Here is a 112,465-nt window from a genome sequence, read left to right on the forward strand (position 1 = left end):
GTCCCGCCAACCGGCGGGTGATCCTGGCCAAGCCGATGTCGTACATGAACCTGTCGGGCGGGCCGGTGAACGCGCTGCGCGAGTTCTACAAGGTGCCGTTGGCGAACGTCGTGGCCGTCCACGACGAACTGGACATCGACCACGGCGTGCTGCGGCTCAAGCTCGGCGGCGGGGACAACGGGCACAACGGGCTGAAGTCGATGACGAAGGCGATGGGCCCGGACTACCACCGGGTGCGGTTCGGCATCGGCCGGCCGCCGGGGCGGATGCAGGTCGCGGACTTCGTGCTGAAGGACTTCTCGTCGGCGGAGCGCAAGGAGCTCGGCTACTTCGTGGACCGGGCGGCCGACGCGGCCGAGGCCCTGGTGATCGAGGGCCTGGAGCGGGCGCAAAGCACCTACAACTCCTGACTTGTCGGGCCGCCGGCCCCGGCCGAGTTGACTGCCCGTCCGGGCATGGCCAATGATCCCCGCCATGCCTGCCACACCCTCCCCCTCCCGCCAGGCCTCCGTCACCGCCCTGCGGTTCGGGCGACTCGCGGCGATGGGTACGGTCGCGGCGCTGATCCTGATCGCCGGTGTGTGGGGTTCCTGGGGGACGGCCCAGCACGTGATGCTCACCAAGGGCCGGGAGCGCGGCACGATCGAGGTGACGCGGTGCGGCGAGGAGACCTGCACGGGTCCCTACACACCGGCGTCGATGGGGTCGACCCCCCGGGCGAGCGTGGTCATCGAGCACACGGTCGCCGTGCGCAAGGGCCGGACGTACACCGTCGTCGTGAAGCCCGGCAGCGACGACGTGGTCCGCTCGGGGCCCGCCGGCGTCCTCTACGCCTGGGTCCCGATGGGCGGCGCGCTGCTGCTGGCCTCGGTCGTGGTCGCGGGCGGACTGCGCCGGACCCGCCTCGCGTGGGTGCTGGCCGGGTCGGGGGTCGCACTGCTCACGGCCACGTTCCTGGCGATCTGATACCTCGCGCGTACGGCGGTGCCCCCGAGCCGCCATGAAGGCTCGGGGGCACCGCCGTGGGTACGGGGTGTCGTCAGCCGGTGTTGCGCAGGCCGGCGGCGACGCCGTTCACGGTCAGCAGCAGGGCACGGGAGAGCAGCGGGTCGGGCCGGTCGCCCGCCGCCGCCGCGTCGCGCTGCCGCTTGAGGAGGGTGACCTGGAGGTAGGAGATCGGGTCCAGGTAGGCGTCACGGATGCTGAAGGTCTGCCTCAGCACCGGGGTGGCGTCCAGGAGTTCCCTCTCGCCGGTCACCTTCAGGACCTCGCGCACGGTCAGTTCGTGCTCGGCCCGGATCGTCTCGAAGACATGCTTCAGGTCGTCGGGGACGAGGGTGTCGACGTAGTGGGCGGCGATCCGCAGATCCGTCTTGGCGAGGGTCATCTCGACGTTGGAGACGAAGTTGCGGAAGAAGTGCCACTGCTCGTGCATCTCGTCCAGGACGGTGTCCAGGCCCGCTTCCCTGAGTGCCTTGAGGCCGGAGCCGACGCCGAACCAGCCGGGCACGATCTGCCGGGACTGGGTCCAGCCGAACACCCATGGGATGGCCCGCAGTCCGTCGAGGCCGGCGCCGGAGTCGGGCCGCCGGGACGGCCGTGAGCCCAGGTGCAGGTCGGCGAGCTGGTCGACCGGGGTGGCCGCGAAGAAGTACGCGGGCAGGTCCGGGTCCTCGACGAGGCCGCGGTAGGCGGTGTGGGCGGCGTCGGACACCAGGTCCATCGCCGCGTCCCAGCGCGCCAGGGCCTCGTCCGACTGGCGGGGCGCGGTGTGCAGGGCGGACGCCTGGAGGGTGGCCGCGACGGTCAGTTCCAGGTTCTCCCGGGCCAGGGACGGCACGAGGTACTTGTCGGAGATGACCTCGCCCTGCTCGGTCACCTTGATCTCGCCCTCCAGCGTCCCCCACGGCTGGGCGAGGATCGCGTCGTGCGAGGGGCCGCCGCCACGGCCGACCGTGCCGCCCCGGCCGTGGAACAGCCGCAGCCGCACGCCGTACCGGTGGGCCACGTCACGCAGCCGCCGCTGGGCGCGGTGGATCTCCCACTGCGATGTGGTGATGCCGCCGAACTTCGAGGAGTCGGAGTAGCCGAGCATGACCTCCTGGACATCTCCGCGCAGCGCCACCAGACGCCGGTAGGAGGGGTCGGAGAGCATGTCCTCCAGGATCGTGTCCGCGGCCTTGAGCTCGTCGGTCGTCTCCAGGAGCGGCACGATACCGACCTTCGCCCAGCCGGCGTGCAGGTCGAGCAGGCCCGCCTCGCGGGCGAGGACGGCGGCGGCGAACACGTCGTCGGCGCCCTGGCACATCGAGATGATGTACGACTCGATGACCTCGGGCCCGAAGACCTCCAGGGCCCGCTTCACGGTCTGGAAGACGCCGAGGGTCTTCTCGCCGGCCGCGTCCACCGGAGCCGGCGTCGGGCCGAGCGGCCTGCGTGAGCGCAGTTCCTTCGCGAGGAGCTTGCCGCGGTACTCGCGGGGCATGTCGGCGTACCGCCAGGACTCCTCGCCGAGCCGGTCGAAGAGCTGGCCGAGGGCGTGGTGGTGGGCGTCCGCGTGTTCCCGTACGTCCATGGTGGCCAGCTGGAGGCCGAACGCGCCGAGCGTGCGGATCGTACGGTCCATGCGGCCGTCGGCGAAGAGGCCGCCGCGGTGGGCGCGCAGCGAGGTCTGGATCAGGGTGAGGTCGTGCAGCAGCTCGGCGGTGCCGAGGTAGTCGCGGCCCTCCTCGTGCGGGATGCCCCTGGCCAGGCGCGTCTTGGTGTTCTCCAGCTTCTGCCGGATACAGGTGGCCTTGAGACGGTAGGGCTCCTCGGCGTTCAGCCGCTTGTAGCGGGGGCTGATCTCCGGGAGGCGCTCCAGGTCGGTGCCGAGGGAGTCCAGGAGCTCGTCGGTGGCGCCGGTGTAGCGGATGGAGTTCGACAGGAAGCCGCGCAGCTCGTCGATCATCTCCAGGGCGTCGTTGATGCCGTGCTCGTGCTGGAGGATCAGGACGTCCCAGGTGACCTGCGGGGTCACGTTCGGGTTGCCGTCGCGGTCGCCGCCGATCCAGGTGCCGAAGGTGAGGGGGCGGGTGTCGTCGGGGAGCTTGACGCCGACCCGGTCCAGCTCGGCGGTGAGGTCCTCCAGGACGTCTCCCACCGCACCCGCGTGCAGCTCGTCCAGGTAGTAGATGGCGTTGCGGGCCTCGTCCGCGGGCTCCGGGCGGACCACGCGCAGCTCGTCGGTCTGCCACACCAGGTCGATGTTCTCGGCCAGACGGGTGTCGCAGCGGCGGCGGTCGGCCTCGATGACCGGGGTCTCCAGGAGCGCGGCGATGCGCCGGAGCTTGTTGAGGACCGACCGGCGGGCGGCTTCCGTGGGGTGGGCCGTGAACACCGGGCGCACGTTCAGGTTGGCGACCGTCTGGCGCAGGTGCTCCGGGTCGGCGTCCTTGAGACGGTCCGCCGTACGGGCGAGGAGGCTGCCCTCGGCGGCCCGCCTGGCACGCAGCTCGCGGCCGCGGTGCACCTGCTCGGTGACGTTGGCCAGGTGGAAGTAGGTGGAGAAGGCGCGGACCAGCTTGGCGGCGGTCTGCAGTTCGGTGCCGCGCAGCAGTTCGGCGGCGGCCTCGCCGTCCTCGCGGGTCAGGCGGCGGACCTTCTCGACCAGTTCGAGCAGCTCCGGGCCCTCCTGGCGCACGAGGGTCTCGCCGAGGAGATCACCCAGTCGCCTGATGTCGGCGCGCAGCTCACTACTGGTCGACGTGGTGCTCGTAGTCAGGTCGTCGGCACTGCTCACAGGTGCGGCTCCTTGCAGTGTTGAAGCTCGTCCGGGAGGGGAACCCGGCGGGCGGCCTCGGGCGGCGCTGCCGCATGCGAGGCCGGACAGCCGGGAAGAGATCAGAACGGACCGCGCTGTCCGACGACACAAGGATAGGTGTCCACGCCAAGGCGCAGGCTGTCGGGCTCTTGCCGTCGGGCATCGCGCTGCCATACTTACGACGCCGTAGGTTACGGAACCGTAGGAAGCATGGATCACCCGACGCGTTCCGGTACCCGGCGCCCCGCCCCGAATCCCACACCCCCCAGGGGATACGCATGACCTCAAGCTCCGACGTGATCGAAGACCCTTCCCAGGCGGCCGACGACACCCCCACGCCCTCCGCCACCCTGGGTGGCGAGCAGAAGCGTTCGATCGAGCAGATCACGCTGCTGCTCTTCATCACCGTCCCGTTCCTCGCGGTGCTGGCGGCGGTGCCACTGGCGTGGGGCTGGGGCGTGAGCTGGCTGGACCTCGGCCTGCTGGTCTTCTTCTACTACCTGGGCTGCCACGGCATCACGATCGGCTTCCACCGCTACTTCACCCACGGCTCCTTCAAGGCGAAGCGGCCCCTGCGGATCGCGCTGGCGATCATGGGGTCGATGGCGGTCGAGGGGCCGCTGGTGCGCTGGGTGGCCGACCACCGCAAGCACCACAAGTTCTCCGACGCGGAGGGCGACCCGCACTCGCCGTGGCGTTTCGGCGAGACCGTGCCGGCCCTGATGAAGGGCCTGTGGTGGGCGCACATCGGGTGGATGTTCGACGAGGAGCAGACACCGCAGGAGAAGTACGCGCCGGACCTGATCAGGGACGGGGCGATCCGGGCGGTCTCCCGCCAGTTCATCCTCTGGGCGATGCTGTCGCTGGCGCTGCCGCCGCTGATCGGCGGGCTGGTGACGATGTCCTGGTGGGGCGCGTTCACGGCGTTCTTCTGGGGTTCCCTGGTGCGGGTGGCCCTCCTCCACCACGTGACCTGGTCGATCAACTCGATCTGCCACGCGGTCGGCAAGCGCCCCTTCAAGTCACGCGACCGTTCCGGCAACGTGTGGTGGCTGGCGGTCCTGTCGTGCGGCGAGTCCTGGCACAACCTGCACCACGCCGAGCCGACGTCCGCGCGGCACGGGGTGGAGCGGGGCCAGCTGGACTCCTCGGCCCGGTTCATCCGCTGGTTCGAGCTGCTCGGCTGGGCCTATGACGTGCGCTGGCCGTCACGCTCGCGTATCGATTCCCGTCGCGACACCGGTGCGGGCGGTTCCGGGCGCAAGAGGGCGACGGCCGAGGCGGCATGATTGACGCCGTGGCGACCGACTCCAGCAGCACCCCGAGCAATGAGAAGCCGCGGCGTACGCGTCGCACCCGGATGACCGGTGCGGAGCGTCGCCAGCAACTGCTGGAGATCGGTCGCACCCTCTTCGCGGCGAAGGGGTTCGAGGGCACGTCGGTGGAGGAGATCGCGGCCAAGGCCGGGGTGTCCAAGCCGGTGGTCTACGAGCACTTCGGCGGCAAGGAGGGCCTGTACGCGGTGGTCGTGGACCGTGAGATGCGCCGTCTCCTCGACATGGTGACCAGCTCCCTCACGGCGGGCCACCCTCGTGAACTGTGCGAACAGGCCGCGTTCGCGCTCCTCGACTACATCGAGGAGTACACGGACGGCTTCCGCATCCTGGTCCGCGACTCCCCCATCCCCCAGTCCACGGGCTCCTTCGCCTCGCTGATCTCGGACATCGCCACCCAGGTGGAGGACATCCTGGGCCGCGAGTTCAAGAGCCGCGGCTTCGACCCCAAGCTGGCCCCGCTCTACGCCCAGGCCCTGGTCGGCATGGTCGCCCTCACCGGCCAGTGGTGGCTGGACGTCCGCCGCCCGAAGAAGTCCGAGGTCGCTTCCCATCTGGTGAACCTGGCGTGGCACGGGCTCGACGGGATGGAGGCCAAGCCGCACCTGATAGGACGCCGGAAGAGCTGACCCCGACAGAGCCGACCCGGGACCGGCCACCGCGCACGGGGCCCCGGCACACCCACCGGGACGCCGCCCGCCCCCCTCGACGAAGTGCGGCCGGCCGGACACGGTCCGCGGTGGTGGTCACCGAGTCCGCTTCCGGGCCGTCGTGAAGATGCGGCGGAAGGGGAACGGCGTTCCGTGAGGGCCGGGCGGGTAGGCCTCGCGCAGGGCGGCCCGGTATTCCGCGACGAAGGCCCGGGAGGCTTCCGGGTCGTCGGCGAGGGTGGTGAGGACCGGGCGCAGACCCGTCCCCTTCACCCAGTCGAGCACCGGGTCCTCGCCGGTCAGCAGATGGACGTACGTCGTCTCCCAGGCGTCCACCGAGCAGCCGAGGCCGGCCAGTTCCTCCAGGTAGGCGGTGGGCGCGAGGACCGCGTCGGCGTGGCGCAGGGTGTCGCCCAGGCGGGCCTTCCAGCGGGCGGAGTGGGCGAGTTCGCGCATCAGCCGGTGGCTGGGGGCGTCGAAGTTGCCGGGGACCTGGAAGGCGAGGGTGCCGCCCGGGGCGAGGCCCGCCACCCAGTCCGCGAACCGCTCCACATGCCCCGGCACCCACTGGAGGGTGGCGTTGCTGACGATGAGGTCGTACGGCCGCGCGGGCGCCCAGGTGCGTACGTCGGCGTGGGCGAAGTCGAGGCGTTCACCGCCGTGGGCCGCCCGTGCCGTGGCGAGCATCTCGGCGGAACTGTCGTAGCCGGTGATGTGGGCGGTGGGCCAGCGGTCCGCGAGGAGAACCGTGACGTTCCCGGGGCCGCAGCCCAGGTCGGCGATGCGCGGTGCGGCCCCGGGGAGTTCGGGGATCCGGGCGAGGAGGTCGACGAACGGGCGGGCCCGGTGGTCGGCGTGGCGCAGGTACTGGGCGGGGTCCCAGGTGGGAGTCGTCATGGAGGCCACCTTCCCCAAGGGTTTCTCTTGATGTCAAGAGACTTGATGTCAAGAGACTCCACATCGACACAACCACTACACTGATCGTCATGGAGGACGAGGTCGATCGGCTGGTATCAGCATGGCGCCGGGAGCGCCCGGACCTCGACGTGGAACCGCTTGAGGTACTCAGCCGGGTGAGCAGACTGGCGCGGCACCTGGACCGGGCCCGTCGGCTGGCCTTCTCCGAGCACAGCCTGGAGCCCTGGGAGTTCGACGTGCTGACCGCGCTGAGGCGCGCGGGAACGCCGTACCAGCTCTCACCGGGACAGTTGCTGACCCAGACCCTGGTCACCTCGGGCACGATGACGAACCGCATCGACCGCCTGACCAAGAAGGGCCTGGTCGAGCGGCTGCCCGACCCCAGCGACCGGCGCGGCGTGCTGGTGCGGCTCACCGACGAGGGCCAGGACCGCGCGGACCAGGCCCTGGCCGGACTGCTGGAGCAGGAGCGCGCGATCCTCGCGGAACTCTCCCGCGCCCAGCGCGGCGAACTCGCCGGCCTGCTACGCCAGCTGACCGCCCCGTTCGACAACATCCCCGGCTGAGGGCCTACCGGGCGGATCGTGCCGAGACGCGGGGTGTGGCACGCACATCTACCGCGTTGTCGTCGGTCGCCGACTCCCTCCTCCGCCTTGCAGCTGCACGCACCACACCCCGCTCACCGGCATCGGTCAGGCGCTGCTACTTTCCTCCGGCACGATCCGCCCGGTGGGCCCCAGGTCGACCGGACCCACCCCCGCCCGCCGGGCCAGCGCGACCGCGGCCAGGGTGGAGTGCACCCCGAGCTTGCCGAGGACGTTCTGCATATGGGTGCGGACGGTGTGCGGGGAGAGGAACAGCCGCTCGGCGACGGCCTTGCGGCCCAGGCCCGCGACCATGCAGCGCAGCACCTCCCGCTCCCTCGGCGTGAGGGACTCGACCAGCTGCTCGCTCTCGGTGCGGTGCTTGCGCGCGGCCGTCAACTCCCGCAGTACGCCGGTGAGCAGGGCGGGCGGCAGATGCGTCTCGTCGCGCAGGACCCCCCGTATGACGGTGAGCAGCCGGGACAGCGAGCAGTCCTTGGCGACCCACCCGGAGGCACCCGCCTGCAGGGCGAGCGCGGCCCGCCGCGAGTCGTCCTTCTCGGCGAGCACGACGATACGGACGGTCGGCTGCCCGGCACGGACGCCGACGACCAGCGAGATGCCGTCGACGAGGCCGTCCTCGCCCACCTCCTGAACCGGCGCCGCGGACCGGACCCCCGGCACGTTGCAGCCCAGGTCGGCATCGACGAGCAGCACGTCGAAACGGCGCCCCTCGGCAGCCGCGCGCTCCAGACTGCGCAGCGCGGCGGGACCGCTGCCGGCCGCGGAGACGTCCACGTCGGGCTCGGCCGCCAGTGCCGCGGCGAGTGACTCGGCGAAAATGCGATGGTCGTCGACCACCAGGACTCGGATGCGAACCACGAAACCCCCTTCCCCAAGCTCCTTGAAAGAGCAGGGGATACCTCAAGGTCCGGAGAACGAAGACGTGTGCGCGGGTACGACACCCTGAGGCATCCGTCACCGCACAGCCGCCGCCGTGCGGAACCGCTACCCCCTGTTCGGGCGTCGTACCCGACTGTCTCGCCCCCTGATCAGCACCGGCCCCCACCGGTGCTGTTCATCAGGGTACGGCCGGGTGGCAGGAGCGGAAGGTAATTTGCAGAACTGGCTGTCCGACGCGTTTATGGTGAGCCGCATGTTTCGTATGGAGACAGAAGTCGACAAGGAACGGCGCGATCTTCTCCGGACCCGGCTGCGGGAGACGAACACGGCGGCCTCCCCCGTACTGCGCGCCCTGCGCGGCACCCCCGGCGCACGCGAGTTCCCGCTGCACGTCTGGATCCTGGACGAGGCGGACCGGCTGGCCGGCGGCCTGGTCGGACACACCTGGGCGGGCTGGCTCCACGTGAACCAGCTCTGGGTCGACAGCCGGCACCGCGGCGCGGGTCTGGGCTCCCGGATCCTCGCGCAGGCGGAGCGCACGGCCCGCCGCGAGCGGGGCTGTGCGGCCGCCCGCCTGGAGACCTGGGACTTCCAGGCGCCGAGGTTCTACCAGAAGCAGGGATACGAGGTGGTGTGCGTGATCCCCGACTACCCGCCGGGGATCACGGAGTACACACTCGTCAAACGCTGGGGCTGAGCACCACGGGCGGTGTCCGCGGCCGACGTCCCGGTCCCCGCGGGGACCGAGGGGGTCTCAGACCCGGAAGAGGTCGACCAGGGTGCTCCAGAAGCCCCTCTTCTGCGCCGGCTGCCCCGGCCGTACCGGCTCGGCACCGGCCACCGGCGCGCCCGGCTGCTCGGCCACCGGCGGCGGCGCCGCGCTCTGCAGGGCCGACACCGTGCGGGTGGCCGGGGTCGGGCTGAACCGGACGGGCAGCGCGGCCAGCGCGTGCTGGAACGGTCCCGGCCGCCACTGCAGTTCCTCGTCCGGCACCGTCGGCGTGAGGTCGGGCAGCGCGTTGAGGAGCCGCTCGATCGCGGCGATGGTGATGACCAGGGCCGGGTCCTTGGCCGGGCAGGCGTGCGGGCCCGCCCCCCACGCCAGGTGCGCGCCCTTGTTGCGGGACTCGCGGGCCTCCTTGAGGGCGGGGTCGCTGTTGGCGCCGGCGAAGCTGATCACGACCGGCGAGTTCGCCTCGACGATCAGCCCGCCGAGGTCGACGTCCCGCGCCGGGAAGTGCGTGGCGTAGTTGGCGATGGGCGGGTTGTTCCACAGGACGTGGTCGATGGCCTCCTCGATCAGCATGCCGGAGCCGCCCGCGCCCTCCTCCGACAGGAGCAGGTGCAGGACGTGGCCGATGAGGTTGCGCTGGGGCTCGAAACCGGCGCCCATCATGATGATGAGCTGGTCCTTGAGCTCCTCGTCGGTGAGGCCGGCGGGGTGCTGGACGAGCCAGGAGGTGACGTCGTCGGCGGGGTTGCGGCGCTTGATGGAGATCAACTCCATCAGGCTCACGGTGAGTTCCTCGTTGGCACGCTGCACGTCGATGCCGTCGAAGAAGGCGCCCAGCGAGCCGGTGAGGGAGTCGCCGATGTCCGCGGGGCAGCCGAACAGCTTGTTGAACAGCAGCAGCGGCAGCATCTTGGCGTAGTCGTTGATCAGGTCGGCGCGGCCACGCTCGCTGAACTGGTCGATGAGGAAGTCGGCGATCGACTCGACGTCACGGCGCAGCCGCGTCATGTTGAGCCGGTCGAAGCTCGCGGTGACCGCCTGGCGCAGCCTCAGGTGCACGGCACCGTCGGTGAACAGGCAGTTGGGCCGGTAGGCCATCATCGCCAGGACGGGGCTGTCGAGGGGGACCTGACCCTCGTTCAGTGCCTTCCAGCGGCGGGAGTCGCGGGCGAACAGCGAGGGGTTCTGCAGCACCCTGAGGGCCGTCTCGTGTTCGACGACCAGGGTGGCGTCCACGCCGGGGGCGAGTTCCACGGGGCCGGCCGGGCCGTGGGCCCGGACGGACTCGTAGATCTGCTGCGGGTCGGCGGTGAAGGTGCCGTCGAACATGGGGCATCTGGCGCCCGCGGGGGCGGCGGGCGAGTGGTGAGTGTCCACGGGGGTGTCCTTTGCGAGCCTGGCCCAGCGGGCCGGCCGGGGAGGGAGTGGATCAGGCCGCGCGATCGAGCAGGTGGCGGACCAGGGCGATCAGCGCGTTGGCGGACGACCGCTGGTCGCGGGCGTCGCAGTAGATGACAGGCGTGTCCGGCAGCAGGTCGAGAGCCTCGCGGATCTCCTCCTCGTCGAACTGCTGCCGCGCGTCGAAGCTGTTGACGGCGATGGCGTACTCGAGCCCGTACTCGTCGATCAGGTCGATGACGGGGAACGTCTCCTCCAGCCGGGCGGGATCGACCAGCAGCAGTGCGCCGAGCGCACCGCGGGCCATGTCCTCCCACAGCTGCATGAAGCGCTGCTGCCCGGGCGTGCCGAACAGGTAGAGCACGAGTTCCTCGGACAGCGTCAGACGTCCGAAGTCCAGGGCCACGGTGGTGGTCGCCTTGTCCGGTACGCCACGCAGGTCGTCCACGTGCAGGGACGCCTGTGTCATCTTCTCCTCGGTGCGCAGCGGAGTGATCTCCGACAGCGAGCCGATCAGGGTCGTCTTGCCCACCGCGAAGTGACCCACGACCAGGATCTTCGCAGCGGTGGTCACCGCGTCGGAGACATAGATCGTGCCGTTCGCGGGCGTCTTGGACCTCGCGGTCGTCTCAGACGATGAGGGATTCGAGTCCATGCAGAACCTTCTCGAGGGTCTCTCGGTCAGCGAGGTTGGCGCGGGCCGGGGCGGAACGGCGCAGGAAGTGCCCCTGTTCGAATAAATCGGTCAGCAGCAGCCGGGCCACTCCCACCGGCAGTTCCAGATGGCCGGCCACCTCCGCCACGGACAGGTAGCCGCCCCCGCACAGCTCCCAGATGGCCCGGACCTCGGGACCCGCCCCCAACGGCATCTCACGGTCCGGGGCCAGGGTGACCAGGGTGTGCAGCGCCAGGTCGTCCGCCGACGGCAGTCGCCGCCCGCCGGTGATGACGTAGGAACGGACGAAGTCGCTGGTGACCGACGCTTCCTCGCCGGGGCCGTTCATGCGTCGGCACCCGCGTTCAGTCGAGGCGCCGCGCTCATCGCCTCGCGGAGCGCGCTCACCGTCTTCTGCATCCGGAAGGACATGGCCTCCATGTCGACGTCCAGCGCTGCCGACACGGCCAGATAGGCTCCGCTGCCCGCGGCGACGAGGAAGATCCAGCCGCCGTCGTACTCGACGAGCGTCTGCTTCCAGGCCCCCTGTCCCCCGTCCACGAAGCCGGACACGGCCCGGCACAGGGACTGGATGGAACTCATCGCGGCCGCGTTCTTCTCCGCTTCGTCACGGCCGATGTCGTCGGAGCGCTGCATGAGCAGGCCGTCCGCGGAGACGAGGATCGCGTGGCGGGCCCCCCGCACCTCCAGCACACCGTTCAGCACCCACGACAGGTCGGGATTCACTGGTTCTGGGATCCTTCCGTGTTGTTCGAGACCCGGCCGAGGTGCGTTCCGCGGGCGAACGCACCGATACGTGAAGCCGTCACTTCGCTGGGGTTGTCCCCTTCGGAGGCCGACCGGGCGGGTGCCGCCTGGTCGGGCTGGGGGACGACCGAGACAGGCCTGTTGCGCCGCCGGCGCCGAGGCAGACCGCCCTGGGTGGTGCCGACGACGAGCGTCGGTCCGGCGGCGGGCACCGCGACACGGGGCCGCGCGGGCTGCTCGCCCTCGAACGCGCGGTCGTCCTGCGAGGCGGTCGGCTGGGGGGCGTCAGCGGTCAAGAGGGCCTCCGGCACACGGATCACGGCGCGCACTCCGCCGTAGGGGGAGACCGAGTCGACGGACACCGAGAAGCCGTAGCGGGCGGCGAGCATCCCGCAGACGGCGAAGCCGAACCTGGGCGGGTCGCCGAGGCCGGTGATGTCGACGACGCTGTCGGGCGACAGCAGGGCCGCCGCCCGGACCTTGGTCTCCTGGCTCATGCCCACACCGGCGTCGTCGACGACCAGACACACCCCGGTGGGGACGGACTGGATGTTGATCTCCACCGGCGACTGGGGCGCGCTGTACTTGGTCGCGTTGTCCAGGAGCTCGGCGAGCACGACGGCGACCGGTTCCACGGCCTTGCCGGTGATGGAGATGTTGACCTGGGCGTTGACCCGGACCCGGTTGAAGTCCTTGATCCGGCCCTGGGCGCTGCGGGCGACGTCGAACACGGAGGCGCTCTCCTCGCGCCGCCCGAGCCATCCGCCGCACAGTACGGAGATGCCCTTGGTGCGACGGCTGAACTGGCTGCTCGTGTGATCGATGAGCATCAGGTCGGCCAGCACACCGGTGTCGTCGCCGTACTCCTTCTGGAGGTTGTCGAGCAGCACCTGCTGTTCCTCGGCGAGGGACTGCAGGGTGCCCATCGCCGACTTGAGGACGGCCTTGGTGTCCGACTCCGCGTCCGCCCGGACCTCGGCGAGGTCCTCCGCGTGCCGGTTGGTGAGGGTGTCGTAGCCCGTCTGCACCTGGCGCAGTTGGCCCTGCGCGGCCACCAGGTTGCTCTGCAGGCTGTCGTTGTTGCGACGGAGAGCCATGTTGGTTCTCCGTGCGCGCATCACCGCGAAAGCCGCGGCGATGACCACGATGAGCAGGATCCACAACAACGGATCCTGGATGAATGACGTCATGAGACTCTCTTCAAGTCGCCTCGCGTCGAGGGCCGGAGCAACAGCCACTCCTTCGCGATGGGGCCCTAGAGACTGTCCCCCGAACACGTACATGACGCGCCGTCAGCCTACTGAAAAGTGCGTTGATCGTATCAGTGGTAACAGAGGCAACAGGCGTACCAGAGCGGTCGTTTGAGGACCTTTACAAACACCACGCGTCCACTGTGATCTTCCGGGCGCTACTTGAACAAAGGTCAGCCCCGTGCTCGGTCGTGAGCACGGGGCCGATGCCTCCGGAACAGGGGCCGAAGACGGGTCGGGCGGGGGGTCAGGCCAGGCGTCGCGCGCCCGCCGCCGGGACCGCCTCGAACACCCGCGGCGCGGTGAAGTCCGCGGCGGCGAAAGCCTCTTGGACGGCCTTGGTGACGGTGTCGACGTCGGCGGCCTCCGCCAGCACGATCGCCGAGCCGCCGAAGCCGCCGCCGGTCATCCGGGCACCGAGCGCGCCCGCCGCGAGCGCGGTGTCGACGACCAGGTCCAACTCGGGGCAGGAGATGCGGAAGTCGTCGCGCAGCGAGGCGTGACCCTCGATGAGCACCGGACCGATCGCGCGGGTGTCGCCCGACTCCAGGAGGGCCACGACCCGCTCGACCCGCTCGTCCTCGGTGACGACATGGCGGACCAGTCGGCGCACCTCCTCCTCGTCGCCGAGCCGGTCGAGGGCCGCGTCGAGTCCGTCGTACGGCACGTCCCGCAGGGCGTCGACGCCTAGCAGGGCCGCGCCCTTCTCGCAGCCGGCCCGGCGCTTGCCGTACTCGCCGTCGCTGTGGGCGTGCTTGACCTGGGTGTCCACGACCAGCAGGCGCATGCCCTCGGCGGCCAGGTCGAAGGGGATCTGCTTCTGGGAGAGGTCGCGGGTGTCGAGGAACAGGGCGTGGCCGGCCTCGCAGCAGGCGGACGCGGTCTGGTCCATGATCCCGGTGGGGGCGCCGACGTAGACGTTCTCCGCGCGCTGGCACAGGCGGGCCAACTGCCAGCCCTTGAGACCCAGTTCGTACAGGTCGTTCAGGGCCAGCGCGACCACGACCTCCAGGGCGGCCGACGAGGACAGGCCCGCGCCGGACGGCACCGTCGAGGTCAGGTGGACGTCCGCGCCGGCGACCGGGTGGCCGGCCTCGCGCAGCGCCCAGACCACACCCGCCGGATACGCCGTCCAGTTCCGGTCCGACTCCGGGACCAGGTCGTCGAGCCGCAGTTCGACGACACCGGCCTCGATGTCCTCCGAGTGCAGGCGCAGTACGCCGTCCTCGCGCCGGGACACCGCGGCGACGGCGATGTGCGGCAGGGCGAACGGCATCACGAAGCCGTCGTTGTAGTCGGTGTGCTCACCGATGAGGTTGACCCGGCCCGGAGCCGCCCACACCCCCTCCGGAACCGCCCCGTACAGCTCCTCGAACCGCTCGGCGACAGCCCCTGCGACAGCCTCGCTCATGCCCTGCCCTCTGATCTTTCCGTAAGTACTGGTTGCGGCCGGTTGGCGACAGGGGCCTGGGCCCTGCCGTGACGACAGGGCCTAGTGCCCGCGCCGCTGCGCGAAGTCCCACGCGTCCGCGACGATCCCCGCGAGGTCCGCGCGGGACGGGTTCCAGCCCAGCTTCTCGCGGGCGGTGGCGGCCGACGCCACCAGAACCGCGGGGTCGCCGCCGCGGCGCGGGGCCACGATCTCGGGGATCGGGTGGCCGGTGACCCGGCGGACGGTCTCGATGACCTCGCGGACCGAGAAGCCGTTGCCGTTGCCCAGGTTGCAGATCAGGTGCTCGCCGGGGGTGGCCGCCTCGACCGCGAGGAGGTGGGCCTCGGCCAGGTCCGCCACGTGGATGTAGTCGCGCACACAGGTGCCGTCCGGCGTCGGGTAGTCGTCGCCGTAGACGGAGATCGCGTCCCGCCTGCCCTGCGCGACCTGGAGCACCAGCGGGATCAGGTGCGACTCGGGGTCGTGGCGCTCACCGGATTCGCCGTACGCGCCCGCCACGTTGAAGTAGCGCAGCGACACCGCGCCCAGTCCGTGGGCCGCGGCCTCGCCGGTGATCATGTGGTCGACGGCGAGCTTCGTGGCACCGTACGGATTCGTCGGCCGGGTCTGCGCCGACTCGACGATCGGGACCTCGGTGGGCTCGCCGTAGGTGGCGGCCGTGGAGGAGAACACCAGCTTGCGCACACCGGCCCCGCGCATGGCGCCGAGCAGGGCCATGGTGCCGCCGACGTTGTTGTCCCAGTACTTCTCGGGCTTCACCACCGACTCGCCGACCTGCGAGGAGGCGGCGAAGTGCAGCACCGCGTCGAAGGAGGAGTCCAGCCACTTCGCGGCGTCCCGGATGTCGCCCTCGACGAAGGCCGCGCCCGCCGGCACGCCCTCGCGGAAGCCGGTGGAGAGGTTGTCGAGGACGACGACCTCGTGCCCCGCCTCCAGCAGGTGCCGGGCGACGACACTGCCGACGTACCCCGCGCCGCCCGTGACCAGGTACTTACCGCTCATGAACTCGCTACCTCTCGCAGTCGCTGTGCCGCGGCCTCCGGCCGGATGTCGTTGATGAACACGTTCATGCCGGACTCGGATCCCGCGAGGAACTTCAGCTTGCCGGACGTACGACGGATGGTGAAAAGCTCCAGGTGCAGCGCGAAGTCGTCACGGCTGACGCCGTCGAACTCCTCCAGCGCGCCGAACGGCGCCTGGTGCCAGGCGGCGATGTACGGCGTCGAGGGCTCGTCGTCACCGAAGATCCGGTCGAAGCGCTTCAAGAGTTCCAGATAGACCTTGGGGAACTCTGTGCGCGTCTCCTCGTCGAGCCCGAGCAGGTCCGGCACCCGGCGCCTGGGGTAGAGGTGCACCTCGTACGGCCAGTGCGCGGCGTACGGCACGAAGGCGACCCAGTACTCGCTCTCCAGGACGATCCGCTCGCCGGCGAGTTCGCGCTCCAGGACGGCGTCGAAGAGGTTCTCCCCGCCGGTCGCCTCCTTGTGGGCCGCGGCCGACCGCAGCATCAGGGAGGTGCGCGGGGTGGTGAAGGGGTAGGCGTAGATCTGGCCGTGCGGGTGGCCCAGGGTCACGCCGATCTCGGCGCCGCGGTTCTCGAAGCAGAACACCTGCTCCACGGAGGGCAGATGCGACAGCTCCGAGGTCCGGTCCGTCCACGCGTCCAGGACGAGCCGCGCCTGCTCCTCGGTGAGGTCCGCGAAGGACGCGTTGTGGTCGGAGGTGAAGCAGACGACCTCGCAGCGGCCGGAGTCGCCGGCCAGCGAGGGGAAACGGTTCTCGAAGACCGCGACGTCGTACGACGAGTCCGGGATCTCGCTCAGCCGGTCGCCCTGCGACGGGCACAGCGGGCACTCGTCGGCCGGCGGGTGGTAGGTGCGGCCCTGGCGGTGCGAGGCGATGGCGACCGCGTCACCGAGCAGGGGGTCCCGGCGGACCTCGGAGGTGGTGACGGTCGGGTCCAGCGGTCGCCGGTCGACCGCGTCGCGCACGGTGTCGTCCCGCAGGTCGTAGTAGATCAACTCGCGACCGTCGGCCAGTCGGGTCGAGGTCTTCTTCACTGCGGACTCCCTATTCGAGCCACTCACTCATCAAACAGAACCAAACACATCGAAACACAACTCACCATTGGTCGTCAATGTGGATCCCGCTACGGCGACGGCCACCAGAAGGGCGTCCTCGGTGCCGCGGTCCTCCGCGGGGGCACCGGAAACGGACCGCCCGACGGCCGCGCCCGCAGGGCCGCCGGCGCGGCGGACGGTCATGGCGACCGCGGCCCGTTCCACGGGGGCGGGCCGTTCCGGTCAGGGGGTACCGGCCGATCGTGCGGGACGCGACCGTGAACGCTCCGCCCGCCTCGCCAAAGGGGCGGGGCGTGGTGTCCACCACGCCCCGCCCGTACTCGACTCGCTAGAACCCCGCCCCCGCCTCCGGCGGTGCGTGCGGTACCGGGCCCGCGCGGTCCAGCAGGCCCGTTCGGGCGGCCAGGGCCGCCGCTTCGAGGCGGGAGCCGACTCCCAGTTTCATCAGGACCCGCTGGACGTGGGTGCGTGCGGTGGACGGGGCGATGCCCATGCCGGCCGCGATGAGGCGGGTGTCCTCGCCGTCGGCGACGCGGACCAGGACCTCGACCTCTCGGGGGGTCAGCATCTGGAGGAGACGCTGACCTTCGTCGTCGGGTTGGGCCACCGGGTTGAGCAGTTCACTGAACGCGCCCTGGAGCAGTTGCGGCGCCACCGCCGCCTCACCCGCCCGGGCCTTCATGATCGCGCGCTCGACCCCCTCGATCCGCTCGTCATGCCGTACGTAGCCGGAGGCGCCGGCCGCGAAGGCCGCCGCGATCCCGCGTGGGCTGGGCACCGGTCCGAGGACCAGCACGGCCACCTGCGGGCGCTCCCGCTTGATCCTGATCACCGGGTCGAACATGCCTGGCTCCGCCGGTGTCGCGGTGCCGAGCAGGCACACTTCCGGCGCCCGGCTGATGACCAGTTCCGCCGCGCCCGCGGCCGGTGCCGCCGCGGCGAGCACTCGGTGCCCCCTCAGTTTCAGTGCCGAGGCCAGCGCCTCGGCCAGCAGTCGGTGGTCGTCGACCACCATCAGCCGCACTCCCATCGAGCAACCCCCCAGTCCCCCAATGGATCCGCGTGTGGATGCCCCACTATGGATGCCCACTGGTCCGCACGGACAGGAGCCCCCTCCCGGCTCCCCCCGCCCTTCATGCCCCCGGAAGCTACACGCTTGTTCGACGTTGCGCTTCCCCTACCGGGAGAGAAGTGCCCCGGATCGACGGAATTTCTGGTTTTCCTCGCATTCGAGGGTGATGAGCGGTACGCGCACGGCCCCGCCCCTGAGCAGGGGCGGGGCCGTGTCGACGGGCCGTTCGGACCGGTCAGTTCGCGCCGAACGCGATCACCAGGTACTCCTTGTCCCCGCTCGACAGGGAACTGGCGAAGATCGCGGACATGTACAGGTGGCCCTGTGAGTACAGGTATTCGGAGTAGTCCGGCGTCATGCCGGTCTCCACGTCCCGTACCGACTCGGTGGCCGGGTTCTCCAGCAGCTTGGTCTCCTTGAAGGAGCTGCCGTCGATGCTGACGATCTGCCCGCCCTTGTCGTACGGCGGGCGCTTGTACGCGATCAGGTTGGTGCCGTCCATGCGCACCGGGGAGATCGTGTAGTCCTCGCCGGCGTCGGCGCGCTGGCCGGTCTGCTTGCCGGTGGCGAGGTCGAGCGCGACGATCTCGTTGGTCTGCGAGAAGTCGCCGGACCCGTCGTGCTCCTCGGTCGGCAGGTAGAGCCGGTCGTTGCCGACCGCGATCTGGTGGCACTCCTCGATCTTGGTGATGCCGTCGCAGCTGGCCGCGTACTGGTCGCTGGGCGCGGAGATACGGGTGCGCAGCTTGCCGGTCTTGCTGTCGATGGAGAAGAAGTCCGAGATGCCGCTGCCGTCCTTCGCGGCCTCGCCGATGTCGGCGGCCACGACCAGCGGGTCGGTCGACACGACGCTGGCGTAGCTGATGCCCGTCGCCATCTTGTAGTCGGAGGCGACCTTCCCGGACTTCGGGTCGAGGGTCTGGATGTGCAGCTGGGGCGCGTCGTAGGAACCGCAGCGCCGCACCGCGACCAGCTTCGCGCCGCCGCCGTACCCGGCGTCGTAGCAGGTGTCGGTGGGCTTCGGGGCCCACAGCTGCTTGCCGGTGCCGAGGTCGAAGGCGGCGCCGCCGCTGGTGCTGCCGACGGCGACGGTGCCCGAGCTGACGGTGACGTTGTTGAAGCTGATCGCCTGGTCACCGGAGTTGGCGGTCTTCGTCCACAGCTTCTTGCCGGCGGCGAGGTCGAGGGCCGCGATCTGGCTGCAGCCGTGCGAGGGCTCGGCCTTGGTCGGCATCTTGGGCTGGTAGATGACCGCGGTGCGGCCGTCGGCGGTGACGTGGTTGCTGCCCTGGCACACCGGGCCGGGGAGCTTGATCGTCCACAGCTCGGTGCCCTTGTCGGGGTCGTAGCCGACGATCTCGGCGACGCCGCTCTTGGCGTACACCTTGTCGGTGAGCCAGGAGCCGGCCGTGGAGACGGTGCTGTCCTTGCCGACCTCGGGCGCGGGGACCTGGAAGAGGACCTTGGAGGCGGGGTTGCCGGGCACCTTCTCGACCGGGGTGGTGGAGGTGCCCGTGCCGCCGCCGGTGTCCGTGTCGGTGCCGCCGGTGCCGCCGTCCTTGTCGTCGGTGCCGCCGGTGGTGCCGCTGGAGCTCGCGGTGTCGTTCTTCTTGTCGTCCTTGTCGCCGGAGGAGGACGCGTACCAGACGCCGCCGCCGATGATCAGGGCGATCGCGACGACGGCCGCGACGATGATGGCCAGCTGCGCGTTGACCTTCTTCCCGCCGCCGGGGGCCTGGCCGGGCTGCGGGTGCAGCGGCATGGTCCCCTGCGGGTAGCCGTAGCCGGGCGGCTGCTGCCCGCCGTACGGGTTCGGCTGCTGACCGTAGGGCGGGGGTTGCTGGCCGTACGCGTTGGGCTGCTGGCCCGGGTAGCCGTAGCCGGCCGGGGGCTGGGGCTGCGGGGGCTGGGGCGCCTGGGGTGCCCCCGCCTGCGGGTAGCCGTAGCCCGGAGGGGTCTGCGGCGGCTGGGGCGGCTGCGGGTAGCCGTAGCCCGGCTGCGGCTGGCCCTGCGGAGGTGCCGGGGGCTGCTGCGGGGCCTCGGGGGTCTTCGGCGCGCGGGGGTCGGACGCCGCCTGCGGCGGCTGGTCCTGCGGCTCAGGCGGACCGAAACCGGGCTGCTGCGGGGGCTGGTGGGGAGGCGGAGGGGGCGGCTGGGTCATGACGTGAGTACCTCGAAGGCGAAGTCGGCGGGTGCGGCGGGGACGACGGAGACGGCGGGGACGGCGAGAAGCAGCGGGCGCACGGGGCGAAGCGTCACTTGCCGTAGGCGAGCATCAACTTCTCCTTCTTGTCGGTGTCGCCGGCCAGACGCGTGGTCGAGATGTAGAACCGCCCGTCGACCCAGTCGATGTCCTTCGAGTAGAAGCCCCGCTCGATCTCCGCGGTGCCCTCGGGCATCTGCAGCAGCGTCGTCGGTGTGTGCCCGGAGCCGGTCGTCGGGATCGACACGACCCGGCCGCCCGCGTCGTACGACGGCTGCACATAGGCGACGAGTTTGCCGTCCTCGACCTTCAGCGGCACCATCGACTCGGCCACCGGGGACTTGACGCGCCACTTCTCCTTGCCGGTGGCGAGGTTGATCGCGACGATCTCGTTGGCCCCCGTGCTCGCCTCGGTGGGCAGGTAGAGCGTGTCGGCGTCGGCGGCCACGCCCTGGCAGGCCTGGAGGTCACCGCCGAGGAAGCCCCAGCCGCACTCGGGGGCGAAGTCCTCGTCGAAGGCGACCTGCGAGCGGAACTTGCCGGTGGCGGTGATCGCGGAGATGTTCCACGACTTCTTGTCGTCGTTGGTGCTGTAGACGACCAGCGGGTCCAGGGAGTAGACGTGCTCGACGGTCCAGCCCTTGTCGAACTTCTGGGTCCACTTGGCCTTGCCGGTCGCGGGATCCAGCTCCTGCACCTCGTCGTGCTCGGTCGTCCGGCTCGCGTCGCAGGACGCGACGGCGATCAGCCGGGCGCCGCCCGCGAACGCGGTCGGGAAGCAGGCGTTCCCGTACTTCTTCTTGTCGAAGAGCTTCTTGCCGGTGCGCACGTCGTACGCGGTGCCGGACTGGGAGCGGCCCACCATCAGGGTGGTGCCGGTGACGGAGAGTTCGATGGAGGCGGTGCTGTCGAACAGCGCGCCGTCCGCGACCTCCGCGGTCCAGCCCTTCGCGCCGGTGTCGAGGTCGATCTCCTGGAGCTGGTTGCACTCGGCGCGGTCGCTGGTGCCGTTCATGTACGCGACGACGATCTTGTCGTCGGACGTCTTCTGCGGGGTGACCGCGCAGATCTTCTGGTCGAAGGCGACCGTGTCCCAGGTGGGGGCGCCGTCGCCGACGTTGTAGGCGACGAGCTGCTTGTACGCCGCCTTCACCGCGGTCTTGTCGGTGATCCACATACCGGGGGCGTCGGCCCCGTCGCCGGGGGCGTCGGGTGCCTCCTTGTACCAGAGGATCTTGGCCTCGCCGGCCTTGCGGCCCTCGTTGAGGTTCTCCGGGTCGGCGCCGCCGGCACCGCTGCCGTCACCGGGGTTGACCGGGGAGTCGGAGGCGGTGGGCTTGGAGTCGTCGCTCTTCTCCGCGGCGGGCTTCTTGTCGTCGTCGCCACCGTTGGTGACCGCGAACACGGTCCCGCCGATGACGAGCAGCGCGGCCACCGCGGCGCCGATGATGACGGCCGTCCTGCCCTTGAAGGGGCTGCCGGAGCCGGGCGGCGGGGTGCCGGGCGCGCCCGGGAACTGGGGCTGCGGCGGATAGCCGTACCCCTGCTGCTGGGTGTACGGCCCCGGCTGCTGGGGATAGCCGTACGGTCCCTGCTGCTGGCCGTAGGGACCGGGCTGCTGGCCGTAGGGCCCGGGTCCGGGCTGCGGAGGCTGCTGTTGCGGATAGCCGTAACCGGGCTGTGGCGCACCGGTCGGCGGAGCCTGGGGTGGCGGGGGCGTCTGCGGTGGCCCCTGCGGTGGCGGTGGGGCTCCGAAGCCGCCGCCCTGTGATGGTGATGGCTGGTCCTGCGGCGCGCCGAAGCCACCCTGCGGCGGCTGGTTGGGCGGCTGAGTCATCAGCGCGTTCCCCCGTTCAGTCACTGATTTTTAGCCACGGCTCAAGGCTCGTGGCGGCCCCGTTGCCGTACTCAGAAAGCTAAGAATGTTCTCAGACGGCTCTTTCTATCACCCGGGACCGACAACGCACCGGGCCGGTTCTTCCCCTGTTCCCAAGGGAGGACCGGCCCGTGATGCCCCCGTTATGCGCCTTCACGCACCCTTCACGCGTCCTCGGCGAGTTCCAGCCATCGCAGTTCGAGGTCGTCGCGCTCGCCGGCCAAGTCGCGCAGCTCGGCATCGAGTTCCGCCACCTTCGCGAAGTCGGTGGCGTTCTCCGCGATCCGGGCGTGCAGCTTGGCCTCCTTCTCGGAGACCTTGTCGAGCTGGCGCTCGATCTTCTGGAGTTCCTTCTTGGCGGCGCGCTGGTCGGCGGCGCTGACCGCCGGGGCGGCCTTCTGGGAAGCGGCCGGTGCGGGGGCGGCGGAGGTGTTGGCGGACTGCTCCATGCGGCGGCGCCGCTCCAGGTACTCGTCGATGCCGCGCGGCAGCATCCGCAGGGTGGCGTCGCCGAGGAGGGCGAAGACCCGGTCGGTGGTGCGCTCGACGAAGAACCGGTCGTGGGAGATGACGACCATCGAGCCGGGCCAGCTGTCGAGGACGTCCTCCAGCTGGGTCAGTGTCTCGATGTCGAGGTCGTTGGTGGGCTCGTCGAGGAAGAGGACGTTGGGCTCGTCCATGAGGAGGCGCAGGAGCTGGAGCCTGCGGCGCTCACCACCCGACAGGTCTCCCACCGGCGTCCACTGCTTCTCCTTGTTGAAGCCGAACGTCTCGCACAGCTGCCCGGCGGTCATCTCGCGTCCCTTGCCGAGGTCGACGCGCTCCCGGACCTGCTGCACGGCCTCCAGCACCCTGAGGGTCGGCTTGAGTTCGGCGACCTCCTGGGAGAGGTAGGCGAGCTTGACGGTCCGGCCCACGGCGACCCGGCCGCCGACCGGCTGGGTCTCGCCGCCGGTGCGCGCGGCCTCGGCCATGGCCTTCAGCAGGGAGGTCTTGCCGGCGCCGTTCACCCCGACCAGACCGACGCGGTCGCCCGGGCCGAGCTGCCAGGTCACATGCTTGAGCAGCACCTTGGGACCGGCCTGGACGGTGACGTCCTCCAGGTCGAAGACGGTCTTGCCGAGCCGGGTCGAGGCGAACTTCATCAGCTCGCTGGTGTCGCGCGGCGGCGGCACGTCCGCGATCAGCTCGTTGGCGGCCTCGACGCGGAAGCGCGGCTTGGAGGTGCGGGCGGGGGCGCCGCGGCGCAGCCAGGCCAGCTCCTTGCGGACCAGGTTCTGCCGCTTGGTCTCCTCGGTGGCGGCGATGCGCTCGCGCTCGGCACGGGCGAAGACGTAGTCGGAGTAGCCGCCCTCGTACTCGTAGACATCGCCCTTCTGCACGTCCCACATCCGGGTGCAGACCTGGTCCAGGAACCACCGGTCGTGGGTCACGCAGACGAGGCCGGAGCGCCGCTCGCGCAGGTGCTGGGCGAGCCAGGAGATGCCCTCCACGTCGAGGTGGTTGGTGGGCTCGTCCAGGACGACCAGGTCCTGTTCCTCGATGAGCAGCTTGGCGAGCGCGATGCGGCGGCGCTCACCGCCGGAGAGGGGGGCGATGACGGTGTCGAGTCCCTGCGGGAAGCCGGGCAGGTCGAGGCCGCCGAACAGGCCGGTGAGGACGTCCCTGACCTTGGCGTTGCCGGCCCACTCGTGGTCGGCCATGTCCCGGATGACCTCGTGCCGGACGGTGGCCGTGGGGTCGAGGGAGTCGTGCTGGGTGAGTACGCCGAGCCGCAGCCCGCCGGAGTGTGTGACGCGGCCGGTGTCGGCCTCCTCCAGCTTGGCCAGCAACCGGATCAGGGTCGTCTTTCCGTCACCGTTGCGGCCGACGACACCGATGCGGTCCCCTTCGGAGACGCCGAGGGACACGCCGTCGAGGAGGGCACGAGTGCCGTACACCTTGCTGACGTTCTCGACATTGACCAGGTTGACGGCCATTTCTCTCCTGACAAGGGGGACGATCGACCTTCCAGAGTAGCCGGGCGGGCCGTCACCCTTTCGCGCCGCGTCTCCCCCGCCCCCTACCCGGTCAGCGTCCCGCCCGCGCCGGCGGCGCCCAGCAGCGCCTGTTCCCGGGCCACCGCCTCGCGCGCCCGGGCCAGTCCGAGCACCACACGGGCCTCGGAGGCGGCGTCGGTGCTCTGGTCGCCGGTGAGCGCACCGGCGACCGAGAAGCCGTGCTCGATGAACGCCGAGCAGGCGGTGTGCGACGACGTGGGCGCCGGCCGCTTCGAGACCGTCCCCGGTCGCGCAGGGCCGTGAGGGCCGTCCTGTCGGCCTCCAGCCGGTCGACGCGTCGGGGCAGGCCGGTTCCGAGGAGTGCGGCGTCCGAGCCGGAGGCGTTGATGCCGGCCGTCGGGGTGGTGGCAGCCGTCAGGGCGGTGGCGGCCCTGTCGGCGGCCTCACGGGCCCGAAGAAATCGCGACTTCCCTGTGCGCGTCGGACACATGAGGCCGACATGCCGACGCGCAGGCTAGATCACGGTGGCGCCCGGTGCCGGCCCCGCGGCCACCCGCACCGCACGGCAGGTGCCCGAGGTCCGCAGCGCCCGCGCCACCTTCACCGCCGACTCGGCGTCAGACGCCAGGAACGCCGTGGTCGGACCGGAGCCCGAGACGAGCGCCGCGAGAGCACCCGCGGCGCGGCCTGCGGCCAGGGTGCCGGCGAGTTCCGGGAAGAGCGAAAGGGCGGCGGGCTGAAGGTCGTTGGAGACGGCCGCGGCGAGCGCGTGCGGGTCGCCCTTGGCGAGCGCGGCGAGCAACGGCCCGGAGGCGACCGGCTCGGGCACGTCCAGCCCCTGAGTCAGCCGGTCGAACTCACGGAAGACGGCCGGGGTCGACAGCCCGCGCTCCGCCATCGCGAACACCCAGGAGAAGGTCCCGCCGACCTCCAGCGGCTCAAGCCGCTCCCCCCGCCCGGTACCGAGCGCCGCCCCACCCACCAGGCTGAACGGCACGTCACTGCCCAACTCGGCGCAGATGTCGAGGAGTTCCTCGCGGGAGGCGTTCGTGCCCCACAGTGCGTCGCACGCGAGCAGGGCGCCCGCGCCGTCCGCGCTGCCGCCGGCCATGCCGCCCGCCACGGGGATGTCCTTGGTGATGTGGAGATGCACGGCGGCATCGAGGCCGCGGCGCCGCGCGAGGGCGAGGGCCGCCCGCGCGGCCAGGTTCGTGCGGTCCAGCGGCACCTGGCCGGCGTCCGGCCCCGCGCAGGTCACGCGCAGTGCGTCGGCCGGGGTCACGGTGACCTCGTCGTAGAGGCCGACCGCCAGGAAGACGTTGGCCAGGTCGTGGAAGCCGTCGGGGCGGGCGGCGCCGACCGCGAGCTGCACATTGACCTTGGCGGGAACCCGCACGGTGACGCTCACTGCTCGGCCTGCTCCGTGTCGTTGTGGGCCTGGTCGGCGCGGTCGGCGTGGTCGGCCTTCTCGGTGACACGGTTCTCGGCGATCCGCGCGAACTCCTCCACCGTCAGCGACTCCCCGCGCGCCTGCGGCGAGACACCGGCCGCGACGAGGGCCGCTTCGGCCGCCGCCGCCGACCCGGCCCAGCCGGCGAGCGCGGCCCGCAGGGTCTTGCGGCGCTGCGCGAACGCGGCGTCCACGACGGCGAAGACCTCACGCCGGGTGGCGGTGGTCTTCGGCGGCTCGGCCCGCCGCGTCAGCGCGACCAGCCCGCTGTCGACGTTCGGTGCGGGCCAGAAGACGGTACGGCCGATGGAACCGGCCCGCTTGACCTCGGCGTACCAGTTGGCCTTGACCGAGGGCACGCCGTACACCTTCGAACCGGGCGGGGCGGCGAGCCGGTCGGCGACCTCCGCCTGCACCATCACGAGGGTGCGCTCGATGCTCGGGAAGGTTTCGAGCATGTGCAGCAGGACCGGTACGGCCACGTTGTACGGCAGGTTCGCGACCAGCGCGGTCGGCGCCGGACCGGGCAGCTCCCGGACCTGCATCGCGTCGGAGTGGACCAGCGCGAACCGGTCGGCCCGCCCCGGCAGCCGGGCCGCGACGGTCGCGGGCAGCGCCCCCGCGAGGACGTCGTCGATCTCGACGGCCGTGACCCGGTCGGCGACCTCCAGCAGGGCGAGCGTGAGCGAGCCGAGTCCGGGTCCCACCTCGACCACCGTGTCGTCGGGGCGGACTCCGGCGGTGCGGACGATCCGGCGGACCGTGTTCGCGTCGATCACGAAGTTCTGGCCGCGCTGCTTGGTGGGACGCACACCGAGGGCGGCCGCGAGTTCACGGACGTCGGCGGGGCCGAGGAGGGCGTCTGGGGTGGGGCTCGGGGCGGGGCTGGTCACGGCACAAGAGTACGGGGCCCGGCCGGGCCGGCCTCACCCGTGCAGCCGCGCCCCGCAGTGCGGCCAGGGGCTGGCCCCCCGGCTCACGTACAGCTTCTTCGCCCGGAACGTCTGCTCCGCCGCGGGCGCGTCCTGCGGGCGGCCCGAGCCGCCGAGGCTCTGCCAGGTCCGGGTGTCGAACTGGTAGAGCCCACCGTACGTCCCGGAAGGGTCGGTCGCGCTCGGCCGGCCACCGGACTCGCAGGTCGCGAGGGACTGCCAGTCGAGGTGGTCGGCGCCCTGCACGGACGACGGCATCGGTTTCGTGCCCACCTTGACCACCTGCGCGCGCGGCTCCCGCACCACCTCGGTCCGGGTCCGCCGCGGTCTCTGCTTCACCCCGTTGACGGTCCGCAGGGTGTACGTGATCCGCCGCAGCCCCGGCTGCCCGGCCCGCTCGACGACCTCCGTGCCCCGGAACAGGGAGGGGTCCTCGGTCCGCTCCACCTCGAAGGGGATCGGCTCCTCGCGGACCTCCTTGGTGCCGGTGATCCTCAGCACGGTCACGGTCTGTCCGTCGCGCGGGAAGCTGTCCGCCGCGACGGACGTGGTGTCCTGCCCGTGCAGGGTGATCCCGGCCGCGTCGACGGCCTCGCGCACGGTCGCCGCGTTGGTGCGGATCGTGCGGGCCCGGCCGTCCGCCATGACGGTCACCGTGCGCTCGGTCCGCACGTCCAGCGCGAGTCCCTCGCGGCCGATGGGCCGGGAGCGCGATACGGACATGTACGCGCCCTCCGCACGCACCCCGAGCTGCTGGAGCGCCTCGTCCACCGTCCGTGCCGTCGTCCACACCTCACGCTGCAGGCCGTCGAGGGTGAGCCGGACGGGGCGCCCGTACCGCACCGCGACCTCGTCGCCGCTGGCGAGTTCCTCGCCGGGGCCGGGCGCGACCACGTCGTGCGCCCCGACCCGAACGCCCTCCTCGGCGAGGAGTTCGGTGACGTCGTCCGCGAAGGTGTGCAGGGTGCGCGGGTGGCCGTCGACGCTCAGCTCGATCGCCTTGTCCTCGGCGACGAACGCGGTGGTGCCGCCGGCGAGGAACGCGACGACCAGCGCCTGGGGCAACAGGCGGCGCATGGTGCCGTCGGAGCGTTCCGTGTACCGGGCACGGCGGCGGCGGGCGGCCCGCCCGGTCGGCCCGTCGTACGCCACGGGCTCGGAACCGGGCCGGGGTTGGGGCTGCGGCTGGGGTGGCGCGGTCTGCCGCGGCAGTCCGGGTTCGGGCGCCTCGTAGGCGGGCCGGTACGTGTCGTCGTACGTCTCCGGCGCCGCGTACACGCCGTAGGCCAGCGTCGGAGCGCTGTGCACATCGGGGTACGGCTCGCCGTACGGCGGGTTCGGGCCGTACGTCTCGTACGTCTGATACTGCGCGTTGCTCACGCCGACACACTCCAGGGGGCCGGAGGGGTCCATCGGGGTCCGGATCGGGCTCCCAGAACCTAGCGGAGCGACCGTCACTCTCCAAAGCGACTCGGCTACCCAGAGTTGTGTTCGGGTGGATCGATAACGAAACGGCGGAGGGTCAACAGCCGAACGCGCGTGCCGTGTTGGCCGCGAGTGCCGACGCCAGCGCGTCCTCGTCCATGTCGCGCACGGCGGCCATCGCCCGCACCGTGACCGGAATGAGATACGGGGCGTTGGGCCGTCCGCGGTACGGAGCCGGCGTCAGGAAGGGCGCGTCCGTCTCCACCAGGAGCAGCTCCGGCGGGGCGACGGCCACGGCGTCGCGCAGGTTCTGGGCGTTCTTGAAGGTGACGTTGCCGGCGAAGGACATGAAGTACCCGGCGCGGGCGCAGATCTCCGCCATCTCGGCGTCGCCGGAGTAGCAGTGGAAGACGGTGCGCTCGGGGGCGCCCTCCTCCTTCAGCACGCGCAGGACGTCGGCGTGGGCGTCGCGGTCGTGGATGACCAGGGCCTTGCCGTGCCGCTTGGCGATCTCGATGTGGGCGCGGAAGGACCTCTCCTGCGCCTCCTTGCCCTCGGGGCCGGTGCGGAAGTAGTCGAGTCCCGTCTCGCCGACGCCCTTGACCTGGGGAAGTCCGGCCAACTGGTCGATCTCGGCGAGCGCCTCGTCGAGCCCGGCGTCCCCGCCCGGGGTGCGCGCCCCCTGCCGGGACCAGCCGTCGGGGTCGCCGTGGACGATCCGCGGGGCCTCGTTGGGGTGCAGGGCGACAGTCGCGTGGACGGCCTCGTACCGCGCGGCCGTCTCGGCCGCCCACCGCGAGCCCTTGAGGTCGCAGCCGACCTGGACGACCGTGGTCACCCCCACCGAGGCGGCTTTCGCGAGCGCCTCCGCCACGGTCCCCGACTGCATGTCGAGGTGGGTGTGGGAATCGGCGACGGGCACCCGGAGGGGCTCCGGGAGCGGCGGAGCGGCGTTCTTCCCGGCGTTGCGGTCGGCGTTCTTGTCGGCGTTCGAAGGCATGCCCCGATCCTACGAAAGGGGCACGCCTCCTCGGCCGGCGCTCGGCTCAGCTCGCCTTGCGCTGGAACGGGTGCAGGAGGTCGGACAGGTGCCAGTGGTGGTGCTCCCCCTCCGGGTGCCCGCCCTCGGCGGCCGCCGCCTGCGCCGGTACGGCGGTCGGCGTGCGGCGCTGCCCGTGCACCGCGTTACGGGCCGACTCGACCCGTCCCGGCCGCATGATCCGGACGACGTGGTTGTCGCAGTTCTGGCAGGTGGGCCTGGAGAGCGGCGAGGGCACGACCCGGCCGGCGACCACGTACTGCACGAACTCGCGGCCATCGGCGTCCACGTGGTGCTCTATCTCGTACGACTGCTCCCACCCGTGCCCGCAGCGCATGCAGGCGAAGGAATACGACTCGTGGACGACGGCGATCTCACTCATGCCAGCTCCTGATGTCCGCTGGATCGAGGGGACGGAATGAGTCCCTCGACCCAGTGGACGCCTCCACCGGCGTGAGCGCATCAAGCCTGTCGAGTGTTGGCGGCGATTTGGGCGTTCCTTGCCAAACCGCCCTGTTGACCCGCTCCCGGCTTTGCTTTTCAGGCCCGCCCTTTGCGCGCGCATGGGGCGCTCGCTCAGAGGAGATACGCCCTGCTCAGGAGGCATGTGCGCCCGCTCACAGGATGCATACGCCGGGCGCATGCAACAGGCCGTGCGCCCTGGTTTACGCCCCCGGGTGGTGCCGCTCACGCCCCCGGTGTGAGCGGCAGCCCGGCCCCCGCCCCCGCGTTCTTGGCCGCCACCACCGCGTCGAACACCTGCCGCTTGGGCAGTCCCGCCTCGGCCGCCACCGCGGCGATCGCCTCCTTGCGACGCTCCCCCGCCTCCTCGCGCACCCGCACCCGCCGCACGAGTTCCCCGGCGTCGAGCTCCTCGGGACCGCGCTCCGGCGCCCCCTCCACCACGACGGTGATCTCCCCGCGCACGCCCTCCGCCGCCCACGCGGCCAGCTCGCCGAGCCCGCCCCGCTTGACCTCCTCGTACGTCTTGGTCAGCTCCCGGCAGACGGCGGCCCGCCGGTCGGCGCCGAAGACCTCGGCCATCGCGGCGAGGGTGTCGTCGAGCCGGTGCGGGGCCTCGAAGTACACCAGGGTCCGCCGCTCCTGGCCGACCTCCCGCAGCCGGGACAGCCGTTCGCCCGCCTTGCGCGGCAGGAAACCCTCGAAGCAGAACCGGTCGACGGGCAGCCCGGACAGCGCGAGTGCGGTGAGCACGGCGGACGGCCCGGGTACGGCGGTGACCTTGACGTCCTTCTCGACGGCGGCGGCCACCAGCCGGTACCCGGGGTCGGACACGGACGGCATCCCGGCGTCCGTGACGAGCAGCACACGCGAGCCGCCGAGCAGCGCCTCGACCAGCTCGGGGGTCCGGGCGGCCTCGTTGCCCTCGAAGTAGGAGACGACCCTCCCCTTCGGCGTCACCCCCAGTGCCTGGGTGAGCCGGCGCAGCCGCCGGGTGTCCTCGGCGGCGACGACGTCGGCTCCGGCCAGCTCCTCGGCGAGCCGGGGCGGGGCGTCGGAGATGTCGCCGATGGGCGTTCCGGCGAGGACCAGGGTTCCGGGCGTGGCAGTCACGTCCCCCATCCTCCCAGGGGCCACCGAATCCGAACGCATCCGGACCTCTGACCCCCAAGCACGGGACTCACACAGCGCGGTTCCCTACGATGGCGCGGTGACCAGTACCGCGTCCTCCATGGACACCCGGCAGGAGCAGGCCCTTCAGGACCAGCGGCCGTCGTGGCAGCAGCGGCTACGCCGTTTCGGCTATGCGGCGGGCCCCGGAAGCGATGTCCGTGACCGCCTCGTGCCGCCGTTTGTCGAGCCCAGCCCTCGGTTGTGGCAGGTCCTCGGGGTGTCGAAGGAGTTCGCCGGGCGGATCACCCGCTGGTCCGCCTGGGGCGGTCCGCTGCTGGTGACGCTGTTCGCGGGCATCCTGCGGTTCTGGAACCTGGGCAACCCGAAGGCGGTGATATTCGACGAGACGTACTACGCGAAGGACGCGTGGGCGCTCGTCCACCGCGGCTTCGAGGTCAACTGGGACAAGAACGTCAACGACCTGATCCTGTCGAACAACGGGAACGTCCCGATCCCGACGGACGCGGCGTACGTCGTGCATCCGCCGGTCGGCAAGTACATGATCGGGCTCGGCGAACTGCTCTTCGGGTTCAACCCGTTCGGCTGGCGGTTCATGACCGCCCTGCTCGGCACCCTCTCCATCCTCATGCTGTGCCGGATCGGCCGCCGCGTCTTCCGCTCCACGTTCCTCGGCTGCCTGGCCGGCGCCCTGATGGCGGTGGACGGCCTGGCCTTCGTGATGGCCCGCACCTCGCTGCTCGACGGCGTCCTGATGTTCTTCGTGCTGGCCGCGTTCGGCTGCCTGGTGATCGACCGCGACCGGGCCCGCGAGAAACTCGCGGCGGCACTCCCGGCGGACGCCGACGGCCGGGTCCGCCCCGACGCGCACATCGCGGAGACCACCCGCTTCGGCCTGCGCCCCTGGCGCTGGCTGGCGGGCCTCATGCTCGGCCTGGCCATCGGCACCAAGTGGAACGGCCTGTACGTCCTCGCCGCGTTCTGTGTACTGGCGGTGCTCTGGGACGTCGGGTCCCGCAAGGTCGCGGGCGCGGGCCGCCCGTACACGGCGGTGCTCAAGCGGGACCTCGGCCTCGCCTTCCTCGCCACCGTGCCGGTCGCGATCGCCACCTACATCCTGTCCTGGACGGGCTGGATCCTCTCCGCGACGAACGGCACCGGCGGCTACTACCGCGACTGGGCGACCGCCGACGGCCGGACCAGCAGCTGGTCCTGGCTCTTCCCGGACTGGTGGCTCAGCCTGTGGCACTACGAGCACGAGGTCTACAAGTTCAACATCAACCTCTCCTCGCCCCACCCGTACCAGTCCAACCCGTGGAGCTGGATCGTCACCGGCCGCCCGGTCTCGTACTTCTACGAATCGCCGACCCCCGGCAAGGACGGCTGCCCCGTCGACGCCGGCGGGAAGTGCGCCCGCGAGGTACTGGCGCTCGGCACGCCCCTCCTGTGGTGGGTGGGCTGCTTCGCCGTCCTCTACGTCCTGTGGCGCTGGTTCTTCCGCCGCGACTGGCGGGCCGGCGCCATCGCCTGCGGCATCGTCGCCGGCTATCTCCCCTGGTTCCTCTACCAGGACCGCACGATCTTCTTCTTCTACACGATCGTCTTCGTCCCCTTCCTCTGCCTGGCGGTAGCCATGCTCCTGGGCGCGATCATCGGCCCCCCGGGCTCCACCGACACCCGCCGCGTCGCCGGCGCCACGGGCGCGGGCGTCCTGGTCCTTTTGATCGCCTGGAACTTCGTGTACTTCTGGCCGATCTACACGGGGACGAGCCTGCCGATAGACGACTGGCGGGCTCGGATGTGGCTGGATACGTGGGTGTAGGGGGGCGGTAGGGGGTGATGGGGCGGATGGCCTGACGCCGGGCGCTTGGTGCGGGTCAGTCACTCTCCGGCTGGGGAAGGCTGCGGAGGAACGCCGCTGTGTGCAGCGAGTCAGGGTGGTTGCTACCCAGTACCCGCTGCCGCCGTTGCAGCGTGTCCTCGGCCAACTCCCGCGCCTCCTCCACTCGCCCCAGAGCCACCAACTGGACCGCAAGGTTGGACGCAGTGCGCAGGACGTTCGGGTGGTCCTCACCCAACACACGCCGCCGACGATTCAACGTGTCCTCGGCCAACTCCCGCGCCTCCTCCACCCGCCCCAACTCCGCCAACCGGACCGAAAGATTGGACGCAGATACCAGGGTTTCCGGGTGGTCTTCACCCTGCACCTGCCGCTGCCGATTCAGCGTGTCCTCACCCAACTCCCGCGCCTCCTCCACCCTCCCCAGAACCCCCCACTGGACCGCAAGGTTGGACGCAGTGCGCAGGACGTCCGGGTGGTCCTCACCCAACACACGCCGCCGACGATTCAACGTGTCCTGAGCCAACTCCCGCGCCTCCTCCACCCTCCCCAGAGCCACCAACTGGACCGCAAGGTTGGACGCAGTGCGCAGGGTGAAGTTGGCATCCTCCCCCAGTACTTGCCGCTGCAGGTCGAACAGGTCACGGTGCAGCGCGTAGGCACGGTCGGGGTCACCGACCGCAGCGGCAGCCAGGGCCAGGTAGTTGACGGCCCACCAGGCATGCCTGTGCTCAGAACCCAGCAGGTCGACCCAGACTTGGTGGAGGTCTTCCAGACGGGCAAGGACCGCTGGGGCACTTCCACGGTCCACGAGGTAGAGGCACGCTTCGCATGCCGCGTATCGGGCGGCGCCGGTGACCAGGTCGGTCGCGTCGATCGCCAGCACATGGGGCAGCAGGTCGGGCCAGCGAGGCCAGGAAGCAAGCTCCCGCGCGTCGCCAGGGTATGCCGCAGCCAGAAGGAGGCTGGCGTTGCGTGCCGCCGTGGCACGCTCCTCCGGCGAAAGCTGGTCCTTGAGGACGGCCTGCGTGAGGCGGTGCAGTTGCAGGCTGCCGCCCGCCACCCGGGCCAGTCCATGCTGGTGCAGCGCCGACAGGACACGGCTCCTCGTGCGTCGGTCGGTCACCACCCGGCCCGCCGATGACGTCTCATCAACTGCCCGCCCAGTACAGGCATGCAGAGCGAACGGTTCCGGCGCCAGCAGCGCACACGCGTTCATCAGATCGGCCGCCTCCGGGTCCTGCGCCCGCAGCCGCTCCATGCTCAGCCGGATCTGCGCGGCCAGCGACCACCGGTAGTCCCGGGGCCTGCCCTCATCGGTGACCTCGCCCGCGCTGTCGGCCAACAGGTCCAGGTACTCGTCCACGGACGTAGTCGTCAGCACCGCGGCCGCCTGCACCAGGGCCAGCGGCAGATCGTCCAACGCCTCCGCCAGTCGTCCCGCGTCCGCCTCCGACAGCCACGGTGTCCGAGCGCGCAGCAGACCCACCGACTCCCGCCGCGCCAGCACATCGACGTCCAGCGGCGAGGCCACGCCATGCCAGTCCGGATTGCGGGACGTGATCAGCACGTGCCCCGACCCCGACGGCACGAAGTCCGCCAGTGCCGCCGGGTCCTCCGCGTTGTCGAAGACGACCAGCCAGCGCGCCCGCGACCGCAACTCCCCCCACAGCGCCTGTACCGCCTCCTCAGGCGGAGTCGCCGGCTGCGCGGCCCCGGTCTCCACGGCCAGCAGCGCCAACTGCCCGGGAATCAGCGCGGGGTCCTCCGCCCGCACCCACCACACCAGTTCGTACTCCCCGCAGAAGCGGTGGGCGTACTCGGCGGCCAGTTGGGTCTTGCCCACCCCGCCACGGCCGTCCAGCGCCACCACCGCCACCGTGTGTCCACCCGCCAGCCGGGAGCGGACCTCCACCAACAGTGCGGCGCGGCCCACGAATCCGGCATTGCGGGCCGGTACGTTCCACACCCGCGGCAACGTCCCCGGCAGCCGGGGCCCGGTCGCCCCCACGCTCCGCAGTCGGCCCGCGCCACCCACTCCCGGAGAACCCGGGGACCCCGGAAAACCCGGGCTCACCGGCGGAGGCCCCGCAGGTCCCCGGACCGCGGCGAGCAGCACTTCCCGCGCCTTCGCCTCCCCCAGCCCGAACAGCGCCGGCGCGATCAACGCCCGTAGCATCGGCCGCACGGCACAGTCCTCGATCCGGACCGGGATCAGCTTCTCCCGGCCGGCCAGCTTCGCCGTCCACTCCTGCGTGGTCCACCGCTCGGGGTCGAAGTACGCGGCCGAGAACAGCGCCACCATCGGCCCCGCGGCGAGCGCCCGGTCCATGTTCTGGACGAAGTCCTCCCCGGCACCCCAGTGCCAGGCGTCCAACTCGACCTCGTACCCGGCGTCCTGCAACTGCCAGGCCACCCATTCCGCCCACGCGAGATCCGCCCCCGCGTGCGAGACGAACACCCGCGTCCCGCCCGCGGCTTCATCCCCGTCACGTGCCACCTGGGACTCCCCCGTGCCTGCGCCGCGCCGTCTCGCCGCCTCTTCCGACGAGGCTAGGACCGACGCGGGCCGCCACGCCCCTACTTGCGCACATCCACCCGGGGTCCGTCCACCTACTCGGAGACCTCGATGATCTTCCCGTTCTTGTCCACGCTGTGGGTCTGCCAGTACACGTCCCACTTGTCGCCGACCTTCTCCGGCTCCTTGCCCTCCGGGTAACGGACGTAGCCCTTGGGCGGGTTCTCGCCGTCGGGGACGCAGGCGCTGCCGGTGCCCCCGACGGTCATGGCGCCGTATTCGCCGCCGCCGCAGCTCGCCTCGTCCAGCGACATCGAGCAGCCGGTCAGCAGCACGGCGGCGCTCGTGGCGGCGAGTGCGAGGCTCAGGATGTTCTTGCGCACGGTGGACTCCCCCTTGGTCGGCCCGGGTGGGCCTCGGTCGGCCGTCTTCGGCTTGTGGGACCAGCTTGGGGCGTGGGGGGAAGGCCGGCATGAGTACCCGTACTCATCGGCGCACGGCCGCGATACCCGAGCACGGATCCGCACAGGTTCGCCCAACAAAAGGGAAACATCCGTTACACCCGCCACGGCTTGCGCATAGAGTGCGATCCGTGGTCAGCCTTTCTGAACGCGTTCAGAAGATGCGTGGAAGGTGCAACGGGGAGGGAGTGCCCGATGGGCAGGGGGGTCAAGGCCGCCGTCGTCGGCGGTGTGTTCGCCGTGATGGTGGGCGGGGCGGGATACGGGGCGTACAACCTGGTGTCCGCGATGAACGGGGACGGCGGGACGGGGTCGGCCGGGCCGGCGCCGGTGAAGAGCGGGCCGCCGAGCGCGGACGAGGTCGAGAAGACCAGTGCCGGGTTCTTCGAGGCCTGGGAGAAGGGCGACGCCACGAAGGCGGCGGGCTACACCAACAACGACACCGCCGCCGCGCCGCTGTTCACGGCCTACGGTGACGCCGCGCACATCGCGGACGTGCGGATCACCCCCGGCAGGGCGTCCGGCGCCACCGTGCCGTACACGGTGAAGGCGAAGGTGGCGTACGACGGGAAGTCGAAGCCGCTGACGTACAAGAGCGAGCTGACCGTGGTGCGCGGGGTCACCACCGGGCGGGCGTTGGTCGACTGGCAGCCGTCCGTGGTCCACCCCGAGCTGAAGCGGGACGACACCCTGGTCACCGGGGAGTCGGCGAACCCGCCGATCGAGGCCGTGGACCGGAACGGGGTCGTGCTGACGGAGAAGAAGTACCCGTCGCTGGGGCCGGTCCTGGACGCGCTGCGCGGGAAGTACGGCGACAAGGCCGGCGGCACCCCGGGGGTCGAGCTGGTGATCAGGCACGCCGACGAGAACGCCGCCGACACCCCGCTGCTGACCCTCACCGAGGGCGAGCCCGGCAGGCTGCGGACCACGATCAGCGCGAGCGCCCAGGCGGCGGCCGAGAAGGCGGTCACGGAGTACGACCAGTCGTCGGTCGTCGCCGTGAAGACCGGCACCGGCGAGGTGCTGGCGGTGGCGAACCACCGCGAGGACGCCTTCAACGCGGCCTTCGAGGGGCGGGTGGCACCCGGCTCCACCATGAAGATCATCACCGCCGCGATGCTCATCGACAACGGTGTGACCTCGATGAACGGCCCGGCGCCCTGCACGGACACCGCCGTATGGCAGAGCCAGACCTTCAAGAACCTCACCGGGATGAAGGCCAACGAGGGCGCCACGCTCGCCAACAGCTTCCTGCGGTCCTGCAACACCGCCTTCATCAAGCTGATCGACGAGAAGCCGCTCACCGACGAGTCGCTGACCACGGAGGCCCAGACCCGGTTCGGGCTCGGCCGGGACGACTGGAAGACCGGCATCGTCTCCTTCGACGGCAGCGTCCCCGCCTCCGGCGGCCCGGACCGTGCCGCCAACGCGATCGGCCAGGGCCAGGTCCAGATGAGCCCGCTGAACATGGCCTCGGTGACGGCGACGGCGATCACCGGTGACTTCCGCCAGCCCTACCTGGTGTCGCCGGAACTCGACGGCCGCCGACTGGCCACCGCGAAGGGGCTGCCGGCCGCCACCGCGTCCCAGCTCAAGCAGATGATGCGGCTGACCGCGACCCAGGGCACCGCGGTGAACGCGATGTCCGGGCTCGGCGGGGACATCGGCGCGAAGACCGGCTCGGCGGAGGTCGACGGACAGGCCGTGTCCAACAGCTGGTTCACCGGATTCCGCAACGACGTGGCGGCGGCGGCGATGACCGAGGAGGGCGGACACGGCGGCGACGCGGCCGGGCCGATTGTCGCAGCTGTGCTACGAGCTGCCGGCTGAAGTCACCCGCGCAGGACGGGACTCTAGGCTGTTGCCATCGTTGGGATGGTCGAGGGCAACGGGGACCCTGGGGATCGTGCGGAGGATCGGGAGCTGTGGGTAACAGAAGGCGCGTCACCGAGCGGCGGAAGACCAAGCCCGCCGTGATCGGCGGGATGATCGCCGTCGTCGTCGGCGGAGTCGGCTTCGGCGCCTACGCGCTGTACGGCGGCGGTACGTCGGGCGACGACCGGACCGGGACGTCGGCCTCCGACCAGAAGGCCAAGAACATCCCGTCCGGCCCGCTCTCGGCGACCGAGGTCACCACCGCCGCCAGGACGTTTCTCACGGCCTGGCAGCAGGGCAAGGTGGCCGCGGCCGCCGCCGCCACGGACGACGCGAAGTCGGCCACCACCCTGCTGACCGGCTACACCAAGGACGCCCACATCAAGGGCGTCACGCTCACCGCGGGTGCCCGCACCGGCGACAAGGTGCCCTTCTCCGTGAAGGGCAGGGTGTCCTACAAGGGCACCGAGAAGCCGCTCGCCTACGACAGCGCGCTCACCGTGGTCCGCGCCGCCGACACCGGGAAGCCGCAGGTCGACTGGGACTCCGCGGTCGTGCACCCCGATCTCCAGGACGGCGACACCCTGGTCACCGGCGCGTCCGGGACCCCGCCGATCGAGGCGGTCGACCGGGACGGCGGCGAGATCACGGAGGCGAAGTACCCCTCGCTGGGGACGGTCCTGGACGGGCTGCGCGAGAAGTACGGCAAGACGGCCGGCGGCAAGGCGGGCATCGAGCTGCGGGTGATCCGCGGCAAGTCGTCGGCGTCGGCGAAAAACGCGGAGTCGTCCGACAAGACCCTGCTGGAGCTGAGCAAGGGCACGCCCGGCACGGTGAAGACGACACTGAGCCCGACACTCCAGGCGGCGGCGGAGGCGCAGGTCGCGAAGAAGGCGCGGTCCTCGGTCGTGGTGCTGCGTCCGTCGACCGGCGAGATCCTCGCCGCGGCCAACGCCGGCCACGGCTTCAACACCGCGTTCCAGGGCTCCCTGGCCCCCGGCTCCACGATGAAGGTCATCACCTCCTCGCTGCTGATCGAGAAGGACCTGGCGTCCGCGGACAAGGCGCACCCCTGCCCGAAGTACTTCACGTACGGCGGCTGGAAGTTCCAGAACGACGACAAGTTCCAGATCAAGGGCGGCACGTTCAAGGCGAGCTTCGCCCGCTCCTGCAACACGGCCTTCATCAGCCAGGCGCCCGAGCTGGAGAACGACGACCTGACCAAGCAGGCCCAGCAGGTCTTCGGTCTGTCCATGAACAACTGGGCGATCGGTGTGCCGACCTTCGACGGCTCGGTGCCGGTGCAGAGCGCGGCCCAGATGGCGGCTTCGCTCATCGGACAGGGCGGGGTCCGGATGAACCCGCTGAACATGGCGTCGGTGTCGGCGACCATCCAGTCCGGCACCTTCAAGCAGCCCTACCTGGTGTCACCGACGGTCGACGACCGCACCCTGGCGACGGCCTCGCGCTCGCTGTCCGCGGGCACCCTCTCCCAGCTGCGGGAGCTGATGTCGTACACGGCGGCCTACGGTACGGCGGCCGAGGCGATGTCCGGGGTCGGCGGCAACGTGGGGGCGAAGACCGGTTCGGCGGAGGTCGACGGCCAGAAGAAGCCGAACGGCTGGTTCACCGCGTACCGGGGCGACCTCGCGGCCGCGGGCGTGGTCCAGCAGGGCGGCCACGGCGGCGACACCGCGGGCCCGATCGTGGCGTCACTGCTGAAGGCGGGCGGCTGAACTCCGGAGCGGAGTCGGCGAGGGTGTCGCCGGGGTCGCCAGGTAGGTCCGCCGCAGGAATCTGAGCAGCGCCTTCGTCTCGAACTGCACCACCGAGACGCCCTGCGCGTCATGGAACTCGACCACGGCCTGTACCCGCCCGCAGGGCCAGACGCGGACCTCGCCGCTGCCGGCCGGGGCGCGCAGGCCCTGTTCGAGCAGGGCGCGCGAGAAGGTCCACTCGTGGGTGCCGGGCAGCCCGACCCGTACCGAGCGCGGGTCGCTCTCGGGGTCGTAGCGCAGGGTCACCGGGACCGCCTCGTCCTCCACGATGTCCACGTCCGAAACGATATGGGCTCGTGCGTACTGTTCGACTACAGACATCGTGACGGGCCTCTCACGCTGCGTAACCTGTGCGGAAGCTGTGCGTCCATTCCCTCTCCAGCGTCGCATATTTCCCGGATTCCGCCGCCGGGCCGGACGGCTTGCCTGTGGCTGTTCGTTACCTATCTCTCTTGCGAGTGGTTCGCATTAAGCCACTATCATCGAACGGTGCATGTGCCTGACGGATTCATCAACGCCCCTGTCTCGGTCGCGACCGGAGCGGTAGCCGTGGCTGCCGTAGCCGTGAGCCTGCGTGGCGCCCGCCGTGAGCTGGACGAACGCACCGCGCCGCTGGCCGGCCTGGTGGCGGCGTTCATCTTCGCCGTACAGATGCTCAACTTCCCCGTCGCGGCGGGAACAAGCGGACATCTTCTCGGCGGCGCGCTCGCCGCGATACTCGTCGGCCCCTACACAGGGGTCCTCTGTGTGTCCGTGGTCCTGCTCATGCAGGGCATTCTGTTCGCCGACGGCGGCCTCACCGCGCTCGGCGTGAACATCACCGACATGGCGGTCGTCACCACGGTCGTCGCCTACGCCGTCTTCCGCGGGCTGGTGAAGGTGCTGCCCCGCAAGCGGCGCTCGATCACCGTGGCCTCCTTCGTCGCCGCGCTGCTCTCGGTGCCGGCCGCGGCCCTCGCCTTCACCTTCCTCTACTGGCTCGGCGGCACCACCGACATCTCCATCGGCAAGGTCGCCACCGCCATGATCGGCGTGCACGTGCTGATCGGGATCGGTGAGGCCGCGATCACCGCGCTGACCGTCGGCGCCGTCGTCGCGGTGCGCCCGGACCTCGTGTACGGCGCCCGCGGCCTCCAGCAGCGGCTGAAGCTGCGGGTCAACGGCGAGCTGGTCGACGTACCCGCCGCGGAACCGGTCCCCGTGGCCGCCCGCTCGCACCGCAAGGTGTGGGCCGCCGGCCTGGTCACCTCCCTCGTGCTCGCCGGGGTCGTCAGCTTCTACGCCTCCGCGAACCCGGACGGGCTGGAGAAGGTCGCCGCCGACAAGGGCATCGACGCGAAGGCCGAGGAGCACGCGAACGCGGACTCCCCGCTCGCCGACTACGGCGTCAAGGACGTCGAGGACGCCCGGCTGTCCGGCGGTCTCGCCGGGGTGATCGGCGTCGGTGTCACGATCGTCGCGGGCAGCGCGGTGTTCTGGGCGGTGCGCAGGCGGCGCGGCGACGCGGACGTCTCCCCCGTGAGCACCAGCAGCGCCTGACATGGGGGCAGGGCACGCGCACCGGCTCTACCGGCACGGACACTCGCCCGTGCACGGTCTGCCGCCGCACACGAAACTCGCGGCGACCTTCGGCTTCGTGGTGGTCGTGGTGTCGACCCCGCGGGAGGCGATGTGGGCGTTCGGCCTGTACGCCGTGCTCCTGGCCGGCGTCGCGTACGCGGCCCGGGTGCCGGCCGGCTTCCTGCTCAAGCGGCTGCTGATCGAGGTGCCGTTCGTCGCCTTCGCGGTGCTGATGCCGTTCGTCGCGGAGGGCGAGCGGGTCGAGTTCCTCGGCCTCCAGCTGAGCGTCAGCGGCCTGTGGGGCGCCTGGAACGTGCTCGCCAAGGGCACCCTGGGTGTCGCCGCGTCCGTGCTCCTGGCCTCCACCACCGAGCTGCGCGAACTGCTCCTCGGCCTGCAACGGCTGAGGCTGCCGCCGCTGCTCGTGCAGATCGCCTCCTTCATGATCCGGTACGGCGACGTCATCACCGACGAGATGCGGCGGATGCGGATCGCCCGGGAGTCGCGCGGCTTCGAGGCGAGCGGCCTCAAGCACTGGGGCGTCCTCGCGAAGTCCGCCGGGGCGCTGTTCATCCGCTCCTACGAACGCGGCGAGCGGGTGCACCTGGCCATGGTCAGCCGCGGGTACGCCGGGTCGATGCCGGTCATCGACGAGGTGACCGCGTCCCGGGCGCAGTGGACGTACGCACTGGCCCTCCCGTTCGCCGCCCTCGTCGTATGTCTGCTGGGATGGACCCTGTGACCGCTTCTCTTGAGGTCTCCGGCCTCGCCTTCGCCTATCCCGACGGACACCAGGCGCTGTTCGGCGTGGACTTCGCCGTGGGGCGCGGCGAGCGGGTCGCGCTGCTCGGGCCGAACGGCGCCGGCAAGACGACCCTGGTACTGCACCTGAACGGCATCCTGAGCGGCGGCACCGGCACGGTGAAGGTGGCCGGACTGCCCGTCGGCAGAGAGCACATGGCCGAGATCCGGCGCAAGGTCGGCATCGTCTTCCAGGACCCGGACGACCAGCTGTTCATGCCGTCCGTGCGCGAGGACGTGGCGTTCGGCCCGGCGGCGGCCGGACTGCGGGGGCCCGCGCTGGAGGAACGGGTACGGACGGCCCTGGAGCGGGTCGGCATGGAGGACTTCGCCGACCGGCCCCCGCACCACCTCTCCTTCGGGCAGCGGCGCCGGGTCGCCGTCGCGACCGTCCTCGCGATGGAGCCGGAGATCCTCGTCCTCGACGAGCCCTCCTCCAACCTCGACCCCGCCTCCCGCCGTGAACTGGCGGACATCCTGCGGTCGTTGGACGTGACCGTCCTGATGGTCACGCACGACCTGCCGTACGCCCTGGAGCTGTGCCCGCGCGCGCTGGTCCTGAGCGACGGCACGATCGCCGCCGATGGGAAGACCGGGGAGCTGCTCGCCGACGACGAGCTGATGCGCGCCCACCGGCTGGAGTTGCCGTTCGGTTTCGATCCGCGTTCCGTGCCGGCGTCCGACGGCCGTCCGTGACAATGGGCGCGTGACGAACCAAGAGGACGCCGGGTCGCTGCTCCTCGACGAGCAGTTGTGCTTCGCGCTGTACGCCGCCCAGCGTGCGGTGACGGCCGCGTACCGGCCGCTCCTGGAGGACCTCGGCCTCACCTACCCGCAGTATCTGGTGCTGCTGGTGCTGTGGGAGCGCGGCGAGATCACCGTCAAGGAGCTGGCCGGGGCGCTGCGGCTGGACTACGGCACGGTGTCGCCGTTGCTCAAGCGGCTGGAGAGCGCGGGTCTGGTGCGCCGGGAGCGTGCGGTGGACGACGAGCGCTCGGTACTGATCGCGTGCACGGGCCGCGGCGAGCAACTCAAGGAGCGCGCGGCCCGCGTCCCCGGAGCCCTGCGGACGGCGACGGAGCTGGACGGTGCGGAGGTCGCGCGGTTGCGCGCGGAGCTGTGGCGACTCGTCGAGAAGACCGAGAAGACCGAGAAGAGCGAGAAGAGCGAGAAGGCCGGGCCGGGTGAGCGGGCCGGGACGGGCGGAGCAGCCGGGATGCCCCCGGCACGTGCCCGCTGAGCTCGGGTTACCCCCGGTCGCCGACCCCTGGTAACCGAGGCCTCCCTACCGGCCAGTACCTTGTGCACGATGTATGTGCGTGCACTTGTTCTGGGGGGAGACCAGCCATGACCGACGACACCCGCGTCGACACCCACCTCGACAGCCGGCCGTCGAAGATCGTGTATGTCGCCGAGGCCACCGCGCACGGCGGCCGGGACGGCTATGTCACCAGCCAGGACGGCCAGATCGAGCTGAGGGTCGCGATGCCGCCGGCGCTCGGCGGGGACGGCAACGGCACCAACCCGGAGCAGCTGTTCGCGGCCGGCTACAGCTCCTGCTTCCACAACGCGCTGGTGCTGGTCGGCCGCCGCTCCGGCTTCGACCTGACCGGCTCCACGGTCGCCGCGAAGGTCGGCATCGGCCCCAACCAGCACCGCGGCTACGGCCTCGCGGTCGCCCTCAGCGTCTCGCTCCCGGTCCTGGACGCGGACATCGCGGCGAAGCTGGTGGACGCGGCCCACCAGGTCTGCCCGTACTCGAACGCGACCCGCGGGAACATCGACGTGACGATCCTGCTTGGCTGAGAGGGAACAGGCACCGAGGTCACCAGGGCAGGGAGTACGGACGTGGATGTGAACGGCACGGTCGCCGAGGGCTTCGAGCCGGTCAGGGACGCGTTCGCGGCGAACTTCGAGACGCTCGGGGACCGGGGCGCCGCGGTCGCCGTGTACCGGGACGGCCACCGGGTCGTCGACCTGTGGGCCGGCACCCGGGACATCGACGGGACCGAGCCCTGGCGGCGCGGCACCGCGCAGATCGTGCGCTCGGCGACCAAGGGCGTCGCCGCCGCCGTACCCCTGCTGCTGCACCAGCGCGGGCTGCTGGACCTGGACGCGCCGGTGGGCGAGTACTGGCCGGAGTTCAAGGCGCGCGGCAAGGAGAGGGTGCTGGTCCGGCACGTGCTGAACCACCGGTCGGGGCTGCCGGTCCTGGACCGTCCGCTCACCCCGGACGAGGCGCTGGACCCGCGCCGGGGCGCCGAGGCGGTCGCCGCGCAGGCCCCCGTCTGGGAGCCCGGCACCGACCACGGCTACCACGCGCTGACCTACGGCTGGATGCTGGACGAGCTGGTGCGGCGGGTGACCGGGCGGTGGGCCGGCGAGTGGATCGCGGCCGAGATCGCCGGACCGCTCGGCGCCGACGTGTGGCTGGGGCTGCCGGAGGCGGAGGAGCGGGCGGGCCGCACCGGCCGGGTGGGCCGGGTCGAGACGCCCGCGCCCGACTCCGGGGCGGCCCTGCGCGTCCGCCCGAAGCGGGCGGTCACCGAGGCCTACGACGATCCGGACTCGCTGACCCGCCGCGCCTTCGCCGCGGTCACTCCCTTCCCCGACCAGAACGCCCCGGAGTACCGGGCCGCCGCCCTGCCCGCCACCAACGGCATCGCGACCGCCGACGGGCTCGCCCGCTTCTACGCGGCGCTGATCGGCGAGGTCGACGGCGCGCCACGGCTGTTCACCCCGGACACCATGGAGGCCGCGCGCGCCGAGGAGTCGGCGGGACCGGACCGCGTTCTCGTCGTCAACACCCGTTTCGGACTCGGCTACATGCTGCACGGCAGCGCGTCACCGTTCCTCGGCCCGGGCTCCTTCGGCCATCCCGGCCGTGGCGGCTCCCTCGGCTTCGCCGACCCGGAGACCGGCATCGCCCTCGGCTATGTCACCAACGGCTTCCGCAAGACGGTGACGGCGGATCCGCGGGCGCAGGCGCTGGTGCGGGCGGTCCGGGGAGTCGTAGGGCCGTAGCGCCATGGGCGCAGCCGTCGTAGCCATGGCGCCGTAGCCGTGGGGCGAGGCGCACCTGGAGCGAGACGCCGACCGTCGGGCCGGCGTGTCACCGCGCGGGCGCCTTCGGCACCCTGACCCTGCGCCGGCCGCGGCCGACCGTGGAGGAGGAGCCCGCCGACCCGGTGGCGCGACAGCCGCGAACCCGGATCCGGGCACACGGTGACCAAGGTGGCGCAAGGTGGGACAAGGCCGCCGTCGCGGACGTCACCGACGAGGGCGGACTCCGGCCCGTCGCCGGAAGCCCGCACCGGCGGCACGGACGACGTACGGGGACGGGGCGGCCGGGATCCGTCCGGCCCGTCGCCCATGTACCGGCGGCAGCCCGGCGGCCACGTACCGGTGGCGGCCCCTAACCGGCGTGCAGCATCAGCCCGATCCCCACCACCAGCAGGCCCGCCGCGGCGATGCGGGGCGCCCCGAACTTCTCCTTGAAGAACACCGCCCCGATCGCCGCGCCGACGATGATCGACGACTCGCGCAGGGCGGCGATGGGGGCGAGTTCGGCCTTGGTCTGCGCCCACAGGACGAGCCCGTACGCCGCCACGGAGAGGGCCGCGCCCAGCAGCCCGACCCCCGCGTACGGGCGGAGCAGCGGGACGAACCGCCCACGCCAGCGGTAGAGCGCGTACGCCGGGATCGCGAGCCCTTCGATGGCCATCAGCCAGGCGATGTACCCGAGGGCGGACCCGGAGGCGCGGACGCCCAGACCGTCGACGACGGTGTACGCGGCGATGGCCAGCCCGGTCGCCAGCGCGGCCCCGATGGCGGCCCAGTTGGGCCGGCGCCCGCGCAGCCCCCACACGGCGACGCCGGTCAGCCCCGCGCAGGACAGCACGATGCCGGCCGCCGCCCACCCGTCCGGCACCTCGTGCGCGAAGAGCGCGGCGAGCAGGGTGACCACCAGGGGCGCGGTGCCGCGGGCGATCGGGTAGGCCTGCCCGAAGTCGCCCAGCCGGAAGGACTTCATCAGCAGCACGTAGTACACGAGGTGGATGACCGCCGAGACGACCAGATACGGCCACGCCTTCGCTGCCGGAACCGGCACGAACGGCATCATCGCCAGCCCGATCAGCGACCCGCCGCCCGCGATCAGCGTGAACCCGACCAGCTTGTCGGTGATCTTGTGGGCGATGGCGTTCCAACTGGCGTGGGTGACCGCGGCCAGCAGCACGGCCGAGGTGACCAGCGGGGTCACGGGGTGCGCTCGCGCACGTCCACCACAGTGGCCCCGGCGTGCGCCACCAGGTCCTTGGGCGGCATGGGGAAGACGGCGTGCGGGTTGCCCGCGGCGGCCCAGACGGTGTCGTGGCCGAGCAGCGACCGGTCGGCGAGCACCCGGGTCCGGCTCCGGTGCCCGAAGGGCGGCACTCCCCCGATGGCGTACCCGGTCGTCTCCCGTACGAGGTCCGCCCTGGCCCGCGTCACCTTGTCCGCGCCGAGCGCCTCCCGGACCAGTTCCAGGTCCACCCGGGAGGCGCCGTCCATCAGTACCAGCACCGGCACCCCGTCCGCCGCGAAGATCAGCGACTTGCAGATCTCGCTCAGCTCGCAGCCGATCGCCGCGGCGGCCTCGACGGCCGTACGGGCGGAGTCCGGGAAGCGGCGGACCTCCAGATGCTGAAGCCCCAGCTCGCGCAGGGCTTCGGCGAAACGGGGGTGGGCTCCGGAGTCCTGGCTGTCATCAGTTGCCGCTGTCGTCATACCCGCACGCTAGCGGTGCGTGTACAAGGCATGCGACCCCGTTTCAAGGCCTGGGCGGCGGTGTGTCCCGCAGGGTGTCGTCGGGGAGCATACGAAGCGGGAGGAAACCATGAGCACGGTGATCGGCATCGATGCCCGGGGTACGCGGCACTGCGAGACGTCGACTTTGGGGGTGCTGCTGCGGCACCAGGGACTCGACCTGTCCGAGCCCATGCTCTTCGGCCTCGGCTCCGGCCTGTCCTTCATCTACTGGGACAGCAAGAACATGGCCTTTCCCTTCCTCGGGGGGCGGGTCAGGCCGTTCGAACTCACCCGGAACCTGGCCACCGGACTCGGCCTGGAACTCCAGGTCCGGGAGACCACCTCGCCGCGCAGGGCATGGGAGAACGTGGTGGCCGCCGTCGACGCCGGGCACCCCGTCGGACTGCAGCTCGACAGCTACCACCTGGACTACTTCGCCACGAAGGTGCACTTCGGCGGCCATGTCGTCGCCCTGTACGGCTACGACGACCACGACGCCTTCCTGGTGGACACCGACCAGCAGGGCGGAGCGGTCTCCACCGGCCTGGCCGGCCTCGCCGAGGCCAGGGCGGCACGTGGCCCGATGACCGCCAGGCACCGGTCCTTCACCCTCACCGCGCCGAGCGACCCGCCCGCCCCGCACACCTGGATCGTCCCCGCCATCACCGCGTGCGCCGACGCCTTCCTCCACCCGCCGATCGCCAACCTCGGCCACCGCGGTATCGAGAAGGCGGGCAAGCTGGTCCCCACCTGGCTCCGGCGCACCGACGACCCGCGGCGCGACCTGACGCAGGCCGCCCTCCTCATGGAGAAGGCGGGCACCGGCGGCGCTCTGTTCCGCAACCTCTACCGCGACTTCCTCGCCGAATGTGCCCAGCAGATCGACAGCGACGACCTGCGCACCGGCCACCGCCTGTACACCGAGGCGGCCACCCTGTGGACGGAGGTCGCGGCCCTGATCAGCGAGGCCGGTGCATCAGGCGACCCCGCACACCTCGCCCGGGCGGGCACCACCCTCACCGACCTCGCCCGTGTGGAGCGCGCGGCCATGCAGGCGCTGAGCGCGGTGACCGTCCGCCGGAGACGCCACTGAGGAAAGCGGCCCAGGGGGCGGGCGGGACGCCGGGGTGAGGAGCCTCGCAGGCCGCCGGGGCGTCACCCCGGGCCCGCGCCCCCGTAGAACGGCCCGGGCGGAGCTGGACGGCTCCTTGCGGGAGCGCTCCCGGCCGAGCAGGGTACGACGATGACTTCGGCATCCGTACCCGCGCCCGCGCCCTCCGTCCGCCCCTACCGCCCCGCCGACCGCGAGGCCGTCGACGACATCTGCATCCGTACCGCACACGTCGGCCGGGACAGCCGCCCGCACTACGCCGACCCCACCGTCTTCCCGGCGATCTTCGCGGCGCCGTACGTGGAGCTGGCACCGGAGCTGGCGTTCGTGCTGGACGACGGGCGGGGGCGGGCCGTCGGGTATGTCCTGGGTACCGCGGACACGGTCCGTTTCGTCGAGGACTTCCGGGCGAAGTGGCTGCCGTCGGTGGCCGAGCGGTACCCGGAGCCGAGTGGCCCGCCGCGCACGCCGGACGAGGAGATCGCCCCGCTGCTCCATCACCCGGAGCGCATGCTCGTGCCGGAGGTCGCCGCCCACCCGGCGCATCTCCACATCGACCTGCTCCCGGAGTGGCAGGGGCGGGGATACGGGCGGGCCCTGATGGAGACCTTCCTCGACGCGCTGCACCACAGGGGTGTACCGGCCGTGCACCTCTGCATGGGCACCGCGAACACCCTCGCCCGGGCCTTCTACGACCGTCTCGGCTTCGTCGAGATCGAGGTGGCCGGCGCCGATCCGGGCGTCGCCTACCTCGGGCGGCCGACCGACCGGACCTGAGACAGTAGCCATGTACCGTATCCGGCGTGAGCGACGTACCGAAGGAACCCGCACCGGCAGCCCTCGTACCGAAGGCCCTCTCCCCCACGCCCGGCTACCTCGTCTGGCGGCTCGCCAACAAGTGGCGTACCGCCGTCGACCAGGCCCTCGCCCCCCTGAACCTGACCCACGCGCAGTACGTCCTGCTGGCCTCGCTGAGCGGGCTGGAGCGGTCGGGCCGGCAGCCGAGTCAGCGGGAGCTGGCCGACCACACGGGGCTGGAGCCGCTGTACGTCTCGAAGCTGGCCCGTTCCCTGGAGTCGGCGGGGCTGGTCCGCCGGACCCGGGACACCGAGGACACCCGGGTCGTCCGGCCGGCCCTGACCGATGAGGGGCGGGCGGCGGTGCGGCCGGCCATCGAGGCCGTCCAGGTGCTGCTCGACCGGCTGCTCACCCCGCTCGGCGGACTGGACGACCCGCGCACCGACGATCTGAAGCGCACACTGACCGCACTGCTCGACACCCCGTTGGGCGAGGACGAGGAAGGCCGGTGAGGGCGCCCCGTTCGCACGGGACCCTCACCGGCCGGTCAGACCGCAAAAACGCTGCGTGTCAGGCGCGTACCAGCTCCTTCTCCGCGTCCGGATCCGTGTTGCTCTCGTCCAGTGCGCGCAGTCCCTCGCCCTCGACGTCCACGTTCGGCAGGGCCCGGTCCAGCCACTTCGGCAGCCACCAGGCCTTGTCGCCGAGCAGGGCCAGGACCGCCGGGACGATGGCCATGCGGACGACGAACGCGTCGAAGAAGACGGCGATGGCGAGGCCGAAGCCGATCATCTTGATCATCGACTCGCCGGAGCTGATGAAGCCGCCGAAGACGGCCATCATGATGACCGCGGCGGCGGCCACGACCCGGGCACTGTGCCGGAACCCGGTCACGATGGCCTGGGTCGGGCTCTCGCCGTGCACGTACGCCTCCCGCATCCGGGTCACGAGGAACACCTCGTAGTCCATCGCGAGACCGAAGACCACGCCCACCATGAAGATCGGCATCATCGACATGATCGGGCCGGTCTCCTCAACGCCGATCAGGCCGGCGAGCCAGCCCCACTGGAAGACCGCGACGACGGCGCCGAGCGCGGCGAGCACGCTGAGCAGGAAGCCGAGGGCGGCCTTCAGCGGGACCAGGATCGAGCGGAAGACGACGATCAGGAGGAGGAAGGCGAGGCCCACCACCAGGCCCAGATACGGGATCAGGGCGTCGTTGAGCTTCTGCGAGAAGTCGATGTTCATCGCGGTGGTGCCGGTGACCAGGACCCTCGCGTCGGTGTCGGCCGTGACGTCGGCGCCCTGGTCACGGATGGCGTGGACCAGGTCCTCGGTCTGGGTCGAGGACGGCTTGGAGCCGGGGATCACGGTGATCGTCGCGGTGTCGCCGGCCTTGTTGAACGCCGCCGGGGTCACCGTCGCGACGTCCTTGAGACCCTTGATCCCGTCGGTCACCGCGGTGGCCGCGCCCTTGGGGTCGGCGCTGTCCTTGGCGTCGACGACGATCATCAGGGGGCCGTTGAAGCCGGGGCCGAAGCCCTCCGACAGCAGGTCGTAGGCGCGGCGCTGGGTGGTGGACGTCGGCTGGGCGCCGTCGTCGGGAAGGCCCAGTTCGAGCTGGGTGGCCGGGACGGCTATCGCCCCGAGGCCGACCACGCCGAGCAGCAGCACGGCGGCCGGACGGCGGATGACGAAGCTCGCCCAGCGGGTACCCATACCGGGCCTGGCCGGCCGGTCGGAGGTGTCGGCCGCGGGCTTCCGGCGCTTCTTCTCGCCCGCCGGGCGGATCCTCCGGCCGGCGTAGCCGAGGAGCGCGGGGATCATGGTCAGCGCGATGAGGACGGAGATGACGACCGTGCCCGCGGCGGCGAGGCCCATCTTGGTCAGCATCGGGACGCCGACGACCGAGAGGCCCGCCAGGGCGATGACGACCGTGAGGCCCGCGAAGACCACCGCCGAGCCGGCGGTTCCGGTGGCTCGGCCTGCCGCGTCCTCGCGGTCCCGGCCCGCGGCCAGCTCGCCCCGGTAGCGGGAGACGATGAACAGCGCGTAGTCGATGCCGACCGCGAGGCCGATCATCAGCGCGAGGGTGGAGGTGGTGTCGCCGAGGTCGAGCGCCTTGGCGAGGGCGGTGATGGTGGAGACACCGATACCGACGCCGATGATCGCCGTCAGCAGCGGCAGCCCGGCCGCGACCAGCGAGCCCAGGGTGATGACGAGGACGACCGCGGCGATGGCGAGGCCGATGACCTCACCGATCGCGCCCGGCTCGGCCGCGGCCTGGAGCGCGTCGCCTCCGACGTCGACGGTCAGCCCGGTGTCCCGGGCCTGCTCCCCGGCCGCCTCCAGGGCATCCCTGGTGGACTCCTTCAGCTCCATGCCGGGGGTGTCGTACTTGACCGACAGGTAGGCGACCGTGCCGTCCTTGCTGACGGCGTTCGTCGTGAACGGGTCGGTGACCGAGACGACCTCGGAGCCGTCGCCCAGTTCCCTGACGGTCTTCTCGACGGTCGCCTTGTGGGCGGCGTCCGTCATCTTCTGGCCCTCGGGCGCCTTGAAGACCATGCGCCCGGTCCCGCCGTCGGCGCTGGCCCCGGGGAAGCGCTGTTCCAGCAGGTCGAAGGCCTTCTGCGCCTCGGTGCCGGGGATGGAGAAGGAGGTGGATCCGGCGGCGGGCGCGCTGGCCGCACCGACGCCCGCGAGCGTCAGCAGGGCCACCCAGAGGAGGGCGACGAGATGCCGTCGCCTGAAGGCGAGCCGGCCGAGTTTGTAGAGGAACGTGGCCACGTGGGCGTACTCCCGGTCAGGTCGTGTGGTGTAGGGCCGAGGTTCCGACACAGGCCCTGTGGGCAGGGGTGATCAACCCGGTGGGTGGCAGGGGTGATCGACCCGACGACTTGAGCGGTGACGTCAGGCGCTGGCTACGGGTTCTGGGGGGTACTACGGCTACTTGGGCTGCCGGGGCCGCGCATACCGGGGGTACTGCGGGTGCTGCGCGGAGGCAGGTCTCAGGTGGCGGGTGCGCCGAGGGCGGGGAGGACCACGGCGTCGATGTACGACAGCAGGAACGCCTGCGTCGGCGGCTGCTCGTCGAGCAGCGTGCGGGCGGCGAACGCGCCGATCATCATGTGCATCATGTACTGGGCCGCCGGGTTGTCCGGAGGGACCTCGCCCCGGTCGACCGCCCGCTTCAGCACCCGTTGGAACTCCGCGAACTCGGGCTCGATGAGGTGTTCCTTGAACGCCTTCAGGAGGTCCGGGCTGTCGTGGACCGCCATGGCCAGGCCTCGCATCAGCGCGGAGTTCTGTTCCATGTCGCAGTCGTCCGACCGCAGGGTGAGGGCGTGCAGGTCGCCCCTCAGCGATCCGGTGTCGATGTTCGCGAGGGAGCCGCCGGGCTTGCTGTGCCGCACGGCCTTGACCACCAGTTCGGGCTTGCCGCCCCACTGGCGGTAGAGGGTCGCCTTGCTGGATCGGGTCCTGGCTGCCACGGCGTCCATGGTGAGGGCGTCGTAGCCGACCTCCCGGAGCAGTTCGAGCACGGCGCCGTACAGCTCGGCCTCGCGCTCGGGGGTGATCCGACTGCGCCGCGCCGTTGCGATCTCAGTCATGGTTCCCACCTTCTCCGGCTCCGAACGACACGGTTTCGTACAAGGACGAATGTAGCGCACTCTTAAGCGAAACGAAACTGTTTCGTTCGTGTTGCGGGTCACCCGCCGTGGACTCGCCGGGATTTTTCATAAGTTGCCCGGGTCCATCCCCCGGAAAAGCATGGGGAGGTGAGCTATCTGCGCCTTCCGCATCTGAGCGGCGAACTGCTGTGCTTCGTGGCCGAGGACGACCTCTGGCTGGCCCCCCTCGACGGTCCGGGCCGAGCCTGGCGGCTCACCGTCGACCGCACCAAGGTCGGCCACCCGCGCTTCTCGCCCGACGGCCGCCACCTCGCGTACACGAGCTGGCGCAGCCTGGTCCCGGAGATCCACCTCGTGCCGGTGGAGGGCGGCCCGGGGCGGCAGCTCACCCACTGGGGGTCGGCCGACACCCAGGTCTGCGGCTGGACACCCCCCGACCGGGAGGGCAGGAGCGCCGTCCTCGCCGTCGCCTCCCACGGCGAGCCCTTCTCGTACTTCACCTGGGCGTACAAGGTCCGCCCCGACGGCGACCCCGGCCGCAAACTGCCCTGGGGCCCGGTCTCCGACCTCCAGGTCGCCGACCTCGACGGCGAGCGCAGGACCCTGCTCCTCACCGGCACCCCGCCGCACGAACCGGCCGCCTGGAAGCGCTACCGGGGCGGCGCCACGGGCCGCCTCTGGCTGCACGGCGAGCGCGTCCTCCCGGATCTCAACGGCCACCTCCACTCCCCCATGTTCGTCGGCGGCCGGATCGCCTTCCTCTCCGACCACGAGGGCATCGGCAACCTCTACTCGTGCGCCCACGACGGCTCCGACCTGCGCCGCCACACCGACCACGACGCCTTCTACGCCCGGCACGCGGCGAGCGACGGCACCCGGGTGGTGTACCAGTGCGCCGGCGACCTGTGGATCGTCGACGACCTCGCCGCCGACTCGGTGCCCCGCCGGCTCGACGTCCGGCTGAGCGGACCGCGCGCGGGACGCCGTACCTACCAGGTTCCCGCCACCCAGCACGTGGACGGCATCTCGGTCGACGAGACGGGCCGCGCGAGCGCGGTCGTCGTCCGCGGCAGCCTGTACTGGCTGACCCACCGCGACGGACCCGCCCGCACCCTCACCGACACCCCGGGCGTACGGGTCCGGCTCCCGGAGATGCTCGGCCAGGCCGGCCAGGTCGCGTACGTGACGGACGCGGAGGGCGAGGACGCGGTCGAGATCGCCTCCCTGCCGAGGGCGACCGGCGACCGTGCGCCGCGGCGGCTGGCCTCGGGCGAGCTGGGGCGGGTGCTGGAACTGGTCTCCGACCCGGCGGGCGGGCGCCTCGCCATCGCCGCGCACGACGGACGGGTCCTCCTCCTCACCGTGCCCGGCGCCGCGGGCACCGAGGAGTCGGGCGGCGAGGAGTCGGGCGGCGAGGAGTCGGGCGGCGAGGAGTCGGGCGGCGAGGTGACCGAGCTGATCCGCTCCGTCAACGGGCCGGTGCGCGACCTCGCCTTCTCCCCGGACGGGGCGTGGCTGACCTGGTCGCACCCCGGGATCGGCCGGTCACTGCGGCAGATCAAGATGGCCCGTATCAAGGACCGGCTGATCGTCGACGTCACCAACGGCCGCTTCGAGGACGAGAACCCGGTCTTCACCCGGGACGGCCGCTATCTCGCCTTCCTCTCCTGGCGCGGCTTCGACCCCGTCTACGACGTGCACACCGGCGACCTGTCCTTCCCGCTCGGCTGCCGTCCCTACCTGGTCCCCCTCTCCTCCGCGACCCCCTCCCCCTTCGCCCTCACCCCGGAGGGCCGGCCGGCCGCCGGAGGGCTGGACCCGGTGGAGGACGAGGGCGGCGACGGCACGGTGACCGTCGAGGCCGAGGGGCTGGAGAGCCGGGTGACCCCGTTCCCGGTCACCGCCTCCAAGTACTCGGCGCTGTACCCGGTCGCGGGCGGCGGACTGGTCTGGCTGCGCTGGCCGATCTCGGGAGCGCTCGGCGAGACGTTCGCCAACCCCGACGACACCAGCGGCCGGCCGACCCTGGAGTTCTTCAACATCACCAAGGCGAAGAAGTCCGAACTCGTCGACCACCTCGACTGGTTCGCGGTCAGCGGCGACGGCACCCGGCTGGTCGTCGTCGACGAGGGCGAGCTGCGCGCGGTGCCGTCGAACGAGATGGGCGACGGCGACTCGACGGTCTGGATCGACGCCCGCCGCATCCTCCACGAGGTCGACCCGCCCGCCGAGTGGCGCCAGTCCTACGAGGAGGCCGGCCGGCTCATCCGCGACTACTTCTGGGACCCCGGCATGTGCGGCATCGACTGGGACGCGGTGCTCGACCAGTACCGCCCCCTGGTCGAACGGGTCGCGTCGCCCGACGAGTTCGCCGACCTGCTCCGCGAGGTCCTCGGCGAACTGGGCACCTCGCACGCCTACGTCACCGCCGCCCGCCGCAACGAGGGCCCTCCGCACTACCAGCGCCGGCAAGGGCTGCTCGGCGCCAACTTCGTCCGCCGGGACGACGGTTGGACGGTCCGGCGGATCCTGCCCGGCGACTCCTCCGACTCCAAGGCGCGTTCCCCGCTGGCCGGCACCGGCATCCGGGAGGGCGCGGTGCTCACCCACGTCGACGGCCGCCCCGTCGATCCGGCGACCGGCCCCTACCCGTTGCTGGCCGGAGCGGGCGGCACCACGGTCGAGCTGACCTTCACCCCCGCCGGGGGCGAGGGCCGGGCCCGGCGCGTGGCGGTCGTCCCCCTCCTCGACGAACGCCCGCTGCGCTACCAGGACTGGGTGGCCAAACGCCGGGCCGTAGTAAGGGAGTTGAGCGACGGTCGCTGCGGCTATCTACACATCCCCGACATGGGCGGCTCCGGCTGGGCCCAGTTCAACCGCGACCTGCGCATGGAGGTGTCCCGGCCCGCGCTCCTCGTGGACGTGCGCGGCAACGCCGGCGGCCACATCAGCGAACTCGTCGTGGAGAAACTGACCCGCCGGATCCTGGGCTGGGACCTGACCCGCGACGCCCAGCCGGTGTCGTACGCCTCCAACGCCCCCCGCGGCCCGGTCGTCGCCCTCGCCGACGAGGCGACCTCCTCGGACGGCGACATGATCACGGCCGCCTTCAAACTGCTGGGGCTCGGCCCGGTCGTCGGCCAGCGCACCTGGGGCGGAGTCGTCGGCATGACCGGCCGCCACCGCCTGGGCGACGGCACGGTGATCACCGTGCCGATGAACGCGGCCTGGTTCGACGCCTACGGCTGGTCCGTGGAGAACCACGGCGTCGTCCCCGACCTGGAGGTCCTGCGCACCCCCCTCGACTGGGCGGAAGGCCGACACGCCCAACTCGACGACGCGGTCCGACTGGCCCTGGAGCTCCTCGAATCCACCCCCCCGGCAACTCCCCCGGACCACACGGACACCCCGAACAGATCAAGGCCACCACTCCCGCCGCGCTCCTGAGGGGCCTCGGGGCAGCTCACCCAGGGGCGCGGGGCTGTATCGACGTGCGGCTCCGCCGCGCGGGCGCGACCGGCCCCCACCGGGCCCGCACCCGACAACGCACGCAAAAAAACAACGTGGGGCGCCCTCCGAGATCGAAGGGCACCCCACGTCAAACCGCGGCGTCAGGCGTCGTAGTCCTGCGACAGCCGGTCGTCCTGCTCACGCCGCATCCGCTCCGACTCCTCGTCGCGGGACGGCATGCCCTCACCCTGCCGACCCCGCTCGGGGCTGCGCTCCTGGCCCCGCTCAGGACCGCGCTCGCCGCGCTCCTGCGCACCACGCTCCGGCGAACGCTCCTGGCCCTGCTCCCGGCCCTGCTGAGCCTTCTGCTTGGCCTGCTCCTGCCACTGCTCCGACTTGTCCTGGAACTTGTCCTTCATACCCATGTGGGTTCACTCCCATGGAGGGTGAGGGGGATCTGTGGGCCCCGCAGCGGGGCCTCGACCAGATTCACACGGGCGGTCACCGCGCGCATGTCGATCAGTCACGGTGCGTAGCGCGCGCCTCCTCGTCAGCCGCCCCACCTGCACCGACGAGCCCTGACCGCATGCCCTCCAGCCGGGTTCCGAACCGTCGCATCTCCCGCTGCCCGACCGTCCCGATGACCGCGGGCAGATACCCGCGCACCCCCTGCATCCCGCGCAGCCACCACTGCCCGTAGACATGACTCGACCGGCGCTCGATCCCGGCCACGAGCCGGTCCACCGCGGGACCCAGCGGATACGTCTTGTTCGACGGCCAGGGCAGCCGCTGCCGCAACTCCCGCATCACGTCGTCCTGGTCGGCGCCCCGCACCATGTCGGTGTCGGTCCACGACAGGTAACCGACGCCCACCCGCACGCCCTTGTGGCCGACCTCGCCGCGCAGGCTGTGGGCGTACGCCTCGACGCCCGACTTGGACGCGCAGTACGCCGTCATCATCGGCGCCGGAGTGATCGCGGCGAGGGAGGCGATCTGGAGCAGATAGCCCCGGCTCTCCATCAGCACCGGCAGGAAGGCCCGCGCGGTGACCGCCGATCCGATCAGGTTGACCTCGATCACCCGCCGCCAGGCCACCGGGTCGGAGTCGACGAAGGGCCCGCCGGTGGCGACACCGGCGTTGGCGACGACGATGTCGACCTTCCCGAACCGTTCCTTGACCTCCTCGGCGACCCGGGCCATCGCCTCGTGGTCGGTGACGTCGGCGTACCAGTAGGCGTGGTCGCCGTGCAGCCGCTCGGCGACCTGCTTGAGCGCGTCCGGCTCCAGCCCGACCAGCGCCACCTTCGCGCCGCGCGCGGACAGCTTGCGGGCCAGCAGCTCCCCCACGCCCCGCGCGGCCCCGGTGACCACCGCGACCTGACCTTCGAGGCTCACCCTGCTCATACGTCCTCCTTGACGTCGACGACGACCTGACCTGCGACCTGACCTGTGTGGACGTAGGTGGTGACGAGTTCGCGTATCTTCCCGGTGACGGCCTCGGGCGCCTCGACGGGAGTCATGTGGCCGATGCCGGGCAGTTCGGTGAGGCCCAGGCAGTCGGGCAGCGCGGCGACCAGGGCACGGGACTGCACCGGAGGCGTGAGCCGGTCGGCGGAGCCTACGATCACCGCGGTCGGCACGGCCAACTCCCCCACCCCGCGGTCGAGATCGAGCAGCCCGAGCACCTCCGACCAGGCGTGCCGCACCTTGCGCGGACAGGCGTGCACGATCCTGGCGCAGGCCTCGACCATGTGCGGGGCCGAACCGGCGCCCATCGTCCCGTACCTGAGGATCCGCCGGGCGAGCGGCGTGACCGGCCCGAGCGGGGCGCGCGAGCCGAGGAGCCGCCGGGTCAGCGAGGTCCGCAGCCGGCCGGCCCGGATCGGTATCACCAGCGACTCGGCGACCAGCCGGGACGACCCCGTGCTGCACAGCAGTACGGCCGCCGCGTGGTCCCGGAAACCGCGCGCCCCGGCCCGCCCGGCCGCGGCCAGCACCGTCATCCCGCCCATCGAGTGACCGGCGATCACGGCCTTCTCCCCGGGCGCGAGGGTCGCCTCCAGTACGGCTTCGAGGTCGTCGGCGAGGGCGTCCGTACCGCAGACGGCGTGTGCCGGGCTGCGTCCGTGGCCGCGCTGGTCGTAGGCGACGACCCGGTGATCGGCGGCCAACTCGCGTATCTGCGCGGCCCAGAAGGCCGTCGAGCAGGTCCAGCCGTGGGCGAGGACCACGGCGGGCGCGTCCTCGGGGCCGTGCACCTCGACGTGCAGCCGGGCGCCGTCGGCGGAGACCGCGGTGAGTTCGCGGGCGGGGACGGGCGGGGCGTAGGGCCCCGAGGAGACGTGCAGGAGACGGCTCATGCGCCGGCCTCGGCCTTCCGCACGGCCGGTGCCCGCAGCACCTCGTACTCGCTCAGGTCCACCCGCCGTGTCACCCGCCGGAACTCGCTCGTGGTCCCCGGCCAGACGGTGGTGTTGCGGCCGTTGGCGTCCAGGTACCAGCTGTCGCAGCCGCCGGTGTTCCACACCGTGCGCTTCATCCGCTCCTGCACCAGGTGGTTCCAGCCGCGGACGGCCTCGGGGCGGGCGTCGAGGGCGACCCGGCCGCCGAGTACGCCCAACTGCCGTACGTAGTCGGCGAGATAGTTGAGCTGGGACTCGATCATCAGGATCATCGAGGAGTTGCCGAGGCCGGTGTTGGGCCCGATGATCGTCATCCAGTTGGGGAATCCGGCGGCGGAGGCTCCGCGCAGGGCCTCCATCCCGTCCTTCCAGGACTCGGCGAGGGTCCGTCCGTCCGCGCCGATCACCCGGTCGGCGATCGGCATGTCCGTGACGTGGAAGCCGGTGCCGAAGACGATCGCGTCGACCTCGGCCTCGGTGCCGTCGGCGGCCACGACCGTCGAGCCGCGAACCTCGCTCAGCCCGCTCGCGACGACGTCGACGTTCGGCTCCGCCAGCGCCGGATAGTAGGTGCTGGACAGCAGGATCCGCTTGCAGCCGATGCGGTAGTCGGGGGTGAGTCTGGCGCGCAGCGCCGGGTCCTTGATGGCGCGGCCCATGTTCCGCTTGGCCAACTGCTCCACCATGCCCAGCTCATTGGGGCGCTTGGTGAACGCCTGGACCTGCAACTCCCTGATGCCCCAAAGGAGTCCGCGCCGCATTCGGGCGGTGAGGGGCAGTGCCCGGTGCAGGGCGCGTTCGCCCGGGGTGATCGCCCGGTCCATGCGGGGCATCACCCAGGGCGGGGTGCGCTGGAAGAGGGTGAGCCGGTCCACGAGGGGCTGGACGGCGGGCACGATCTGGATGGCGGACGCGCCGGTCCCGACCATCGCGACCCGCTTGCCGCGCAGGTCGTAGTCGTGGTCCCAGCGGGCCGAGTGGAAGACCTTGCCGGGGAAGGTGTCCAGGCCCGGGATGTCCGGCGTCTTCGGATCGGACAGCGGCCCGGTGGCGGAGACGACGAGGTCCGCGGAGAGCGAACCGGAGGCCGTCTCGATGTCCCAGCACAGCCGCTCCGCGTTCCAGGTCATCGTCTTGACCTCGGAGTTCAGGCGGATGTGCGGGCGGAGCCGGAAGACGTCGGCGACATGTTCCAGGTAGGCGCGGATGTGCTGCTGCCCGGAGAAGGTGCGCGGCCAGTCGGGGTTGGGCGCGAAGGAGAACGAGTACAGGTGGGACGGCACGTCACAGGCGCACCCCGGATAGGTGTTGTCCCGCCAGGTGCCGCCGACGCTGTCGGCCCGTTCCAGGACGACGAAGTCCGTGACACCCTCCCGCCGCAGCCGTACGGCGGCTCCCAGCCCGCCGAACCCCGACCCGATCACCGCCACCCGCACATGTTCCTGCTCGGCCATCCCGAAGCCTCCACGCGTCGAATCGAACCCTGTGAACCCTGTTCCCCACCAACCGCGCCAGTGAACACTGGCGCAATCGGAGCGTAGAACAGGTCTCTACTCATGGGTAGGGGTCGGGCAGGGAAAGTTACCGGGAGTACGTCGTAGGGTGCGGGCGTGGCAGACACGCGTGAATACCGCATGGAGGAGCTGGCCGGGGAGGCCGGGATCACGGTGCGCACCCTGCGCTTCTACCGCGAGCGCAAACTGATCCACCCACCGCGCCGCGAGGGCCGTATCGCCTGGTACGACGACAGCCATCTGGCACGGCTGCGCACCATCTCCGCACTCCTGGACCGCGGCCACACCCTGAACGGCATCGCGGAACTCGCGGAGGCCTTCGACCACGGCCGCGACGTCGGCGAACTCCTGGGCGTCGACACCCCCACCGAGGAGGAGCCGGTCCGCCTCACCCCCGAGGAGCTCGCCGCCCGCTTCGAGGGCCAGGTCACCCCCGAGAACCTCGCCGCCGCCCTGGATCTCGGCTACCTCGGCACCGACGGCGACGAGATCGTCCACATCAGCCGCCGCCTCCTGGACGTCTCCTCCACCCTGGTCCAGGAGGGCATCCCGCTCGCCGAGGTCCTCACCGCCGGCGCCCGCGTCCGCGAACACGCCGACGCCCTCGCCGAACTCTTCACCACCCTGATCCTCCGCCACGGCCCCGAAACGGACCTCCAGCGCCTGCGCCCCCTGGCCCGCAGCGTGGTGGAGGCGGAACTGTCACTGGCACTGGACCGGCAGCTGCGCAAGCGCTCCTAGCGGTCGTAGGCGACGGTGACCGGCGCATGGTCGGACCAGCGCTCGGCATGCGTGGCCGCGCGCTCCACGTACCCCTTGACCGCCTGGACGGCGAGGCCCGGCGTCGCCACCTGGTAGTCGATCCGCCATCCTGAATCGTTGTCGAAGGCCCGCCCCCGGTACGACCACCACGAGTACGGTCCCTCGACGTCCGGGTGCAGCGCCCGGACGACGTCGACGTAGCCGCCGTCCGCCGGGTCGAAGACGCGGGTCAGCCACTCCCGTTCCTCCGGCAGGAATCCGGAGTTCTTCTGGTTGCCCCGCCAGTTCTTCAGGTCGGCCTGCTGGTGGGCGATGTTCCAGTCGCCGCAGACCAGGACCTCGCGGCCGTCGGCGGCGGCTCGCTCGCGCAGTTCCTTGAGGTGGGCGAGGAACTCGCCCATGAAGCGGACCTTCTCGTCCTGGCGCTCGGTGCCGACCTCGCCGGAGGGCAGGTAGAGGGAGGCGACGGTGACGCCGGGCAGGTCGGCCTCGACATAGCGTCCGCTGCCGTCGAACTCGGCCGAGCCGAAGCCGACCCGGACCCGGTCGGGCTCGCGGCGGGTGTAGAGGGAGACGCCGGCCCGGCCCTTCGCGGCGGCGGGCGCGTGGACGACGTGCCAGCCGTCCGGCGTACGGACATGCTCCGGCAGCTGCTGCGGCTCCGCGCGCACCTCCTGGAGGCAGAGCACGTCGGCGGAGGTCTCGGCGAGCCACTCCACGAAGCCCTTCTTCGCGGCGGCACGCAACCCGTTCACATTCACAGAGGTCACAGTCAGCACCCGGGCACGATACCGGCACACTGGACCGAGCCCCGCCTCGCCGGGACCGGGACCGGACCGGCTGCCGTTCACCGGGCCGACCCCTCCCCCGAAATGAATTGATATACGGTACATGGCATGGATGTCCGTCGCGTTTCCTTCGACCACCCCGACGCCGTCAAGCTCAACGACCAGGTCCAGGCCGAGTACCACGTCCGCTACGGCGACGGCGGCGACGCCACGACCCTGGACGCCTCGGACTTCGACCCGCCGAACGGCGTGTACCTGATCGCGTACGACGAGACCGGCGCCCCCGTCGCCACGGGCGGCTGGCGCGCCCAGGACACCAACGACGAGGGCAACATCGACGGGGACGCCGAGCTGAAGCGGATGTACGTCCTAGACGCGATGCGCGGCCGGGGCCTGGCCCGCCGCATCCTCACCGCCCTGGAGGAGGACGCCCGCGCGGCCGGCCGCAGACGCATGGTCCTGGAGACCGGCACCGAACAGCCGGAGGCCATCGGGTTGTACACGTCCAGCGGATACGAGCCGTGCGGCAAGTTCGGCTACTACCGGCACTACGAGTCGAGCCGCTGCTTCGCCAAGCCGCTGTAGGCGAGGGCCACGGCACGCGGAAGCCGCCGCGAGCGCCGCTGCCGCTCAGCTCCTGAGGTACGCCAGCACCGCCAGCACCCGCCGGTGGACGTCGTCCGCCGGTGGCAGGTCCAGCTTGGTGAGGATGCCGCCGATGTGCTTGCCGACGGCCGCCTCCGACACCACCAGCGCCCGCGCGATCGCCCCGTTCGACTTCCCCTCCGCGATCAGCGCCAGCACCTCCCGCTCGCGCGGGGTGAGCCGGGCGAGCGGATCCCGTCGCCTGCGCAGGAGTTGCCGTACGACCTCGGGGTCGACGACCGTGCCGCCCCGCGCGACCTCCCGCAGCGCGGCCACGAACTCCTCGACCTGGCCCACCCGGTCCTTGAGCAGATAGCCGACGCCGGTGCCGTCCCCGGAGTCGAGGAGCTCGGCGGCGTACGCCCGTTGCACGTACTGGCTGAGCACCAGCACCGGCAGCCCCGGCCGTTGCTCGCGCAGCCGGACGGCCGCGTGCAGCCCCTCGTCCTGGAAGCCGGGCGGCATCCGTACGTCCGTCACGACCACGTCGACGTCCGGCCCGTGCCCGGCGACCGCCGCGAGGAGGGCGTCCGCGTCGCCGACGGCGGCGAGCACCTCGTGCCCGAACCGGTTCAGCAGCCCGGCGATGCCCTCGCGCAGCAGCACACTGTCCTCGGCGAGGACTATCCGCAGGGGTCGGTCGGGGGCGTCGGCCGGCAAGGGATCTCCACACGCAGCAGGGTCGGTCCGCCCGGCGGGCTGGACAGGGTGAGTCTGCCATCGAGGACCGACACCCGGTCGGCGAGACCGGTGAGCCCGGTGCCGCGCGCGCCGTCGGCGCCGCCGCGTCCGTCGTCGCGGATGTGGAGGGTGAGCCGGCCGTCCCGGTGGCCGCCGCCGACGACGGCCCGGCGTGCCCCGCTGTGCCGGGCGACGTTCGCCAGGGCCTCGCGGACCACGAAGTACGCGGCGGACTCGACCGGTCGGGGCAGCCGCTCGGGCAGTTCCAGGTCCACGTCCACGGGGACCGGGCTGCGGTCGGCGGCGTCGCAGACAGCGGCTTCGAGGCCGTAGTCGGTGAGGACCTTGGGGTGGATGCCGTGGATGAGTTCGCGCAGTTCGGCGAGGGCCTGCCCGGCCTCCTCGTGCGCCTTGGCGAGTTGACCGGCGAGCGCGCTGTCGGGCGGGGCGTCCAGCCGGGCGAGGCCGAGGGCCATGGTGAGCGCGACGAGCCGCTGTTGGGCGCCGTCGTGCAGATCCCGCTCGATCCGACGCCGCTCCGCCTCGAAGGCGTCCACCAACCGCACCCGTGAGCGCACGAGTTCGGTGACCCGGTCCTTGCCGGTGAGCAGCGCCCGGGTCAACTCGGCGCGGGCACCGGCGAGTACACCCAGCAGATAGGCGCCGGCCGCCAGCAGGACCAGCCCGAGCACGGCGGCGGCCAGGGCCCCCGGCCAGGTGTCGACGGTCCACACCTTGGCCACCTTGGCCTCGCCGTCGACGGCCAGCAGCACCGGTGTGGCCGCCATCGTCAGCGGCAGCCCGGCCGCGAAGGCGACGGCCAGCGCGTCGAGCGGCCACAGCACACACCCGAACAGCACGGCGTACGCCAGCTCCCGCCAGGTCGCCGTGGACCGCAGCCGTGTCGACAGCCAGGCCCGCAGACCCGGCCGGTCGGGAACCCGACGGCCGTTGCCGCCCCGTGGCGCCGCTCCGAGCAGCCGCAGCCGCCACCGCTCCACGGCGGCCACGGGTGCCCCGGCCATCGCGGTGAGCACCAGCAGGGGCAGCCCCAGCAGGACGACGGAGAGAGCGCCGCCGACGACGGTCCCGCCGAGGATCGCGACGAGGACCACCGGCCCGAGCAGCGCCCCGCCGCCCAGGTGGACGAGGGCCCGCCAGGGCCACGAGGACGCCAAGTACCCACGGCCGCCGAGGGCCTGCCACACGCTCATGGAGATCACCGTAGAAGCCGGGCCCGGGCGGGGCCATGGGGCTGGGCGGAGGCCCGGCGGTATGCCTGGCCCTACCCCAGGTCTCGCCCCTGCCGCAGTGATCCGGCACGGGGTCGCGCGGTTGGCTGGCCCCCTCGCCGTCGAACCAGGGGGAGTACAGGCCGAGATGAGTAGCCACGCGATCGAACTACGGGCCGTGAGCAGGACGTTCGGGACGGGAGGCGGCAGGGTGGCCGCGCTCGACGACGTCTCGCTCGCCCTGCCCGCCGGCACGTTCACCGCCGTCATGGGCCCCTCCGGCTCGGGCAAGTCGACCCTGCTGCACTGCGCGGCCGGTCTGGACCGGCCCACCTCGGGTTCGGTACGGCTCGGCGGAACCGAGCTCACGACGCTCGGCGAACGGAGGCTGACCCTGCTGCGCCGCGAGCGCATCGGCTTCGTCTTCCAGGCGTTCAACCTGCTGCCGTCCCTCACCGCCGCCCAGAACGTCGCCCTGCCGCTGCGCCTGGCCGGGCGGCGTCCGCCGAGGGCGCGGGTACGGGAGGCGCTGGACCGGGTCGGTCTCGCCGACCGGGCCGGACACCGGCCCTCCCAGCTCTCCGGCGGCCAGCAGCAGCGTGTCGCCCTCGCCCGCGCGCTGATCACCCGCCCCGAGGTGCTGTTCGGCGACGAGCCGACCGGGGCGCTGGACTCCCGGACCGGCCGCGAGGTGCTGACACTGCTGCGGGCCGTGGTCGACGCCGAGGGCGGCACGGTGGTGATGGTGACCCACGACCCGGTGGCCGCCTCGTACGCGGACCGGGTCGTGTTCCTCGTCGACGGGCGGGTGCACGGGGAGTTGGGCGCGGCGCCGGCCGGCGAGATCGCGGCCCGCCTGACGACACTGGAGGCCGTGCCGTGCTGAGCATCGCGCTGGGGACCCTGCGCACCCGCCGGTCCGCCTTCATCGGCACGTTCGTGGCGCTGTCCCTCGGCGTCACCCTGCTCACGGTCATGGGCCTCGCCCTGGCCGCCTCCTCCGACGCCCCCGAGCGGCGGCCGGAGCGGTTCGCGGCGGCCCCGGTCGTGGTGCGGGGCGAGGACACCCTGCGCGTCCCGACCTCGCACGGCGTCCGTACCGGGCGGCTGGCGCACCCGCGCCCGGTCCCGGCCGCCGTGGTCGCCGAACTCCGCGCCCTCGGAACGGTCGTCGAGGACCGCACGTTCCCGGTACGCACCCCGGGCGGACCCGCCGACCTGGTCGGCCATCCCTGGTCGACGGCCGCGTTCGCCCCGTACGCACCGGTGACGGGCCGTGCCCCGCGCGCCGCCGACGAGGTGGTCGCGACGGGCACCTGGACGACGGTGGGCGCACGGCTCCCGACCCCGCACGGCACCGTCCGCGTGGTGGGCGCCCTGCCCGGTCTCGGCTTCGAGAACGCCCTGTTCTACCCGGACGCGGCGGCGGCCCGACGGGCGCCGGTGAGCACGCAGTTGGTGGTGGACGCGGAGGCGGGGGCGGTGCGTCGGGCGGCTCCCGGGGTGCGGGTCCTCACCGGTGACGCGCGCCGCCTCGCGGACCCCGACCCCGACCGGGACCGGGAGGCGCTGACCGCGCTGAACGCCCTGTTCGGCACGGCGGGCGGGGTCGCCGCCTTCGTGTCGGTGTTCGTCGTGGCGTCCACGTTCGCGTTCGCTGTGGCGCAGCGGCAGCGGGAGTTCGGGCTGCTGCGCACCGCGGGAGCGACCCCGGGCCAGTTGCGCCGCATGGTGGTGGCGGAGGCGCTGCTGCTCGGCGTCCTCGCCTCCGCGACGGGCTGCGCGCTCGGCGCGTACGCCGCCCCGCACCTGGCCGACCGGGTCGTGGCCGAGGGTCTGGCCCCGCCCTGGTTCACCATCGGCTCCCCTCTCTGGCCGTACCATCTCGCCTTCTGGACGGGGCTGTCGGTCGCCCTGTGCGGAGTGCTGACCGCGTCCTGGCGAGCAGGCCGGACCACCCCGGCCGAGGCCCTGCGGCAGGCGTCCGTGGACACCGGCACGATGACCTGGTCCCGCGGCCTGACCGGCACCGCCCTCCTCCTGGCCGCCGCCGTGACGCTCACCGTGTCGCTGCTGACCGACCCGGGCGACCTGCTGCACCGCGAGACGTACGTCAGCCGTCCCATGCTCCTGATCACCGCGGTCGCCCTGCTCTCCCCGGTCCTGGTCCGCCCGGTGACCCGTCTGATCACCTGGCTTCCGTCCCGGCTCCCCGGCGCCTGCGGCCTGCTGGTCCGCGAGAACACCGCCACCGGCGTCCGCCGTACCGCCGCCGTCGCGGCCCCCGTCCTGGTCACGGTCGCCCTGGCCGGCTCCCTGCTGGGCACCACCGCGACCCTGAACCGGGCCGGGGCGGCGGAGCTACGGCAGCGCACCACGGCGGACTTCGTCGTCTCGGCCCCCGACGGCCTCACCCCGGACACCGTCCGCCGCCTGCGCGCGGTGCCGGGCATCGCCGAGGTCTCCCCGAGCGCGGCCACCGCCGTCCATGTCCTGGAGGACGGCGTGGCCCTCGTCCGCTCCGAGGCCCGCGCGGCCGACCCGAAGGCCCTGGCAGCGACGGCCCGCCTTCCCGTGACGTCCGGCCGTCTGACCGACCTCGACGACCACTCGATCGTCGTCAACGAGGAGTGGGCCCGGCACACGGTCGGCGACCAGCTCACCGTCTGGCTCGGCGACGGCACCCGCGTCTCGCTCCGCGTCGCCGCCGTCATGGCGACGGGCACCGGCGACAACGGCGCCTACGTCACCCCGGCCAACGCCCCGCACGCCGTGCCCGACCGGGCCGACATCACCCTGGCACCAGGCACCGACGCGAGGTCGGTGGAGCGGGGGCTGCGCGCCGGTGGCGCCGCACAGGTCCTCACCAGGGAGGAGTGGCTGCGGTCCGTCTCCCCCGGCCTCGACCGCACCACGCGCCTCGGCTTTCTCCTCGTCCTCGGCATCGCCCTCCTCTACACCGGCATCTCCGTCGCCAACACCCTCGTCATGGCGGCCTCCGACCGGCGACAGGACCTGGCGACGCTCCGCCTGACGGGCGCCACCCCCGCACAGGCGCTGCGCGTGATCACCGCGGAAGCCCTGACCGCGGTCGCCGCCGGCGCCCTGCTGGGCCTCCTGGTGACGACCGTCAATCTCCTGGGCATACAGGCCGCCCTGGGTCTCCTGTCCGCCGGGACACCGATCCGGCTCCCCTGGCCGGCCCTCACCACGACCACCACGGCCTGCGCCCTCCTCGCCGTCGCCACCGCCCTGCCCACGGCGGCCCTGACCCTGCGACGGCGTGCGAAAGCCCCCACCAGGTTTCCCTGATGGGGGCTTTGAGCTGCGGTGGACCTGTGGGGATTTGAACCCCAGACCCCCTCGATGCGAACGAGGTGCGCTACCAGACTGCGCCACAGGCCCTTGCAACGAGTGAAACTCTAGCATCCCGATCCGGGTGCTTGGAAATCCGTTCCCGGCTGCTCAGGGGCCCCCGCGAGGGGTGCCGGTCACTCGTTCGCGGCCCGCGGCCGGTCGCCTTCCTCGTACTGGTCGAACAGGGGTGTACGGCCCCGCTCACGGGCGCGGCGGGCGGAGGCGGCGCGGCGACGGCCGCCGCGGCGACCCTCTGTCGCCGGCTTGTCCTCCGCGTCGGCGGCGTCGCCCTGCTCCTCCGCGTCGTCGTCCCGCGCCTCCTGCTCGGGCGTCGCGGCACTGGATCGTGCCGAGCTCCAGGCGTCCGGTGCCCCGAGGTCCACGTCGGAGGTGGCCCGCGGAGCGACCGGCGCGGTGACGTACGTCGGCAGCGGCACCGGTACCGGGTCCCAGCTGTCGCCGTGGGCCGGCCGCTGCTGCCGCTCGCGCTGCTGGTCCACCCACTCGGCGTGGTCGGTCTGCTCGACGAGCGCACGCCGGTCCGCGGCCAGCGCCGACAGCCCGGGGTCCGTCACCGGCTCCGGTCCCTCGTCCGGTTCGTCGGCGTCGGCGGCCGCGGTCACGGAGGCCCGGCGGCGCGGCTGACGGGACCGCTCGCGCAGTCGCTGGGCGGCGACCTCGGCGCGACGCCGGTCCATCTGGTAGGCGAAACGCCGGCGTTCCTGGGCGCGCAGGTACGCGATGTACCCGCTCAGCAGTACGGCGGGCACGCCGGGCGCCCACAGGAAGGCGAGCCCGCCGACCGCGGCGACGACCGCGCCGAGCGAGAAGGCGACGAAGAGCATGACCGTGGTACGCCGACGGCGCGCGAGTACCTTCACGCGCCGGGCGCGCGCCGCGGCCGCTTCCTCGGCGGGCGTGCGCCGGGCGACCGGTGCCCGCTTGCGCGCGGGCGCGCTGCCCGAGGTGCGCGCCGAGGCACTCGCCTCTTCGCGCGCGGGCTCACGCGCCGACTCCCGCGCCGGTTCACGCCCCTTGTCCCGCCCCGGCTCGCGGCCGGCGTCACGGGCCGGTTCGCGCACCTGGTCGCGGGTGTGCCCGTGGCCCTGTTCGCGATGCCGCTCGCGACTCTGATCGTGATCGTGTTCCTGGGCCTGGTCCGACCGCGCGGGCGCCTGTGCCTGGACCGCGGCCCTGGCCTGCGGACGGGCCGGAGGCATGGCGAAGGCCCGGACGTCCACCGAATCGGTGACCGTGCCCGGGTCCACGGCGCTGGGCTCCTCCTCGTCGGCGGAGCGCGCCCGCAGGTCCTTGGCGTATCGGCGCTCCATACCCGCCCGTCCGGACAGGAGCCGGATGGCGGTGCTGAAGCGTTCCGTCGGACGGGCCTCGTTCAGCTCGTCCTGCCTACGGAGCCACATCGGCACCAAGTAGGCGGCCCAGGCCCCGACAATGACTGCGTAGATGAGGCCGCTGCTGCTCACGCCTCACACGGTAGAGGGGTTTGCGTGAGGCCATCTGCCAATTGAGTCGGTGTGTCGCACGATCTGGCTGATATTTCGAGCTTTTTTTGTGATCGATGCGATCAACAGGCCGCCGAGGTAGTGAATTTAATGCCCTCAGGCGATCATCGGCCGATCATTTTCGAACGTATATTCAATTTCCCGGAGACGGCGAGCCTCCTGGTGCCGAGGACGTGTCCGACGACGTGTTCCGCGAGCGCGACCGCTGCCAACGCCGCAGCAACCCGTCGGGAACCTCTTCCGCGGTGAGCGCGAAGACGAGATGGTCGCGCCAGGCGCCGTCGATGTGGAGATAGCGCGGCCTCAGGCCCTCGTCGCGGAATCCGAGTTTCTCCACGACCCGGCGGCTGGGCCGGTTCTCGGGGCGAATACAGACCTCGATGCGGTGCAGACCGACGGTCCGGAAACAGTGGTCCACGACGAGCCCCACGGCCGTCGGCATCACTCCGCGGCCGGCCACCGACTCGTCCACCCAGTAGCCGACGTGCCCCGAGCACATCGAGCCCCAGGTGATCCCGGCGACCGTCAGCTGCCCGACCAGCCGCCCCTGGTACTCGATGACGAACGGCAGCATCCGGCCCGCGTTCGCCTCGGCCCGCAGATGGCGGACCATCTGCCGGTAGGTCGGCCGGTGCGCGATCGGCCCGCTGGGCGTGGGCGGCGGGATCGTCGCCTCCCAGGGCCGCAGCCAGTCCCGGTTGCGCCGGTTGACCTCGCGCCAGGGCCGCTGGTCGCGCATCTTTATCGGCCGCAGGACGACATCGCCGTCCGCCAGTACGACGGGCCAGGACGGGGCGTTCAGTTCGCACCCCCGCCGGTGGCCGCGGGTCTGGGGTGGTCCCCGCCGCGGAGCTGGTCGACAGCATGCGTCAACAGGGGCTCCAGGACGGCCAGTCCGTCCTTCACCCCGCCGGTGGACCCCGGCAGATTGACGATCAGGGTCCGCCCCGCCACCCCGGCCAGGCCCCGGGAGAGCGCCGCCGTCGGCACCTTCTCCCGCCCGAAGGCCCTGATGGCCTCCGCGATGCCCGGCACCTCGTGGTCGATGACCTCGCGGGTCGCCTCGGGGGTGCGGTCGGTGGGCGAGATGCCGGTGCCGCCGGTGGTGACGATCACGTCGTACCCGGCGTCGGCGCCCGCGCGCAGAGCGTCCGCCACGGGCTCGCCGTCGGGGACGACCCGGGGTCCGTCGACCGCGAAGCCGAAGCCCCTGAGGCCGTCGGCGATCAGCGGGCCGCCCTTGTCCTCGTAGACCCCGGCGGCCGCGCGGTTGGAGGCGGTCACCACCAGTGCGCGATACGTCATGCCCGGCTCCAGTCGCCCGACTTGCCGCCTGCCTTGGCCTTGACCCTCACATCCGTGATGACCGCTCCCTTGTCGACCGCCTTGACCATGTCGATCACGGTGAGCGCGGCGACGGAGACCGCGGTGAGCGCCTCCATCTCGACGCCCGTACGGTCCGTCGTCCTCACCGTGGCCAGGATCTCCACGGCGTCGTCCGCGACCCTCAGGTCCAGTTTCACACCGGACACCGACAAGGGGTGACACAGCGGGATGAGGTCGGGGGTGCGTTTGGCCCCCATGATGCCCGCGATCCGTGCGGTGGCCAGGGCGTCGCCCTTGGGGACGCCCTCGCCCCGCAGCAGCTCGATCACGCGGGGCGAGACGAGGACGCGCCCGCTGGCGGTGGCGGTGCGCGCGGTCACGTCCTTCTCGGATACGTCGACCATGCGGGCCGCGCCCGCGTCGTCGATGTGGGTCAGTCGGTCCTGCGTGCTCATGCTCTGTGGCGCTCCCGGTCCGAGCCCGGCGCGGTACGGCACGCGGGCCTGCTGTGCGCGACACGGTACCGCCAACCAGGGCCGCTCAGCCGAGCAGGACGACCTCGACCTCGGTGCCGGGCGGCACGGACTCCACGTCCTCGGGGACCACGATCAGCGAGTCCGCGTGCGCGAGGGCCGCGACCAGGTGGGATCCGGCGCCGCCGACGGGGGTCACCGCGCCGTCGGCGTACGTCCCGCGCAGGAACTGTCTGCGGCCCTTCGGTGAGGTCAGCGCCTTGTGGGTGGTGAGGGTCGCGCGGGTCCGCGGCCGGTGGATCTCGTCGAGGCCCATCAGGGCGCGGATCGCGGGCCGGACGAACAGTTCGAAGGAGACGTACGACGACACCGGGTTGCCGGGCAGGGCCAGCAGCGGGGTGTGGTCGGGGCCGATGGTGCCGAAGCCCTGGGGCTTGCCGGGCTGCATGGCGAGCTTGCGGAACTCGATGCCGCTGCCCGCCTCGTCCTCGTCGCCGACGTACGACAGCGCCTCCTTGACGACGTCGTACGCCCCGACGCTCACCCCGCCCGTGGTGACCATGAGGTCGGCGCGGACGAGCTGGTCCTCGATGGTGGAGCGCAGTGTCTCGGCGTCGTCGGCGACCGCGCCCACCCGGTAGGCGATGGCACCGGCGTCGACGGCGGCGGCGGTGAGGGCGAAGCTGTTGGAGTCGTGGATCTGGCCGCTGCCGAGTTCCTCGCCGGGCTGGACGAGTTCGCTGCCGGTGGACATGACGACCACGCGCGGGCGCGGGCGCACCCGTACCGAACCGCGGCCGATCGCGGCGAGCAGTCCGATCTGCGGCGGGCCGAGGACGGTGCCCGCCTCCAGCGCCCGGTCCCCGGCCCGTACGTCACTGCCCTTGGCGCGCACATGGGCGCGGGCCTCGGCCGGGCGGTAGACGTGCACATGGCCCTCGGCGCCCTCGGGGGCCAGCGCGCGGGCGAGCATCCCGGTCACGGGGCCCTCACCGAGGCCGCCGTCGGTCCACTCCACGGGGACGACCGCCTCGGCGCCGGGCGGCAGCGGGGCGCCGGTCATGATGCGGGCGGCCTGGCCGGGCCCCACATGGAGCAGCTCGGCCTGGCCCGCCGCGACGTCCCCGACGACGTCCAGCACCGCGGGGAACTCCTCGCTCGCGCCCGCGACATCGGCGACCCGCACCGCGTACCCGTCCATGGAGCTGTTGTCGAACGGCGGCAGGGACACCGGCACCATGACGTCCTCGACCAGGACGCAGCCCTGGGCGTCGAGGAGCTGCAGCTCGATGGGTTCGAGGGGGCGGACGGTCGCGAGGATGTCCTCCAGGTGCTCGTCCACCGACCACAACTGGTCGTGGCCGGCGGTGCGGGACGCGGCGCTGCTCAACGTTGTTACATCTCCTCGGCTACGTAACTGCGAAGCCAGGTCCGGAAGTCCGGGCCCAGGTCTTCACGTTCGCATGCGAGTCTGACAATGGCACGCAGGTAGTCGCCGCGGTCGCCGGTGTCATAGCGGCGGCCCTTGAAGACGACGCCGTGCACGGGGCCGCCGATCTTCTCGTCGGTGGCGAGCTGCTGGAGGGCGTCGGTGAGCTGGATCTCGCCGCCGCGGCCGGGCTCGGTCTGGCGGAGTATGTCGAAGATGTGCGGGTCGAGGACGTAGCGGCCGATGACGGCGTAGTGGGAGGGGGCGTCCGCCGGTTCGGGCTTCTCGACCAGGCCGGTCACCCTGACGACGTCGCCGTCATCGGTGGCCTCGACGGCCGCGCAGCCGTAGAGGTGGATCTGCTCGGGGGCGACCTCCATGAGGGCGATGACGCTGCCGCCGTGCTGTTCCTGGACCTCGACCATCCGCTTGAGCAGGGGGTCGCGCGGGTCGATCAGGTCGTCACCGAGGAGGACGGCGAAGGGCTCGTGGCCGACGTGCGGGGCGGCGCACAGGACGGCGTGGCCGAGGCCCCTGGGGTCGCCCTGGCGGACGTAGTGCATGGTGGCGAGGTCGCTTGACTCCTGCACCTTCGCGAGCCGGCCGGCGTCACCCTTCTTCTGAAGGGCCGACTCCAGCTCGTAGTTGCGGTCGAAGTGGTCCTCCAGGGGGCGCTTGTTGCGTCCCGTGATCATGAGGACGTCATCGAGACCCGCGGAGGCGGCTTCCTCGACCACATACTGGATCGCCGGCTTGTCGACGACCGGCAGCATCTCCTTGGGAGTGGCCTTGGTGGCGGGCAGGAACCGGGTGCCCAGGCCTGCTGCCGGGATGACAGCCTTGCTGATCCGAGGGTGTGACTGAGTCATGTCCGCAACCTTATCCGGTGCCTTTGCAGTGAATCTGTGGCTCCGGTTAATTGGCTCTCATATGAGCGCATTGAAGGGGTACGGGAGCAATCATTGGGTCACACGGAACGTCCGGCCGAGCCTGACAAGCGCATGTTGCGACGAGGGATCCTCGCGGTGAGGAACACGTTGACGGCCGATGACGTGCGGGATTCCGCCGCCGCGCTGGCCGTGCGGGCGCTCGGGCTGCCCGAGTTGGCGGCCGCGCGCACGGTGGCGGCGTACGTCTCCGTGGGCGGCGAACCCGGGACGCTCGCGCTGCTGGACGCGCTCCGCGCGCGGGGCGTGCGGGTCCTGCTCCCGGTGCTGCTGCCCGACAACGACCTGGACTGGGGCGCCTACACGGGTGCGGGCTCCCTCGCCCGGGTCCGGCACGGCGGGAGAATGGACCTCTTCGAGCCGTCCGGCCCGCGGCTGGGCCCGGACGCCGTGACCGCCGCCGACGTGGTGCTGCTGCCCGGTCTGGCGGTCGACGGGCGCGGGCTGCGGCTGGGGCGCGGCGGAGGGTCCTACGACCGGGTGCTCGCCCGGCTGGAGCGCGCCGACGCGCGTCCCGCGCTGGTGGTGCTGCTGTACGGCTCCGAGGTCGTGGAGCACGTGCCCGCCGAGGCGCACGACCGGCCGGTGCACGCGGTGGTGACGCCGTCGGGCGTGCGCCGCTTCCCCACCGGCCCCTGAACGCGGACCGGCCCTCCACGCTCGCGTGGAGGGCCGGTCCGAAGGGTTCCGTCAGCCGCTCGGCTTCAGTTCGAGCGTGTCGCTCGTGCTGTCGTCGACCGCCTTCGCCGAGAAGGACCAGTCCAGCAGTTCGCCCTTGACCCACTTGCTCGTCTGGTCGACGTAGTGCGCGCTGTAGGCGTGCCCGGAGGCGCCGGTGAGGTTGATCCACTTCGACTTGTCGAGGTCGGCGAGGTTGACCACCATGCGCATCGACGGCACCCAGACGACGCCGTAGCCGCCGGCCGCGTTCCAGCCGGTCGCGTTGACCGCCGCCTCGCCGCCGCCGAGCTTCCAGGGGCCGCGGTTGAGCATGTACTGCAGGACGGCGGGGCCTTCGAGACCCATCGTCTGGTTCTTCAGGAACAGGCGGTGCAGCCGGCCCCAGCTCCAGGTGTCGATGTCCTTGCCGAGCTTGGCGGTCAGCTCCCAGCGGGCGTCGACCATGGCGCGGTCGAACAGCTTGTCGCGGTTCTTGACGGCACCGAGGCGGTTGCCCGAGTCCGGCGTCGTCCACCAGTCGCTGTTCTCGTCGTTCATGAGGTTGCGGACCACCTCGAACCAGCGGTCGCCGCCGTCGGGCTGCGCCTGGTCGGCGTCGCGCTGGCCGCACTCGCGCACCTTGCCGGTGTCGTCGACGGGCCCGGTGGTGTTGACCGGGTCGACCCACAGGCACTGGCCCTCGACCCGCAGCTCCTTGGGCAGCTTGTTGCCGAAGGCGAGCTTGAGGATGTTGCGCCAGACCGAGTTGAAGTAGGCGGCCGCCGCCGAGTCGGCGTCCTGGGTGTAGTCCCAGCCCTCCAGCAGCTCCTGTGCCTCGCGGACGTCGGGGTCGTCGAGGTTGATCTTCAGCAGCTTGGGCACCAGCAGCTTGGCGATCTCGCTGCTGTTGTCCAGCTGCATCTGCCGCATGTCGTCGGTGGAGATCTTGCCGCCGCCCTTGATCTTCGACTCGATCAGGTCGGTGATCCGCTGGCTGCGGGTGCCGTAGCCCCAGTCCGTGGTGAGCGTGTAGGGGTAGTCGTCCTCGTCGACGACGGCCTGGTTGGCGGTGACGATGTAGCCGCGCGTCGGGTCGTACTCGTAGGGCAGCTCGTCCTGCTTGATGTAGCCGGTCCACTCGTACTTGGAGTCCCAGCCGGGCGACGGGATGGAGCCGTCGACGCCCTGCGCACGCGTGGGGATCCTGCCGGGCAGGGTGTAGCCGATGTGGTTGTCGGTGTCGGCGTAGACGAGGTTCTGCGAGGGCACGTCGAACAGGGCGGCGGCGGCGCGGAAGTCGCTCCAGTCGGCCGCCCGGCCCATCGCGAAGACAGCGTCCATGGAGGTGCCCGGGTCCAGCGCGGTCCAGCGCAGGGCGATTCCGTAGCCGTCGCCGCGGTCCGGGGCGGCGGTGTCGACCTCGGCCTTCTTGCCGACCTTCACCAGTTCGTCGTTGCGGTCGGACAGCAGCGGTCCGTTGTTGGTCTCCCGGACGACGATCTTCTTGGGTTCGCCGCCGGCGACCTTGATGGTCTCCTCGCGCGTGGTGAAGGGCTTCACCTTGCCGTCGTAGAGGTAGCCGTCCCCGGAGAGCTTCTCCAGGTAGAGGTCGGTGACGTCGACACCGGAGTTGGTCATGCCCCAGGAGATGGTCTGGTTGTGGCCGATGACCACGCCGGGCATGCCCGCGAAGGTGTAGCCGGTGACGTCGTACTGGCACTGCGCGGAGACCGTGCGGCAGTGCAGGCCCATCTGGTACCAGACGGACGGCAGCGAGGCCGACAGGTGCGGGTCGTTCGCCATGAGCGGCTTGCCGGTGATGGTGTACTTCCCGGCCACGACCCACGAGTTGGAGCCGATGCCGTTGCCGTTCACGCCGACGGCCGTGGGGACGTTCTCCAGGACGTCCTGGAGGCCCGAGAGCTGGCCCTCCAGGGCGGAACCGGCCGCGGAGGACGAGGAGCCCGTCCCGGTGCCGTTCGTGCCGCTGGAGCCGCTTGCCGACGTGCCGCCGCCGGACGTGCCGTCACCGCCGTCGAAGGTCTTGGTGAGCTCGTCGTACTGGCCCTGCTGGACGATCGTCTGGTTCCGGCTGTACGGGTAGTCGGGGTACAGGTCGGCGATCTGCTGGGGGCCCAGACGGCTGGTCATCAGGGCGCGGTCGATCTCGTCCTTCATGTTGCCGCGCAGGTCCCAGGCCATGGCCTTGAGCCAGGCGACCGAGTCGACCGGGGTCCACTTCGACGGCTTGTAGTCGTTCTCGAAGCCGAGGGCCGCGTACTCCAGGGAGATCTCCTTGCCGTCCTTGCCCTGGAGGTAGGCGTTGACCCCCTTGGCGTAGGCCTGGAGATACTTCTTGGTGGAGGCCGACAGCGTCTTGTCGTACTCCTCCTGCGCGACGCGGTCCCAGCCGAGCGTGCGCAGGAACTCGTCGGTCTTGACCTGGCTCGCGCCGAACATCTCCGACAGACGCCCGGAGGTCATGTGCCGGCGCACGTCCATCTCGTAGAACCGGTCCTGCGCCTGGACGTAGCCCTGCGCCATGAACAGGTCGGCGTCGGAGGAGGCGTAGACCTGGGGGATGCCGTAGCTGTCGCGCTTCACGTCGACGGGCCCGGACAGGCCGTCGAGGGTGATCTCACCCGAGGTCTGCGGGAACGAGGCGCGGACGGTGCTGATGGACCAGTACGCCCCGTAGGCGACGCCCCCGATGATCGCCAATACCAGGAAAAGGACGAACAGACGGGCTTTGCGCCCCTTTTTCCTGCCGGACTTGCCGGGCTGCTGACCCGATGAGGCGGTGGTGTTGGGGGGCATCGCTGTCCTTGCTGTCCTAACGCGAGCGGCAGGGCGGGCTGTGCTTTTGACTGAGCGTTGGAGCAACCATAGGCGCAGGGCCCGGCGCCCCTTGACGCGGAGTCGGGAACGCGGGCGGACCCACGTTCGATCACCGACCGGGAAGCGTCAAGAAATCGTCAAGAGTTAGGTAAGGTAACGAAGTAGTTGGGTGCGGAGAACCGCCACTTCGTGTCCTATGTACGTGAGCTCCCGCGCGCGTGAAGCGCGTGAGCCAGGGAAGGGAACGGCCGCTGACTGTCCACCATCTCAACCAGCTCCTGCTCGTCTGCTCGCTCGTCCTGCTCGTCGCCGTCGCAGCGGTCCGGATCTCCTCGCGCAGCGGGCTCCCCAGCCTGCTCGTGTACCTGGGGATCGGCGTCGCCATGGGCCAGGACGGCATCGGCGACATCCACTTCGACAGCGCGGAACTCACCCAGGTCATCGGATACGCGGCCCTCGTCGTGATCCTGGCCGAGGGTGGCCTCGGCACGAAGTGGAAGGAGATCAAGCCCGCCCTGCCGGCCGCCTCGGCGCTGGCGCTGGTGGGCGTCGCGGTGAGCGTGGGGGTCACGGCCACGGCCGCGCACTACCTGATCGACCTGGAGTGGCGCCAGGCGCTCATCGTCGGGGCGGTGGTGTCCTCCACGGACGCCGCGGCGGTCTTCTCGGTACTGCGGAAGATCCCCCTCCCCGCGCGCGTGACGGGCACGCTGGAAGCCGAGTCCGGCTTCAACGACGCCCCCGTGGTCATCCTGGTGGTCTCTTTCTCCACCGCGGGCCCGATCGAGCACTGGTACCTGCTGCTCGCCGAGATAGCGCTGGAACTGGCCATCGGCGCCGCCATCGGCATCGCGGTGGGCTGGCTGGGCTCCTGGGGCCTGAGGCACGTGGCGCTGCCCGCCTCCGGCCTCTACCCGATCGCCGTCATGGCCATCGCGGTCACGGCGTACGCGGCGGGCGCACAGGCACACGGCAGCGGCTTCCTCGCCGTCTATCTCGCCTCGATGGTGATGGGCAACGCGAAACTGCCGCACTGGCCCGCCACCCGCGGGTTCGCCGACGGGCTCGGCTGGATCGCCCAGATCGGCATGTTCGTCCTGCTCGGCCTGCTGGTCACACCGCACGAACTGGGCGACGACATCCTGCCCGCGCTCGCCATCGGGCTGGTGCTGACGATGGTGGCCCGCCCGCTGAGCGTGGTGGTGTGCCTGACGCCGCTCCGGGTGCCCTGGCAGGAGCAGACGCTCATGTCCTGGGCCGGGCTGCGCGGCGCCGTCCCCATCATTCTCGCGACGATCCCCATGGTGCAGGGCGTCGATTCCAGCCGCCGGATCTTCAACATCGTCTTCGTTCTGGTCGTCGTCTACACCCTGGTGCAGGGACCGACCCTGCCGTGGCTCGCCCGCAAGCTCCGCCTGGGCGGCGACGCCGAGGCCGCCGACCTCGGCATCGAGTCGGCCCCCCTGGAGCGGCTGCGCGGACACCTGCTGTCCGTCGCGATCCCCGACGGGTCGAAGATGCACGGCGTCGAGGTCAACGAGCTGCGCCTGCCGGCCGGGGCCGCGGTCACCCTGGTCGTGCGCGACGGAGAATCGTTCGTCCCGCTGCCGACGACGGTGCTGCGCCGGGGCGACGAACTCCTCGTGGTCGCCACCGACCCGGTCCGGGACGCGGCGGAGAAGCGGCTACGCGCGGTGGGCCGGGGCGGCAAGCTGGCCGGCTGGCTGGGCACGGACGGCACCGACCAGCACCGTTAAGGGCATGTTTCGCACAGTTCACACCACTGTCGATCGCAGGCCGGTGGCCCCATGGTGCTCACTTTCACAGGCCTGCCCGGCCTTGATCCCTGTACGATGAAGGCGCATTCCGATCGAACCAACTCTGCCTGACGCAGTGCTGGCGCGACCGTATGGCGGCCGGGACGCCCCGCAGTGGGCGCCGGTACCTACCGCAGTCCGCGCAAGAGGACAGCTCTCGGTGCTCCCGCCCGACAAGGGGGTCGCGCTACCAGGCGGCAGAAAGGCACGGGCCGTGGCATCCACGGTCACCTCCCGTCCCGGCTACGGGCAACTGCTGCGCACGCGCGGCGCCTGGACGTTCCTGCTCCCCGGCTTCGCTGCCCGCCAGCCGTTCGGGATGCTCACCGTCTCCATCGTGCTGCTGGTGCAGCACACCACCGGCTCGTACGCGGCGGCCGGCGCCGCCGCGGCCGTCACCGGTGTCTCCATGGCCCTGTTCGCGCCCTACAGCGGCCGGCTGGCCGACCGCTACGGGCAGCGGGCGGTACTGGTCCCCGGGGTCCTCGTGCACGCCGTGTCGGGCCTGTCCCTGACCGCGCTCGCGCTGGCCCACGCGCCTCTGTGGGCGCTGCTCGTGGCGGCCGTGCCCACCGGCGCCTCGCAGCCCCAGATCGGCCCCATGGTGCGCGCCCGCTGGGGCGTGAAGCTCAAGGACTCGCCCCTCATGCCCACCGCGGCCGCGTTCGAGTCCGTCACCGACGAGCTGACCTTCGTCCTCGGCCCGCTGCTCGCCACCGCCCTGTGCACGGCCGTCGACCCGGCCGCGGGCCTGGTGACCGAGGCGTCCCTGACCCTGCTCGGCGGTCTGCTGTTCGCCGCGCAGAAGAGCACCCAGCCGCCGGTCACCGCGGCCGGGCACGCGCGCGTGGAGCACGGTTCCGCACTCCGCATCCCCGGGGTGCGCGTCCTGATCGTGGCCTTCCTCGGCATCGGCTCCGTCTTCGGCGGCATGCAGGTCTCGCTGGCCGCGTTCAGCGAGTCGATCGGCGAACCGGGCCTCAACGGCGTCCTCTACGGCACCTTCGCCGCGGGCAACATGCTCTCCGGCCTGGTCTGCGGCGCCCTCGTGTGGAAGGTCTCCCCGCAGCGGCGCCTGGTCGTCGGGTACGCCGCCCTCGCGCTGACCGCGTCCGGCCTGTGGGCCGCCCACTCGGTGCTCGTCCTGGCCGGCCTCGGCCTGCTCGTCGGCATGTGCATCGCCCCCGCCCTGATCACGGGCTACACCCTGGTCGAGGGCCTGGTCCCGGCCGGGGCCCGCACCGAGGCCTTCACCTGGCTGACCGGCGCGGTCGCCCTCGGACAGGCCGCCGCCGTCACGGTCGCCGGACAACTGGAGGACGGCTTCCGCGAGGGTGCCGGGTTCCTGGTGCCGATGGGTGGCACACTGCTGGCCCTGGCGACCCTGCTGGCGCTGCGCTCCCACCTGGCGACACGGCCGCAGAGCCGCACGGTCGCACGTGGCGTCGGTCACCGCGCGCCGGTGGCAGTGGACTGATCCTCGGGAATAGGTCACTATGGACGCTCGTTAGCACTCATTGAGTGAGAGTGCCAGGAGGAAGACACAGTGCCGACCTACCAGTATCAGTGCACCGAGTGCGGCGAGGGCCTTGAGGCGGTGCAGAAGTTCACCGACGACGCCCTGACCGAGTGCCCCAACTGCGCCGGCCGCCTGAAGAAGGTGTTCTCCGCAGTCGGCATTGTCTTCAAGGGCTCCGGCTTCTACCGCAACGACAGCCGCGGCTCCTCGTCGAGCAGCTCGCCGGCGTCCGCGAAGTCGTCGACGTCCTCGGACTCCAAGTCCGGTTCGGACACGAAGTCGCCCTCGACGTCCTCGGACTCGAAGTCGAAGTCGTCGAGTTCGGGCTCCTCGTCCAGCAACAGCTCGGCCGCGTAAGGCCGCACCAGGCGTACTCACGAGAACCCCGCCGTCCCGGGACGGCGGGGTTCTCGTTCTGTCCGGACCCGGGTCGGCACTGTTTCGGAGCCCGTGCTCCGGCCCTGCGCGGCGCCGGTTACTGTGCTGGTCATGGCGAACGCAGAGATCGGCGTAATCGGCGGCTCCGGCTTCTACTCGTTCCTCGACGACGTGACCGAGCTCCGGGTGGACACCCCCTACGGGCCGCCCAGCGACTCCCTCTTCCTCGGCGAGATCGCCGGCCGGCGGGTCGCCTTCCTGCCCCGGCACGGACGCGGCCACCATCTGCCGCCGCACCGCATCAACTACCGCGCCAACCTGTGGGCGCTCCGGTCCGTCGGAGTGCGCCAGGTCCTCGGCCCGTGCGCGGTGGGCGGTCTGCGCCCCGAGTACGGTCCGGGCACACTGCTGGTCCCGGACCAGCTGGTCGACCGGACGAAGTCCCGCGCCGGAACGTACTTCGACGGGCTGCCGCTGCCCGACGGCACGGTGCCCCACGTGGTGCACGTGTCCCTGGCCGACCCCTACTGCCCCGTCGGCCGCGCGGCTTCTCTGAAGGCGGCCCGCGGACAGGACTGGGAGCCGGTGGACGGCGGCACGCTGGTGGTGATCGAGGGGCCGCGCTTCTCGACCCGCGCCGAGTCGCTGTGGCACCAGGCGCAGGGCTGGTCGGTGGTGGGCATGACCGGCCACCCCGAGGCCGCGCTCGCCCGTGAACTCGAACTCTGCTACAGCTCGTTGACCCTGGTCACGGACCTCGACGCCGGCGCCGAGACCGGTGAGGGCGTCTCGCACGACGAGGTGCTGCGGGTGTTCGCGGCGAACGTCGACCGGCTGCGGGGCGTGCTGTTCGACGCGGTGTCCGCGCTGCCCGCGACCGAGGAGCGGAACTGCCTGTGCACGAACGCGCTGGGCGGGATGGATCCTGGGTTCGCGCTGCCGTAGACGGCCGGTGGACAAGGCCGGAGGTGAAGGCGGAGGCGAAGGCGGAGGCGAAGGTGTGAAACTTCCCCTTCGGGTGAGGGAGTTGTCCACAACCCGCCAGTAGTCCACCGGCCTCGGCGGGAATCGGCGCGAAGCGTCATCGTGGCATCGCAAGCCGATCCCTCGTCGCAGGTGGTGGTTCCCGTGCCCTTCGCCCCTTCTCCCGCTCCCCTCTCCGCGCTCTCCCCTCTCTCCCCCCTCTCCCCCCTCTCCGCCCTCTCCGCCTTCCCTCCCCTTCCTTCTCCTCCGCCGCGCCCACCCGGCACGGACGCTCCCCCGACCTGTGAGGTGCCGCACTTCGCCCCTGTGCGGATCCGCGGTGTCCGTTGCCGGTTGCAGCGGCTGGTTCGGCACCGCAGGCGGGCCGTGGCGGTCGGCCTCGCCGTCACCGCGGCGGCGCTGGTGGCGGCGGGCCCGCAGGACACGGAACGGACCGGCGGGCCTCCTGCGGCGGCTCCCGTACGGGAACACCGTGCCGTCCGGACCGTGACGGCGCCGGTACGGATCGCCGACGGGGCCACGGTCCGGCTGCTGCGGCCCGGCGACCGGGTGGACGTCATCGCCGCCGAGGAGACGGCGACGGGCGGTGCCGCGCGGGTGGTCGCGCGCGGCGCTCGGGTCACCAAGGTGCCGGAGCCGTTGGACGGAGCGACGGAGGAAGGGGCGCTGGTCGTGCTCGCGGTGCCGCGCTCCACCGCGGCGAGCCTCGCCGGGGCGAGCGCGACGGCACGGCTGGCGGTGACGCTGTGCTGAACCATGGGCCGCACATCGGGCGCGACCGGCCGACAGGCACCTTGTCGACCCTCTCCTCAAAGCCTTCGTCAAGTCCCTCGTTCGAGCTACCCAATTGGACAAGGTCGCCGCACCTTGACGTAAGTTGCGGAGCTGTTTGTTCCACCACCCGTTCGTACGAGGAGAGTTCCCCAGGTGAGCGAGAAGAAGCCGAGTGTCTGGGAGGGCTTCAAGGCCTTCCTGACGCGCGGGAATGTTGTCGATCTGGCCGTGGCCGTGGTCATCGGCGCCGCCTTCACCAACATCGTCAACTCGGTGGTGAAGGGGCTCATCAACCCGCTGGTCGGGGCGATCGGCACCAAGAACCTCGACAGCTACAGCTCATGCCTGAGCGACAACTGCCAGGGCGACGAGGGCATCCGGCTCCTGTGGGGTTCGGTCCTCGGCGCGACGCTGAGCTTCGTGATCACGGCGGCTGTCGTGTACTTCCTGATGGTGCTGCCGATGGCCAAGTACCTGGCCCGGGTGGAAGCCCGCAGGAAGGCGAAGGAGGGCACGCACGAGGTGATCGAGGTCAGCGAGCTGGAGGTGCTCAAGGAGATCCGCGACGCGGTGGTCGCCCAACAGCGGCAGCGCGGCTCGGGCCACGACGAGCAGTAGCGGGGGACGACCGGGCGGGCGACGACCCGCCCGACGCCCTACTCGTGCCCTGCCCGGCGCACAGGGCGACCCGCTCGGCGCACATGACGGACCGCCCGGCGCACGGGGCGACCCGCCCGGCTCACAGGTGGTGGGGCGGCTTCTCGTCGAGGAAGCGCCTGAGGTCGGACGCGCTGTCCGTGCCGGGCCGCTCGCCCCACCCGCGGTCGGTGTCGTCCGAGGACTGCTGGTCCAGCGGATCGTCGAAGATCAGCGCGGGCTTCGGCGCGCGCGGCTCGGGGGCATCGGGGGCGGTGGTCATGCGTCCAGGGTACGGCCCCGGAGCTGAGGACCCCCGACGCGCTGTGAATCCCCTCACAGGAGAACCGGCGCGCTGTCCGGTGTCCGGTGTCCGAGGTGAGCCCCGGCCTGCCACTGGTCCCGCCGGCCACCGCGCCGCCGGTCATCTGCCGCACCTTCCTGGGCGACCGGCGGTGCTCACCGGCCGGTGTCGTGACGGTGGCCGCGCTGGCGGTCGGCACCACGCCGACGGTGTGCACGGTCGCCGGGGAGAGCGGACCGGAGGCACCGGCCTCCTGACGTCCCGGGGTGGGGGCGGCGCCTGGACGAGACTTGTCCCATGACAGTCGATGCATTGACGGACGTCTCCGGGCTGCGCGTGGGGCACGCGACACGCGTCGGTGACGGTTGGCTCACCGGCACCACGGTCGTGCTCGCCCCGGAGGGCGGCGCCGTGGCCGCGGTGGACGTGCGGGGCGGCGGCCCCGGCACCAAGGAGACCGACGCCCTCGACCCGCGCAACGTGGTGCAGAAGGTCGAGGCGATCGTGCTGACCGGCGGCAGCGCGTACGGACTCGACGCGACGACCGGGGTGATGGCCTGGCTGGAGGAGCGCGGGCGCGGGGTGCGGGTGGGGGCGGATCCGACCCATGTCGTGCCGGTGGTGCCCGCGGCCTGCCTCTTCGATCTGGGGCGCGGCGGCGACTTCCGGGCCAGGCCGGACGCGGCCACCGGCCTGGCCGCCGTCGAGGCGGCCGCAGCGGACGAACCCGGAGCACCCGTGCGGCAGGGCAGCGTGGGCGCGGGGACCGGCGCCGTGGTCGGCCGGCTGAAGGGCGGCGTGGGTTCCGCGAGCATCGTGCTCGACTCGGGGATCACGGTGGCCGCGCTGGTGGTGGCCAACGCGGCGGGATCCGCGGTCGATCCGGAGACGGGGGTGCTGTACGGGGAGTTGTTCCAGGGGCGCGTGCGGTACCCGGAGGCGGGCGTCCACGAGGCCGCGGGCCGGCGTCTGGCCGAGACCGCGGCGAAGAACACGCCTCCCCTGCTCAACACCACCCTCGCGGTGGTCGCCACCGACGCGGACCTGACGAAGGCGCAGGCGCAGAAGGTGGCCGGTACGGCGCACGACGGCATCGCGCGCGCTGTGCGGCCGGTGCATCTCCTCAACGACGGGGACACGGTGTTCGCGCTGGCCACCGGAGGCCGTCCGCTGGACACCGGGCATCCCCTCGCGCTGAACGAGATCCTCGCGGCCGGCGCGGACGTCGTGACCCGGGCGATCGTGCGAGCCGTGCGTGCCGCCGGGCCGGTGGCCGGGCCGGGCGGGGCGTGGCCGTCGTACGAGGAGTTGTACGGGTAGGCCCGAGGAACCACAGGGAGAAATGTGTCCCGGTTCTGTCACGTGATGGCGTTCACCGCGCTGGTTGGGAACCCGACCACCGGCCGCTCCCCTCTTTCTCCACGCACTGGAGCGGATCGCACACACCATCTGGAAACGGGAGTAGATCGTGAAAACGCCGGACAACGCAGCGCGGCGCGCACTCGGGGCATGTGCCGCCCTGATGGTCGGCGCCCTCACCCTCACCGCGTGCGGTGGAAGCGCCAATGCCAGGAACGACGACGACAAGAAGGGCGGGGAGACCGCACAGACCTCGGCGGCGAAGATCGTCATCTCGGCGCGGAACGGCTCGACCGGTGCGTCGATCAACAGCACCGGCGTGCGCGTCAGCGACGGGAAGCTGACCGACGTGACGATGAAGGAGGCCGGCGCGGGGGCGGCCGTACCGGGGGCGATATCCGCCGACGGCGGCAGCTGGAAGCCGAAGGAGCGGCTGGAGCGGGGGACGAAGTACGAGATATCGGCGACCGCGAAGGATGCGGACGGACGGGCGAAGGCCGCCAAGTCGGTCTTCACCACCGTCAGCCCGGCGAACAGCTTCATCGGGACGTACACACCGGACGAGGGAACGACGGTCGGCGTCGGGATGCCCGTGTCGTTCACCTTCGACAAGGCGATCACCGACAAGAAGGCCGTGCAGTCGCACATCACGGTGTCGACGAACAGCGGCCAGCAGGTGGTCGGGCACTGGTTCGGGGAGCAGCGGCTCGACTTCCGGCCCGAGGAGTACTGGAAGGCCGGCTCCAAGGTCACGATGAAGATCGACCTGGACGGAGTCGAGGGCGCGAACGGCGTCCACGGGGTGCAGAAGAAGACGGTCGACTTCACGATCGGCCGCTCGCAGGTCTCCACGGTCGACGTGAACACGCAGACCATGACGGTCGTGCGGGACGGCAGGACCCTCAAGTCGGTGCCGATCTCGGCGGGCAGCGCGGAGTTCACCACGTACAACGGACAGATGGTGATCTCCGAGAAGTTCAAGAAGCTGCGGATGGACAGCCGGACGGTCGGCCTGAAGAACGCGTACGACATCAAGGACGTCCCGAACGCGATGCGGCTGACCACGTCGGGGACCTTCATCCACGGCAACTACTGGTACAACAAGGCCAACCCGCCCTTCGGCAACCAGGGCACCAGCCACGGCTGTGTCGGCCTCCAGGACGTGAAGGGCGGCCAGGGCGACACGCCGTCCAAGTGGTTCTACGACAACTCAATGATCGGGGACGTCGTGATCGTCAAGAACTCGCCCGACAAGTCGGTGTCGCCGGAGAACGGGTTCAGCGACTGGAACACGTCGTGGAGCCAGTGGCTCGCGGGCAGCGCCGTCTGAGCGCGACCCCGTACCTCAAGTAGCTTCTGACCGGCGGTTTTTGACGGATCAGCGGGCCGCGTGGGAACTTTCCCCGCGGCCCGTGCGTTTTACGGACGCACGTTTTCTCGGTTCCCGGACATGATGTCCGACCGAGGGGCTACGGTATGCACCCACAAGGTGACATGCAGCAACGCCGGGAGAAACCTTGAGCGTTCCGTACGAGACGGCAGCGTACGAACAACCCGAGTCGCCCGAGTCTCCGGAGGAGCACCTCGCGCGACTCCTCGGCCGTGCCCTGAACTCCTTCGAGCTGCCGGACGAGACGATACGGCGACTGGACTGCGCGCTGGCGCACGACAGTTCACTGCACTCCGCGCACCACAGCGCGGGGCTGCACCGCGAGACGTATCGGCACACCTGGCTGCTCGTCGACGGCTCGGCCCTCACTCTGTGGGAGCTCGTCCACAACACCGCGCCGGGCAGCATCCCGCAGCACGAGGTGTACGTCGACGAGGAGGAGCTGCGGGCGGCCACGGCGAGACTGCCGCTGCCCGTGGACACCCCGGACTTCGAGCTGCCGGTGACCGTGCAGCTGTCGCCGATCCCCGCGCCGCGCCACGCGTATGTGCCCGACGACTCGGCGGACCACGCGCGCCGGCTGCTGCGCCGGGCGGAGAACGCGGACCGGCCGGACGCGGCGACCTCCACGCTCCTGCTGACCACGGCGTTCGCGCACCAGATCACGCAGGCTTTCGGCCGTCCGTGCCGAGCGGGCCGTGCCGGGCTGTGCTTCTCGCTCTACGAGCACGCGTTCCTGCTGCGGGACGGCGAGGAGATCTCCCTCTGGGAGGTCGAGCACACGGCGACGCCGGACGGGCGGCACATGTGCGAGGTGTACGTGAGCGAGGACGCGGCCCGGGACGCGATGGAGCGGCGGGCGGCGCAGGTCTCCTGAGCGGGGTGCGCGGCCGGTGTGCGGCGGCCCGGTGCGGGTCCCCGGGTCAGCGGTCGGCGCTGAGCCGTCGTACCAGGACCGCGAACTCGTCCGCCTCCGCCGGGGTCAGCTCGACGGACTCCCGTTGCGGGCCGACCTGCTGGTGCGGGAACACGGGCAGTCCCTGGGCGCGCCACAGGGCGGCCTCGATGCGACCGCGGCGCAGCATGAGGACCAGGCCGACCGCCCAGGAGACGGCCACCAGAACGAGGAAGGTCATACCAAGCAGCTGGTAGACCGAGACATGCTCAGGCATGCGGTCCAGTAGACACCACGGTCCGGGACCGAAGCCCCGGACCGTGACGTATCTCGCATCTGCCGTGAACAACGCACGGTCGCCCAAAGGGCTAGGCCGCGACCGGCTCCTTCTTCTCCGTCGCCGCCGGGGCGCCCGGTGCCGCTTCCGCGGGCACCGCGCCCGGGGGCTGCTTGCGCATGCTCTTGAGTACGACGACCAGGACCGTCGTGACGCACACACCCGCCGCGACGGCGATCAGGTAGAGGAACGGGTTGCCGATCAGCGGGACCACGAAGATGCCGCCGTGCGGCGCGCGCAGGGTGGCTCCGAAGGCCATCGACAGGGCACCGGTGACCGCGCCGCCCGCCATCGAGGCCGGGATGACCCGCAGCGGGTCGGCGGCGGCGAACGGGATCGCGCCCTCGGAGATGAAGGAGGCGCCCAGGACCCAGGCGGCCTTGCCGTTCTCGCGTTCGGTCGGGGTGAAGAGCTTCTTGCGGAGGGTGGTCGCGAGCGCCATGCCCAGCGGCGGGACCATGCCCGCGGCCATCACGGCGGCCATGACCTTCATCGCGGAGTCGCTGGGGTCCTGGACGGCGATGCCCGCCGTGGCGAAGGCGTACGCGACCTTGTTGACCGGGCCGCCGAGGTCGAAGCACATCATCAGGCCGAGCAGGATGCCGAGCAGGACCGCGTTGGTGCCGGAGAGACCGGAGAGCCAGTCCGTCATGCCCTTCTGGGCCTCGGCGATGGGCTTGCCGACCACGACGAACATCAGGAAGCCGACGATCAGCGAGGAGATCAGCGGGATCACCACGACCGGCATGATGCCGCGCAGCACCGGCGGGATCTTGATCCGCTGGATCGACAGGACGATGCCGCCCGCGAGCAGACCCGCGACCAGACCGCCGAGGAAGCCGGCCGCGATGTTCGAGGCGATCATGCCGCCGACGAAGCCGGGGACGAGGCCGGGGCGGTCCGCCATGCCGTAGGCGATGTAACCGGCGAGCACCGGGATGAGGAAGCCGAAGGCCACCCCGCCGATCTGGAAGAGCAGCGCGCCCCAGCTGTCGACCTGGGTCCAGGAGAAGTGCTCCATGACCGAGGGCGCCTTGTTGATCTCCCAGCCGCCGATCGCGAAGCCGAGGGCGAGCAGCAGACCGCCCGCGGCGACGAACGGGACCATGTAACTGACGCCGGTCATCAGCCACTTGCGGAGCTTGGTGCCGTAGCCGTCGTCGGACTCACCGGCGCGCTCGACGGGGGTGCCGCCCCTGGCGTCCGCCGTGACCTCGCCGCGCGCGGCCTTGCCGCGCACGTCGGCGATGAGCTCGGCGGGCTTGTTGATGCCGGCCTTGACGCCGACGTCGACGGTCGGCTTCCCGGCGAAGCGGTCCTTCTCCCGTACGGGCACGTCGTGGGCGAAGATCACGCCGTCCGCCGCCGCGATGACCGCCGGGTCGAGCCGGGTGAAGCCGGCCGAGCCCTGCGGCTCGACGACGAGTTCGACGCCCGCCTCACGGCCCGCGTTCTCCAGCGACTCGGCCGCCATGTAGGTGTGGGCGATGCCGGTGGGACAGGAGGTGACGGCGACGATCCGGAAGGGCCGCTCCGTGGCGCCCTCCCCCTCGGCCGTGCCCTCTGTCGTGCCCTCTGTCGTGCCCTGGGGCGCGTCCTCGTCGCTGCCCGCTGTGGCGTCGGCGGAGGCCGCCGCCGACGCCACAGCGGAGTCTTCGGAACCGGCGTCCGCGGCCGGCGCCTCGTCCCCGCGGATCAGCGCCGCCGCGTCCGCCGCGTCGCCGACCGCGCGCAGCGCGTCGGTGAACTCGGTGTTCATCAGCTGCCGGGCGAGCGAGGACAGGATCGTGAGGTGGGCGTCGTCGGCGCCCGCGGGGGCGGCGATCAGGAAGATCAGGTCGGCCGGGCCGTCCGGCGCGCCGAAGTCGATTCCGGCGGCGCTGCGCCCGAAGCCGAGGGTCGGCTCGGTGACGTGCTCGCTCCGGCAGTGCGGGATGCCGATGCCGCCGTCGAGGCCGGTCGGCATCTGCGCCTCGCGGGCGGCCACGTCGGCGAGGAAGCCCTCCAGGTCGGTCACCCGGCCCAGGGCGACCATGCGCTCGGCGAGGGCACGCGCCGCCGCTTCCTTGGTGTCGGCGGACAGGTCGAGATCGACCAGATCCGCGGTGATCATGTCGCTCATCGCGGGCTCCTTCGCACGCGTATCGCCCGGGGAGTGGTGAGGTGGGCGCACAGGGGGACGGGGATGCAGTGGGGGACTTTGGGGCGGGTGTGACGGGTGGTGGGGCCGGTGGGGCGGCGGGTGGCGAGTAACGGGGAGTCGCGCCGGACGGGGTCCGGTCGGGTGGCCGGTGCGGTGGTCGCCGGGGCCGTGGTCAGGACCGCGGTCGCCGTCGTCGTGGCCGTAGGGACGTTCATGACACCGGCTCCTTCAGTACGCGGTCCACCGGCACCTGCGCCGTGACCGTCACCGCCGCCGGGTCCAGGTCGGCCGGGGTCGGCATCACGCTGCCGGGCAGCTGTACGGCCGCCGCGCCGTGGGCGACCGCGGAGGCGAGCGCCTCGGGGCCGCCGCCACCTGCGATGAGGAAACCGGCGAGGGAGGAGTCGCCCGCTCCCACATTGCTGCGTACGGCGGCCACGCGCGCGCTGCCGAACCAGGCGCCCGCGTCGTTCACGAGGAGCTGCCCGTCGGCGCCCAGGCTCGCGAGGACGGCACCGGCGCCGCGTTCCCGCAGTTCCTCGGCCGCCTTCACCGCGTCGCCCACCGTGGCCAGGGGGCGCCCGACGGCTTCCGCGAGTTCCTCGGCGTTCGGCTTCACCACGTCGGGCCGCTCGCGCAGCGCCTCCAGGAGCGCGGGGCCCGAGGTGTCCAGCGCGATGCGCTTGCCGGCGGCGTGCGCCCGGGCGACGAGCGCCGCGTACCAGGACGGGGCGAGTCCGCGCGGCAGGCTTCCGCAGCAGGCGATCCAGTCCGCGTCCCGCGACTGGGTGCGGACCGTCTCCAGGAGCAGTTCCCGCTCCTCCACCGACAGTTCCGGGCCCGGCGCGTTGATCTTCGTGAGGACGCCGTCGGACTCCGCGAGCGCGATGTTCGAGCGGGTGGCCCCGGCGACCGGCACCGGCGCGACCTCGATGCCCTGCGCGTCGAGCAGGTCGGCGACGAGCGCGCCCGGCGCCCCGCCCAGCGGCAGCACCGCGACCGTGCGCCGGCCGGCGGCCGAGACGGCACGCGAGACGTTCACGCCCTTGCCGCCCGGGTCCATGCGCTCGCCGGTGGCGCGGATGACCTCGCCGCGGTCGAGCGAGGGGATCTCGTACGTACGGTCCAGGGACGGGTTCGGGGTGACGGTGAGGATCATGCGTACTCGTTTCTCAACACACAGCACTTCCGTGCCGCTCTACACACACAGCACTTCGGTGCCGCCGCGCTCGATCGCGGCGACGTCTTCGGGGCTCAGCCCGCTGTCGGTGATCAGCAGGTCCACGTCGCTCAGGTCGCCGAAGCGGGCGAAGTGCTCCTGGCCGTGCTTGGAGGAGTCGGCGAGCAGCACCACGCGGCGGGCCGCGGCCATCGCCGCGCGCTTCACCGCGGCCTCGGCGAGGTCGGGGGTGGTCAGGCCATGATCGGCCGAGAAGCCGTTGGCCGCCACAAAGAGGACGTCGGCCCGGATCTCGCCGTAGGCCCGCAGCGCCCAGGCGTCCACGGCGGCGCGCGTACGGTGCCGTACACGCCCTCCGACCAGGTGGAGCTGGATGCCGGGGTGGTCCGCGAGGCGGGCGGCGATCGGCAGGGAGTGGGTGACGACGGTGAGCGTCGCCTCCAGGGGGATCGCGCCGGCCAGGCGGGCCACGGTGGTACCGGCGTCGAGGACCATCGTGCCCTCGGCCGGCAGTTCCGCGAGGGCCGCCTTGGCGATGTGGTCCTTCTCGTCGGCGGCCGTCGTCTCGCGTTCGGCGAGGTCCGGCTCGAAGCCGAGGCGTCCGGCCGGGATGGCCCCGCCGTGCACGCGCCGCAGGAGGCCGGCGCGGTCGAGGGCCTTCAGGTCCCGGCGGATCGTCTCCGCGGTGACCTGGAACTCCTCGGCCAGCGACACCACGTCCACCCGGCCGCCGTCACGGGCGAGCCGGAGGATCTCCTGCTGTCGCTCCGGTGCGTACATAGCCGTTCGCCTCCGATCCGTGCCCGAAATTGTGGTTTCGCAGGGAGGCTACGCCCGGATTTCCAGAAAGTAAACAGGTTCGGACTTGATTCGGGCATGAACGGACTTCCGATCAGGTCCGGGTACGCCGGAAGGCCCGGCACCTCCCCAGGTGCCGGGCCCTCCTTCTCCGCCGCGCTCATCGCCCCTCAGGACACGAGCTCAGGCGTCTTCTCCACCGCCCCGAGCTCCGGCCCCGCCCCCTCCACGTGCTGCGCGGGCCGCTTCGGCAGCGCGAACATCAGCAGGAAGATGACGCCCATCACCGCGGCCACCCACCACAGCGCGTTCTGGAAGCCGTGCACGAAGGCCGGGCGCACCTGTGTCGGCCGCAGGTCGTCGGCGATCACACCGAAGAAGACCACGGAGACCAGGCCGAGCCCCAGCGCGTTGCCCATCTGCTGCACGGTGTTGATGAGCCCGGACGCGGAGCCGGCGTGCTCGCGCGGCACCTCCGACAGCACCGCGTCGGTCAGCGGGGCGACGATCAGGCCCATGCCGACGCCCATCACGATCAGCGGCAGCGCCATCTGCCAGGACGCGATGCCCAGGCCGTACCGCTCGGACTCCCAGAGGTAGATCAGGACACCGAGCCCCATCACCAGCGCGCCCGCCTGCAGCACCTTGCGGCCGAAGCGCGGGACGAGCTGCTGCACGGACAGGCCGGCCGCCAGCGACACGGCGATCGAGAACGGGACGCCGGTCAGGCCGGCCCGCAGCGGGCTCCAGCCGAGCCCCGTCTGCATGTACAGGGTCCACACCAGGAAGAAGATGCCCAGGCCGACGCCGAAGACGGTCTGCACGGCGATACCGGCGGCGAAGCTCTTCACCCGGAACAGGGACAGCTCGATCAGCGGGGAGCCGTCGCGTGCCGTCTTGCGTCGCTCGTACGCCACCAGCGCGGCCAGCACCACGAGCGAGCCGGCCATCGAGACGTACCCCCACAGCGGCCAGCCCAGCTCCTCGCCGCGGGTGAGCGGGTAGATCAGCATCATCAGGCCGAGGATCACCAGCGCGACACCCACCAGGTCCAGCTTCAGGGCCTTCGGCGCCTTGGACTCGGTGATGAAGCGGCTGCCGAGGATCAGGCCCGCGATACCGACCGGCAGGTTGATGAGGAAGATGGGCCGCCATTCGAGCCCGAAGAGGTTCCACTCGGTGAGCAGGGCGCCCAGCAGCGGACCGGAGACCGCGCCGAGTCCGACGACCGCGCCGAACAGCCCGAAGACCTTGCCCCGCTCGTGCGCCGGGAAGGTGGCGTGCACGATCGACAGGACCTGGGGCACCATCAGCGCCGCCATGCCGCCCTGGAGGATGCGGGAGGCGACCAGCATCTCCGGATCGGCGGCGAAGCCGCACAGCGCGGAGGCGAGGGTGAAGCCGCCGATGCCGATCAGGAAGAGCCGCTTGCGGCCGTGGATGTCGCCGAGCCGTCCACCGGTGATCAGGCCGGCGGCGAAGGCCAGTGCGTATCCCGCGGTGATCCACTGGATCTGGCTGAAGGAGGCTCCCGCGTCCGCCTGGATGGACGGGATGGCGATGTTGACGATCGTGACGTCGACGAGGTCCATGAAGGCCGCGGTCATCACGATCGCGAGGGCGAACCAGCGACGCCGGTCGGCAGCTCCGGGCTGCGCACTGAGGGTGGTGGAACGTGGCTCGGTGGAGGTCATGTCCCACAACCTATGACCCCACTAGGTCAGATCGTGTCCTACTTCTACGGCATCCTCGGATACATGACGACGGACACTCCGGCCCGGCTCCTCCAACTCCTCTCCCTCCTCCAGACACCCCGCGAATGGCCCGGCGGCGAGCTCTCCGACCGCCTCGGGGTGTCCCGCCGTACGGTCCGGCGGGACATCGACCGGCTGCGCGAGCTCGGCTATCCCGTGCAGGCGACCATGGGCACCGACGGCGGCTACCGGCTCGTCGCCGGCAAGGCCATGCCGCCGCTCGTCCTCGACGACGAGGAGGCGGTGGCCATCGCGGTCGGGCTGCGGGCCGGCGCCGGGCACGCGGTCGAGGGCGTGGACGAGGCGTCCGTACGCGCGCTGGCCAAGCTCGAACAGGTGCTGCCCTCCCGGCTGCGCCATCGCGTCGCCACCCTCCAGGCCGCGACCACCCCGCTGACCAGCGGCGACGGCGCGAGTATCGCGCCCGAGACGCTGACCGTGATGGCCTCCACGGTGGCCGGGCGGGAGCGGCTGCGGTTCGCCTACCGCGCGAAGGACGGGGTGGACTCGCGGCGCGTGGTCGAGCCGTACCGGCTGGTGTCCACCGGGCAGCGCTGGTACCTCGTCGCGTACGACCTCGATCGCGACGACTGGCGTACCTTCCGCGTCGACCGGGTCGGCGACCCCTTCGCGACCGGGGCGCGCTTCACCCCGCGCGAGCTGCCGACGGGGAGCGCGGCGGAGTACCTGCGGCGATCGATCCACCGCCAACAGGAGACGTACGACTTCGCCGTGACCCTCGACGCCCCCGCCGAGACCGTCGCGGCGCGGATCCCGGCGTGGCTCGGAACGCCCGAGCCGGTGGACGAGGGGCGTTGCCGGTTGCGGGGTTCGGCCGGGTCCGTGGAGTGGCTGGCCATGCGGCTGGCGACGCTGGGCTTCGACTTCACCGTGCAGGAGCCCGTCGAACTGGCGCGGTGTGTACGGGAGTTGGGCGGGCGGTTGGTGCGGGCAGGGGCGGCGCCGACACCGGACTGACGTGGCCCCGCCCACCCCGCCGACGGGGCATCCGGCCTGCCCCGCACGCGGCTCACCCGGCCCCAGGCCGACCAGCGGGCCGCCCGGACCGGTTCGGCCGCGCCGGCCGGATCGTCCGCCGGAGCCCTCGCCGACAACCACCCCCGGCAGCACACCGAACCCCGGGTACTCGGTCGTCGCCGCCCGCTCCCCAGCCTCCCCGGCGCTACGTCGACCTCTCCCACGGGAACTCCCGCAGCGCCGCGAGATTACGCAACGCCAGTGCCGCCGGGCCCTCGGGTCCGGCGGCGGGGGCGTCGCCCGACACCCACGCCTCGATCGCGGTACGGACGGCGGCACTCGCCACCGCGGCGGTGAAACGCGGGTCGGGGCGGGCGGCGGAACTCCCGACACCGGAACCGGAACCAGAACTGGAACCACCTGGACGGGGACTCCCGGAACCGGAACCCCCGGAACCGGGACCCGGGCTCCGGGAAACGGAGCTCCCGGCAACGTTGTCGTCACCCTGAGCGAGGCCCGAGCGTCGTTCCATCCGCTCCGCCAGGACCTCCGCCAGCGTCCGCTCCCCCGCCTGGCACACCTCCGCCCACACCTGCCGCAGTCCGGGGCCGCTCTCCGCCAGGCGGATCAGGGTGCGGACCCACTCCCAGTTCGCGGCGGAGATTCCGGCGCCCGGCACCAGCGTGTGGCGGACGGCGTGTTCGAGGGCCTGCGGCAGGGACAGTTCGGCCGGGGCCTCGCGCACGGCCTCCGCCCAGAGCTGGGCGCCCGCCGCGTAGAGCGGGGCGACGGCCTCCTCCTTCGTGGCGAAGTACCGGTAGAAGGTGCGCGGGGCGACCCCGGCGGCCTGCGCGATGTCCTCGGCGCGGGTGGCCCGCAGCCCGTGCTTCACGAAGAGACGGGCGGCCGCTCGGGCGATCTCCATACGGGTCGCTGCCTTGCGTCGCTCGGTGAGGGAGAGGGGCGTCGCCGCAGGCGAGGGGTGGGTGGGGCTGCTCACATTCGGCAGGCTATGCCCATGTGACACAATCTGCCATCCGGTGGGCCACCCCGGGGTTCAGGTACGGGGTGGCCCGCCGTTTCGCCCTGCCCGGCAGAAAAAGGAGCCGGACCCCGGCGCCCGGGGGGAGGGCGCCGAAGTCCGGCTCGGGGAAAGTCCCGGCGCCGGGGGGATGTGCGTCGGGACTTGGCTCGATGGGTCGGCCAGGTCGGTGGCTCGGGTGGGTCGGCCTTGCCTGGCCGGCCTCGGCGGGTCGGTTCGGAGAGGCGCGGGGACACGGACTCCGGCGACGGCGGGGAAGCCGCCCCGCCCGCTCGAACTCCTGGGCCCTGAAGTCTTGTTCCCTGGACCCCGCAGGTTGAAGCGGCGTTACAACGCCATGTTTGCGCGGTCTTTCGCCACCCGGCGTACGCGGCCCCGGGCGGTCGCACGCCGCCCGGCGCCGCGTCCGCGCGAGGCGGGTCACGCGGCCGCGTCGAACCCGGTGTCCCGCGCCAGCTTCTTCAGCTCCAGCAGTGCGTGCTTCTCGATCTGGCGGATCCGCTCGCGCGTCAGGCCGTGCTCCTTGCCGACCTCGGTCAGCGTGCGTTCCCGGCCGTCCTCGATGCCGTAGCGCATCTTGATGATGGAGGCCGTGCGCTGGTCGAGGCGGCCGATGAGGTCGTCGAGTTCCTCACTGCGCAGCAGGGTCAGGACGGACTGCTCCGGAGAGACCGCGGAGGCGTCCTCCAGGAGGTCGCCGAACTGGGTCTCGCCCGCGTCGTCCACCGGCATGTTCAGGGAGACCGGGTCGCGGGCCCAGTCCAGGACGTCCGTCACACGGTCCGGGTTCGAGTCGAGCTCGGCGGCGATCTCCGCGGGCTCCGGGTCACGGCCGTGCTCGCGGTTGAACTCGCGCTGCACACGGCGGATCCGGCCCAGCTCCTCGACCAGGTGGACGGGGAGGCGGATGGTGCGCGACTGGTCCGCGATGGAGCGGGTGATGGCCTGCCGGATCCACCAGGTCGCGTACGTCGAGAACTTGAATCCCTTGCGGTAGTCGAACTTCTCGACCGCGCGCACCAGGCCGGCGTTGCCCTCCTGGATCAGGTCGAGGAGCGGGAGACCGCTGCGGGGGTAGCGGCGGGCCACGGCGACGACCAGGCGGAGGTTGGAGCGGATGAAGATCTCCTTGGCCCGCTCGCTCTCGTCGACCAGGGTCTGCAGCTCCTCGCGGCTGGCTTCCGCCGGCGACTCCTCGTATCCGTCCAGGAGCCGCTGGGCGAAGACGCCCGCCTCGATGATCTGGGACAGCTCGACCTCCTTGGCGGCGTCGAGCAACGGTGTGCGCGCGATCTCGTCGAGATACATGCCGACCAGGTCGCGGTCGGCGATCTCGCCGCCATGGGTGCGAACACTGCTTGCCGCGCCGGTCCGGCCGGTGGCGGACTGACGACGGGCGACGGCACGGGTTGCCATGCGTGCTCCCTTGCGATGTGTGGTCAGCGGGTGGTCCTAAGGACGCTCGGCACTCTCCTCGGGTGCCCTGCATCCGATGGAAACAACGACTGGAATCCGGACAGAATTCCCAACGCACCCCTGTATTTTTCTGATCATGCAGTATCCTGCGCGGCCACACCAGGAGGACGGATGTCGTCGGAACGTACAGAAGTGCAGGTCAGGCCGGGAGTCGACAGCGATCTCGGGACTCTCACCGACATCTACAACCACTACGTTCGTGAGACGCCCATCACATTCGACACGGCCGTCTTCACTGCGGAGGAGCGCCGCCCGTGGCTGCTCTCCCACCCTGTAGACGGCCCGCACCGGCTGATGGTTGCCACGGAGAGCGCATCCCCAGGAACCTCACAGCGGATCCTCGGCTACGCCACATCCAGCGCGTTCCGGCCGAAGCCCGCGTACACGACCTCGGTGGAGGTCACGGTCTACCTGGCCCCGGACGCCGGCCGCCGCGGTGTCGGCACGCTCCTCTACGAGGCCCTCTTCGAGGCACTGGCGAAGGAGGACGTGCACCGCGCCTACGCGGGCATCGCCCAGCCCAACGAGGCGTCGACGCGGCTGCACGAGCACTTCGGGTTCCGGCACGTCGGGACGTACCGGGAAGTGGGCAGGAAGTTCGGCCGCTACTGGGATGTGGCCTGGTACGAGAAGGAGCTGTGACCCCGAAAGGGAGTGGTGACCCCGAGAGGGCCGCCGGGGACCCGGGGGCTCAGCCGAACTGCACCGACCGCTTGGCCATGCCCATCCAGAACCCGTCGATCACCGACTTCTGCGCGTCCAGTTCGCCGACCATGTCCGCGGCGCCCATGGTGACGAACAGCGGGGCGAAGTGCTCGGTGCGCGGGTGGGCGTACCGGCCGGCCGGGGCCTTGTGCAGGAAGTCCAGCAGGGCGTCCCAGTCGCGGGTCTCCAGGGCGTGGCGGCCCCAGTCGTCGAACTCGGACGACCAGGTGGGCACGCCGGGGCCGGTGTGCCGCAGCGCGGCCAGGTTGTGGGTGAAGAAGCCGGAGCCGACGATCAGGACGCCCTCCTCGCGCAGCGGCGCGAGCTTGCGGCCGATCTCCATGAGGCGGACCGGGTCGAGGGTCGGCATGGAGATCTGGAGGACCGGTATGTCGGCCTCGGGGAACATCTCGACGAGCGGGACGTAGGCGCCGTGGTCGAGGCCGCGGTCCGGGATGTCCTGGACGGGCGTGCCGGGCGCGCGCAGCAACTTGCGTACGGACTCGGCGAGTTCGGGGGCGCCGGGAGCCTCGTACGTCACCTGGTAGTAGTGCTCGGGGAAGCCCCAGAAGTCGTAGACGAGCGGGACGGGGTCGACGGCGCCGAGGGCGAGCGGGGCCTCCTCCCAGTGGGCGGAGACCATGAGGATCGCCTTGGGCCGCGGCAGGCCGGCGGACCAGGCGGCGAGTTCGCCGGGCCAGATCGGGTCGTCCGCCAGGGGCGGGGCGCCGTGACTGAGGTACAGGGTGGGCATGCGCTCCTGCGCGGCGGCGGACATGGCGGCGACTCCTCCGGGGGGTGGTGCGTCGAGCTCGGTGTGGGCTTCGTCTGACCCGAAGCTCCATTTGCTTCAAATTTAAAGCTTCGGTTCGAAAGTCTACGCCGCACTTGTTTAATATTCAAGGAGCGTTCTCGTACAGTGGAGTACATGAACACGGCATCCGCATCCGCGCGCGCTGAGGAGCCTCGCTGGCTCAACGACGAGGAGCAGCGTGTCTGGCGTGCCTATGTGCACGCCACGACCCTCCTCGAAGACCACATGGACCGCCAGCTCCAACGCGACGCCGGCATGCCCCACGTCTACTACGGCCTCCTGGTGAAGCTCGCCGAGTCCCCGCAGCGGCGGCTGCGCATGACCGAGCTGGCCATGCACGCGAAGATCACCCGCTCCCGCCTCTCGCACGCCGTGGCCCGGCTGGAGAGAAACGGCTGGGTGCGGCGCGAGGACTGCCCCTCCGACAAGCGCGGCCAGTTCGCCGTCGTGACGGAGCGGGGCCTGGAGATGCTGGAGGAGGCCGCGCCGGGCCATGTGGCGGTCGTCCGCGCCGCCATGTTCGACCGGCTCACCCCGGAACAGCAGAAGTCCCTCGGCGAGATCATGGAGATCGTCGCCGAGGGACTTCAGCCGAACGAAGCGGGTGCGGACCTGCCCTGGCTCCGCTGAGCGGCGGCCGGGGCAGGTCCTGCGGGGCGTACGTACGGGGCGTCCCCTTCCCCGTACGTACGGATGGTGCGTGATCCGAAGGGGTACGACCGGATGGTCGTGATCAGCGCGTACGGCCGCGCGGTCGCCGTCAGTGCGCGACCACCGGCACCTTCAGCTCCTCCTCGGCGCCCTCTCCGGAGCCGGCCACCGTGGTGGTGTCCGGGCGGCCGGTGTTGATGAAGGTCACGGCGACCGTCGCGGCGAGCAGGAGGATGCCCACGGCGAACCAGATCGCGTTGGTGTAGCCGTGCACCTGGCCCTCCAGCTGGACCAGCTGCTGCTGGGCCTGGGAACCGGCGCCGCCGATGTGGTCCTTGATGTACGAGGTCGTCGCCGAGGCGGCGATCGTGTTCAGCAGGGCCGTACCGATCGCGCCGCCCACCTGCTGCGAGGTGTTGACCATCGCGGAGGCGACACCGGCGTCACGCGGCTCGATGCCGAACGTGGCCAGCGACATGGCGGGCATGAACGCCGTACCCATGCCGAGACCGAGCAGCACCATGCCCGGCAGGATCACGGCGGAGTACGAGGAGCCGATCTCCAGCTGGGTCAGGAACAGCATGCCGATCGCGGCGACCAGGAAGCCCGGGCCCATCAGCAGGCGCGGCGCGACCCGGGTCATCAGGCGGGTGCCGATCTGCGTGGAGCCGACCATCATGCCCGCGATCATCGGCAGGAACGAGAAGCCGGTCTTGACCGGCGAGTAGCCCTTCACGATCTGCAGGTAGTAGGTCAGGAAGAGGAACAGGCCGAACATCGCGATGATCGCGAGGCCGAGCGAGAGGTAGACGCCGCCGCGGTTGCGCTCGGTGATGACGCGCAGGGGCAGCAGCGGGGCCTTGACCTTGGACTCGGTGACCGCGAACGCGGCCAGCAGCACGGCGGAGGCCACGAACAGGCCGATCGTCACGGAGTCGCCCCAGCCGTCGGACTCGGCGCGGGTGAAGGCGTAGACGAGCGTGACCAGGCCGAGGACGGACAGGACGACGCCGGGGATGTCGAGCGGCGAGCGGTTGCGGCCGCCGGCCGGCTCACGGATGACGAAGTACGCGCCGGCCGCCGCGATGATCGCGAACGGGATGTTGACGAAGAACGTCCAGCGCCAGTCCATGTACTCGGTGAGGACGCCGCCGAGGATGAAGCCCACGGCGCCGCCGCCACCGGCGATCGCACCGTAGATGCCGAACGCCTTGGCGCGCTCCTTGGGCTCCGTGAACATCACGGCGAGCAGGGAGAGCGCGGCGGGCGCGAGCAGTGCGCCGAACGCACCCTGGAGGGCGCGGGCGCCGAGCATCATCGCCTCGTTGGTGGCCGCGCCGCCGAGCGCGGAGGCGCCGGCGAAGCCGATCAGACCGGCGACGAAGGTGCGCTTGCGGCCCCACAGGTCGGCGATGCGCCCACCGAAGAGCAGCAGGCCGCCGAAGGCGAGGGCGTAGGCCGTGATGACCCACTGCCGGTTGCCGTCGGATATGCCCAGGTCCTGCTGTGCGGACGGCAGGGCGATGTTCACGATGGTCGCGTCGAGGACGACCATCAGCTGGGCGAGCGCGATGAACGTCAGCGCCTTCCAGCGGTTGGCATCAGGGATGCCGGGAGCCTTGACGGCTGTTTCAGACATGGAGGTACCCACTTCGGGACTTCGTGACGGAAAAAGGATGTCTTCGGGGACGGAAAGGGTGTGCTCGGGAGCGGAAGGCCGGCAGGTCGCCCTGCGTGGATAAGACCGCTGTGGCGAGCCGAACTGATCGGTCGGATCGGGTCGGATCAGTTCGGGTCGGATCGGTTCAGGTCGGATCGGTTCAGGTCGGATCAGGCCTGGCGGAGGTCCTCCATGGTCACGGGCGTGCCCGGGAGGGTGGAGCGGGCCGGGGCCCGCAGTCCGTCCAGGAACAGCTGCAGATGGCGGTGGACGAAGCGGTCGACGCTGAAGCAGGCCGTGCCGGCCGGCGGCCGGCTGAGCTGGGCCACGGTGATCATCACGTCACCGACGCCCACGTCGGAGCGGAGTCGACCGGCCGCCTTCGCCCGGTCCATGAGCCGCTCGACCAGTTCCTCGACCCGCTCGCGCGCCGCTTCCAGGTCGGGGTGGTGCTTGTCGAAGGTGCTGGAGACCATCGGGCACAGTGCGCTGATCCGCTCGTCGGCGGAGATGTGCACGAAGCGCGCCAGCGCCTCGAACGCGTCACCGGTCTCCGTCAGCGCCCGCTCGGCCGCCTCCGAGGTGCGGTCCATGACCGAGCAGACGACCTCACGGACCAGCGCGTCGCGGTCCGGGAAGTTGCGGTACACCGTGGCGTTGCCGACGCCGGCCCGGCGGGCGATCTCGTCGAGCGGCACGTCCGGGCCGTGCTCGACGAACATCTCCCGGGCGGCGACGACGATCCGCTCCCGGTTGCGCAGGGCGTCGGCGCGCGGCCGGGGCACCTTGTGCTGAACGGGGGTCGCGGTCTCCACGGCACACTCCTGAGGCTGATGGTGTGACATCGAGGGACGATCCGGTGTGCGATCGCTGTCCCGTCGATGTCTGCGATCCGGGGAGGCTCTCCCCGTTTCGCTCGGACATCAGGTCTAAACGGGGAAGTGGTCCCCGGTTATTTCCCCCACCCGAGCCGATCTTCTGTGACCTGAGTCACAACACCTCTCCGCCTCCTGTACACCCCTCCCCCACGGGAGAGCCACGTTCGGGCTCCTCCAGCGCGCGCCCTCGAACTCCTCACCACAGGGTGATCGAAAGGACGCAGACCGTCAGAACGGCGGCTGCCGCGGACCGAAGGGGCCATGCATGCAGCCGAGCCGTCGGATACGCCCGCGCCGCGTGGCCACCCTCGCCTCCGTGACCGTACTGACCCTGGCGGTCAGCACCTCGGCCGGCACGGGCCACCTCACGCGGAGCACCACGACGGCGGGCGCCGGGCCGATCGCCCTGGCCCGCGCCTCCACGTACGGCCCCTGCATGATCAGCGGCGGCCCCACGGTCCAGATGTCCGAGGGCGTCCCCACGCCCGGCGGCTACTCCCGCTCCACCGGCACCGTCCGCGCCCTCACCCTGATGGTCGACTTCTCCGACGCACCCGGCTCGGGCAGCGCGCAGAGCCGCTTCCGGGAGTTCTTCCCCCAGACCCAGGACTGGTTCCGCACCAGCTCCTACGGCCGTCTCGACTACCTCCCCGAGACCCCGATCCCCGGCTGGCTGCGCATGCCGAAGCCCTTCCGCGCCTACGGCATAGAGCGCGGCGCCCCCTTCGATCCCGGCTACCGCAGACTCGTCCAGGACATCGTGGCCGCGGCCGACCCCAAGGTGGACTTCCGCTCGTACGACTTCCTCAACGTGCTGGTCACCCCGAACGCGGGCCCCTCCGCCCTCGACACGGTCCTGTCCGTGACCTTCGCCGGCAACCCCGAGGCCCCGATGGCGGACGGCGTCCCCGTCGCCAACGCCTCCTTCGTCTACTCCCGCCAGGACGACGGCTCCGGCTCCTACGACCAGACCGGCTACCGCGTCCTCCCCCACGAGAACGGCCACGTCTTCGGCCTGCCCGACCTCTACACCCAGGAGGGCGGGGGCGCGGTCGGCCACTGGGACATCATGAGCGAGGACTGGGGGGCCAACAACGACTTCCTCGGCTGGCACAAGTGGAAGCTGGGCTGGCTCGACGCGGCACAGGTGAACTGCGCGACGGCGCCGGGCACCACGGAGTTCACCCTGACCCCGCTGGCCCGTTCCGGCGGCACGAAACTCGTCTTCGTCCCCATCGACCGCCGCACCGGGTACGCCGTCGAACTGCGCACCCGCGAGGGCAACGACGAGACCGTGTGCCGCCCCGGCGTCCTCATCTACAAGGTCGACGCCGACGTCGACACCGGCCAGGGCCCGGTCACCGTCTACGACTCGCGCCGCAACAGCGGCGGCTGCACCCGCAGCCCGAACGTCCACGCGGAACTCTCCGACGCCCCGTTCATTCCCGGCGAGGAGTTCCGGGACGTGAAACGGGGACTGCGGATCGCGGTGACGGGAGCGGAGGTCACGGGGGACTACCGGGTGCGGGTCAGCCGAGGGTAGGCGGGAGAGAGGCAGGCAGCGGCAGGCAGGGTCCGGCAGGTGCGCACGGTGAGGGAGAAGGGCGCGGGCAGGCACGGGCGGGGTGGGAGCGGCGCGCGGGCCGGCGCGGGCGCGGATACCGTGGGGCTGCCCTGACCGCCGTACCGGAGAACCGATGCCCGCCGAGACGACCCGGGACGCCGCGCCACCGGCCGACTCCCCCTCCTCCTCCCCAGCCTCCGCCTCCGCGCCTTCCTCCCCCGCCGTGCCCGCCGAGGCGGTCGCCCCGCTGATCCGCGGGGTCGGCGTGCTGCGGCGGCTGACCGAGGCGGGCGGGACCATGAGCGCGAGCGGGCTGGAACGGGCCACCGGCCTCGCCCGTTCCACGGTCGACCGGATCACCTCCACCCTCGCGCGCATGGGCTACGTCCGCCTCGACGGCCGGGACGTCGTCCTCGCCCCCCGCCTCATGGAGTTGGGCAACGCCTACCTGGCCGCCCTGCGTCTGCCGGCCCTGCTGGGCGCCCACGCGGACGCCCTCGCCGACGAGTTGGACGAGTCGGTGTCCCTCGCGGTCGGCGACCGTGACGGCATCCGCTTCATCCACCAGGCCACCCGCCGCCGCGCGATGTCCCTCAGCTTCCGCATCGGCGACCTGCTCCCGGCCGAACGCACCGCGCCGGGCCCCCTGTTCGCCACCGAGTGGACGCGGGCCGACTGGCAGGACTGGCGTGCGCGCCGGACGGCGGACCCGGAGGACCACGGCTTCCCGGCCGTACCACCGCGTGAACTCCCCCGCGCGGACGAGGAGTTCGAGTCGGCGGTGGCACGGGCGCGGGAGGACGGCTGGGCGCTGGACGACCAGTTGATCGAACCGGGGCTGGTGGCGGTCTCGGTCCCGGTACGGGATCCCCGCACCGGCCGGATCGCCTGCGTGGCGAGCGTGGTGAGCCACACGAGCCGCCACTCGGCGACGGACCTGCGGGAGACGCTGCTGCCGCGGCTGCGGGGGGCGGTGGCGGAGATGGAACGAGCGCGCGAACAGGAACGGGGGCGGGAGCACGAAGGGGAACGGGCACCGGCCGGGGTGGGAGGCCCCGGGCCGGCTCCGGTATCCGGCCTGGCGGCCTGGACCGGGGCGTCGAAGCACGAACTGGGCAGGGACTTCATCGAGTCCCTGGCCCGCGGCCTCACCGTCCTGACGGCCTTCGACGAGGGCCGCGCGGAGCTGACCCTCACGGACGTGGCGAAGGCGACGGGCCTGGCACGGGCGACGGCCCGGCGGGCGCTGATCACGTACGAGCACCTGGGCCTGGTGACGACGGGCAGCACGGAACGCACGTTCAGGCCGACCCCCCGCGTCCTGTCCCTCGGCTTCCCACCCCTCTCCCGTACGTCCCTCTCCCGCATCGCGGCCCCCCACCTGGAGGACCTGTCGGCCCGGGTCCACGAGTCCGCGTCACTGGCGGTCCTGACGTCGTCCGGCGAGGAGATCCAGTACACGGCACGGGCCAACGCGAGCCGCGTACTGAGCGCGGACATCACCCTCGGCACCCGCCTGCCGGCGACGGCGACGGCCCTGGGCAGGATCCTCCTGGCCGACACCGGGACGGGGACCGGTGCCGACACCTTGACCGGCACCGGCACCGGCACCGGAATCGCACCCAACTACGCCTTGGTGGACGAGGAGTTGGAGAAGGGCCTGCGCTCCATCGCCGTCCCGATCCGCGACCGCACGGGCAGGACGGTCGCGGCGGCGAACGTGGCACTGCACGCGGCACGGCACACGGCGGAGGAGACGGTCCGGGACATCCTGCCGGAGTTGAGGACGACGGCGGACCGGATCGAGAGGGACCTGGGAGTGGCGGGCCGATTCACAAGGGTCCCCCTGTCGTAACCCAACTCAACCCAACTCAACCCAACTCAACCCAACTCAACCCACCCCACTCCACTCCACCCCGGTTCATAACCCACCCCATTCCACCCCGGCCCTGCCTCCTCCCGGCCCGGCTCAGCCGTCGTAGGGCCGGGCGGCCCGCCCCTCCCGAAGGGTCAGCCCCCACCAGGCGAACTGGTCCAACAGCACGGCGGCGGCCTTGGCGGTCCCCTCCTCGTCGTACGGCCGCCCGTCCTCGCCGAACCGCTCCCAGGCCAGGTGAAAACTGACGGTGTCCCGCAGCGTGACCGCGTGCAGTTCGGCGAAGACCTGCCGCAACTGCTCCACGGCCCGCTGCCCACCGGCCATCCCGCCGTACGACACGAACCCGACCGGCTTGGCCCGCCACTCGCTGTACACGTAGTCGATCGCGAGCTTGAGGGAGGCCGGATACCCGTGGTTGTACTCCGGCGTGACCACAACCACCCCGTCCACCGCCCCGATCCGCCGGGCAAGCCCCGAGGCGTCGGCGGACCGCTCAAAGGACAACTTGAGCTCTTCCACGAGATCCGGTTCGGCCAGATCGATCACATCGACCTCCATGTCCCCCCGCTTCCGCACCTCACCGACAAACCAGGGAGCAACCTTGTCGGCGAAACGACCGGTGCGGGTGCTGGCGATGAGGACGCCGATCTTGAGCGGCGGGGGCGGGGCTGAAGCCTGAGACGAGGCCGGAGATGAGGCCGGTGACAAGTCCGGGGACGAGGGCGGAAGCGGGGACGAGGGCGACGGCAAGTCCGGGGACGGGGCGGGCGGCGAGCCCGGGGACGAAGCCGGGAGCGGGGACGATGACAGGAGTGGCGCCGTGCGCGGCGCGGTCTGGCTCATGCCGCAGACCGTAAAACCTCAACCAAACTTCAGGTCAACCCCTCCATCTTCCCCCTCACCTCCGCACCCCTCCACCCGCCCACCACTGAAGCCCCGACCCCACCCGCTACACTGGGCGCCGTCGCCTTCGTAGCTCAGGGGATAGAGCACCGCTCTCCTAAAGCGGGTGTCGCAGGTTCGAATCCTGCCGGGGGCACAGCAAAAGGGCCAGCTCAGGAGGGTTTCCTCCCAGGCTGGCCCTTCGTCGTGTTCGAGGCCGTGCCACACACGTGCCACTACGTCCACTCGGCAGCTCGTCAGGGCGGAAGGGATACCCGCTACTCCGTGGGAAAGGGCACGTACCCGTCCGGCACCTCGCTGACCTGCAGGTCCGAAAAGAGCAGGGTGAGGCGGTGCGCGTTGGTCTCGATGCGAACCTCATGGAAGTCGATCCCCACGGCTTGCGCCCAACGACGGGTCGCTTCCGACGGCGGGAGGACCTTCGCACCTGGGTACAAGGAATGCCACTTCACACCCCAGACGTAGCCGTCGAGGTCGATGCCCGTCTCATGGTCGATGAGGCGGTCGTCCAAAGAGACACGCCAGGTCTCCGGCAGCACGGACGATTCGCACCGGGCCTCAACGCAGTACCGGAAGAGATACCGCAGATACGCCGGCTCGACATCGGTGCGGGGATCCGCCGTCACGTAGACGATGACCTCGTAGTCGCGCATGTAGCTGGTGTATCCATGGTGGACGACGGCGTGATCGAAGGCCTCGTCCAACAGCTGTTCAAGCGCTACGGCGTCCATGGGACCGTTTCTATCCCACACGATCAGCCCCTGACAGCCTGATATCTACCGGTGCCAGGGGCTGAGGACTCCACAAGGGTCGCTCGAACAAGTCTTTAGACTCCCGGACCTCCCAGCTCAGGGAGGGCCCGGGTCTTTCTCACGTCATGTCAGCGCCAGGGCGCGAGGCCCCGCGAGTACGCCAATCTCACCCAAGAGCAGCTCGCAGAGAAAGCTGATCCAAGCCGGTCGACGATCCAGCGCATCGAGGCCGGCGAGGGCATCGAGTGCATCCACCTGATCTGCGTTGCCCGTGTCCTGGACGTCCTCCCCGCCGGCCTCGTCCGCTGAAGGGCCGGCCGTCATCCCTCTCGTATCGCCGCGCGGGCAGACACGGGAGAGGTCTGGGTCGGGGGCCTGCGGCACAGGATCGTATGGACGTAGACGGTCGTGCCGGGCCCGGTCGGCGAGCCGGAGTCGATGGGCGTCGTCGGCTCGTCCCGCCGGATGGTGAGATCGCAGCGCGCGCAGATCATGAGCGGACCTCCACAGCCCAAAGATCCCGCCACGTCCGGTACAAGCCAGCCGCTGCCGAGCACCCGCGGGACTCCTCTGGGCGGTCCGGATCCGGTCGGCACCCGGGGCAGGCAACGCAGTGCTCGGAGAGGGCGACGAACGCCTCCTCTGCCGGGGACAGGGTTTTGGCGGTCATCGGCGTCCCTTCCAGGTGAGCCGCTCCAGCGCCATCCGGGTGTCGCAGCCGGACGCGTCGTCGACGCACCGCTCGCAGTACGGGACGTGGTCCTGGAGGGCCTGGCGGGCGTGCTCGCCGATACAGCGGCGGCAGCCGCGGGGGAACCACTCGCAGTGCCCGCCGGGGCGCATGGGGCGGCGTCCGAGGTCGACGGCCGTCGCGGGCGTGAGGGGGGTGCCGTCCCATACGCAGGCGTTGCCGCGCTTCTGCTGCTCGGACAGGCCGTCGAGGCGGGGGACGGGTAACAGCGCGAGCGCCTCACGGGTGTCTGTGTCCTCGCTGCTCGTGCGCATGACCAGGCCTCCACAGTCACGATGATCCGTCTCACACATGACCGTAGGTGTGCTCAAGGGGGCCAACGCTCACAGATGTGTGAGCACCGCGAGCGTGCTACAGGCCGACCCAGGCAGCCATGTGGTTCAGCGTGTCCGGGGTCCGGCGCGCGACGTGGACCAGTCCTCGAATCGTCTCCCGGGCGCCAGGGTGGTAGCGGGTCTGTTCAGGCGCCGTCTTCCGGGCGGCGACCAGATGCTCCAGGGCCTTGTCCGTGAGCCCGGTTTCCATCTCCGTGCGTGCCCGGTCGATCAGGAAGTGCGCCCGCCGGGACGTCGGCAGCGACTTCGGCAGGCAGATCTTCCGGGCCTGCGTCAGCGCGTCGTCGAACCGGCCCATCTCGACGGCCGCCGACATCCGGTGCAGTGCGACGTTGGCCGGCCCGAACGACAGCCAGTGCACGCCGGAGGCCTCGCCGGTGCGCTTCGCGATGGCGCGGGCTTCGGCGATGTGCCGGTCCACGGCCGTCCTGTCGTCGGCACGCGCGCAGATGACGGATGCCCCGAGGTGAAGTTGCCCGGTGACGGCGAGGGCCTCCCGAGTTGTCTCGGCCTGGCCGACGATGCCGTGCCCGGAGGCGAGGAGGCGCTGCCCGATCGTGTACTCCCCCTCCCGGAAGTAGACGAGCGCGCGCATGTACTGGCGGACGGCACCGATACAGGGATCGGAGGCGCGCTCTGCTGCCCAGGCCATGCGGTCCAGGGCGACGGCGGACAGGTCGTAGTAGCCGAGCTTGACGGTGATGTCGTGGGCGGTGCGGTAGGTCGACGCGAGGGCCTGCCACAACTTCGTCGAAGGCGACGACCAGGCGGTGTGCGTGAGTTCGGCGATCGCCGCCGGCAGCGCGCGGGCAGCGTTCCGTAGATGGGCCGCCCGGACTTCCTCGCACAGGCGGTCCGCTTCGATGATGAGATCGGCGGCGGGCCGCGCCCGCAGGTCCGGGTTCACCCCGAGGTCGTACAGGTCGAGGGACTCGCGGATGGGACGGACGAGGCCGGCAAGCCGGTCTCGCTGCAATTCGGTCATGTAGGGCTGTCCCGTGAGGATGGTGACGTCGACCCCGAGGACCTTGGCGCTCGCGGCCACGAAGTCAGCCGTGGCCGGACGGGCACCGCATTCCACCTGGTTGAGCAGGCTGTAGGAGTAGGGAAGCAAGTCGGCCATCTGGCGCTGGGTGAGCCTGGCCAGTCTCCGCTGCTCCTTGATGCGAGTACCCGTGTGGACGTCGTCGAGGTTGGGCATCCTGGTCTCCTCGTTCCTCGCAGCCACTTGGAACGGTACTCATACTCCGTCGCACGGGTCAGCCGTCCGCCCTCGATTCCACCGGATTCGGGGGTGGTTGCGTGTGATCGGATACGAGGCATGACGACTTCCCGTGTGCTGTACCTGTTCGGCTCGGCGGCGCCCCCGGTCTTCGACCTGACGACGGTGATCGAGACCGCTCGGGAGCGCGGCTTCGACGTGTGCCTCGGGCTGACGCCGACGGCAGCCGACTGGCTCGGCGACCGGCTCGGCGAGTTGGAGCAGTTGACCGGTCACCCCGTGCGCTCGCGGTACAAGGCTCCGGGCGAGCCGGACGTATGGCCGAAGGCGGACGTCATCGTCTTCGCGCCGGCCACCTTCAACAGCATCAACTCCTGGGCGCTCGGTCTCACCCACGACTTCGTGGTCGGGGTCGTGGCGGAAGGCATCGGGAAGGGCATCCCGATCGTGGCGATGCCGTGCGTGAACGCGGCCTACGTACAGCACCGGCAGTTCGAGCGGAGTGTCCAGGAGCTGCGCGCCATGGGCGTGACGGTGCTGTACGGAGAGGGTGGGTTCGAGCCGAACCAGCCGGGCGGGGGGAAGCCCGAGGAGTATCCGTGGGTTCTGGCGCTGGATGCGGCTGAGCAGGCGGTCGCCACGAAGAGGTGACCCCGGACCTGACGAAGGCGGCCCCGCCCGCTGACAGCAGATGCGCGAGCTCCCACGCCCCGCGGGCAGACTGCGGCCCATGAACCAGCCTGACCGTCTGCCTTTGATCCCACGGCCCATGCCACCGCTCCGCGGTGACGAGTCAATCATCGGCGTCCCGGACGCAACCGTGGTCGACTTCTGGCAGTTCGCCATGCCGGACCTTCGTATGAACAACACACGCGGTCTGTTCGCCGAGTTCCTGGTCCACCAGGCGGTCGGCTCCCACGAGCCCCGTGTGGAATGGGCCAGCCACGACGTCGAAACCGACGACGGACTGCGCATCGAAGTCAAGGCAGGTGCCTACCTGCAAGCCTGGGAGCAGCGCACGCTGTCTCACATCCGCTTCAGTGGGATCCGCGCTCGCACGTGGTCACCCGATGGCGGCTACTCGGAGGCAAAGTCGCACAACGCGGACGTCTATGTTTTCGCCGTCCAGACTGCCCGTGAACACGCGGTCTACGAACCACTCGACACGGCTCAGTGGGAGTTCTACGTACTCCCCCGCCCGGTAGTCGCCACCCTGGACTCGGACAGCGTCAGCCTGGGTGCGGTTCGCGCGGCGGCCGGTCCACCGGTGTCCTTTCCCGACCTCAATGACTGCATCCGATCGGCCGATCCCCGCCCCGGACCACCGGGCCGATCATGAGCATGATGCCGATCTTCCTGGTGGGCATCGACTTCGGTCTCTCCATGGACTACGAGGTCTTCCAGATGTCCCGTATCCGCGAGGCGTACGTCCACGGGCAGTGGGCCGGCGAGTCGATCACCACGGGTTCCGCTACAGCGCCCGGGTGGTGGCCGCCGCCGTGGCCATCATGGTCGCCGTGTTCGCCGGATTCGTCACCGCCGACGAATCCATGATCGAGATGATCGGCTTCGGCCCCTCGCGACCGCCGTCCTCTTCGACGCGTTCGTGGTCCGCATGGCCTTCGTCCCGGGCGTCCTCGCCCTCCTCGGCGGCAAGGTGGCGTGGCTGCCCCGTCGGCCGGACCGGATCCTGCCGCACCTGGACGTGGAGGGCGAGGCGCTGAGCCGGGTCCCTCCCCCGCCCACACCGGCATCGACTCCGCGGCCGAACCACGGGAACACGGACAGCGAGAGCCCCGCCCTGACCCGTGAGCGGCGCTGTCCGCAACACGGTTCACACCAGTTCAGGCTGTGGTTCCGGTTGGCGTGTCCGTGGGGTGTTCGGTTCTCGGCGGGTGATGGTTCTTGTGTAGCCGTAGATCACCGAGGTCATCGTCAGGATGAGGAGGGGGCCGGCGATCCATGGGTGCCTTGCCATGTCCAGCGGTAGGTAGCGGTAGGCGAGCAGGAGCGTGGTGAAGACGGTCGTGCCGTAGGCGACCAGCTGGATTCCTGGGCGGTCCCAGCCGCGGACGTAGGAGCGCAGGGCTGCCTCGACGGTGAGGGTGAAGACCACGCCGGCGATGAGGTCCACGCCGTAGTGGTAGCCGAATCCCAGTGTCGCGGTGAGCGTGGCCAGCAGCCAGAACGTGCCGGCGAAGCGCAGGAGCCGGGGGCCGTTCCGGGAGTGCAGGAAGATCGCGGTGGCCCATGCCGTGTGCAGGCTGGGCATGCAGTTGCGCGGGGTGATCCCGTCGAACGGCATGAGGTGGGGGGTGCCGATCGGCGGTGGCGTCTGCGGCCACAGGTTGGCGACCGCCCATTGCCCGCTGGGCGGCGTTTCCGCCCAGAGGCTGACCGATGCCCAGTGCTCGGCGCCGGTGCCGTAGGCGAAGACGGGGCCGACCACCGGGAAGATCAGGTAGACGGTGGGTCCGAGGAGGCCGATCACCAGGAAGGTGCGCACCAGGTGATGGCGTGGGAAGCGGCGTTCGGCCGCCACGTTGCGCAGTTGGTACAGCGCGACGGCGACCGCGGCCACGGCGAGCTGGCCGTAGACGATGTCGAGGAAGTTGAAGCCGATCGAACCGGTGGCCGTGACCATGCGGCCCACCAGCCAAGACGGGTTGCCCAGGGCGTGATCGGCGACCGCCAGGTACTGGTCGAGGACTGTCGGGCGGGTCTTGGAGGTGATGAGAAGCCAGGTGTCCCCGGTCTTGCGGCCGGCCACCAGCAGCAGGCCCAGCCCGACGCCCTTCAGCAGCAGGACGCGGTCCCGGCCGGTACGGCGGGTGACGGCGATGACCGCACAGCCCAGGATCACCCACAACGCGCCGTTGCCGAAGGGGTGGCCGCCGGTCGTCTTCACGTCGGCCGCCCATCGGACCACGAAGAAGGCGATGTCGATGCCGATCGCGGCGCCCACCGCGATGAACCGTTGCCGCCAGGGCAGCACCACCAGCATCAACGCCATGCCGGCGTACAGCAGGAAGCCCGACTTGGGGGCGTACAGCACCTCGCGCAGCTGGGTGGTGATCGGCCCGGGCAGGCCGTAGTGGCGTGCGGCGATCTCCATCGCGATGAGGAATCCGAGGGCCACGACACTCGCCGCGGCCCAGAGTCCCGCCCGTCGTCGGCGCCCCGTGGAGGACGCGGTTCCGGGTCTTTTTCGCGAGAGGATCCGCGAGGGTATGTATCTCAATTTCGGCCGATTTTCTGGTTCTCAGGTAGTGATCAAAGGGTCACAGGGTCAAGGGGTACCGGGGTACAGAGTCAAAGGGTCGGGGTAGGTTCGCTCGTCTCCTTCCCGTCGAGGCCGTCTCCTCCCCCGCCGACAGCGACCCGCTCGACGAAGGGAGACGGAAGGATCACGGTCCGGGTTCCGCCGTGCCGTCCGTGCCGTCCGTGCCGTCCGCGCGAGGGGCCAGTACCGCGGAGACCACAGGGTGCGACGACAGCATGACATCGGCCACGAAGCGCGGGCGCCCGATGCCGAGTCGGCGCAGGGCCGGACCGTGGTCGGCGGCGACGACGAGGGAGACCGCGAGCAGGAGCAGTCGCCACAGGGCCATCACCGGGCGGCGCGACGCGCGGGGAAGCTCCGCCAGGGAAGCGTGCAGCCGCTCGCAGTGGAACGGGACGTGGCGCTGCTCGTCGGACAGGATCCGCGCCGCCACCTCCGTGGTGAGCGGGTCGTCGGTGCCGTCGCGCAGGGCCCGGTAGTAACGCAGCGCCACCACTTCCGCGATCATCAGCACCAGCAGTTCCACGCGGAGGCCCATGAGACGCCGTAGCCGTACGAAGGCCGTGTCGCTCCAGTGCCCGGTCAGCGTCGGCATGCCTCCCGCGGCCAGCAGCCGGGCGAGGAGACGGGCGTGGTTCTGTTCCTCGGCGACGAAGAGCCGGACGGCCCGCGCGTAGTCGGCGTCGCCGGCCCGGTCCGCCTTGCGGACGAGGTTGGCGCCATCGCCGTCCTCGCCGACCTGGAAGCGCTGGATGCCGGCCCACACCGCCGGATGCAGGGTCGCGGTCCGCCCCCAGTCCGGATCACCCTGGGCACGCCGGTGCTCGCGCGCGTCCTCGAACCGCCTTGTCCACTCGGCGAAGCCGCCCGTGCGCGCCACGTGGTCTCCCCTCCCCTCTCCGCCGCCGCCCACCGCCCTGTCGAGGTCCGGCATCTAGGCCGCCCGCCAGATCGTCATGTCCGCCGTCACGAAGCTGAAGCCGCTCTTCGGCAGGGCGGTGTTCTTGGCCTGGATCACGAGGAGGGCGATGTCGCCGGAGGGGTGCCGGACGCAGATCTCGCTGCCGGCCGCCGCCGCGGCGAGGGGGAGGTCGCGGGTCTTCTCGCCGTCCAGGGCCACCCGGCAGGTGGCGAGGGTGGCGCCCGGTTTGCCGTAGAGCAGGTGGATCACGCTGGTGTCGCTCTCCAGTGCGCAGCCGTCCGTGCAGACGAAGCGGATGTCTCCCTTGCGGTCCTTGCGCTCCACCGGGTCCTTGATGTCGAGCGAGTTCTTCTCGTCCAGCCATTGGAAGGGGTACGCGACGGCTCGCGGCGCCTCGGGGGTTTCGTCGCCGCCCGACCCCGGCCCCGGCCCCGTCGTCGGGGTCGTCGGATCGGATGCCGGGGACGAAGCCGACGAGCGTGCGGACGACGTCGGGTCGGGGGTGCCTGTCGAGGACTCGTACCGGTTGCTGAGCCGGTCCGCCGTTTTCACGGCCATCCAGGTCAGGCCCGTCAGCAGCAGTACGGCCGCCGTGACCGCGGCGGTGATCAACGGAGCGAGGCGGCGCCGCGGGATCCGTCTCTCCGGTGCCGCCGCCGGCGTCTGCCGCGGCAGTGTGTGGACCGGGGTGGGGGTGGGGACCGGGGCGGGTACGACCACCTCCGGGCCGGTGACCTCGCGCCAGACGGCGGGGCCCGCGCCCGCTTCGGCGTCCGCGCCCAGTCGTTGCCGGCACCACTCGACGATCTCCGCCGGGGTGGCCCGCTCCGCCGGGTCGGCGGCGAGACAGCGGGTGAGCAGCGGGCGGAGCGGCTCGGGGAGGAGGCCCAGGTCGGGCTTCGAGTGGACGATCCGGTACAGGACGTTGACGGAGGCGCCGTCGCCGTAGAGCGGCCTGCCCAGTGCCGCGAACGCCGCTGTCTGTCCGAGCGCGAAGATGTCGGTCGCCGCCGTGACCTCACCCCCGGACGCCTGCTCGGGGGCCATGAACTGGGGGGTGCCGATGGTGGC

The 112,465-nt window shown here is 71.4% G+C and carries 102 protein-coding genes, 2 tRNA genes and 2 pseudogenes (2 of these 106 cut by a window edge); 44 read left to right on the forward strand and 62 right to left on the reverse strand.

From position 1 onward, the window contains the following. Together pth and ACZ5VD_RS18820 are read left to right on the forward strand one after the other, a co-directional pair. Positions 1-410, forward strand: partial view of an aminoacyl-tRNA hydrolase gene (gene pth, locus ACZ5VD_RS18815; RefSeq protein ID WP_468548909.1) — the 3' portion only. The gene continues 193 nt to the left of window position 1, outside the view; only the last 410 of its 603 coding nucleotides appear in the window; the start codon falls outside the window, past its left edge; it ends in the stop codon at positions 408-410. 52 nt (positions 411-462) lie between these two features. Then, the gene (locus ACZ5VD_RS18820; protein WP_468548910.1) at positions 463-966 is read left to right on the forward strand and encodes a hypothetical protein; all 504 of its coding nucleotides are present in this window, start codon (positions 463-465) and stop codon (positions 964-966) included. 73 nt (positions 967-1,039) lie between these two features. Here the strand turns inward: ACZ5VD_RS18820 and ppc are convergent, their stop codons facing one another. Then, positions 1,040-3,781, reverse strand: coding sequence for a phosphoenolpyruvate carboxylase (ppc, locus tag ACZ5VD_RS18825; RefSeq protein WP_468682747.1), 2,742 nt, complete (start codon positions 3,779-3,781; stop codon positions 1,040-1,042). Between the two features lie 299 nt (positions 3,782-4,080). Here ppc and ACZ5VD_RS18830 point away from each other — a divergent pair, with 299 nt between their 5' ends. Together ACZ5VD_RS18830 and ACZ5VD_RS18835 are read left to right on the forward strand one after the other, a co-directional pair. After that, positions 4,081-5,091, forward strand: a complete 1,011-nt coding sequence (locus ACZ5VD_RS18830; protein ID WP_468548912.1) for an acyl-CoA desaturase — start codon at positions 4,081-4,083, stop codon at positions 5,089-5,091. Continuing rightward, positions 5,088-5,765: a TetR family transcriptional regulator gene (locus ACZ5VD_RS18835; RefSeq protein WP_468682748.1), complete on the forward strand. Its 678-nt coding sequence runs from the start codon at positions 5,088-5,090 to the stop codon at positions 5,763-5,765. Before ACZ5VD_RS18830 ends, ACZ5VD_RS18835 begins: the two co-directional genes overlap by 4 nt. Positions 5,766-5,882: 117 nt before the next feature. On the opposite strand, the gene ACZ5VD_RS18840 is transcribed toward ACZ5VD_RS18835, so the two are convergent. Further along, positions 5,883-6,683 (reverse strand): trans-aconitate 2-methyltransferase, encoded by an 801-nt coding sequence (locus ACZ5VD_RS18840; protein ID WP_468682749.1) that lies wholly within the window; start codon positions 6,681-6,683, stop codon positions 5,883-5,885. Positions 6,684-6,772: 89 nt separating this feature from the next. Between ACZ5VD_RS18840 and tamR the strand changes: the two genes are divergently transcribed. Continuing rightward, entirely contained in the window at positions 6,773-7,270 is a 498-nt protein-coding gene (tamR, locus tag ACZ5VD_RS18845; RefSeq protein WP_468548915.1) for a MarR family transcriptional regulator TamR, read from the forward strand. A 126-nt stretch (positions 7,271-7,396) separates the two neighbouring features. Here the strand turns inward: tamR and ACZ5VD_RS18850 are convergent, their stop codons facing one another. Further along, positions 7,397-8,170, reverse strand: a complete 774-nt coding sequence (locus ACZ5VD_RS18850; protein ID WP_468548916.1) for a LuxR C-terminal-related transcriptional regulator — start codon at positions 8,168-8,170, stop codon at positions 7,397-7,399. A 262-nt stretch (positions 8,171-8,432) separates the two neighbouring features. Between ACZ5VD_RS18850 and ACZ5VD_RS18855 the strand changes: the two genes are divergently transcribed. Continuing rightward, positions 8,433-8,888: a GNAT family N-acetyltransferase gene (locus tag ACZ5VD_RS18855; RefSeq protein ID WP_468682882.1), complete on the forward strand. Its 456-nt coding sequence runs from the start codon at positions 8,433-8,435 to the stop codon at positions 8,886-8,888. Between the two features lie 57 nt (positions 8,889-8,945). Here the strand turns inward: ACZ5VD_RS18855 and ACZ5VD_RS18860 are convergent, their stop codons facing one another. From ACZ5VD_RS18860 to rsmI, 18 genes are all read right to left on the reverse strand, one after another. Continuing rightward, positions 8,946-10,253, reverse strand: a complete 1,308-nt coding sequence (locus ACZ5VD_RS18860) for a cytochrome P450 family protein (RefSeq protein ID WP_468549212.1) — start codon at positions 10,251-10,253, stop codon at positions 8,946-8,948. A gap of 100 nt (positions 10,254-10,353) precedes the next feature. Further along, the gene (locus ACZ5VD_RS18865; RefSeq protein WP_468548918.1) at positions 10,354-10,977 is read right to left on the reverse strand and encodes a GTP-binding protein; all 624 of its coding nucleotides are present in this window, start codon (positions 10,975-10,977) and stop codon (positions 10,354-10,356) included. Beyond that, complete coding sequence (locus tag ACZ5VD_RS18870; RefSeq protein WP_468548919.1) at positions 10,952-11,326, reverse strand: DUF742 domain-containing protein; 375 nt, start codon at positions 11,324-11,326, stop codon at positions 10,952-10,954. Before ACZ5VD_RS18870 ends, ACZ5VD_RS18865 begins: the two co-directional genes overlap by 26 nt. Beyond that, a complete protein-coding gene (locus ACZ5VD_RS18875) occupies positions 11,323-11,724 on the reverse strand; it encodes a roadblock/LC7 domain-containing protein (RefSeq protein WP_468548920.1) in 402 nt (133 codons plus the stop codon). The genes ACZ5VD_RS18870 and ACZ5VD_RS18875 overlap by 4 nt, the downstream gene beginning before the upstream one ends. Continuing rightward, entirely contained in the window at positions 11,721-12,935 is a 1,215-nt protein-coding gene (locus ACZ5VD_RS18880) for an ATP-binding protein (protein ID WP_468548921.1), read from the reverse strand. The genes ACZ5VD_RS18875 and ACZ5VD_RS18880 overlap by 4 nt, the downstream gene beginning before the upstream one ends. 307 nt (positions 12,936-13,242) lie before the next feature. Continuing rightward, positions 13,243-14,406 (reverse strand): galactokinase, encoded by a 1,164-nt coding sequence (gene galK / locus ACZ5VD_RS18885; RefSeq protein WP_468682750.1) that lies wholly within the window; start codon positions 14,404-14,406, stop codon positions 13,243-13,245. An 81-nt stretch (positions 14,407-14,487) separates the two neighbouring features. Next, positions 14,488-15,450 (reverse strand): UDP-glucose 4-epimerase GalE, encoded by a 963-nt coding sequence (gene galE / locus ACZ5VD_RS18890; protein ID WP_468548923.1) that lies wholly within the window; start codon positions 15,448-15,450, stop codon positions 14,488-14,490. Next, entirely contained in the window at positions 15,447-16,508 is a 1,062-nt protein-coding gene (gene galT / locus ACZ5VD_RS18895; RefSeq protein ID WP_468548924.1) for a galactose-1-phosphate uridylyltransferase, read from the reverse strand. Before galT ends, galE begins: the two co-directional genes overlap by 4 nt. Positions 16,509-16,857: 349 nt before the next feature. Continuing rightward, positions 16,858-17,559 (reverse strand): helix-turn-helix transcriptional regulator, encoded by a 702-nt coding sequence (locus ACZ5VD_RS18900; protein ID WP_468548925.1) that lies wholly within the window; start codon positions 17,557-17,559, stop codon positions 16,858-16,860. A gap of 277 nt (positions 17,560-17,836) precedes the next feature. Further along, the gene (locus tag ACZ5VD_RS18905) at positions 17,837-19,762 is read right to left on the reverse strand and encodes an outer membrane protein assembly factor BamB family protein (protein ID WP_468548926.1); all 1,926 of its coding nucleotides are present in this window, start codon (positions 19,760-19,762) and stop codon (positions 17,837-17,839) included. Between the two features lie 94 nt (positions 19,763-19,856). Next, positions 19,857-21,641: an outer membrane protein assembly factor BamB family protein gene (locus ACZ5VD_RS18910; RefSeq protein WP_468548927.1), complete on the reverse strand. Its 1,785-nt coding sequence runs from the start codon at positions 21,639-21,641 to the stop codon at positions 19,857-19,859. 203 nt (positions 21,642-21,844) lie between these two features. Then, positions 21,845-23,659, reverse strand: coding sequence for an ABC-F family ATP-binding cassette domain-containing protein (locus ACZ5VD_RS18915; RefSeq protein ID WP_468548928.1), 1,815 nt, complete (start codon positions 23,657-23,659; stop codon positions 21,845-21,847). 535 nt (positions 23,660-24,194) lie between these two features. After that, positions 24,195-25,088 (reverse strand): 4-(cytidine 5'-diphospho)-2-C-methyl-D-erythritol kinase, encoded by an 894-nt coding sequence (locus ACZ5VD_RS18920; protein WP_468548929.1) that lies wholly within the window; start codon positions 25,086-25,088, stop codon positions 24,195-24,197. Continuing rightward, a complete protein-coding gene (rsmA, locus tag ACZ5VD_RS18925) occupies positions 25,085-26,023 on the reverse strand; it encodes a 16S rRNA (adenine(1518)-N(6)/adenine(1519)-N(6))-dimethyltransferase RsmA (RefSeq protein ID WP_468548930.1) in 939 nt (312 codons plus the stop codon). Before rsmA ends, ACZ5VD_RS18920 begins: the two co-directional genes overlap by 4 nt. A gap of 33 nt (positions 26,024-26,056) precedes the next feature. Further along, complete coding sequence (locus tag ACZ5VD_RS18930; protein WP_468548931.1) at positions 26,057-27,442, reverse strand: ubiquitin-like domain-containing protein; 1,386 nt, start codon at positions 27,440-27,442, stop codon at positions 26,057-26,059. A gap of 142 nt (positions 27,443-27,584) precedes the next feature. Next, the gene (locus tag ACZ5VD_RS18935) at positions 27,585-28,487 is read right to left on the reverse strand and encodes a TatD family hydrolase (protein ID WP_468548932.1); all 903 of its coding nucleotides are present in this window, start codon (positions 28,485-28,487) and stop codon (positions 27,585-27,587) included. A 46-nt stretch (positions 28,488-28,533) separates the two neighbouring features. Further along, positions 28,534-28,908, reverse strand: a complete 375-nt coding sequence (locus tag ACZ5VD_RS18940) for a hypothetical protein (RefSeq protein ID WP_468548933.1) — start codon at positions 28,906-28,908, stop codon at positions 28,534-28,536. Positions 28,909-29,213: 305 nt separating this feature from the next. Further along, positions 29,214-30,110, reverse strand: coding sequence for a 16S rRNA (cytidine(1402)-2'-O)-methyltransferase (gene rsmI, locus ACZ5VD_RS18945; RefSeq protein WP_468548934.1), 897 nt, complete (start codon positions 30,108-30,110; stop codon positions 29,214-29,216). 88 nt (positions 30,111-30,198) lie between these two features. On the opposite strand from rsmI, the gene ACZ5VD_RS18950 reads away from it, so the two are divergent. Further along, positions 30,199-31,941 carry a dolichyl-phosphate-mannose--protein mannosyltransferase gene (locus tag ACZ5VD_RS18950; RefSeq protein WP_468548935.1) on the forward strand — a complete coding sequence of 581 codons (1,743 nt, stop codon included), beginning with the start codon at positions 30,199-30,201 and terminating at the stop codon, positions 31,939-31,941. A gap of 55 nt (positions 31,942-31,996) precedes the next feature. Here ACZ5VD_RS18950 and fxsT read toward each other — a convergent pair whose 3' ends face one another. Continuing rightward, complete coding sequence (fxsT, locus tag ACZ5VD_RS18955) at positions 31,997-34,459, reverse strand: FxSxx-COOH system tetratricopeptide repeat protein (protein WP_468548936.1); 2,463 nt, start codon at positions 34,457-34,459, stop codon at positions 31,997-31,999. A gap of 113 nt (positions 34,460-34,572) precedes the next feature. Then, complete coding sequence (locus ACZ5VD_RS18960) at positions 34,573-34,860, reverse strand: SCO0607 family lipoprotein (RefSeq protein ID WP_468548937.1); 288 nt, start codon at positions 34,858-34,860, stop codon at positions 34,573-34,575. A 273-nt stretch (positions 34,861-35,133) separates the two neighbouring features. Here ACZ5VD_RS18960 and ACZ5VD_RS18965 point away from each other — a divergent pair, with 273 nt between their 5' ends. After that, the gene (locus ACZ5VD_RS18965) at positions 35,134-36,768 is read left to right on the forward strand and encodes a penicillin-binding transpeptidase domain-containing protein (protein ID WP_468548938.1); all 1,635 of its coding nucleotides are present in this window, start codon (positions 35,134-35,136) and stop codon (positions 36,766-36,768) included. A gap of 95 nt (positions 36,769-36,863) precedes the next feature. Beyond that, entirely contained in the window at positions 36,864-38,549 is a 1,686-nt protein-coding gene (locus tag ACZ5VD_RS18970; protein ID WP_468548939.1) for a penicillin-binding transpeptidase domain-containing protein, read from the forward strand. Here ACZ5VD_RS18970 and ACZ5VD_RS18975 read toward each other — a convergent pair. Then, the gene (locus tag ACZ5VD_RS18975; protein ID WP_468548940.1) at positions 38,526-38,912 is read right to left on the reverse strand and encodes an SsgA family sporulation/cell division regulator; all 387 of its coding nucleotides are present in this window, start codon (positions 38,910-38,912) and stop codon (positions 38,526-38,528) included. The genes ACZ5VD_RS18970 and ACZ5VD_RS18975 overlap by 24 nt on opposite strands. A gap of 168 nt (positions 38,913-39,080) precedes the next feature. On the opposite strand from ACZ5VD_RS18975, the gene ACZ5VD_RS18980 reads away from it, so the two are divergent. The 6 genes from ACZ5VD_RS18980 to ACZ5VD_RS19005 all read left to right on the forward strand — a co-directional run bounded on the left by ACZ5VD_RS18980 (position 39,081) and on the right by ACZ5VD_RS19005 (position 43,976). Continuing rightward, positions 39,081-40,130, forward strand: a complete 1,050-nt coding sequence (locus ACZ5VD_RS18980) for an energy-coupling factor ABC transporter permease (RefSeq protein ID WP_468548941.1) — start codon at positions 39,081-39,083, stop codon at positions 40,128-40,130. Between the two features lies 1 nt (position 40,131). After that, positions 40,132-40,893, forward strand: a complete 762-nt coding sequence (cbiQ, locus tag ACZ5VD_RS18985; protein ID WP_468548942.1) for a cobalt ECF transporter T component CbiQ — start codon at positions 40,132-40,134, stop codon at positions 40,891-40,893. After that, positions 40,881-41,648 carry an energy-coupling factor ABC transporter ATP-binding protein gene (locus ACZ5VD_RS18990; protein WP_468548943.1) on the forward strand — a complete coding sequence of 256 codons (768 nt, stop codon included), beginning with the start codon at positions 40,881-40,883 and terminating at the stop codon, positions 41,646-41,648. Before cbiQ ends, ACZ5VD_RS18990 begins: the two co-directional genes overlap by 13 nt. Before the next feature lie 10 nt (positions 41,649-41,658). Beyond that, entirely contained in the window at positions 41,659-42,192 is a 534-nt protein-coding gene (locus tag ACZ5VD_RS18995; protein WP_468682751.1) for a MarR family winged helix-turn-helix transcriptional regulator, read from the forward strand. A 107-nt stretch (positions 42,193-42,299) separates the two neighbouring features. Next, positions 42,300-42,758 (forward strand): organic hydroperoxide resistance protein, encoded by a 459-nt coding sequence (locus tag ACZ5VD_RS19000; RefSeq protein WP_468682752.1) that lies wholly within the window; start codon positions 42,300-42,302, stop codon positions 42,756-42,758. Between the two features lie 42 nt (positions 42,759-42,800). Beyond that, positions 42,801-43,976, forward strand: a complete 1,176-nt coding sequence (locus ACZ5VD_RS19005; RefSeq protein WP_468548946.1) for a serine hydrolase domain-containing protein — start codon at positions 42,801-42,803, stop codon at positions 43,974-43,976. A 391-nt stretch (positions 43,977-44,367) separates the two neighbouring features. Here ACZ5VD_RS19005 and ACZ5VD_RS19010 read toward each other — a convergent pair whose 3' ends face one another. Next, complete coding sequence (locus ACZ5VD_RS19010) at positions 44,368-45,213, reverse strand: EamA family transporter (RefSeq protein WP_468548947.1); 846 nt, start codon at positions 45,211-45,213, stop codon at positions 44,368-44,370. Beyond that, complete coding sequence (locus tag ACZ5VD_RS19015) at positions 45,210-45,719, reverse strand: YbaK/EbsC family protein (RefSeq protein WP_468548948.1); 510 nt, start codon at positions 45,717-45,719, stop codon at positions 45,210-45,212. Before ACZ5VD_RS19015 ends, ACZ5VD_RS19010 begins: the two co-directional genes overlap by 4 nt. Positions 45,720-45,828: 109 nt before the next feature. On the opposite strand from ACZ5VD_RS19015, the gene ACZ5VD_RS19020 reads away from it, so the two are divergent. From ACZ5VD_RS19020 to ACZ5VD_RS19030, 3 genes are all read left to right on the forward strand, one after another. Beyond that, positions 45,829-46,833, forward strand: a complete 1,005-nt coding sequence (locus tag ACZ5VD_RS19020) for a BtrH N-terminal domain-containing protein (RefSeq protein ID WP_468548949.1) — start codon at positions 45,829-45,831, stop codon at positions 46,831-46,833. 150 nt (positions 46,834-46,983) lie between these two features. Then, positions 46,984-47,628 carry a GNAT family N-acetyltransferase gene (locus ACZ5VD_RS19025; RefSeq protein WP_468548950.1) on the forward strand — a complete coding sequence of 215 codons (645 nt, stop codon included), beginning with the start codon at positions 46,984-46,986 and terminating at the stop codon, positions 47,626-47,628. 26 nt (positions 47,629-47,654) lie between these two features. Beyond that, positions 47,655-48,161 carry a MarR family winged helix-turn-helix transcriptional regulator gene (locus ACZ5VD_RS19030; protein ID WP_468548951.1) on the forward strand — a complete coding sequence of 169 codons (507 nt, stop codon included), beginning with the start codon at positions 47,655-47,657 and terminating at the stop codon, positions 48,159-48,161. Between the two features lie 58 nt (positions 48,162-48,219). Here ACZ5VD_RS19030 and ACZ5VD_RS19035 read toward each other — a convergent pair whose 3' ends face one another. Both ACZ5VD_RS19035 and ACZ5VD_RS19040 read right to left on the reverse strand, forming a co-directional pair. Beyond that, on the reverse strand, positions 48,220-50,439 hold the full coding sequence (locus ACZ5VD_RS19035; protein ID WP_468548952.1) for an MMPL family transporter: 2,220 nt from the start codon (positions 50,437-50,439) through the stop codon (positions 48,220-48,222). Positions 50,440-50,660: 221 nt separating this feature from the next. Continuing rightward, a complete protein-coding gene (locus ACZ5VD_RS19040; protein ID WP_468548953.1) occupies positions 50,661-51,263 on the reverse strand; it encodes a TetR/AcrR family transcriptional regulator in 603 nt (200 codons plus the stop codon). Positions 51,264-51,431: 168 nt separating this feature from the next. Here ACZ5VD_RS19040 and ACZ5VD_RS19045 point away from each other — a divergent pair, with 168 nt between their 5' ends. Beyond that, on the forward strand, positions 51,432-54,731 hold the full coding sequence (locus tag ACZ5VD_RS19045) for a S41 family peptidase (protein ID WP_468682753.1): 3,300 nt from the start codon (positions 51,432-51,434) through the stop codon (positions 54,729-54,731). Positions 54,732-54,895: 164 nt separating this feature from the next. On the opposite strand, the gene ACZ5VD_RS19050 is transcribed toward ACZ5VD_RS19045, so the two are convergent. From ACZ5VD_RS19050 to ACZ5VD_RS19065, 4 genes are all read right to left on the reverse strand, one after another. After that, positions 54,896-55,159: a hypothetical protein gene (locus tag ACZ5VD_RS19050; protein WP_468548955.1), complete on the reverse strand. Its 264-nt coding sequence runs from the start codon at positions 55,157-55,159 to the stop codon at positions 54,896-54,898. 94 nt (positions 55,160-55,253) lie between these two features. Then, positions 55,254-56,138, reverse strand: coding sequence for an SDR family oxidoreductase (locus ACZ5VD_RS19055; RefSeq protein WP_468548956.1), 885 nt, complete (start codon positions 56,136-56,138; stop codon positions 55,254-55,256). Then, positions 56,135-57,094, reverse strand: coding sequence for an alpha/beta fold hydrolase (locus ACZ5VD_RS19060; protein ID WP_468548957.1), 960 nt, complete (start codon positions 57,092-57,094; stop codon positions 56,135-56,137). The genes ACZ5VD_RS19055 and ACZ5VD_RS19060 overlap by 4 nt, the downstream gene beginning before the upstream one ends. Then, a complete protein-coding gene (locus ACZ5VD_RS19065; protein ID WP_468548958.1) occupies positions 57,091-58,590 on the reverse strand; it encodes a flavin-containing monooxygenase in 1,500 nt (499 codons plus the stop codon). The genes ACZ5VD_RS19060 and ACZ5VD_RS19065 overlap by 4 nt, the downstream gene beginning before the upstream one ends. A gap of 156 nt (positions 58,591-58,746) precedes the next feature. Here ACZ5VD_RS19065 and ACZ5VD_RS19070 point away from each other — a divergent pair, with 156 nt between their 5' ends. Next, entirely contained in the window at positions 58,747-59,391 is a 645-nt protein-coding gene (locus ACZ5VD_RS19070) for a MerR family transcriptional regulator (protein ID WP_468548959.1), read from the forward strand. Here the strand turns inward: ACZ5VD_RS19070 and ACZ5VD_RS19075 are convergent. Beyond that, complete coding sequence (locus ACZ5VD_RS19075; RefSeq protein ID WP_468682754.1) at positions 59,388-60,191, reverse strand: exodeoxyribonuclease III; 804 nt, start codon at positions 60,189-60,191, stop codon at positions 59,388-59,390. The two genes, ACZ5VD_RS19070 and ACZ5VD_RS19075, sit on opposite strands and share 4 nt — an antisense overlap. 117 nt (positions 60,192-60,308) lie before the next feature. On the opposite strand from ACZ5VD_RS19075, the gene ACZ5VD_RS19080 reads away from it, so the two are divergent. Continuing rightward, complete coding sequence (locus ACZ5VD_RS19080; protein ID WP_468682755.1) at positions 60,309-60,785, forward strand: GNAT family N-acetyltransferase; 477 nt, start codon at positions 60,309-60,311, stop codon at positions 60,783-60,785. Positions 60,786-60,830: 45 nt separating this feature from the next. On the opposite strand, the gene ACZ5VD_RS19085 is transcribed toward ACZ5VD_RS19080, so the two are convergent. Both ACZ5VD_RS19085 and ACZ5VD_RS19090 read right to left on the reverse strand, forming a co-directional pair. Beyond that, positions 60,831-61,505 carry a response regulator gene (locus tag ACZ5VD_RS19085; protein ID WP_468548962.1) on the reverse strand — a complete coding sequence of 225 codons (675 nt, stop codon included), beginning with the start codon at positions 61,503-61,505 and terminating at the stop codon, positions 60,831-60,833. After that, the gene (locus ACZ5VD_RS19090; RefSeq protein WP_468682756.1) at positions 61,469-62,740 is read right to left on the reverse strand and encodes a sensor histidine kinase; all 1,272 of its coding nucleotides are present in this window, start codon (positions 62,738-62,740) and stop codon (positions 61,469-61,471) included. The genes ACZ5VD_RS19085 and ACZ5VD_RS19090 overlap by 37 nt, the downstream gene beginning before the upstream one ends. A gap of 166 nt (positions 62,741-62,906) precedes the next feature. On the opposite strand from ACZ5VD_RS19090, the gene ACZ5VD_RS19095 reads away from it, so the two are divergent. Together ACZ5VD_RS19095 and ACZ5VD_RS19100 are read left to right on the forward strand one after the other, a co-directional pair. Further along, positions 62,907-63,644 (forward strand): ABC transporter ATP-binding protein, encoded by a 738-nt coding sequence (locus tag ACZ5VD_RS19095; protein ID WP_468682757.1) that lies wholly within the window; start codon positions 62,907-62,909, stop codon positions 63,642-63,644. Continuing rightward, positions 63,638-66,070 (forward strand): ABC transporter permease, encoded by a 2,433-nt coding sequence (locus ACZ5VD_RS19100; protein WP_468682758.1) that lies wholly within the window; start codon positions 63,638-63,640, stop codon positions 66,068-66,070. Before ACZ5VD_RS19095 ends, ACZ5VD_RS19100 begins: the two co-directional genes overlap by 7 nt. A gap of 19 nt (positions 66,071-66,089) precedes the next feature. Here ACZ5VD_RS19100 and ACZ5VD_RS19105 read toward each other — a convergent pair. From ACZ5VD_RS19105 to galU, 7 genes are all read right to left on the reverse strand, one after another. Then, a tRNA-Ala gene (locus ACZ5VD_RS19105) sits at positions 66,090-66,163 on the reverse strand. Positions 66,164-66,249: 86 nt separating this feature from the next. After that, on the reverse strand, positions 66,250-67,599 hold the full coding sequence (locus ACZ5VD_RS19110; RefSeq protein WP_468682759.1) for a hypothetical protein: 1,350 nt from the start codon (positions 67,597-67,599) through the stop codon (positions 66,250-66,252). Between the two features lie 172 nt (positions 67,600-67,771). Beyond that, positions 67,772-68,440, reverse strand: a complete 669-nt coding sequence (locus ACZ5VD_RS19115) for a GNAT family N-acetyltransferase (protein ID WP_468549213.1) — start codon at positions 68,438-68,440, stop codon at positions 67,772-67,774. After that, complete coding sequence (locus tag ACZ5VD_RS19120; protein ID WP_468682760.1) at positions 68,437-68,943, reverse strand: MogA/MoaB family molybdenum cofactor biosynthesis protein; 507 nt, start codon at positions 68,941-68,943, stop codon at positions 68,437-68,439. The genes ACZ5VD_RS19115 and ACZ5VD_RS19120 overlap by 4 nt, the downstream gene beginning before the upstream one ends. After that, a complete protein-coding gene (moaC, locus tag ACZ5VD_RS19125; protein WP_468682761.1) occupies positions 68,940-69,419 on the reverse strand; it encodes a cyclic pyranopterin monophosphate synthase MoaC in 480 nt (159 codons plus the stop codon). The genes ACZ5VD_RS19120 and moaC overlap by 4 nt, the downstream gene beginning before the upstream one ends. An 85-nt stretch (positions 69,420-69,504) precedes the next feature. After that, positions 69,505-70,827 (reverse strand): molybdotransferase-like divisome protein Glp, encoded by a 1,323-nt coding sequence (gene glp, locus ACZ5VD_RS19130; protein ID WP_468548969.1) that lies wholly within the window; start codon positions 70,825-70,827, stop codon positions 69,505-69,507. A 5-nt stretch (positions 70,828-70,832) separates the two neighbouring features. Continuing rightward, on the reverse strand, positions 70,833-71,735 hold the full coding sequence (galU, locus tag ACZ5VD_RS19135) for a UTP--glucose-1-phosphate uridylyltransferase GalU (RefSeq protein ID WP_468682762.1): 903 nt from the start codon (positions 71,733-71,735) through the stop codon (positions 70,833-70,835). A 132-nt stretch (positions 71,736-71,867) separates the two neighbouring features. Here galU and ACZ5VD_RS19140 point away from each other — a divergent pair, with 132 nt between their 5' ends. Further along, positions 71,868-72,452 carry a 5-formyltetrahydrofolate cyclo-ligase gene (locus tag ACZ5VD_RS19140; protein WP_468682763.1) on the forward strand — a complete coding sequence of 195 codons (585 nt, stop codon included), beginning with the start codon at positions 71,868-71,870 and terminating at the stop codon, positions 72,450-72,452. Between the two features lie 51 nt (positions 72,453-72,503). Here the strand turns inward: ACZ5VD_RS19140 and ACZ5VD_RS19145 are convergent, their stop codons facing one another. Beyond that, positions 72,504-75,290 carry a penicillin acylase family protein gene (locus ACZ5VD_RS19145; protein ID WP_468682764.1) on the reverse strand — a complete coding sequence of 929 codons (2,787 nt, stop codon included), beginning with the start codon at positions 75,288-75,290 and terminating at the stop codon, positions 72,504-72,506. A gap of 239 nt (positions 75,291-75,529) precedes the next feature. Between ACZ5VD_RS19145 and ACZ5VD_RS19150 the strand changes: the two genes are divergently transcribed. From ACZ5VD_RS19150 to mscL, 6 genes are all read left to right on the forward strand, one after another. Continuing rightward, complete coding sequence (locus tag ACZ5VD_RS19150) at positions 75,530-77,068, forward strand: potassium/proton antiporter (protein ID WP_468548973.1); 1,539 nt, start codon at positions 75,530-75,532, stop codon at positions 77,066-77,068. A 274-nt stretch (positions 77,069-77,342) separates the two neighbouring features. Beyond that, complete coding sequence (locus ACZ5VD_RS19155) at positions 77,343-78,605, forward strand: MFS transporter (protein ID WP_468682765.1); 1,263 nt, start codon at positions 77,343-77,345, stop codon at positions 78,603-78,605. Positions 78,606-78,674: 69 nt separating this feature from the next. After that, positions 78,675-79,004 (forward strand): FmdB family zinc ribbon protein, encoded by a 330-nt coding sequence (locus tag ACZ5VD_RS19160; protein WP_468682766.1) that lies wholly within the window; start codon positions 78,675-78,677, stop codon positions 79,002-79,004. Positions 79,005-79,136: 132 nt separating this feature from the next. Next, positions 79,137-79,970, forward strand: a complete 834-nt coding sequence (locus ACZ5VD_RS19165; protein ID WP_468682767.1) for an S-methyl-5'-thioadenosine phosphorylase — start codon at positions 79,137-79,139, stop codon at positions 79,968-79,970. Between the two features lie 183 nt (positions 79,971-80,153). After that, positions 80,154-80,762, forward strand: a complete 609-nt coding sequence (locus ACZ5VD_RS19170) for a hypothetical protein (protein ID WP_468682768.1) — start codon at positions 80,154-80,156, stop codon at positions 80,760-80,762. 174 nt (positions 80,763-80,936) lie between these two features. Continuing rightward, positions 80,937-81,401, forward strand: coding sequence for a large conductance mechanosensitive channel protein MscL (mscL, locus tag ACZ5VD_RS19175; RefSeq protein ID WP_468548979.1), 465 nt, complete (start codon positions 80,937-80,939; stop codon positions 81,399-81,401). A gap of 121 nt (positions 81,402-81,522) precedes the next feature. On the opposite strand, the gene ACZ5VD_RS19180 is transcribed toward mscL, so the two are convergent. Then, on the reverse strand, positions 81,523-81,702 hold the full coding sequence (locus tag ACZ5VD_RS19180) for a hypothetical protein (RefSeq protein WP_468548980.1): 180 nt from the start codon (positions 81,700-81,702) through the stop codon (positions 81,523-81,525). Positions 81,703-81,788: 86 nt separating this feature from the next. Between ACZ5VD_RS19180 and ACZ5VD_RS19185 the strand changes: the two genes are divergently transcribed. The 4 genes from ACZ5VD_RS19185 to ACZ5VD_RS19200 all read left to right on the forward strand — a co-directional run bounded on the left by ACZ5VD_RS19185 (position 81,789) and on the right by ACZ5VD_RS19200 (position 85,349). Then, entirely contained in the window at positions 81,789-81,980 is a 192-nt protein-coding gene (locus tag ACZ5VD_RS19185) for a hypothetical protein (RefSeq protein ID WP_468548981.1), read from the forward strand. Between the two features lie 40 nt (positions 81,981-82,020). After that, complete coding sequence (locus ACZ5VD_RS19190; RefSeq protein ID WP_468682769.1) at positions 82,021-83,043, forward strand: P1 family peptidase; 1,023 nt, start codon at positions 82,021-82,023, stop codon at positions 83,041-83,043. Positions 83,044-83,191: 148 nt separating this feature from the next. Further along, complete coding sequence (locus ACZ5VD_RS19195) at positions 83,192-84,412, forward strand: L,D-transpeptidase (RefSeq protein WP_468682770.1); 1,221 nt, start codon at positions 83,192-83,194, stop codon at positions 84,410-84,412. 187 nt (positions 84,413-84,599) lie between these two features. Further along, positions 84,600-85,349, forward strand: coding sequence for a DUF6227 family protein (locus ACZ5VD_RS19200; RefSeq protein WP_468548984.1), 750 nt, complete (start codon positions 84,600-84,602; stop codon positions 85,347-85,349). A 46-nt stretch (positions 85,350-85,395) separates the two neighbouring features. Here ACZ5VD_RS19200 and ACZ5VD_RS19205 read toward each other — a convergent pair whose 3' ends face one another. The 6 genes from ACZ5VD_RS19205 to ACZ5VD_RS19230 all read right to left on the reverse strand — a co-directional run bounded on the left by ACZ5VD_RS19205 (position 85,396) and on the right by ACZ5VD_RS19230 (position 91,519). Further along, entirely contained in the window at positions 85,396-85,644 is a 249-nt protein-coding gene (locus ACZ5VD_RS19205) for a hypothetical protein (RefSeq protein WP_468548985.1), read from the reverse strand. A 91-nt stretch (positions 85,645-85,735) separates the two neighbouring features. After that, entirely contained in the window at positions 85,736-87,826 is a 2,091-nt protein-coding gene (locus ACZ5VD_RS19210; RefSeq protein WP_468682771.1) for a PTS fructose transporter subunit IIABC, read from the reverse strand. Further along, complete coding sequence (locus tag ACZ5VD_RS19215) at positions 87,823-88,062, reverse strand: hypothetical protein (protein WP_468548987.1); 240 nt, start codon at positions 88,060-88,062, stop codon at positions 87,823-87,825. The genes ACZ5VD_RS19210 and ACZ5VD_RS19215 overlap by 4 nt, the downstream gene beginning before the upstream one ends. Next, positions 88,059-89,006, reverse strand: coding sequence for a 1-phosphofructokinase (gene pfkB, locus ACZ5VD_RS19220; protein WP_468548988.1), 948 nt, complete (start codon positions 89,004-89,006; stop codon positions 88,059-88,061). The genes ACZ5VD_RS19215 and pfkB overlap by 4 nt, the downstream gene beginning before the upstream one ends. Before the next feature lie 39 nt (positions 89,007-89,045). Then, on the reverse strand, positions 89,046-89,807 hold the full coding sequence (locus ACZ5VD_RS19225) for a DeoR/GlpR family DNA-binding transcription regulator (protein ID WP_468548989.1): 762 nt from the start codon (positions 89,805-89,807) through the stop codon (positions 89,046-89,048). 188 nt (positions 89,808-89,995) lie between these two features. Then, entirely contained in the window at positions 89,996-91,519 is a 1,524-nt protein-coding gene (locus ACZ5VD_RS19230; RefSeq protein WP_468682772.1) for an MFS transporter, read from the reverse strand. Positions 91,520-91,582: 63 nt separating this feature from the next. On the opposite strand from ACZ5VD_RS19230, the gene ACZ5VD_RS19235 reads away from it, so the two are divergent. After that, the gene (locus ACZ5VD_RS19235) at positions 91,583-92,557 is read left to right on the forward strand and encodes a helix-turn-helix transcriptional regulator (RefSeq protein ID WP_468549214.1); all 975 of its coding nucleotides are present in this window, start codon (positions 91,583-91,585) and stop codon (positions 92,555-92,557) included. 205 nt (positions 92,558-92,762) lie between these two features. Here ACZ5VD_RS19235 and ACZ5VD_RS19240 read toward each other — a convergent pair whose 3' ends face one another. Both ACZ5VD_RS19240 and ACZ5VD_RS19245 read right to left on the reverse strand, forming a co-directional pair. Next, complete coding sequence (locus ACZ5VD_RS19240) at positions 92,763-93,482, reverse strand: TetR/AcrR family transcriptional regulator (protein WP_468682883.1); 720 nt, start codon at positions 93,480-93,482, stop codon at positions 92,763-92,765. A gap of 537 nt (positions 93,483-94,019) precedes the next feature. Beyond that, positions 94,020-95,015, reverse strand: a complete 996-nt coding sequence (locus tag ACZ5VD_RS19245; protein WP_468548991.1) for a sigma-70 family RNA polymerase sigma factor — start codon at positions 95,013-95,015, stop codon at positions 94,020-94,022. 171 nt (positions 95,016-95,186) lie between these two features. Here ACZ5VD_RS19245 and ACZ5VD_RS19250 point away from each other — a divergent pair, with 171 nt between their 5' ends. Next, positions 95,187-95,717, forward strand: coding sequence for a GNAT family N-acetyltransferase (locus tag ACZ5VD_RS19250; protein WP_468682773.1), 531 nt, complete (start codon positions 95,187-95,189; stop codon positions 95,715-95,717). 49 nt (positions 95,718-95,766) lie between these two features. On the opposite strand, the gene ACZ5VD_RS19255 is transcribed toward ACZ5VD_RS19250, so the two are convergent. After that, positions 95,767-96,558: a dioxygenase family protein gene (locus ACZ5VD_RS19255; protein ID WP_468548993.1), complete on the reverse strand. Its 792-nt coding sequence runs from the start codon at positions 96,556-96,558 to the stop codon at positions 95,767-95,769. A gap of 150 nt (positions 96,559-96,708) precedes the next feature. On the opposite strand from ACZ5VD_RS19255, the gene ACZ5VD_RS19260 reads away from it, so the two are divergent. Next, positions 96,709-97,224, forward strand: coding sequence for a MarR family winged helix-turn-helix transcriptional regulator (locus ACZ5VD_RS19260; RefSeq protein ID WP_468548994.1), 516 nt, complete (start codon positions 96,709-96,711; stop codon positions 97,222-97,224). Between the two features lie 130 nt (positions 97,225-97,354). Here the strand turns inward: ACZ5VD_RS19260 and ACZ5VD_RS19265 are convergent, their stop codons facing one another. Together ACZ5VD_RS19265 and ACZ5VD_RS19270 are read right to left on the reverse strand one after the other, a co-directional pair. Next, on the reverse strand, positions 97,355-98,884 hold the full coding sequence (locus tag ACZ5VD_RS19265; protein WP_468548995.1) for an MFS transporter: 1,530 nt from the start codon (positions 98,882-98,884) through the stop codon (positions 97,355-97,357). Between the two features lie 191 nt (positions 98,885-99,075). Then, entirely contained in the window at positions 99,076-99,720 is a 645-nt protein-coding gene (locus ACZ5VD_RS19270) for a TetR/AcrR family transcriptional regulator (protein WP_468548996.1), read from the reverse strand. 328 nt (positions 99,721-100,048) lie between these two features. On the opposite strand from ACZ5VD_RS19270, the gene ACZ5VD_RS19275 reads away from it, so the two are divergent. Together ACZ5VD_RS19275 and ACZ5VD_RS19280 are read left to right on the forward strand one after the other, a co-directional pair. Beyond that, on the forward strand, positions 100,049-101,326 hold the full coding sequence (locus ACZ5VD_RS19275) for a M6 family metalloprotease domain-containing protein (RefSeq protein WP_468548997.1): 1,278 nt from the start codon (positions 100,049-100,051) through the stop codon (positions 101,324-101,326). 154 nt (positions 101,327-101,480) lie between these two features. After that, complete coding sequence (locus ACZ5VD_RS19280) at positions 101,481-103,202, forward strand: IclR family transcriptional regulator domain-containing protein (protein WP_468682774.1); 1,722 nt, start codon at positions 101,481-101,483, stop codon at positions 103,200-103,202. Positions 103,203-103,316: 114 nt separating this feature from the next. Here the strand turns inward: ACZ5VD_RS19280 and ACZ5VD_RS19285 are convergent, their stop codons facing one another. Continuing rightward, the gene (locus ACZ5VD_RS19285; protein WP_468682775.1) at positions 103,317-103,934 is read right to left on the reverse strand and encodes an NADPH-dependent FMN reductase; all 618 of its coding nucleotides are present in this window, start codon (positions 103,932-103,934) and stop codon (positions 103,317-103,319) included. A gap of 258 nt (positions 103,935-104,192) precedes the next feature. On the opposite strand from ACZ5VD_RS19285, the gene ACZ5VD_RS19290 reads away from it, so the two are divergent. After that, positions 104,193-104,265 (forward strand) — tRNA-Arg (locus ACZ5VD_RS19290). A 121-nt stretch (positions 104,266-104,386) separates the two neighbouring features. Here ACZ5VD_RS19290 and ACZ5VD_RS19295 read toward each other — a convergent pair. Then, entirely contained in the window at positions 104,387-104,860 is a 474-nt protein-coding gene (locus ACZ5VD_RS19295) for a YxiG-like protein (protein ID WP_468548999.1), read from the reverse strand. A 183-nt stretch (positions 104,861-105,043) separates the two neighbouring features. Between ACZ5VD_RS19295 and ACZ5VD_RS19300 the strand changes: the two are divergent. Then, positions 105,044-105,190 (forward strand): annotated as a pseudogene (locus ACZ5VD_RS19300) (helix-turn-helix transcriptional regulator); the annotation flags it as partial. 357 nt (positions 105,191-105,547) lie between these two features. Here ACZ5VD_RS19300 and ACZ5VD_RS19305 read toward each other — a convergent pair. Together ACZ5VD_RS19305 and ACZ5VD_RS19310 are read right to left on the reverse strand one after the other, a co-directional pair. Then, positions 105,548-105,886 (reverse strand): hypothetical protein, encoded by a 339-nt coding sequence (locus ACZ5VD_RS19305; RefSeq protein ID WP_468549000.1) that lies wholly within the window; start codon positions 105,884-105,886, stop codon positions 105,548-105,550. 97 nt (positions 105,887-105,983) lie between these two features. Beyond that, positions 105,984-107,168, reverse strand: coding sequence for a helix-turn-helix domain-containing protein (locus ACZ5VD_RS19310; RefSeq protein ID WP_468549001.1), 1,185 nt, complete (start codon positions 107,166-107,168; stop codon positions 105,984-105,986). 120 nt (positions 107,169-107,288) lie between these two features. On the opposite strand from ACZ5VD_RS19310, the gene ACZ5VD_RS19315 reads away from it, so the two are divergent. The 3 genes and pseudogenes from ACZ5VD_RS19315 to ACZ5VD_RS19325 form a co-directional block, all read left to right on the forward strand. Further along, positions 107,289-107,840 (forward strand): flavoprotein, encoded by a 552-nt coding sequence (locus tag ACZ5VD_RS19315; RefSeq protein ID WP_468549002.1) that lies wholly within the window; start codon positions 107,289-107,291, stop codon positions 107,838-107,840. A gap of 79 nt (positions 107,841-107,919) precedes the next feature. Further along, on the forward strand, positions 107,920-108,528 hold the full coding sequence (locus tag ACZ5VD_RS19320; RefSeq protein ID WP_468549003.1) for a hypothetical protein: 609 nt from the start codon (positions 107,920-107,922) through the stop codon (positions 108,526-108,528). Further along, positions 108,513-108,948 (forward strand): annotated as a pseudogene (locus tag ACZ5VD_RS19325) (MMPL family transporter); the annotation flags it as partial. The gene ACZ5VD_RS19320 and the pseudogene ACZ5VD_RS19325, both read left to right, overlap by 16 nt. A gap of 75 nt (positions 108,949-109,023) precedes the next feature. On the opposite strand, the gene ACZ5VD_RS19330 reads toward ACZ5VD_RS19325, so the two are convergent. The 3 genes from ACZ5VD_RS19330 to ACZ5VD_RS19340 form a co-directional block, all read right to left on the reverse strand. After that, the gene (locus ACZ5VD_RS19330; RefSeq protein ID WP_468549004.1) at positions 109,024-110,430 is read right to left on the reverse strand and encodes a phosphatase PAP2 family protein; all 1,407 of its coding nucleotides are present in this window, start codon (positions 110,428-110,430) and stop codon (positions 109,024-109,026) included. Positions 110,431-110,596: 166 nt separating this feature from the next. Beyond that, a complete protein-coding gene (locus tag ACZ5VD_RS19335) occupies positions 110,597-111,406 on the reverse strand; it encodes a ferritin-like domain-containing protein (protein ID WP_468682776.1) in 810 nt (269 codons plus the stop codon). Next, positions 111,407-112,465, reverse strand: the 3' portion of a protein-coding gene (locus tag ACZ5VD_RS19340) for a serine/threonine-protein kinase (protein ID WP_468549006.1). It continues 537 nt past the right edge of the window; the window shows 1,059 of its 1,596 coding nt (coding positions 538-1,596); the start codon falls outside the window, past its right edge; the stop codon is at positions 111,407-111,409.

The sequence above is a fragment of the Streptomyces sp. NPDC032822 genome, from assembly GCF_055578825.1.

Coding starts and splice junctions, on each gene's coding strand:
- ACZ5VD_RS19095 (WP_468682757.1), top strand. CDS start 62,907: ATGAGTAGCCACGCGATCGAACTACGGGCCGTGAGCAGGACGTTCGGG.
- ACZ5VD_RS18910 (WP_468548927.1), bottom strand. CDS start 21,641: ATGACTCAGCCGCCCAACCAGCCGCCGCAGGGTGGCTTCGGCGCGCCG.
- ACZ5VD_RS19275 (WP_468548997.1), top strand. CDS start 100,049: ATGCAGCCGAGCCGTCGGATACGCCCGCGCCGCGTGGCCACCCTCGCC.
- galK (WP_468682750.1), bottom strand. CDS start 14,406: ATGAGCGAGGCTGTCGCAGGGGCTGTCGCCGAGCGGTTCGAGGAGCTG.
- ACZ5VD_RS19230 (WP_468682772.1), bottom strand. CDS start 91,519: ATGACCTCCACCGAGCCACGTTCCACCACCCTCAGTGCGCAGCCCGGA.
- ACZ5VD_RS19025 (WP_468548950.1), top strand. CDS start 46,984: ATGACTTCGGCATCCGTACCCGCGCCCGCGCCCTCCGTCCGCCCCTAC.
- ACZ5VD_RS19245 (WP_468548991.1), bottom strand. CDS start 95,015: ATGGCAACCCGTGCCGTCGCCCGTCGTCAGTCCGCCACCGGCCGGACC.
- galE (WP_468548923.1), bottom strand. CDS start 15,450: ATGAGCGGTAAGTACCTGGTCACGGGCGGCGCGGGGTACGTCGGCAGT.
- ACZ5VD_RS18990 (WP_468548943.1), top strand. CDS start 40,881: ATGGACCCTGTGACCGCTTCTCTTGAGGTCTCCGGCCTCGCCTTCGCC.
- ACZ5VD_RS18860 (WP_468549212.1), bottom strand. CDS start 10,253: ATGTTCGACGGCACCTTCACCGCCGACCCGCAGCAGATCTACGAGTCC.
- ACZ5VD_RS19145 (WP_468682764.1), bottom strand. CDS start 75,290: ATGCCCCCCAACACCACCGCCTCATCGGGTCAGCAGCCCGGCAAGTCC.
- moaC (WP_468682761.1), bottom strand. CDS start 69,419: ATGAGCACGCAGGACCGACTGACCCACATCGACGACGCGGGCGCGGCC.
- ACZ5VD_RS19090 (WP_468682756.1), bottom strand. CDS start 62,740: ATGAGCGTGTGGCAGGCCCTCGGCGGCCGTGGGTACTTGGCGTCCTCG.
- ACZ5VD_RS19060 (WP_468548957.1), bottom strand. CDS start 57,094: ATGAGCCGTCTCCTGCACGTCTCCTCGGGGCCCTACGCCCCGCCCGTC.
- ACZ5VD_RS19120 (WP_468682760.1), bottom strand. CDS start 68,943: ATGACGTATCGCGCACTGGTGGTGACCGCCTCCAACCGCGCGGCCGCC.
- ACZ5VD_RS19140 (WP_468682763.1), top strand. CDS start 71,868: ATGTTGCGACGAGGGATCCTCGCGGTGAGGAACACGTTGACGGCCGAT.
- ACZ5VD_RS19040 (WP_468548953.1), bottom strand. CDS start 51,263: ATGACTGAGATCGCAACGGCGCGGCGCAGTCGGATCACCCCCGAGCGC.
- ACZ5VD_RS19215 (WP_468548987.1), bottom strand. CDS start 88,062: ATGAACGTCCCTACGGCCACGACGACGGCGACCGCGGTCCTGACCACG.
- ACZ5VD_RS18870 (WP_468548919.1), bottom strand. CDS start 11,326: ATGAACGGCCCCGGCGAGGAAGCGTCGGTCACCAGCGACTTCGTCCGT.
- ACZ5VD_RS19315 (WP_468549002.1), top strand. CDS start 107,289: ATGACGACTTCCCGTGTGCTGTACCTGTTCGGCTCGGCGGCGCCCCCG.
- ACZ5VD_RS18830 (WP_468548912.1), top strand. CDS start 4,081: ATGACCTCAAGCTCCGACGTGATCGAAGACCCTTCCCAGGCGGCCGAC.
- ACZ5VD_RS18900 (WP_468548925.1), bottom strand. CDS start 17,559: ATGGGAGTGCGGCTGATGGTGGTCGACGACCACCGACTGCTGGCCGAG.
- ACZ5VD_RS18975 (WP_468548940.1), bottom strand. CDS start 38,912: ATGTCTGTAGTCGAACAGTACGCACGAGCCCATATCGTTTCGGACGTG.
- ACZ5VD_RS18965 (WP_468548938.1), top strand. CDS start 35,134: ATGGGCAGGGGGGTCAAGGCCGCCGTCGTCGGCGGTGTGTTCGCCGTG.
- ACZ5VD_RS18840 (WP_468682749.1), bottom strand. CDS start 6,683: ATGACGACTCCCACCTGGGACCCCGCCCAGTACCTGCGCCACGCCGAC.
- ACZ5VD_RS18915 (WP_468548928.1), bottom strand. CDS start 23,659: ATGGCCGTCAACCTGGTCAATGTCGAGAACGTCAGCAAGGTGTACGGC.
- ACZ5VD_RS19320 (WP_468549003.1), top strand. CDS start 107,920: ATGAACCAGCCTGACCGTCTGCCTTTGATCCCACGGCCCATGCCACCG.
- ACZ5VD_RS18935 (WP_468548932.1), bottom strand. CDS start 28,487: ATGCCTTCGAACGCCGACAAGAACGCCGACCGCAACGCCGGGAAGAAC.
- ACZ5VD_RS19310 (WP_468549001.1), bottom strand. CDS start 107,168: ATGCCCAACCTCGACGACGTCCACACGGGTACTCGCATCAAGGAGCAG.
- ACZ5VD_RS18880 (WP_468548921.1), bottom strand. CDS start 12,935: ATGACGTCATTCATCCAGGATCCGTTGTTGTGGATCCTGCTCATCGTG.
- ACZ5VD_RS19225 (WP_468548989.1), bottom strand. CDS start 89,807: ATGTACGCACCGGAGCGACAGCAGGAGATCCTCCGGCTCGCCCGTGAC.
- ACZ5VD_RS19180 (WP_468548980.1), bottom strand. CDS start 81,702: ATGACCACCGCCCCCGATGCCCCCGAGCCGCGCGCGCCGAAGCCCGCG.
- ACZ5VD_RS18865 (WP_468548918.1), bottom strand. CDS start 10,977: ATGGACTCGAATCCCTCATCGTCTGAGACGACCGCGAGGTCCAAGACG.
- galU (WP_468682762.1), bottom strand. CDS start 71,735: ATGACTCAGTCACACCCTCGGATCAGCAAGGCTGTCATCCCGGCAGCA.
- cbiQ (WP_468548942.1), top strand. CDS start 40,132: ATGGGGGCAGGGCACGCGCACCGGCTCTACCGGCACGGACACTCGCCC.
- ACZ5VD_RS18940 (WP_468548933.1), bottom strand. CDS start 28,908: ATGAGTGAGATCGCCGTCGTCCACGAGTCGTATTCCTTCGCCTGCATG.
- ACZ5VD_RS19205 (WP_468548985.1), bottom strand. CDS start 85,644: ATGCCTGAGCATGTCTCGGTCTACCAGCTGCTTGGTATGACCTTCCTC.
- pfkB (WP_468548988.1), bottom strand. CDS start 89,006: ATGATCCTCACCGTCACCCCGAACCCGTCCCTGGACCGTACGTACGAG.
- ACZ5VD_RS19240 (WP_468682883.1), bottom strand. CDS start 93,482: ATGGAGATCGCCCGAGCGGCCGCCCGTCTCTTCGTGAAGCACGGGCTG.
- ACZ5VD_RS19255 (WP_468548993.1), bottom strand. CDS start 96,558: ATGTCCGCCGCCGCGCAGGAGCGCATGCCCACCCTGTACCTCAGTCAC.
- ACZ5VD_RS19190 (WP_468682769.1), top strand. CDS start 82,021: ATGACAGTCGATGCATTGACGGACGTCTCCGGGCTGCGCGTGGGGCAC.
- ACZ5VD_RS19265 (WP_468548995.1), bottom strand. CDS start 98,884: ATGTCTGAAACAGCCGTCAAGGCTCCCGGCATCCCTGATGCCAACCGC.
- ACZ5VD_RS19280 (WP_468682774.1), top strand. CDS start 101,481: ATGCCCGCCGAGACGACCCGGGACGCCGCGCCACCGGCCGACTCCCCC.
- tamR (WP_468548915.1), top strand. CDS start 6,773: ATGGAGGACGAGGTCGATCGGCTGGTATCAGCATGGCGCCGGGAGCGC.
- ACZ5VD_RS19055 (WP_468548956.1), bottom strand. CDS start 56,138: ATGAGCAGGGTGAGCCTCGAAGGTCAGGTCGCGGTGGTCACCGGGGCC.
- ACZ5VD_RS19235 (WP_468549214.1), top strand. CDS start 91,583: ATGACGACGGACACTCCGGCCCGGCTCCTCCAACTCCTCTCCCTCCTC.
- ACZ5VD_RS19165 (WP_468682767.1), top strand. CDS start 79,137: ATGGCGAACGCAGAGATCGGCGTAATCGGCGGCTCCGGCTTCTACTCG.
- ACZ5VD_RS19335 (WP_468682776.1), bottom strand. CDS start 111,406: ATGCCGGACCTCGACAGGGCGGTGGGCGGCGGCGGAGAGGGGAGGGGA.
- ACZ5VD_RS19295 (WP_468548999.1), bottom strand. CDS start 104,860: ATGGACGCCGTAGCGCTTGAACAGCTGTTGGACGAGGCCTTCGATCAC.
- ACZ5VD_RS18835 (WP_468682748.1), top strand. CDS start 5,088: ATGATTGACGCCGTGGCGACCGACTCCAGCAGCACCCCGAGCAATGAG.
- ACZ5VD_RS19020 (WP_468548949.1), top strand. CDS start 45,829: ATGAGCACGGTGATCGGCATCGATGCCCGGGGTACGCGGCACTGCGAG.
- ACZ5VD_RS19015 (WP_468548948.1), bottom strand. CDS start 45,719: ATGACGACAGCGGCAACTGATGACAGCCAGGACTCCGGAGCCCACCCC.
- ACZ5VD_RS18855 (WP_468682882.1), top strand. CDS start 8,433: ATGGTGAGCCGCATGTTTCGTATGGAGACAGAAGTCGACAAGGAACGG.
- ACZ5VD_RS19000 (WP_468682752.1), top strand. CDS start 42,300: ATGACCGACGACACCCGCGTCGACACCCACCTCGACAGCCGGCCGTCG.
- ACZ5VD_RS19210 (WP_468682771.1), bottom strand. CDS start 87,826: ATGAGCGACATGATCACCGCGGATCTGGTCGATCTCGACCTGTCCGCC.
- ACZ5VD_RS19050 (WP_468548955.1), bottom strand. CDS start 55,159: ATGGGTATGAAGGACAAGTTCCAGGACAAGTCGGAGCAGTGGCAGGAG.
- ACZ5VD_RS19080 (WP_468682755.1), top strand. CDS start 60,309: ATGGATGTCCGTCGCGTTTCCTTCGACCACCCCGACGCCGTCAAGCTC.
- ACZ5VD_RS18820 (WP_468548910.1), top strand. CDS start 463: ATGATCCCCGCCATGCCTGCCACACCCTCCCCCTCCCGCCAGGCCTCC.
- ACZ5VD_RS18905 (WP_468548926.1), bottom strand. CDS start 19,762: ATGACCCAGCCGCCCCCTCCGCCTCCCCACCAGCCCCCGCAGCAGCCC.
- rsmI (WP_468548934.1), bottom strand. CDS start 30,110: ATGGGGGACGTGACTGCCACGCCCGGAACCCTGGTCCTCGCCGGAACG.
- ACZ5VD_RS19065 (WP_468548958.1), bottom strand. CDS start 58,590: ATGGCCGAGCAGGAACATGTGCGGGTGGCGGTGATCGGGTCGGGGTTC.
- ACZ5VD_RS19250 (WP_468682773.1), top strand. CDS start 95,187: ATGTCGTCGGAACGTACAGAAGTGCAGGTCAGGCCGGGAGTCGACAGC.
- ACZ5VD_RS19305 (WP_468549000.1), bottom strand. CDS start 105,886: ATGCGCACGAGCAGCGAGGACACAGACACCCGTGAGGCGCTCGCGCTG.
- ACZ5VD_RS19260 (WP_468548994.1), top strand. CDS start 96,709: ATGAACACGGCATCCGCATCCGCGCGCGCTGAGGAGCCTCGCTGGCTC.